We start from the raw sequence: 112,401 nt of genomic DNA, 5'->3' as shown, positions 1-112,401 counted from the left end.
CGCATAGGGCATGAGCGCCGGGAAGAGCTTGAGCAGCACCACGTTCAGCGCCGCGGACGCCAGGTAGGTCTGGATGCCGTACCAGGCCACCGCGATGAGTCCGCGGATGATCGCCGGGACGTTCGCGCCCAGCACGCCGAACGACGCGCGGCAGATCACCGGGTACGGCACACCTGTGACCTGGCTCGGTTTCGCGACGAGGTTGCAGAAGACGTTCACGATCCCGATGCCGACCAGCAGCGCCAGCAGCACCTGCCAGCTGGACAGGCCGAGCATGAACAGACTGCCCGCGGTGACGTATCCGCCGACACTGTGCACATCGGACATCCAGAACGCGAAGATGTTGTAGGAGCCCCAGGTCTGCTTCTTCAGCGGCGCCAGATCCTCGTTCGTAAGGCGCGGGTCGTACTGGGGCGCGGTGCTGATCTCGGTGCGGGAGACTGTATCGGTCATCACCGACTCCTCGTGACCTCGGCTGTGGTGCGAGCAGCCTGGTCCCGCCGTGTTACGCCCTCATGACGCGAACCGTATATCTTGCCGGGCCCTACTCGGAGTCGACGAACAACCCGGTGTGACGAGGCAACGCGGCGAGTGATGCCCGCAGCCTGCCGTGGTGCACTCGCGCCGCCGCGACCAGCCGGTCCACGTCCCGGGCGAGGAACGCCGCGAGCATCTCCTCGTGGTCGTGGTGCATCTCGGCCTTCGCGTCGTCGGACACGTGAGCCATGGGCCGCACCGGTTCCGTGGTGTTCCACGCCGACTCCAGCATGGCCAGCAGCCGATGCATCCCGCACGGACGCACCAGTGCCAGGTGGAACCGCCTGCTGTCACGGTGGTAGCCGCGCACGTCGTGTGCCGCGATGGCCCGGCCGAGCGCTTCGTGCGTCGCGGCCGCCTCCAGGTCGTCCCGTTCCCCCGCCGAGGCGATCGCGGCGGTCAGCGCCGCGATCTCCAGCACCTCACGCACCACGTACAGCTCGTGCAGTTCACGGCTCGTCAGCCTGGCTACCTGGTAGCCCAGATTGGGCTGGTGCTCGACGAGCCCCTCACCGATCAAGGTCTTGAGCGCCTCGCGCACAGGAATGCGGCTCACCCCGAACACCTGCGCGACCTCGTCGAGCGGAATCGCGGTGCCCGGAGGCACGTCGCCGTCGACCAGGCACCGGCGCAACTCGTCGAGGATCACGGCCTGGGAGCCGCCCGACTGGTCGCTGACCAGCCTGGCGACCAACGCCGAACGTTTCCGCGGGCCTGCCACGCCCGCAGCCTACGTCAGGACTACCGACTCTCGGTGATCAAGCAGACGCCGCCAGTGCCTGCTCGATCGCCTCGACCACTCCGGTTCCTTTCAGGTCAACCGGCGGATGAGGTCGTTGGTGATCCCGAGCCCGGTGAAGGTGGCGAGGGAGGACAGCGGGAAGTTGCCAAGAATGGTGCGCAGCTCGGTGTCGGCGACGAGATCATGGCCGCTGACCCTAAGATTGCGAGCGGCGCCGTCGACTGGATGGCGCTCATCGTCAACAGTCTCTTCCGGTTGTGCGTCGTGGTGCCGATCGTCGTCTTCATCCGATTGATTCGACAGTCCACAGTGGAACGATCTTTGCGCTGGCTGAGGCAGTCCGCAGCCACCCATGCCGAGGAGTCGCCGTGGCACGGCGACTCCCGCAGGCGTTGTGGTTCCGCATGTCACCCGTACAGGAAGTACGAGGAAAGCTTGTTGTCGTTCCAACTCGGCTTGGCCAGCGAGGCCTTCGCGCCCCGGCGCACGATCCCGTTGAAGTCCTGCCAGCCGAACCCGCTGAGGTCAGGGTCCACGAAAACGTGCAGGTCCATGTCGGTGTTGTTGATGATCGAGGACACCCGGTCGTCCGCGCGTGGCGGCATCCGGCGGACGATCATCGTGTCGGAGACGACCAGCCGTCCGGTGTAGCCGGCTCCGTCGTAGAGGCAGTACTTGCCGTCCGGGCAGTTCGGCGCCGCGGCTGCGTTCGGCACCGTGGTGACGGCCAGCCCGGCGACCACCGCCGCAGCCGCAGCGATGAGGGTTTGTTGTTTCACGACAGCACTTCCCAATCTCTGATCGCTCAGCAGGACAGCTGGTCGCCGGGCCGGACGTCGAGGATCCCGGTGAACTCGCGGTAGACGCGCACGCGACTGGCGACCTGCGCCGGGTTGCCGCCGTTGCACTCCAGAGCACCGTTGATACTGCGAATGGTCTCGCCGAAACCGCGACCGCGGACCATCGCCTCGTGCGGCGTCATGCTGCCGGGGCCGCTCTGAGTCATCCAGTACCAGAACGCGGCACGCCACGAGAGAGTCGCGTTGGTCTGCAGCAGGTTCGGGCGGTGCAGGAGGTCCGCGCCGAGCGCTTCGCCCGCGGCCTGGTAGTTGTAGTTCCAGCTGAGCTGCAGCGGGCCACGCCCGTGATAGGCGGCGGGACCTTCCGGGCAGCCGAACGGACGCGGCTCGCAGTAGTCACCACCGGGGTTCTGCTCGACCACGAACCGCAGGCCACCGGTCTCGTGGCTGACGTTCGCCAGGAACGCCGCGAGCTCCTGCCTGCGCACGGTCCGGTCAGGTCCATTGGCGAACGCAGGGAAGGTGTTCGCCGCCTGGCGCAGACTCGCGAACGTGTAGAAGTCGTTGCGGTTCGGGAACATCCGGTCGAACTGGGCCTGCGTGACCATGGCCGCGTCCGCCGACGCCGGTGGCGTGACGAAGGAGAAGGCGGCCGCCAGCACCAGTACTGCGATGCGGAACTTCATCAGGTTCTCCCCTGGACGGATCGGTAGGCGCGTCCCACCTCGTTGGGCGTCGCGCCCTGGTACAGACCGGTGCCGCCGCGGTCGGCCGGCAGCGCGAACCACGCGTAGCGCTCGACGAACGGCAGGCCGTGCATCATCTCCGCGGCGTCGCGGGCGAACGTCGCCTGCTGCCGTTGCGTCGGATACCTCGGAACCGGTCCGGAGAAGTCGATCAAAGCGAACTCGGTCACCCACAACGGTTTCCGGTGCTTGTCGTGCACCGACTTCAGGTAGCCGCGCAGCTGACCGACCGCGGCGGGACCGAAGTCGGCGCCGTACCAGTGCAGCGGGATGAAGTCCACGCGGAGGTTCCGCGCACGGGCTCCGGCGAGGAACCGGTCCAGCCAGCCGCCTTCGCGGTCCGCGCCACTCGCCACGGCGGGCGCGCCCAGGCGGTTGCCGGTCGAGACCAGCCTCGGCCAGAGATCCAGTGCGCGGTCCACCGTCATGTCCGCCTGTCCCGGCAGGTCGGGCTCGTTGAACCCCAGCAGCTGCCTGCCCTGCTCCGCCGCCTGGCGAAGCCGTTGCGGCGTCACGTGGTCCGGTCCCCAGATCGTGGGGACGAACTCCACGCCCGGTGGCGGGTCGATGTCACCTCTCGTCGAGTCCCAGTTGTGGAACCAACCCGCGCGCACGTCGTTCAACGCGGCCCTGATGCCGGGCATGTGCCACGTCGCCACGCCCTTCTTCAGCACCGGCGCGGCCTCGGCCTTTCCCAGCGACAGCAACGGCGCGGCCACCGCCGCGGACAGCACGGCACGGCGGCTCGGCCCCCGTTTTCCCTTGTCCGACAAAGTTTCTCCCAACTAGTGGAACGTCACGGTCAGCTTGTTGCAGTCGCGGCAGCTGTACATCGCGCGGTTACCGGGCTCGGTGTCGTGCTTCGACCAGCTGTACGCCTTGGGGCACGCCCTGGTGATCGCGTTGCTGTACGGCGTCTTCGCGTCCCTGTTGGGGCTGACGCACAGCATCGGCTTGCCGGTTTCGGGGTGCCTGCGCAGGTTCGCGTCAGGACAGGCGGGCAGCAGCGCGCCTGGGCATCCGGCGGTACCGCAGAACTGGCCGTTGGGCGGCGGGCCGTTGGTGGGATTGATCGTGATGGGGACGTTCACGCCGTTGACGTAGCTGACGTTGTACCAGGGCGCGGGTTCGTCACGCGGCTCGAAGGTGAACTCGGCCAGGCTGGCGGGCTGTTCACCGGTGGTGCAGTGGGACGGCCGCGCGCCGCAGTCCCCCACCAGGCAGTGGAACGTCGAGCCCGGCTCGCCCTTGCAGTGCTGGCGGGCGAAGAACTTCCCGCTCCACTGCTTGTTCGGCCCGAGCGGGATGTGCACGTTGACGGACTCGCCCGCCTCGAGCTTCGGCAGGTCGCCGACCTTCACCGAGCCCTCGTTCACACCGCTGCCCGGCCAGATCGGGCCGCCGGTCTGGTTGACCAGCTTCACGGTGTACGGCGGGGCGGCTGAGGCTGGTGCGGCCACGAGCGAGCCGGCCAGGGCCAGCAGCAGAACTATCCACAGTGGACGTAATTGGGTTCTCATGTCTCAAGAAGCTAGTGAGACCAACGCCCGCGGAGTACTACGGTGCTACCCCAACATGTGCCCGAGCGCCTGGCTCAATCCCTCGCGCCGATCCTCGTCCAGCGACGCGCCCCGCGCACTCACCACCCGCGAACTCGCCGGGATATCGGCTCAGGCGCACCATGGTGCGGTGAACGAGGTCGACCAGTGGTTCATCGACAAGGCGCACCCGCTCGACGAGCTGATGCGCCAGGTCCGCGCCGTCATCCTGGGCGCGGACGGACGCGTCACCGAGTCCGTCAAGTGGCAGACGCCGACGTTCTCCTTCCAGGGCAACATCGTGAGCTTCAACCCGTCCAAGAAGTTCGTGAGCCTTTTGTTCCACCGCGGCGCCGAGATACCGGGCGACCACCCGCGACTCGAAGGCGATGGAAAGCTCGCACGCACCATGCGTTTCCACTCGCCCGACGACCTGGAGGCCGGGCGGGCGGAGCTGGAAGCGGTGATCCGGGCGTGGTGCGACTGGAAGGCCTGAGCTACCTGCGGTCGGGTAGGCGTCAGCTTCGCAACCTGGCGGCACGCAGGTTCAGATAGTGCTGTTCGGGCAGGCTGGCGGTCATCTTCGCGGCGCGCGAGTACGACTCCCTGGCCGCGGCGAGGTCTCCCGCACGTTCGAGCAGAGCGACCTGCTCGATGCCGTCCGGCAGGTGACCACGACGCGTTACTCATCCACCTGCACACACGAACTCATCGGTGCGTCTACGAGTGCCGGTCAGTTGGCCAGCAACGCCAGGACCAGGAAGGCCACGAGGGTCAACCACGACGCGGGATGCCCCAGGTTGAGCGTCCACCGCGAGCCGACGCGCTGGTGCACGAGCAACGCCGGATCGGTGCGGTTCGCGTACACCAGGCCGCCCAGGTGCCAGTGCCGGTCGTCGTCGCGTTGCACCACACCGGTGTCCTCGGTGTCGTCGCGATCGAGTCGATGCCCCGCGTCACCCGCACGCACCAGCCAGATGAGTGCGACGGCGAACGCCGCGGCGGGCAACGCGATGGTCAGCGCGGTCCAGACGCTGCCCGGTGTGACGAGACGCCACGACAGCAGCGCCTTCACGGCCAAAGCCGCGATGACCGCTGTGGCCAGCAGGGCGACGATCCGCACGGTTCCCGCCAGGTAGGCGCGGTAGGCCCGCGCCGAACTTTCCGGCCTGGCCGCGTCCAGTTCGGGACGTGCTCGCGGGATGGTCACCACCGCGGACAGCGCGAGTGCCAGTACCACCAACTGGTGCGTCACCGGCGACGCAGCGCTCCAGGACGTCGATTCCGTTCGCTGCACAGGATCCGAGACGAGTCCGAGCACGGCGGTGCCGGCCACGATCGCCGGCGCGGGCGCCAGATACGGCCACGGCAACCGCACCGGGTCGGTGCGCAGGCTCGTGTCGGCGGTCATGCCTTGCCGGACCTGGGGCCACGACCGCTTCGCCCGTGCGACGAAACCCGCCGCGGCCCAGTGCGCGAGCAGGCAGGCGACGACGAGCACGGGCAGGAGTCCGGTGGCTCCCGCGAGCGCGCCGGCGGTCGCGGTCGCACCGAGCACCACGACGACCACCCGGTAGGCCACGCGGATCGGACGCAGTTCGCCCGCACGTTCACGCGGCACCCGGATCCCGAACGGCAACGTGGGCCGTGCGGTCGCCGGCAGCAGCAGGAAGCCCGCGGTGACCAGTACCAACCAACCGACCTGCGTGATCATGGGCGTTTCCCCTCGAACTCGTCCAGCACGTCCTGACTCCGCCCGAGCACGTCGTCACGGGTGAGGCCGTGCGTCGTCGCCTCGGCGAGCAAGGTGAGCAGGCGCGACTGCCACGCGTCGGCGAAGCCGGGATCCGGCGGCCCGGACGTGTGGTCGCGGCGCACGACCGCGCCGCTCTTGCGGTTGATCCGGATCACCCCCTCCTGGCGCAGCAGGTCGTAGGCCTTGCTCACGGTGTGGAAGTTGATGCCGAGATCGACGCCCAGCTGCCGGGTGGACGGCAACGGGTCGCCCGCGCGCAGGGTCCCGGTCGCGACGGCTTCCACCACCCTGTCGCGGATCTGCTGGTAGATCGGCGTGTCGCTGTCGAGGTCGATCGTCAGTAGCACGACCTCAAGTCTATCTGTTATACAAGTAATAGAACAGAGGCTCACTGGGGAGGAGCAGCCATGGCTGAGACAGCGATCTACGACGGCAAGCTGGTCATCGAGTTCACCGCGTGGGAACGGATGTTCACGTGGCACAAGCGCGTGGAGGTGCCACTCGGCGACATCCGCGAGGTGCGGCGGGAGCGGCACCCGTTCCTGACGCTGCACGGCGTGCGCCTTGCAGGGGCGGAAGTGGCAGGGTGGTTCAAGTCGGGCATCTGGCTTGGCCGGAGCGGGCGTCAGCTCGTCGCCGTCCGGAATGGACGACCGGCGGCCTGGATCCGCACCGAGGGGCGAGGCGAGTTCCTGGTGAGCGTGCCGGAGGACGTCATCACGACGCTGGAGGCGGTGCGGACATGAACCGTCCGATGTGGACGTTCCTCGCGATCGCGTTCACGATCCCGTGGCTGTTGTGGCTGCTACGGCTCGGCACGGGAGTCGACGTCATCGCGGCGGGAGGGATGCTGGGGGTCGGCATCGCGACGCTTGTCACGGTACGGCGATTCGCTCTGCACGACACGGGCCTCACGGGCCAACCGGTGCGGCAGGTGGCACGCCAGAGCGCAGCCGTGCTCGCCGCGATTCTCGGTCTGGCGGCGGTGGCGGTGGCGATCGGCGCTGCGACCGGTGTGCACCGGCTCGACCTGGCGGGGTTCTCCGGGTTGCACCAGGTCTACGGCGCCGGTGCGACCGCGGAAGTACTTGTGGCGGCACTGGTCCAGAGCGGCCTGTTGTTCCTGCTGGTGCTACCGCTCGCGTTCTGCGAGGAGTGGGGCTGGCGAGGTTTCCTCCTGCCGCGACTGATGCGGTTCGGCAGGTGGGCGGCGTTCGGCTTGAGCGGGATCATCTGGGCGACGTGGCACCTTCCCGGCTACATCGGGTCGGCGAACTGGACGACGTTCATCCCGTTCGCCGTGTTCACCGTGCTGCTCGGTACGTTGCTGGGGTTGCTTCGGCTGCACACCAAGTCGGTGTGGGCGTGCGCGGTCGCCCACGCCGCGAACAACACCCTGGTGATCGGATTCGTGAACACAGCTTTCACCGACGCCGCCGAGCTTGCTCAGCCTGATCCGTGGTCCATGGGGCTCAGCGGTTGGCCGGGGTGGATCGCGATGGCGGTCTTGATCGCGGTGCTCGCCACCGTGACGACCCGAAAGCAGGTCAGGACGTAAGGGACGGGGCATTCACAGTCGCTCAGGCGAGCAGGAAGTACCTCAGCCACAGGTAGGGCGCCGCGAGCAGGATGGACAAGCCGGCCACGACCGCGCCGTAGCGGGTGAACTTCCAGAAGCTGATCGGCGTGCCGTTGCGCGCGGCGAGGCCGAGCACGACGACGTTCGCACTCGCGCCGACCGCGGTGGCATTGCCGCCGAGGTCGGCGCCGAGGGCCAGCGCCCACCACATCGACTGCGATTGCGGGGACTCTCCTTGTGTGGCAACGAGTTCGCCGACGATCGGGGCCATCGTCGCCACGTAGGGGATGTTGTCCACAATGGCCGACAGCAGTGCCGAGATGAACAGCAACGCCATCACCGCGAGGAACGGGTCCCCACCGACCGAGTTGGCGAGTGCGTGGGACACCTCGTCGATCACACCGGTTTTCACGAGTGCGCCGACCATGACGAACAGACCCATGAAGAAGACCAGGGTCTCCCACTCCACGTCGGCGATGGCGTCCTCGGTGGTGACCTTAGAGATCAGCACGAGCAGCCCGGCGCCGAGCAGTGCCACGACGGACGGCTCGACGTGCAGCGCGCTGTGCAGCACGAAGCCGATGAGGACGAGGGCCAGGACGATGAGGCTCTGCGTGAGCAGGGTGCGGTTGCGGATGGCCTCGCGTTCGGACAGCGCCATGACCTCGGCGACGCGGTCCTCGTTGTAGTGGAAGGAGTCGCGGAACAGCCAGCGGCAGACGACCACGAAGGCGATCATCAGCACGACGATGAACGGTGCCAGGTGGAGCAGGAAGTCGTTGAACGACAAGCCCGCGCGGCTGGCGATGATGATGTTCGGCGGATCGCCGATGAGCGTGGCGGTGCCGCCGATGTTGGACGCGAGCACCTCGGCGATCAGAAACGGGATCGGGTTGAGGCCGAGCCGGTCGCACACCAGGAACGTCACCGGTGCGATCAGCAGCACGGTGGTGACGTTGTCCAGTGCGGCCGACGCGGTGCCGGTGATGATGACGAACATGGCCAGCACCGCGTAGGGCTTTCCCTTGGCGCGCTTGGCCGCGGCGATGGCGAGGTACTCGAACAGGCCGGTCTGCTTGATCACCCCGACGATGATCATCATGCCGAGCAGGAGGAACACGACGTTCCAGTCCACGCCCGCATCCAGGGAGTGGAAGGCCGTCTCGCCGTCGGTGAGCCGCAGCGCGAGCATCAACGCCGCTCCGCCGAGAGCGGCCGCGACGCGGTGCACGCGTTCGGTGGCGATCAGGACGTAGGCGCCGACGAAGACTCCGACCGAGAGGATCTGGGCGATCGTCACGTCTTCGGTCCCGCTGTCGCGAGGAGCACCTCGAGCAGGTGCGAGGTCGTGACGACGCCGTGGATGGTGTCGTTGTCGCTGACGAGCAGCAGCGGGGTGTGCAGGCGGGCCATGGTGGCGGCGCACTCGATCACGGTCGCGTCGCCGGACACCATGGGTATCTCGTAGCGTTTCTCCTTGGGCGGCAGGAGTTCCTTGACCGTGCGGCCGGCGAGTTTGTTCACGCACGCCTCGGCGCCGCCGCGTTCGTCGAAGACGCGGGCGAGCGACGGGTCCTCCTGCACGTAACCGGGGATGAGGAAGCGCAGCACCTGCGAGCCGGGCAGCACGGTCACCGGTTTGCCGTCCGCGTCGACGACGACCACGCCCGGCCGGCGTTGCCCGGCGATGAGCTGGGCGGCGGTCAGCGCGTCGTCGGTCAGGGCGACCAGCGGGTAGTCCTCGGCGAGGTCACGGGCACGCACAACAAGCTCCTTCGAACGAAAGTGGAGAAGTCCGCCGGCACGGTCGGCGCTACCATTCGGCCATGTCCGGTCTGGCCACGGCCTTGGTGCTCATCGGGGCGTTCGTGCTGGTCGCGTTGATGGTGCGGGCAATCGGTCGCCGCTGATCCGCGCGCGGGGCCATGGGCTTCTCCTGATCTTGCGGACGACTAGGACACTCGCCGACCAGGCTTCCCGGCACACCGCGGCCAAGACTAACCCGTGATCGACCGCTCGACCCGCTCAAGCCCCGCCCACCGCCCGCGTCCCGTTCAGTAGCCCGACCAGGTGAACAACGCGGCCGAAGTCACCGTGGGAGCTACCCACAGTGGGCCAGGATGAGTAAGGGTGTGCGCCATGGAGAAGCGGAAGGCAGCCCTCGGATCCGCCGCGTTCTTCGTCCTGGCTCCCGGCGGCGTCGCCGGGCTGGTTCCCTGGCTGCTGACCCGCTGGGAGGCGCTGCCGTTCTGGCTGCCGCTGCGGATCGTCGGCGTTCTCCTGCTGATCGCTGCCCTCGGGGTGCTGGTCTCGTCGTTCGCCCGGTTCGTGGCGGAGGGTTTCGGCACGCCCGCGCCTGTCGCACCGCCGGATCGCCTTGTGGTGGGCGGCTTCTACCGGTTCGTCCGCAACCCGATGTACCTCGCCGTGTTGTCGTTGATCATCGGACAGGCGCTGGTGCTGGGCCAGCTGATCCTGCTCGCCTACGCCGTCGTGGTGAGCGCCGCGTTCGCCGCGATGGTGCACTGGCACGAGGAACCGGCGCTGCACCGCCAGTTCGGCGACCAGTACGACGCCTATCGGGCGGCAGTGCCCGGCTGGGTGCCACGGCTGCGGCCCTGGCACGCCGACTCCCAGGTCTGAGCGAAGTCCGCGCTGGACACTGACTGAACAACTGTTCAATACTCTGTACGTGCGTTCAGCATCAGATCTCGGGCACTGCCGGACAACACCGATGCGACCTCGGCGATGTTCACCGAGATCGACGGGAGGCCGGTCGTGAAGGTGTTGCTGGTCGCCCACGGCACGCGCGGGGACGTACAACTGTTGCTGTCGTTGGCGATCGCGCTCAGCAAGGCCGGTCACGACGCGCTGCTCGCCGCGCCGCTGTCGTTCGGGGACAGCATCCGGGCGCACGACGTGGAGTTCGCGCCGTTGGACGACAGGCCGAACCGGCTGCTCGACGACCCGGTGCTCAGGGAAGCAATCGAGGGCGGGTATCGCGGAGTCCGGGGCAAGATCACCGCGTTGTCCACCATCAAGCGCATCAAGCCGCTGATGGCCGACGTCGAAGTTCCCGTGCCCGATGGTGCCGCTGCCGAAGGTGCCTCGGTTCCTCAACCGCGCCACCTACCTCACGGTCTCGGCCACGCTGCGCGCCTACTCGGGTGTCGTCAACGCCTCGCGCACCGACGACCTCGGCCTTCTCCGCGGCGCCGGGCCGCAGCCGGCGCTCGTGCTGCAGGCGTTCAGCCCGCTGGTCACACCGGTCGACCCGGATTGGCCGGATTCCGTGCGCACCAACGGATTCTGGTACGTGCCCGCAGCGAACTGGGCGCGACGCATGCACGCTATGGGCGTCGCACCAGCGCCTCTCCCCACCGGAAACTCACCGCCGACGCGCTGGCCACGGCCATCGGGCGTGCCCTGACGCTCCGGCAGCGTGCCGACGATCTCGGCGAGCGGATACGTGCCGAGAACGGTGTCGCCAAGACCGTGCGGGATCTGGAGGAAGTCCACAGTGGACGACGAGTTCAGCGGTCCTGATCGGCGTTGCGCCACCACAGTGCGGCCGCCACCACCCCCACCACGCCGACGAACAACACCAACAGAAGCCCGAGCAGGCCAGGCGGGTCGCTGTCCGGCCCCACCAGCCCGCTGACCAGCGCAGGTACCGACCACGGGAAGTACCGGCCGTAGCCCAGTGCCGCGATGACCTGCGCGAAGAAGATCGCGGCCATCATCACCCCGACCCCGGGCAGATAGCCACGTCCGGCGCTGGCGGCGAACGCGATCGGCGTGGTGAGCAGCATCGTCATCGCCGCCGTCGCGGCCACCGTCGCCACACCGGATGCCACGAGATCCGCCGACCAGCCAGGCAGCCTGAGCGCACTGCCGATCACCAACCCGAGCAGGACGAGCTGCACCGTGAGAGCGAGGCACCACAGGCCCGCCACGACGAACTTCGCCAGCACGATCGTGGTGCGCGCGGTCGGCAGCGCCAGCAGGTCCTTCACCGTGTTCTGGCTGAACTCGCGCCCGAACAACCACACCGACACCAGGCCGAAGACCAGCATGCCGCCTACCGCGGTGGTCTGCGCGAGGAAGGCCAGGTAGGTCGGCCAGTCCGCGTCGCGCCCCATCAGCGAGGCCTTGGTGCCGAGCAGGCCGAGCGACCGGGCTCGGCCCTGATCCTGCAGGATGAACATGAACAACCCACCCACTCCGGCGGCGACAGCGAACGCCAGCGCCGTCACCCACGGCACGCGAGAGCGGCGAGCCTTGAGCAGCTCGGTGAACAGCGCGTCGATCACGATTCCACCACCCGCAGGAAGAACGTCTCCAGGTCGTCCTGCTCGACGACCAGCCGGGTCGGCGGGCAGCCTGCGCTGACCAGCACGACGGCAACGTCCTCGGGTGCGTCGATCGCGCGATCGTCGGCGAGGTCCAGAGTGCCTGCCACTGTCCTCTCCGGACTGAACCCCGCTGCGAGCAGGGCTCGTTCGGCCGCAGCCAGGTTCCGAGCCGACACGCTCAGCCGCCGACGTGCCTGTGCCGCGACGTCTCCCGCGTCGAGCTCGCGGACCAGCCGACCGTGGTGGATCACTCCGATGCGCGTGGCCAGCCGGGCGACCTCGGTGAGGATGTGACTCGACAGCACCACGGTCACACCGTGCTCGCGGCTGAGCTCGCGCACCAGGCTCCGGATCTCGGCCACACCGGCCGGGTCGAGGCCGTTCGCGGGCTCGTCCAGGATCAACAGCTCCGGCTTGTGCAGCAACGCCTTGGCCAGCCCGAGCCGCTGGGCGTTGCCCAACGACAACGTCCCCGCCCGCCGGGTGGCGTACGCGGTCAGGTTCAACCGCTCGATGACCTCGTCGACGTGGCGCCGGCCGCGCGACGCGCGCAGTCGTGCCGCGACGGTCAGGTTCTCGACGACGGTGAGCTCGGGGTACGCGGCCGGCCCTTCGACGAGGTAGCCGACACGTGCCCACGGTCCCGGCCGGACGGACTCGCCCCACAGCGCCACGGAACCGGAGCTGGGCCGGATCATGCCGAGCAGCATGCGGATCGTGGTCGTCTTGCCGGCTCCGTTGAGACCGAGCAGCGCGTAGATCTCGCCCGCGCCGACGTCCAGCGAAAGATCAGCAACCGCGGCGAGGTCGCCGTAGTGCTTGGAGAGGCTTCGCAAAGCGATGACAGGTGCCATGGCTACCCCGCGGGTCGACGTCGTTGACCACGCCGACCAGGCTTCCCGGCACACCTGCGGGCACTGTACAGCGTCGCCAATCCGGGGGCTTTCTCGTGACGAATCACGGGTGATGGTTCACGTCCACGTTCTCGGAGGTGAGTTCCCATGACTCCAACGCGTTCGCCCAGCTCAGGCCATGGTGTGGCGTCCTACCGCCTGATCCAGCTGGTCGCGGCGGTGGTCGGCACGGTGTTCCTGCTCGTAGGTGTTCTCGGCTTCGTGCCGGGAGTCACCGCGAACTACGACCAGCTCTCGTTCGCCGGACACCACGAGGGCGCCCTCCTGCTCGGAGTCTTCGCGGTGTCGGTGCTGCACAACCTCGTCCACGTCGCGTTCGGGGTCGCAGGCCTGGCATTGGCTCGCACGCCCCGTCAGGCGGCCGTCTACCTGGTGGGCGGTGGCGCGATCTATCTCGTGCTCTGGTTGTACGGCACGGTGATCGACCACGACAGCGCGGCGAACTTCGTTCCGGTCAACACCGCGGACAACTGGCTGCACCTCGGCCTCGGCGTCGGCATGCTCGTGGCCGGCCTGCTCACCGCGCGCACCCGGTGATGGGAATGTCCCTGTGCGCTTTGGCGCACAGGGACATGCGTGGCGCCGTCCCGAGCCGGCTGAACCGCATCTGGCGGATCCGCGCACTGTGCATCCGTTGCGCGCCAACGATCGGTTCGGCCTCGCCGGAACCTTCCACCCGAACAGGTGACATAGGTGGCGTGGTGTTCCACGGTCTTGGCGGAGACGAACAAGGTGTCCCCGGCCTCGCGGTAGGTCAGTCCGTCGCGGACCAGTGCGACGACTTCCTGTTCACGGTCGGTGGTGTGCATGGCCGCGTGCCGGCCAGCCGCGCAGGCCGTGCGCGCGGAATTCTCGATCACGCTGTCCTCCACGTTCCTCCAGAGCTGATCGGACGAGAAAGGCGGGACCGGATCTCTCCGGCCCCGCCTTGTGATCACCTCGTGGTCACGCCTTCACGGAGTGCTTCCCGTGCGTCCCAGCGGAGGCGTTGCCGCCGTCGCCCGCCGGACCTGAGTTCCCACCGACCGTGGTGCTGTGGTTGGACGCGTCACCGGTCGAGCCGGTGGCACCCGTGTCGCCGGAGTCGCCCGAGGTGACCTCGGTCCAGGACTTGGTGCCGTGGTTCTTCCAGTTGTGGTGCTTCCAACCGTGGTGCTTGCGGCACTTGTCGCCGTGGTGGCCGGACCACTTGCTGTTGTCCGACTTCACGATCGCCTTGTTGCCGCCGGTGTCACCGGCGTTGCCGGAGTTGCCCGAGTTGCCGGACGTGGCGTTGTTCGAGCTCGTGGCGTTGCCACCGTTGCCCGAGTTGCCGCCGTTGCCCGCGGTCGCGTTGGCCGAACCGGACTTGCCGTGGTGGCCCCACGACCTGTCGTCGTTCTTGGCCCACGCGTCGCCGCCGTCACCGGCCGGGCCGCTGTTGCCGCCCTTGGTGACGCTGGTGTTGCTCGCGTCGCCGGTGTTGCCGGTCGCGCCGGTGTCGCCGGAGTCACCCGAGCTCACGCTGGTGTTGCACTCCGCGAGCACGCAGACGCCGTAGGCGCTGTTACCGCCGGTCGAACCGGAGTTGCCGGAGTTGCCGGAGATGGCGTTGTTCGAGCTGGAGGTGTTGCCGCCGTTGCCCGAGTTGCCACCGTCGGCGGCGGTCGCGTTCGCGTTGCCGGACTTGCCGTTCGCGGCGGTCGCGTCGCCACCGTCGCCCGCAGCGCCGGAGTTGCCACCGGCGGTGCTGCTGTGGTTGGACGCGTCCCCGGTGTTGCCCGTCGCGCCGGTGTCGCCCGAGTCACCCGAGCTCACGTGCGTGCTGCACGTCGCTAGCACGCAGACGCCGTGGGCGCTGTTGCCGCCGGTCGAACCGGAGTTCCCGGAGTTGCCCGAGTTGCCGGACGTGGCGTTGTTCGAGCTCGTGGCGTTGCCGCCGTTGCCCGAGTTACCGCCGTCGCCGCTCACGACCGAGTGGACGACGTTGCCGAGCCCGCCGAGCGGACCGCCGTCGCCGGTGTCAGCACTCGCGAGCGCTGTTCCGGCCAGGAGGAAACCTCCTGAGAACGCTGCGGCCACAAGACCGCGTCGCACATAGCTGTGCATGTCGAACCTTCCTGTCGATCAAGCTTGGTGATCTGGCCGGCTTGGTTGACAGGACTGATCAACTGGGATGACTTCGGCCGTAGTAGTAGCACCACGACCCGAGGATCTGATCTCCCCGAACCACTGCGGAAGAAGATCCCCGCGGACGGTCTCCTCGTCGTGACGGCAGATCCGCCGCCGCTGGACTCGCCGATCCGCTGGACGCGGCCGTGCCCGTCGTGCCGGGCAACGCCAATGGCACGTCCGGCGACGGTTCGGCGGGCACGCTCTTCATCGGTGCCACGTCCTGTGTGGACTGTTGTTGCCCCGCAGGTGGTGTCGCCGGTGCGGCGACAGGATCGGTCCACCCCACGGCAGGAACGACCGGTTCGAGTGGAACGACCTGGTCCGGTGCGGGCGCGGGTGGCGTCACCTCCACCGGAACAGACGGGTTGTCCACCGGGGTGAGCAGCGGCTCGACGACCGGCTGGAGCGGCGCGAGCACCGGCTCCACGGACTGCACCACCAGCGCGACCACCGGATCGAGCACCGTGTTCAGGGGTGCCAGCACGGACTCGGTGACGCCGTCCAGCAGGCCGGGTGCGTCGTCATCAGCGCTCGCGACCCCGGCCGAAAGCAGGCCGAACCCGAGCAGGAAACCGCCCAGCAACACCACCCGCCGGACAACTCCGGAACATGTCGACTTCACGAAATATCACCTCCTCTCGAGATCGGGAGAACCCGTTCGTCCAGTGATTCGAGACCCACTCCACGCCGGTTCGCTCGAAAGTGGAAGCAACTCCGTTTCCGCAGTTCGACATGCTAAAAAACATTCAAACATCGAATTCCAACTACTTTGCGCAACGAAATACCGTCGAAGATTCAGCTCAGCGTGCACACAAGAGACCAATCCGCAGGGGTGCGCGAGTCCGAACAACCATCATGAAACAAGGAGACCTCGCCCCCGGCTTCACCCTGCCCGACGACAACGGCGACCTCCGCGCGCTGTCGGAGTTCCTCGCGTCAGGCCCGGTCGTGCTGTTCTTCTACCCGATGGCCTCGTCCGGCGGCTGCACCCAGGAGAGCTGCCACTTCCGCGACCTCGCGGACGAGTTCGGCGAGATCGGTGCCCACCGAATCGGAATCAGCCCGGACGCGGTGGGAGCACAGCGCGCGTTCTCCCGCGCGAACCGCTTCGACTATCCGTTGTTGTCCGATGTGGGCGGTGAGGTCGCGAAGCAGTTCGGTGTGTGGCGGCGGTTCAGTCCCCTGCACACCAAGCGGCGCACGTTCGTCATCGACACCGACCGCCGCATCCTCGGCGTGATCAAGGGCGAACTGAAGTTCGACGTCCACGCCGACGAGGCTCTCGCCGTGCTGCGGGAGCACGCCGCCAAACAGGCTTAGCCCGCATCCACAACAGACCGTCAGACCAGCAGAGGTGAAACTCCGGGGAACCGCGCACACAGAGCGGTTCCCGGAGTCGCGGTACGGCATCCATGTGACAGGTCGGGAAGAATGGCGGGGTGAGCGCGTCGAGGAGAGGCCGGCCCGCGGGCCCCACCGGGCCGGTGATCGGCCGTGCGCTCCAGCTCCTCGACGCGTTCGACGCCGAGCACCGTGAGCTGACGCTGAGCGAGCTCGCCCGTCGCGCCGGACTGCCGTTGTCGACCGTGCACCGGCTGATGCACGAACTGTGCGTCTGGGGTGCCGTCGAGCGCGGTGACGACGGGTTGTACCGCATCGGGTTGCGGTTGTGGGAGCTCGGTTCCCTGGCGCCGCGTGGTCCGGGGCTGCGCGAGACCGCGTTGCCGTTTCTGGAGGACCTCTCCCGCATCACCAGGGAGAACGTGCAGCTCGCCGTCCGGGAGGGTGCGGAGGTCGTCTTCGTCGAACGGATCGCGGGGTCCGGTGCGGTGCCCGTGCTCACCCGCGTCGGCGGCCGGTTCGCGCTCACCGCGACCGGGGTCGGTCTGGTCCTGCTCGCGCACGCGCCCGCCGAGGTGCAGGAAGAAGTGCTCAGCCGTCCGATCGAGCGGTACACCGCCAAGACCGTGACCGATCCGGCGCGGCTGCGCCGGATGCTCGCCGACGTTCGGGCGAACGGGTTCTCGATCAGCGACCGCCAGGTCACGATGGACGCCCTGTCGGTCGGCGCGCCGATCCGTGATCGGCGAGGTGAGGTCATCGCCGCGGTGTCGCTGGTCGTGCGGCACGGGAGCACCACTTCGCTCGCGCTGGCACGGCTCGTGCGCACCAGCGCCCAGGCCATCTCGCGTGCCCTTCGCGTCTGAATGCTTCCATTTTCCGGAAGACGCCCTACAGGCTCGGCGGTCGTCTCAGCCACGCTGTGACCCCCACCACCGACAGGAGCGCCGATGACCAGCTTTCCGCGCGACCAGTGGTATGTCGCCGCCTACGGTTCCGAGATCGGGCACGATCTGTTCACGCGCACCGTCTGTGGAGAGCCGATCCTGTTCTGGCGCACCAAGAGCGGCAACGTGACGGCCATGCCGGACCGGTGTGTGCACCGGCGTTTCCCGTTGTCCCAGGCGCCTTCCCGGCTCGTCGACGACCAGGTGGTCTGCGGCTACCACGGCTTCACCTACGACGCCGGCGGCAAGTGCGTCGCCGTTCCCGGGCAGACGCGGATTCCGCGCACCGCAAGGCTTCTGCCGTACCCGGTCGTGGAGCAGGACTCGTTCGTGTGGGTCTTCATCGGTGACCCGGCGAAGGCCGACGCGGCGCGGATTCCACGAGCGCCGTGGCTCGTCGCACCGGACTACACGACGGTCTGCGGCATGGAACCGTTACGCGCCAGGTACGAACTGCTGGTCGACAACCTGCTGGACCTCTCCCACGAGACGTATCTGCACGGCGGTTACATCGGCACGCCGGAGGTCGCCTCCACCCCGATCACGACCGAGGTCGACGAGGACGCGGGCATCGTGTACGTGTCACGGCACATGGACGACGCGGAATGCCCGCCGTTCTACGCGAAGTCGACCGGTCTGCAGGGCAGGATCGCCCGCTGGCAGGACATCGAGTACACGCCGCCTTGCCTGTACAAACTGCACAGCCGCATCGCGCCGGTCGGGTCCGTGCCCCACCCGGACGGGACCGATCCGGACGCGTTCCACGTCGAGGTCGTCTACGCGATCACGCCCGAGACAGAGCACTCGACCCACGACTTCTGGGCCGTGGCACGGGATTTCGCGCTCGGGGACGAAGAGGTCTCGGCGTTCCTCGCGGAGAACAACCGCACGGTGGTGCTGCAGGACGTCGAGGCGCTGGACGTGCTCGAACGTGTCATCGCGGCCGAACCGGAGGGCTACCAGGAGCTGTCGATCAACATCGACACGGGCGGGCTCGCGGCGCGGCGGATGCTCCAGCGCCTGTGCGAGACGTCGTGAACGCACTCACCGGCGACCGCGTGTTCCGCATCCACTGGGTGCTGGGCACCGACCGGCTCCGAGCGGTGTGCCACTGCGCCGCCGAGCGCGAGTTCGAGGATCCGGTCGAGCTGTGGGAATGGCTCCTCGATCATCCCGTGGGGCACGCGTCATGAAGCTGACTCTCGAACGCAAGGACTCCGTCGCCGACGGGGTGGTGCTCCTGACGTTGCGGCACCCGGACGGAGAGCCGCTGCCGGCCTGGACGCCTGGGGCTCACGTCGACCTCGTGCTCACCGATGGCCTGATCCGCCAATACTCGTTGTGCGGCAGCCCGGACGACACCTCGGTCTTCCAGGTCGCCGTTCTCCGCGAACCGCAAGGGCGCGGCGGATCGCAGCACGTGCACGATGTTCTCGTTGCCGGGCAACGAATCGAGGTGCGCGGACCGCGCAACCACTTCGAGCTCGTCGAGGCGAAGCGCTACCTGTTCATCGCGGGCGGTATCGGCATCACCCCGATCCTTCCGATGGTCGCGGCGGCAGCGGGCAAGGACTGGCGGCTGGTCTACGGCGGCAGAACGCGGTCCTCCATGGCGTTCCGCGACGAACTGGAGCGGCTCGGCAACGTCGAGCTCCGCCCTCAGGACGAGTGCGGACTGCTGGACCTGGAGGAACTGCTCGGCGAACCCGAGAACGGGACCGCCGTCTACTGCTGCGGCCCTGAAGGTCTGCTGACCGCCGTGGAGAAACAGTGCGCGGCGTGGCCGGAAGGCACTCTCCACATCGAACGGTTCGCCCCGAAAACCGATGCGGGACAAGGGCCTCGGCGCGAGTTCGAGGTCGAACTGGCGCAGACCGGCACCGTGTTGCGGGTGCCGGCCGGCCAGTCCGTGCTCGAGGTCGTCGAACGAGCAGGCGTGTCCGTGCTGTCGTCCTGCCAGGAAGGCACCTGCGGCACCTGCGAGACGATCGTGCTCGGCGGCACACCCGACCACCGCGACTCCGTTCTCACCGCCCAGGAACAGGAATCCGGCGACGCGATGATGATCTGCGTGTCCCGGTCCCGCTCACCCCGGCTCGTGCTCGACCTCTGAGCACGGCAAGAAACACTTGACAGTTCAACTAAGCCGACCCATGCTTTCTATATCAGGAATCCTGATATTCGAGTTCCTGATACCGACGCTCGACGAGGAGCCGAACCATGCGTGGTCACGGAGAACCGGAGAGAGCGGCGCGGCACCGGTTCAGCAGGTCGTGCAGCGCGGTTCGCTCGCTCCCGCTGAGCCTGCTCACCATCCGTTCCTCGATCGCCGCGACCTCGGCCGCGTGCTCGTCCAGGAACGCCCGGCCCCTGTCCGTGAGGCTGATCAGCAATCTCCTGCCGTGCGCGGGGTCCTGCGTGCGCACGATCAGCTCACGCCGTTCCAGCGCCGACACCATGTCCGTCATCGTCTGCGCGGTCACGAACGACTTCCGCGCCAGTTCCGCGGACGTGAGGCCGTCGCGGCCGGCCAGCACCGTCAACGCGGTGTACTGCAGGGTCGTCACGCCGGCGGGACGCAACACCTCGTCCATGAGCGCGCGCACCGCGAGCTCCACCTGCTTGACCTCGTACATCAGCGACGGCCGCACGTGCCTCACCTTCCCCGTCGAACTCGTCGATCACTCCGAAGCCTGTCACAGAAAGGCGAATCCATCATGACCGCTGTCGCCGACCGGCCAGTCGCAACCGTGCGCCGCCCCGATGTCGCCCCTGGCAAGTTGTTCATCGGGGGTCAGTGGCGCGAGGCAGCCGAGGGCGCCCGGTTCGACGTGGTCGACCCGTCCACCGGAGCGACCGTGACTTCCGTTGCCAGGGCCGGGAAGGCCGATGTGGACGACGCGGTCATGGCGGCGCGCAACGCGTTCGAGGGCTGGGCCGCGACACCGGGCAGGGAACGCGCGCGGATCCTGCACCGGGTGGCGGACATCGTGCGGGCGAGGGCGGACGAGATCGTCGGGGTGGAGAGCGTCGACGTCGGAAAGCCGGTCGCGTTGTGCCGGCCGGTGGACGTCGAGACCACAGCCGAGCAGTACGAGTACTACTCGGCCCTGGCGCAGACCGTTGACGGGGCCACGCGGCAGATCCCCATCCCCTCGCACGCCTACACCCGCCGCGAACCCATCGGAGTGGTCGCGGCGATCACGCCGTTCAACTTCCCGCTGATCCTGTCCAGCTCGAAGATCGCGCCCGCGCTCGCGGCGGGAAACACGGTCGTGCACAAGCCCGCCGAGGACACGCCGCTCAGCGCGTTGCTGATGGCCGAGATCCTCACCGAGGCCGGTGTCCCCGCGGGCGTGGTCAACGTGGTCACCGGGTTCGGCGCCGAGGCCGGAGACCACCTGCTGCGCCACCCCGGTGTGGACAAGGTCGCGTTCACCGGGTCGACGGCCATCGGCAGACACGCGGCGAGCGTGGCAGGCGAACAGCTCAAGCCCGTGACCATGGAGCTCGGCGGCAACGCGGCGCACATCGTCTTCGAGGACGCCGACCTCGACAAGGCGATCGGCGCGGCGATCAAGGGATTCGTGTTCAACACCGGACAGTTCTGCATGGGTGGGCCTCGGTTGCTCGTCGCATCCCCCTTGTACGACACCGTGCTGGGCGCGCTCGCCGAGGCCGTGCCGCACGTCCCGCTCGGCGACCCGTTCGACCCCGCGACCGTGATCGGACCGATGGCAGGCGAACGTCATCTGTCCAAAGTGGAGGGCTATGTCGCACAGGCGCTGGCGGACGGTGGCCGGATCGTCGCGGGCGGACAGCGGGTCGACCGGGACGGGTTCTTCTTCCAGCCGACGGTGATCGCCGACCTGCCCGACACCTCGTCCGTCGTCCAGGAGGAGATCTTCGGCCCGGTGCTGACCGTCCAGCGGTTCGACAGCGAGGACGAGGCGATCACGCTGGCCAACGGCACGTCGTACGGCCTCGCCGCCGGGTTGCAGACCGAGAACCTGGCCCGCGCGCACCGGGTCGCCGCCCGGCTGCAGGCAGGCATCGTCTGGATCAACGACTGGGCGATGCTCGACCCCGCGATCCCGTTCGGCGGGGTCAAGGACAGCGGGTTCGGCCGCGAGTACGGCCCGGAGGCACTCGCCTCCTACACCAGGACGAAGTCCGTCGTCGTTTCGCTCGCCTGATCCCCGCAGGAGAAGCCATGTCCACCACCACGACCGCGGCCGTCGTCGAGTCCGCGGGTTCCGCCTTCACGCTGTCCGAAGTCGCGTTGGACGAGCTGCGGCCGGACGAGGTCCGAGTCCGCGTCGTCGCCGCGGGCGTCTGCCACACCGATCTCGGGGTCGCGCATGGACACCTGCCGTTCCCTCTGCCCGGCGTGCTGGGTCACGAGGGCGCCGGGGTCGTCGAGGCTGTCGGCTCCGCGGTCACGAAGGTCGCGCCGGGCGACCAGGTGCTGCTGAGCTACACCTCGTGCGGGAGGTGCGGGAACTGCCGCGACGGCCACCCGGCCTACTGCGACACCTGGCTGCCGTCGAACCTGATCGGCGGCGAACGAGCCGACGGGACGTCGCCGATCTCCCGCGACGGCGTCCCGCTCGGCGGTCACTTCTTCGGCCAGTCGAGCTTCGCCCAGCACGCCGTCGCCGACGAACGCAGCCTGGTCAAGGTCCCCGCCGACGCACCGCTGGACCTGCTCGCCCCACTGGGCTGCGGGATCATGACCGGCGTGGGCGCGGTCTGGAACGTGCTGGCCCCGCGGCCCGGCGCCACGCTGCTCGTCACCGGAGCGGGCGCGGTCGGGCTCTCCGCCGTGATGGCCGCCCGGCTCACCCCGGCGACCAGGATCATCGCGGTCGACCGCGTGCCGCGGCGGCTGGCGCTCGCCGCCGAGCTCGGCGCCACCGACACCGTCGACACCACGCATCAGGACCTCGGCGAGGCGATCGAGAAGCTCACCTCGGGCCGCGGGGTCGACGGCGTCGTGGAGACCACGGGCAACGCCGGCGTGCTGCGCACGGCGATCTCCGCGCTCGCGAGCCGCGGCACGGCGGTGATCGTCGGAGCGCCCGCGTTCGGCACCGAGGTGCCCGTCGACGTGAACTTCATGCTACCCGGCCGCCGCGTCGTGGGTCTGACCATGGGCGACGCCGAGACGCAGGCACTGATCCCGGCGCTCGTCGAGCTCGTCACGAACGGCAGACTGCCGATCGACCGGTTGATCACCCACTACGCGTTCGCCGACATCCAGCAGGCCGCCGAGGACGTGCTGACGGGCGCGACGATCAAACCAGTGCTGCGGCTGACATGAACACCATCGGACCCGCCGACACCGGCGTCGGCAGCTGGCCGTGGCGACGCGCACGCATCTCCCCGCACCGCACCGCGCTCGTGCAGGCGGACCGGACGCTCACCTACGCCGAGCTCGCGCACCGCGTCGAACGGCTGGCGGCGACGCTCACCAGGCTCGGCGTGCGGCGCGGCGACCGGGTCGCCTACCTCGGGGTCAACGACATCAGCGTGTTCGAGACGCTGTTCGCGACCGCGCTGTGCGGGGCGATCTTCGTGCCGCTCAACCACCGCCTCTCCGGCCAGGAGATCGGCTACATGCTCGCCGACAGCGGCGCGTCCCTGCTCGTGCACAGCCCGGACGCCGACGAGCTCGTCTCGGCGGCCGGCCCGCTGCCGCGCGTTCTCCCGGTGCCGGCCTTCGAGGCGGAGATCGCCGCCGGTGGAGAGCCGCCGTCTGCCGAGGTGACGCCAGAGGATCCGTGTCTGCTCCTCTACACCTCGGGCACGACCGGCAGGCCGAAGGCCGCCACTCTCACCCACGGCAATCTGATGTGGAACACCGTCAACCAGCTCGCCCACTTCGACATCCTCAGCACCGACCGCGCCCTGTGCGTGGCCCCGTTGTTCCACTGCGTCGGCCTCGGCCAGATCACGCTCCCGACGTTGTTCAAGGGCGGCAGCGTGGAACCGGTGGCGAGGTTCGATCCCGGTGCGATCCTCAAGCGCATCGAGGACGCACGGATCACCGGATTCTCGGCTGTGCCGACGATGCTGCAGATGCTGTGCGAGCACCCGGACTGGGACACGACCGACCTCAGCTCGCTGACGTGCGTGCTCTACGGCGGCTCACCGGTGCAGGAACGCGTCGCGCGGGTGTGGCTCGACCGCGGGGTCCGGCTTCTGCAGGGCTACGGGATGACCGAGGCCTCCCCCGGCGTGTCGATGGCCACCCACGACGGCACGCTCGACCACCCCGTCTCGGCCGGCGTCCCGCACTTCTTCACCGATGTCGCCGCACTCGACGCGGAGGGGCACGTCGCACCACTCGGAACGGAACCGGCAGAACTGCTGGTCCGCGGACCGAACGTGTTCGCCGGCTACTGGAACCGGCCCGGCGAGACCCGTGACAGCTACACCGACGGGCAGTGGTTCCGCACCGGCGACGTGGTCCACCTCGACGACGACGGCTGGGCCCACGTCGTCGACCGCGTCAAGGACCTGATCATCTCGGGCGGGGAGAACATCTACCCCGCCGAGGTCGAGGCCGTCATCGTCCAGCTCGACGAGGTCGAGTCGTGCGCGGTGGTCGGCGTGCCCGACGAGCGTTGGGGCGAGGTCGGCGTCGCCTACGTCGTGACCCGCGGCGCTCTCTCCGGGAAAGCTCTGCGCCACCACCTGAACGACAACCTCGCCCACTACAAGGTGCCCAAACACCTGCAGTTCGTCGACGCGTTGCCGCGCAACGCCACCGGCAAGGTTCGCCGCGCGGAGCTGCGGGCGCGAGCCGCCACCGCCTTTGCCCCGAACCCGCCGGCTGAACGAACTCGTCATCGGGGGCTGACTCCTGACCTTCCAGAAGCGACAGGACCGTTCACCTGAAGGTGGGAGTAAAGGATGAGCTGCTGGACTCCAGGGCAACGTCCCGGTAGTCCTTCCGCCCTTGATCCACGTCGGGTCACGCTCCGGTGTAACTGAGCCAGTCCAGGTTGATCGAGCCGGTGTCACCTTGGCCGTAGGACAGTGTCACCACCGGGTCGCGGCCGCTGACCGGAACACCGTCGAAGGTCACCGTGCCCCAGGCGTCCCAGCTGTCGGAGACCTTCGGGAAGCTCACCTGCCGCACGGCGCGTCCGTCCACCGACAGCGTCATCGTGCGCGCGTCGCTGTTGGCGTTCGCGTACCGCAAGGTGATCGCGCCGGATCCTTGTCCCGCCGACGCGCGGTGCACCGTGAACGACGACGCGGCGCCCTGGGCCCACAGGCCGTCGACGAAGGCCCTGCCCGAGTAGCCGGTGTGGTTGACGTTCGTCTTCACCCCGCCGGTGTTGCGCGCGTCCTCCGCGTCCAGGCGGGCGGGTGCTGGGCAGCCGGAGACCGTTCCCCCGATGTCGGGGCAGCGGTCCTGCCCGTCGGCCACGCCGTCACCGTCTCGGTCGCCGCCGGTCGCTCCCGTCAGCGTGATCTCGACGGTGTGCGCGCCCTTGAGCGTGGCAGGAACCTCGGCGCGGGACGGCTGGCCGTCGACCCTGACGGAGCTGATCGTCGTGCCGGCCCCGCGCAGCGTGATCGTGAGGTCGGCGTCGCGGTAGCGCGGGTTCCGCAGGGTCACGTCGCCCCAGCCCTGCGGCAGGTCCGGCGCGAACGTCAGGGCCTGGTCGGTGTGCCGCAGCCCGAACAGTCCTGTGTGGACCATGTCGAGGAACGCGGTGGCGGACCAGGTCTGGTCGGGTTCGGAACCCCAGTGGAACTTCACCGTGTCGCCTAGTCGCTGGTAGCCGCCGTCGACGACGCCGGTGTTGCCGTTGTAGATCTCCCAGAAGCCGCTGTTGTTGGTCGCGAGCTTCGCCAGCCGCGTCGTCTCGGCGGCGAAGAGGTGCTGGTTACCCTGTCGTGCCAGCGCTTTGGCCCACAGTCCCTGGACTAGCGGCCAGACGATCGCGTTGTGGCGGCCTGGCTGCGCGTCGGAGTAGCGGTCCCAGTGCGGGTAGGTGTCGGGCAGGCCCCAGGTCATCGTGCGGGTGCGCGCGATGATCGACTGCACCTGTGCGGGGCTCGCGATGTCGAAGAGGATCGCGAACGCCAGACCGGCGCCTTCCTGGTAGGCCCCAGGAGTTCCATCGGCGAGCAGCTGGTAGTTGTACAGGCCCGTCCGCGCGTTCCAGAAGTGCCGGTTGATCGCCGACTTCAGCGCGGCGGCCTTCGTGCGGTAGCCGGCGGCGTCCTGCGCGTGCCCCAGCCGGTCTGCCATATTCGCCGCGTTGACGTACGCGGCGTAGTAGACCTCGTTGGTGCTCAGGTACATCCCGCTCGCGATGCCCGGCCACGGCATGCTGCCGGTGCTGACCGACTCGGTCGCGTCGGCGGGCGGCGCGGGGTAGCCGGCGATGCCGTCGTTGAAGAACGACGCGCCGGTGAACAACCCGTACGTGGCGTTGAACCCGGCCGTGCCGGCGCGTTCCCGGATCGCCAGGGTGTTCCTGGCGGTGCGGTAGGCGTTGCCGAGGAACTCCTGGTCGCCCGTCACGAGATAGTGGTGCCACGCGGCGGTGAGCCAGATGACCTGGTCCCACTGCTGGTCGTCCTGCTGCACCCGCAACGCGCCGGCGGAGTCCTTGTCCACGACGGCCCACAGCGTGTTCTTCGCCAGAGCCGGCGACAGCAGGCTGGCCGCGTTCCAGCTGTTGATCGACGCGTCGCGCGTCCACGGCTGGTGGTAGCCGCCACCCGCGCGGACGAAGCCGACGGCCGGATCCAGCAGCCCGCTCTTGTTGTAGCCCGCGTCGTAGCCCATCGTGTTGATGCGCAACAGGTTGTCCAGGGCGGCCGTGTAGGCGTTGCCGTACAGCGCCTGGCTCAGCGGGTTCGCGAACCTGAGCGTCGGCGTCGTGGCCGCGGTCGCCGGTGAGACACCGGTGATCACGCCGGACATCGTCAGCAGAGCCAGAAGGACACGACCGATCCGCCGGGGAATCATTCGTGGCACCTTTCCCGGCACCGGACCCGACCGGAGCCGAGTGCGCAGTGCACCATGGAATCGCTCTCACGCCCCTGGGTGAGCGAGGATCCTGTCCGGTCCTGTCAGAGGGCGACACCGCCGCCTCACCTGGCTACACCTGCGACTACCAGCGCCTACCTTAGAATGTCACTGGTCAGCCGAATTTTTAACGTTCAACTCGGTCAGGGGTGTCCGTCGTGGCGAAGTCGGGTCCGGTCACGATCGCCGACGTCGCCGTGGCCGCCGGGGTGTCCAAGCAGACGGTCTCGAACGTCATGAACTACCCCGAGAAGGTGCGGCCGAAGACGCGGGACCGCGTGCTGTCCGCTGTCGCGGACCTCGGGTTCCAGCCCAACCGGGCGGCTCGGGCGTTGCGCTCCAGCTCGGCCGGCATGATCGCTTGCCGCATCGAGCCCGTCTCCTCCCACTCGCTCGCCCACCTGCACGACGGGTTTCTGCACGCGCTCGCCGAGGCCGGGCAGGCGGCGGGCCGGCACCTGATGCTGTTCGCCGTGGACGACGCGGAGAACGAGGTGGCCACCTGCGTGCGACTGGTTCGCAGCGGGGCGGTCGAGGGTGTCGTGCTGTACAACGTGGTGCCTGACGATCCACGACCGTCGTTGCTGGTGGACGCCGGGGTGCCGTTCGTGTCGTTCGGGCGGTTCTCCGACTCGGCCGACGCGACCGGCTGGGTGGACGTCGACAACGCGGCGGGCATCGCCGGGGTCGTCGAGCATCTGGCCGCGTGCGGCCATCAGAGGATCGGGTTCCTCGGCTTCCCGGAAGGCCATCGAGTCGGCGACGACCGAGCCGGCGGCTGGGTGACGACCATGGACCGGCACGGCCTGCTGGCCGGCAGCCACCGGCTCGACGTGCGTGGCGAGGACACCTGGATCAGCGGCGCGAGGATGGCCCGCGGTCTCCTGGACCGGGCCGATGCGCCGACCGCTCTCGTCGCGGCCTCCGACACCCTGGCGGCGGGTGCCCTGCAGGCCGTTCGTGATCTCGGGCTGACTCCTGGACAGGACGTGGCCCTGGTGGGGTACGACGACACGCCTTCGGCGGAGGTCCTCGACCTGTCCAGCGTCCGCCAGCCGATCCCCGAGATCGGGCGGCGGATCGTGGAGGCCTTGTGCCCGCCCGACGGGACGGTGCTGCCCGTGGCGGCGCTGCTGGCGCCGGAACTGGTCGTGCGCGGTTCGTCCCGGCGACGGGCGTGATCACGCCGAAAGTCAAGGCGTTGCGGGAGTTCTCCCAGCGTTGACAGCCTGAGCGAGCCTGTGGTTGGGTTTGGTCCACGCCAATTTTAACGATCCAATTGTGCGGCAGAGGTCCACGTCCGGGACGCGCTCGGAAGGGAAGGCCCATCATGAGGACGCACAGCCGACGGCGGCGCGGGTGGCCGGCCGTGATCGTCACCGCCGCCCTGGCCCTGGCCGGCAGCTCCCCGGTGTGGCACTCCAGCGACGCACGCGCAGCGGTGACGCAGCACGACAGCGCCTCGATCGGCTGGGAGGGCGACTACTACGGCGTGCTCACGCACAAGGACGGGAGCTTCGACGTCCACTCTGGACCGAACACCACCGTCAGGTTCGGGATCTACAACAACCCCGCACGTGTGCAGTGGTTCAACGCCGGGGGCTACTACCCCGCCCTCACCACGCAGTTCGAACGGGACAACAGCACCGTCACCATCACCAACTTCGGTGACCCGGTGACGTTCGGCAACCGGGACTTCGTCGCGATCTACTCGCGGGTCCGCGTCGTCAACCACGACACGGTCGCGCACGTGCTGGACCCGGCGCCGACCGGCGGGACACTCGCACTCAACCGCCCGTCGACGACCGTCCAACCGGGACAGACCACCGACTTCGACTACGTGATCGCCGCCGACCGGTTCGGCCAGGGGTACGCCTGGCCGACCGCCGCCGAACTGACGGCGGCAGGCGGTTACGACGCCCACTACGCGCACATGACGTCCTATTGGGACGGAAAGCTCGCGCAGATCGCCCAGATCCAGGTGCCGGACCCACAGCTGGCGAACGCCTACCGGGCCGGGTACATCACCACGAACCTCGTCAAGGACGGCAACCGACTCAACGTGGGCGAGAACGGCTACGACGCCATCTTCAACCACGACCTCGTCGGCATGCTGGTGCAGCTGCTGGAGGCCGGCGACCTGAACAAGGCGAAGGACTACCTGCCGACGCTGATCGCCCAGGACGACCCGAACGACATCACCCGGATGTACCCGGACGGGACGTGGAAGTACAACTGGCCCTGGGCGGTGTACCTGCGCAAGACCGGCGACGCGGCCTTCGTGCGGGCCCACTTCGCGACGATCAGGCAGACAGCGCACCGGATCGAGGGCGACGCCACCGGCCCCCGCGGGATCATGAAGGCGACCGTCGCGGTGGACCACACCGGGTACTGGACCGTCGACAACCAGTCGGCGTTGCTCGCTCTGCTCACCTACAAGTACATCGCCACCACCCTCGGCGAGACCGCCGAGGCGTCCTGGGCGGGCCGGACGTACGACACCCTCCTGCGGGCGGTCAACGCGCGGCTGAACACCACGATCTCGAGCAACGGCCTGTCCTATCTGCCTTGTGCGATGGACGTTCCCAACAGCAGCGCCAACGTCTGCGGGCAGACCAACAACGGCAACTGGGCCTCGATGTTCCTCTTCGGACGCTGGGCGTGGGACGGCCAGCTGTGGGGCAGCACCCCGGCCGGCCCGATGATCGACCTGATCGACGCCACCTACGACAACGGCTTCGCCCGTCTCTCGGGACTGCCCAAGCACACCTTCGGCGGCTACCCCGGTGTGAGCAGCGCCTACAACGCCGGTTACGGCTCGGCCGGCCTGGCCTCCTCCCGCTACCGCTCCGAGGGCGTCTACGGCTACCAGTACCTGGTCCAGAACGCGCAGAGCGCTCCTTTCTCGTGGTGGGAAGGGATTCAGACGGTCGGAACCAGCAACTGGTCCCCCGGCACCCACAGCACCGCGGGCAGCGGCTCGAGTCCGCACATGTGGGGCCAGGCCAACGCCTCCAAGGTGCTGCTCGACTCGTTGCTCGCCGAGAAGCTCGACGGCACGGTGGTCGTCGGCCGCGGCCTGCCGACGCAGTGGCTCCGCGACGGTGCCACCGCGAGCGTCGGCAACTTCCCCATCGCGGGCGGCCGGCGCATGGGCGCGGCGATCACCGCCTCCGGGGCGGACGTCACCCTCACCCTGTCCGGCGCCACCCCCACCGGCGGCGTGAGCTTCGAGGTGCCCGCGTTCCTCGGCAACATCACCAGGGCGAGCGCGGGCACCGTCGACAGCGCCAAGGGGATCGTCCGGCTGCCGGCCGGCACCAGCGCAGTCACCGTGACCCTCGCGCAGCCGCCGGTGTTCACCGAGAAGGGCGGCCTCGACCTGCAGGGCTACTGCACGTCCATCGGCGCGGTGAACGGGGTCGTCCTCGCGGGGACGACCGCCTACGACTGGCGCTGCGTCACAGGCACCGGTGCACAGGTGGCAATGGACCTGGACGACGCTTGCCAGCGCCAGAACCCGCACGAGCAGGCCGTCTTCTCCCGGTCCGCCGCCATCGCCGACCCGTACAGCTGGAAGTGCCTCGCCTAGCGCGCGGACGTTGTAAAACCCCCTGCAGATTGGACGAGACGTGACGTCAAAGATCGTCGTGACGGCCTTGGCGCTCTCCCTGCTCGGCGGCGTGCCCGCGGCCGCTGTGCCCCCACGGCCCGACTTCTCGACGGCCGAGGCCGGCAACCCCTTCGTCGACGGGTGGTACGCCGACCCGGACGTCGCGGTCTACGGCAACCGGTACTGGGTCTTCCCCACCTCGTCGCGCCCTTACGACGAGCAGACCTACCTCGACGCCTTCTCCTCGACCGACCTCGTCACCTGGACCAAGCACCCCAACGTCCTCACCAGGGCGAACGTCTCCTGGGCCCGCCGCGCGGTCTGGGCACCCGCCCCGATCGAACGCGGCGGCAGGTACTACCTGTACTTCGGCGCCAACGACATCCAGAGCGACTCCGAACTGGGCGGCATCGGCGTCGCTGTCGCGGACCGCCCGGAAGGTCCCTACCGCGACGCCATCGGCAAGCCGCTGATCGGCCAGTTCGTCAACGGCGCGCAGCCCATCGACCAGGACGTCTTCATCGACACCGACGGCCAGGCGTACCTGTACTACGGCGGCTGGGGCCACGCGAACGTCGTGAAGCTCAACGCGGACATGACAAGCCTCGGCCAGTTCGCCGACGGCAGCACGTACAGGGAGATCACCCCGGCGAACTTCACCGAGGGCTCGCAGATGTTCAAGCGCGACGGCAAGTACTACTTCATGTGGTCCGAGGACGGCTGGACCGGCCCGAACTACGCCGTGGCGTACGCGATCTCCGACTCCCCCACCGGCCCGTTCACGAAACTCGGCCGCGTCCTCGCCCAGGACGCCGCCGTCGCACGGGGTTCCGGCCACAACTCCGTGATCAACGTGCCCGGCACCGACATCTGGTACATCGCCTACCACCGCCGCCCGCTGAGCCGCTCCGGCGCCAACGACCGGCAGCTCGCCTACGACCGCATGACGTTCAACGCCGACGGCACCATCCAGCCCGTCACCATGCGGGTCAAGGACAACTTCGCCGACAACAACGCCCTCGGCTGGACCACCTATGGCGGCACCTGGACGGCGAGCGGCGGACGATACGAGACCGGTGCGTCGTACGGCGGGAAGTCGTTGCTGGACACGAACTTCGCCGACTTCGTGCAGGACGCCGCCATCACGCCCAGGTCAGCGAACGGCGACAGCGGGGTCGTGTTCCGCGCGACGCAGGCGGCCACCGGCACGGACGCCTACCGCGGCTACTACGCCGGGATCACCGGCAACGGACGAGTCGTGCTCGGCAAGGCCGACAACAACTGGACGCAGCTCGCGTCGGCACCCGTGACCGTGCGGCCCAACGTCAAGCACCACCTGCGGGTCGAGGCGGTCGGCTCGTCGATCAAGGTGTACGTCGGCGACCTGACCACGCCGAAGATCTCCGTCACCGACACGAGCTTCACCAGCGGTGCCAACGGAGTCCGCGTCTTCAACACCGGTGCCGCGTTCGACGACTTCGCCGTCGCGCACCGCTGATTCGGAGGACGGGAGACGGTCAGGCGCGCTCGACGGCATCGGCCTGCGGGCCCCGGTCGCTCTGCCGGATGCGGAAGCGCACCCGATCGCCGGCCACCAGGGGCTCGCCGGTGACCACCGAGACGTGCACGAAGAGGTCGGGCCCGCCCGCGTCGGGCGTGATGAAGCCGAAGCCGCGGTCCCCGTCGTAGCGGGCCACCGTGCCGTCGCCGGCGCGGGCTGCGGGCCGGACGGCCGGACGGGCCTGGCTGGGGGCGGCCTCCACCGGCTCGCCGGCGGCCACGAACCGCACCTCGCGCGCCTGACGACCCTGGTCCACGGTGACCGTGGTGAACGAGACCCGGTCGCCCTCGGCCGGCAGGTACCGGTCGTCGACCAGGGAGCGCTCGTGCAGGAAGACGTCGCCCACCCCGTCGTCGGCGGCCACGAAGCCGAACGACTTCTCCTCGTCGAACCACAGGACGGTGCCGTCGGCGCCGTCGCCGGGCGCGACCAGAGGGGCTCGGCGGACCCCGGCGTCGAAGCTCAGCGGCACCAGGTGCTGGGCCTGCGGCCCCTTCTCCCCTGCGACGACGACGAAGGCCACCCGCTGCCCGGCCGCGAGGACGCCCCCGGTGACGATGGCGGAGGAGTGCACGAACACCTCCGCACCCCCGCCGTCCGGCGCGGCGAACCCGTAGCCCTTGGCCGGCTCGTACCAGGAGACGGTGGCGAGCACGCCCAGGGTCGCGTCGGGCGAGGCGTCCCCGGTGACGGCGACGTGCAGCGCCTGCGGACCGCGGGGTCCCTCACCGGTCTCGAACTCCACCGTCTGGCCCTCGCGCAGCGCCCTGGCCGCGCCCTCGCCCTGCACCTGCGAGACGTGCACGAAGATGTCGGCGCTGCCGTCGTCGGGGGCGAGGAAGCCGAAGCCGCGCTCGAGGTCGTACCAGCGGACGGTTCCCTGCTGCACGGTGCACTCCTGGTCTAGCGGGTGGTCGGGGGTCCAGTGTCCCAGGCGCTGTGTGCACATCCTTACCGCGGCGCGCGGCAGCTCGGCCCGTTGACCGGTGAGCCGACGTCTCAGCTGGCGGTGGAGCAGGTCACGGCCGGGCGAGCGGGTTCAGGACCGGCGGCGACGAACCCGAACGAGGTGGTTCCCCCAGCGGCGAGCACGGCGTTGTGGCCGGCGTTGGTGACGGTCACCGCGGTCGCGTTCTGGGTCAGGGTGCCGTTCCACAGGTTGCCGATGGTGTGGCCCGCAGGCGGCTGCCACGTGATGCTCCAGCCGGTCAGGCCGCCTGGGCTGGTGTTGCGCACGGTCACCTCGACCTGGTAGCCGCCCGGCCACGAGTTGGTCACCTCGTAACGGGCATCGCAGACGGTCGTGACCGCGGTCGTCGCCGTGGTGGGGTTGGTCTGGGCGCTGCTGCTGGGCCGGTCGCCCTGCACGACGGTGCCGATCACGACACCGGCGGCGACCAGGGCGGCCGCACCGGCGACCATCGCGATCACCCGGCGTGGCAGGTGGCGGCGGACGAGCAGCATCCGCGTCCCGCTCTTCGGGGGCGCGGCGGGCAGCGGCAGTCCTTCCGCGACCGCCGCGAGCAGCTTGTGGGCCTCGGCCATCGTCGGGCGTTGGGCCGCGTCACGGTGCAGGAGGCGCAGGAACACCTCGCCGAACGGGCCACCCGACCGTGGCGGCTCGTACTCCCCCCGGACCACGCGTTGCAGGAGCGCGTAGGGGTTGTCGTCCACACCGAACGGCGGTGTGCCCTCCAGCGCCGCGTAGAGGGTCGCGCCGAGGGAGAACACGTCCGAGGCGAACGTCGCCGGCTCGCCCGCCGCCACCTCCGGCGCCAGGAAGGCCGGCGTCCCGACGATCAGGCGGGCGTCGGTCACCGTGCCCTCGCCGACCGCGCGGGCGATGCCGAAGTCGGTGATCTTCGCGATGCCGTCCTCTGCCAGCAGGACGTTGAACGTCGAGACGTCCCGGTGCACGATGCCCTCCGCGTGCGCCGCCGTCAGCGCGGCGGCGACCTGCCTGCCCACGGCCGCGACCACGCCCGGCGGCAGCGCGCCCCGTTCGGCGATCAGCGCCGCGAGGCTGCGGGAGCGCAGGTACTCCAGCACCAGACAGGGCTTGCCGTCGTGCTCGACGACCTCGTACACGCTGATCGCGTGCGGGTGCCGCAGCCGACCGGCGACCCGGCCCTCGCGCAGCATCTGCGCCACCGCGTCCGGGGACCGCCGGTCCGTGTTGAGCAGCTTGACCGCGACCACGCGGTCGACCTGCTCGTCGCGGGCCTGCCAGACCACCCCCATGGATCCTTGCCCGATCGACGACACCAGCCGGTACCGCCCGGCGATGACCTCACCCTCTTCTGGCACATGCCGACGCTACTTGGCTCAGCCGACCACAGGCCACCTTCGACTTCGCGCGGGCTGGGTGCGAGTGCGTTGGCGAGCAGCGCGTGCCGTTCCGGCTCGACGATCACGGAGTGGACGGAATGGTGAACGTTGCCGCCCATGTCGACGTGTACGGGGAGGGCGGGGTTCGCCGGGGTGATCTCGTCGGCACCACGGCGGTCCCGCCCTCGCCTCACGTGGTCGTGCCCGTCGCGGCCACGCAGCCGAGCACGTCCGGCCGGGAAATTAACGTCGAGAGCACGCGTCGGGCGCCCGGACAGTGCAAGGCTCGGGCGGTGCCCTGCCCTACTGTCGCGAAGGTTTCGCCATGTACCAGGCTGATCGTCGCTGTCCCATGTGTGGTGCGGCTTTGGCCGCGTCGGGACGCAGATACTGTTCGAACGCCTGCCGCCAGCTGGCCTACCGCACCCGGCGCTCCCCCGGCGGTGAACCGGTTCGGCCGGACGGGTTCGTCGGGCGCCACAACGAGCTCAGCCAGGTGCAACAGGCGTTCGAGGTGTACCGGCTCGTCACGCTCACCGGGCCGGGTGGCGTCGGCAAGACCCGTCTGGGGCGCGAAGCGCTGAGGCACATCACGGGATCGCGTGCCGCGCCGGTGGTCGAGGTGGATCTGGCCGTCGTGGCCGGTGACGACCGTCTGGTCGCGCAGTCCTTCGCGGCCGCGCTGGGTCTGCCGGAGCGGCACGGCATGACGCTCGTCGAATCGATGATCGACGCGTTGAACAAGTCCCGTGTCCTGCTGTTCGTCGACAACTGCGAGCACGTCGTCGAGCCCTGTGCGGTGCTGGTGGACACGTTGTTGCGCCGGTGCCCGAGGCTGCGCGTGCTCACGACCAGCCGGGAGGTTCTGGACGTCACCGGCGAGTTCGTGCTGCGGCTCGGCGGGCTCCCGGTGCCCGAGAGCGTCGCGCCTGGTGCGTTGAAGGGCAGCGACGCCGTACGGCTCTTCGTCGACCGCGCGGAGGGGTTCGAGCTCACGCAGGAGAACGCGCCGCACGTGGTCGCCGTGTGCACTGCGCTGGACGGGAACCCGCTGGCCATCGAGCTCGCGGCCCGGCAGATTCCCGCTCTCGCGGTGGAGGCTGTGCACGAACGTCTCGTCGACCGGTTCGACCTGATCGCCGGGCGGGACACCGCGCCACGGCGGCAACGCAGCCTCAGCGACGCGATCTCGTGGAGCTACGAGCTGTTGAGCCCGGCGGAGCGGACGGCGCTGGCCAGGCTGTCCGTGCTCACCGGTCAGTTCGACCTCGAGACCGCGACCGCGGTGTGCGCCGACGAGACCCTGCCCGCCGACGAGGTGCTCGGGCTGGTCCGCCGGCTGCAGTCGACGTCGCTGCTCGTCTCCGGCGCGGACACCGGCACCTACCGGCTGCTGGAGACGATCCGCCGGTACGGCAAGGAACGGTTGCGGGAGAAGGGAGAGACCGACGCCACGTGGGACCGGTTGGCCACCTGGCTCGCCGGGTTGCTGGAGCTCTGCGTCGAGCAGCCCGTCTGGTTCCCGATGGAGACGCACCGCAGGCTGGTGGCCCAGGCGGACAACCTCTACGCCGCCGCCCGGCACGCGACGGGGGACGTGGACCGTCAGACGGTGCTGTCGATCGCGATCGTGCGGATCTGGATGTTCCAGGGCCAGTTCGCCGAAAGCCAGGAGTACCTGCGGGCCGCGCTCGCCCGCACCGCCAGCCCGCGGCTGCGGTGCGTGCTGCTGGGCTACGCCGGATGTCTGTCGACCCTGCAAGGAGATCTGGCCGCGGCGACCAGCGCGATGGAGGAGTGCCTGGCCATCGGGCAGGCCGCGGACGACGTCCCCTCCCTGCTGGACGGCCACTACACGATGGCGTTCGTGCAGGTGGCCAACCAGCGGCTCGACGTCGCGACCCGGCACTACGCCGAAGCGCTCGCTCTCGCCAGGGGCCTCGACGACGCCGAGGCGGTCGCGATGGTCCTGGACCGCATGGCCTGGAAAGCGTTGGTGGAGGGGAACCTCGACGAGGCGGAGCGCCTGGTCCGCCAGGCGTTGCCCGTGTTCCTGCAGCCGTCGCCGCCGCACGGTGCGGGCTTCGCGCTGCACAACGCCGGGTCGATCGCCCTCGCCCGCGGTGACGCGGACGAGGCGGAGAAGCACTTCCGCACCGCGTTGACGGTGGTGACGCCCGATTCCATCGAGGTCTCGTTCGTGCTGGACGGGCTGGGAATGGTGGCCGCGCGCCGCGACGAACCGAAGCCCGCCATGCGGTTCTTCCTCGCCGCCGCGTCGATGCGCGGCCTGCGGTTCTTCAACGAACCGACGTGGCGGCGCCAGGTCGCCACCAGCTTCAGCGACGCCCGGCGCACGGTCGGGCAGTCCGGCGCCGACGACATCACCGAGGAGATGGTGGACCTGGTCTGCGAGGACATGATCACCCTCGCGCTGCACGCCGCCGACACCGGCACCGGCGAGCCGCTCGACGACGACGAACGGGCGATCGTCACGCTGACGCTCGCGGGCCTGACCAACCGGCAGATCGCACTGCGCCGCGGCATCAGCCCGAGCACGGTGTCCGCGCGCCTGCGCAGCATCCGCGGGAAGCTCGCGGTGGACAGCCGGGCGGAGATCGCCGCGTGGGCGCAGGAGAACATCGCGTCGCAGTCCCCGTTGTCCCAAGCCATGTGACCGTCGGATCCCTGACGAACGGCCAAATCCGCGATCGTTTGGTTGCCGTCGAGTTCGGGCGGATCGTAACGTGAGTCATGAACGCTCGAGAGGCTCAGGCCACTCTGCGCTGTCTCCGGGGGCAGGGGGGCACACGGATCGATCCCGACGTGCTCGACGAGGTGTGGAACGGACTTCCGGCGGTGCACGTCGCCGAGATCCTCGGCTCGTGGAAGGGCACCTGTCTCGACACCGGCCATCGGGGGTTGCGCGCACTGCAGAACATCAACTGGTACGGGCACACCTTCCACTCGCCGCACAACGCGCAACCGCTCGTGCGGCGCGACCCGGACGGAACCCTCTACTCCGACGAGGACCTGATGTTCGGCGAGGCCAGCCTGTGGATGGCGATGTTCCGCGGACAGCTCACCGCCACGATGATCTACGACGGCGAACCGGTGCTGACGCATTTCAAGAAAGTCGACGACCGCACGCTTCTGGCAATCATGAACGGCAAACCGGTCGCTCTCGACAACGGCCGGCACCTCTACTACGTGCTTGATCGGGCGCCGCGGCAGGGGAATGATGCCGGCTATGCCACACCTGCCGGCAACTGAGGGCCGGTGTCACGTGTGCGGAGTTCCCCTCGCCGAATCGGCGCGGAGCCGATATTGCTCCAACGCCTGTCGCCAGCGGGCATATCGGATGCGCGCGATCACGTCGACCAGGGCGGAGAGCAAGTCGGTCCTCGACCACGTCGGCGTGCTCAGCATCGACCTGCTGCTTCCCGCCCAGCGCGACGGGTTCGTCGGCCGTCGCGCGGAGCTGAACCAGCTGCGCGGAAGTTTCGAAACCCACCGCCTGGTCACGTTGGTGGGCCCCGGTGGCGTCGGCAAGACACGCCTCGCACTGGAGTTCCTCGGCCAGCACTCGAACAGCCGCACCGCGCTCGCGGTGCCCGTCGAACTGGACGTCGTCAGCGACGGCGACATGATCGCGCACGCCGTCGCCACCGCGCTGGGAGTGCACGAACAGGGCGAGCGCCCCGTTTCGGACTCGGTTTTCGAGGCACTCGACAAAGCTCGCGTAACACTGTTGCTGGACAATTGCGAACATCTCGTCGAATCCTGTTCGTCCTTTGTGGACCTGGCGTTGAGCCGATGCCCGCGACTGCGGATCCTGGCGACCAGCCGGGAGGCGCTCGGGGTGCGCGGGGAGGTCGTCGTCCCGGTCGACGGACTGCCGTTGCCGCACCTCGACACAGGCACCGACGTCGCAGGCTCGCTGAACTTCGACGCCATCGCGCTTTTCGTGGAACGCGCCCAGGAGTCCGCTCCCGACTTCACCCTCACGCCGGACAACGCGGGCCACGTGGCCGCGGTGTGCGCGGAGCTCGACGGCAACCCGCTGGCGATCGAGCTCGCCACCCGCTGGGTCACCACGCTCAAGGTCGAGGACATCCGGTCCCGCCTCGGCAGCCGTTTCGAGCTGCTCACCACCGGGCGAAGATCCGCCCGCGCGCGGCAACGCAGTCTGCGCAACGCGATCGAGTGGAGCTACGAACTCCTGTCGTCCCGGGAACGCGCGGTGTTCCTGCGGCTGTCGGTGCTCTCCGGACCGTTCGACGTCGAGGCCGGCGTGGCGGTCTGCGCGAAGACAGGCATCGGCGACCACGACGTCCTCGCCGCGATCGCCCGGCTCCGGGCGACCTCGTTGCTCAGCTTCAACCGCGACACCAACAGATACCGCCTCCTGGAGTCGATCCGGCTCTTCGGCCTGCGCAGGCTGGAGGCCACCGGGGAGGCCGACGCGACCTGCGACGTGCTCGCCGCGTGGCTCGCCGAACTGGCGGAACCCCTGGTGCGCCAACCGCTCTCGTACCCGCGGGAGCTGCAGCGCAGGCTCGACGGACTGAGCGGCAGCCTCGACGCCGCCCTGCGCTGGACGGCCCGCGCGGACAGCTCCGACGACACCGGCAACCGGCGGCACGCCGTGCTCACCGCGGCGCTCGCGACCGGCTGGATGGCGCACGGGCACGTCACCGAGAGCCGCAGGCTGGTGCGGTCGGCGTTCGAGCGGGGCGGACTCGTGCCCGTGCACCGCGTCCTTCTGCTGACGTACAAGGCACAACTCGCACTGCTGCAGGGTCGTCTGACGACGGCCGCCGCCGCGCTCGACGAGGCATGGACGGTCGAGGTCACCCCCGACGCGGCCGGTGCGGTGCTCGGCGCCACGTGCGCGACGGGCGGACTGCACCTGGCACGGGCGGAGTTCGACAAAGCGCTGGAACGGTTCGAGGAGTGCCTGGCGATGGCCGGGGCACTGCACGAGCCGGTGACGGCGGCGGCCGCGGAGGAGCGCATCGCCTGGACGTGGCTGATGCGCGGGGACGCGGACCGTGCGGCCGAGGTGATGGCGCGGGTCCTGCCGGAGTTCGACGTCCTCCCGGTACCTCGGGCGCGCGCGGTCGCGTTGCACACGGCGGGCGCGATCGCGTTGGCGCGCAACCGGCTCGACGAGGCCGAGACGTACCTGCGCGACTCACTGCGCGCGTCGGGCGGCACGATGTCGCAGGTGTCGTTCGCCCTGGACGGCCTGGCGATGCACGCCGAACGCACCGGCCGGCCGGGACGGGCGATCGGGCTGGCCGCCGCGGCCGCGATCGTCCGAGGCGGCACCGTGCTCCCGGATCCCCTGTGGCGCCACCAGGTCGAGGACGTCGGCCGGCGCGCGCGGGCGACGGCGGGCCCAGCCGAGGCGGAGCGGCTGACGTCCGGGATGGCGGACCTGGCGGCCGACGACATGATCGCCTACGCGCTGCACGACGCCGACCTCCCGGCGGCGCGACCGAAAGCGCGGCCGGCGACGCTGGACGACGACGAGCAGGTGGTCGCCGACCTCGTCGCGGCGGGGTTCACCAACAACGAGATCGCGGCACGGCTCGGAGTCAGCCTCCGCACCGTCGCCAACCGCCTGCGCACCATCCGGGAGCAACTCGGTCTGGGTTCCCGCCGCGACATCGTGGAGTGGACGACGAACACCGCCGGCCATCCGGAAGTCACGCCGTGAGCGTCGCCTGGTAGGCCATGATCGCGGCCTGCACCCGGTTCTCGCACGACAGCTTGGTGAGCAGATTGCTGACGTGCGCCTTCACCGCGCCCTCGCTCACGAACAGCCGGCGGGCGATCTGCAGGTTGCCGAGCCCTTTGCCGACGAGCGCGAGCACCTCCCGTTCGCGCGGGGTGAGCCGGTCGACGAGCGCCTTGGCCCGGTCGAGTGGTTCGACCTCGATGGTCGCCACGCGGTCGAGCAGGACCCTGGTGACGGGCGGCGACACGACCGCCGCGCCCGTCGCCGCGGCGCGGACCGCGGCGATGAGCTCGTGCGGGTCGCCGTCCTTGAGCAGGAACCCCGCCACCCCCGCGCGCACGCCCCGCCGCACCTGACGGTAGCTCGCGGTCGCGGTCAGCAGGACCACCAGCGTGTCCGGTGAGAACCTGCGGATCTGCTCGGTCGCGGCCAGTCCGTCCACCACCGGCATCCGGATGTCCATCATCAGCACGTGCGGGTTGTGCACGCGCACCAGTTCGACGGCACCGACACCGTTGCCCGCCTCGCCCACGACGCGCACGTCCGGGGCGTTGTTCAGCACGGTGCGGATACCGCTGCGCACCAACGCGTCGTCGTCGACAATCCCGACTTTGATCATCATCTGGCTCCTCGCGGACCTAGTGGTGTGGCCCGGAACGTTGCCGGGGGAATGCGCGGTCAGACGGGTGCATCGCGGTGCCGCCCCCGCGTCCTCATCCTGGTTGGCTGTGGGCGCGGGGGCGGTGCCGCGAGGCGCCCTGCTGAGCGTGAATTACCTCGCCAACGTTCCGGGACGCGCCACTAGCTCGTCAGAGCGGCAGCACGGCCCTCACCCGGAAGCCGCCCTCCGGTGTCGGCGCGTGGCTCAGATACCCGCCCCGCCATCCGACCAGTTCCCTCATCCCCCGCAACCCCCGTTGCGTCCCCAGCCGGTCCGCGGCCACGGCGCCGCGGCTCGGCTGGTTGACCACCTCGACGAACACCTGGCTGCTGGCCACGACCACGCGGACCTCCGTGGGCACGGCGCCCGCGTGTTTGTGGATGTTCGTGAGCGCTTCGCGCACGAGCGACAGCACCACCTGGCTGACCTCGGGCTCGACCTGTCCCAGCTCGTCGGCCGTCAGCCGCACCGGAAGCCCGGCCCGGCGGGACGCGTCGACGAGCGTCGTGAGTGCGGCGTTGGCGTCGAACTCGACCTGCTCGAGGTCCGACTCCTCGCACAGGAGCGCGACGATCCTGCGCAGCCCGGCGATGGCCGACGTGCCCGCCTCGCGGATGGCCGCGGCGTGCTCGTCGGCGGAACCGGCCGCGAGCTCCAGCGCCCCGGCGTGCAGCACCATGAGGCTCAGCTTGTGCCCGATCAGGTCGTGGATCTCCTGGCCGATCGCCATCGGGTCCAGCTGGGTACGCCCGAAAGCCAGTGCGGAGGACATGTGCATCCCTTTCGATCCCGTCCTGGGACGTTCTGCTCACCAACGCGTTCAGTGTTGCCCTGCGAACGCAGAGCGACAGCGGCTGCGTAACGGGTGCAGGGGTGCACGTAACACTCACGTCTGTTCGTGCGGGTCAGGTCGCCATGTGAGACGACATCCGTCTCACATGGGTGGCTGATCGGCCGCCTCCAGACGTGTCGGCCGCTGGCTCAAAGGCCACATTTCGCCGCTGACGGAAGACGAGCGAGTCGAGCGTTCCTACGGTCCGTTCGAGGAGCACGACCTTCGAGTGAACGCGGGGGCATCCATGGCCGGCGTCCAGTGGACCATGCACGACGACCGTGCGGTAGCCGACCTGCTGGACCAGGTGAGCGCCGACCCGCTCGGCCACGTGTCCTCGTCGTTGTACGAGACGGCCCGGCTGCTCGTGCTCGCCCCGTGGTTGACAGGCCATGCCGCTCGCCTGCGTTTCCTGTTGTCCACGCAGAACGCCGACGGCAGCTGGGGCGCTCCGGACGGGTACGGCCTGGTGCCGACGCTCAGCGCCACCGACGCCCTGCTGACCCTGCTGCGGCGCGCGGAACCGGTCGACCGCCAAGCCGTGGCCGCTTCGGCACAACGCGGACTCGCCCGCCTGACGGACTGGCTCGCCACCGGAACCCGAGTGTCCATTCCGGACACGATCGCCGCGGAGCTGATCGTGCCGTGGCTGGTGGACGAGCTCAACGCCCACCGCGACCAGCCCCCGACCGGGGTGCCGCGGTGGCCCGCGCTCGGGCTGCCCTCCAACATCGACGACCGAACGCGGACCAAGCTCCACCGGATGGTCCGAAGTGGACAGACGATTCCGGAGAAGGCCTGGCACTCGCTGGAGGCCTTCGGAGCGGACGCCCGGCGCGCGGCTCTGGTGCGCCCGTCGCACGGCGTGGTCTGCGGCTCGGCCGCGGCGACGGCCGCCTGGCTCGGCGACCGGTCCGCGCACGAGGCGGCCGGCTTCCTCGACCATCTGCAGTCACTCGACAACGGCCCGGTGCGCGGAATCACCCGCATCGCCGTCTTCGAGACCGCCTGGGTCGTCTCGATGCTGGCCGACGCCGGCGTACCCCTCCCCCGCGGCTTCGCGTCCCGCCTGCGCGACGCGTGTGCCGACACCGGCGCACCGGCGGGCGCCGGCCTCCCCGCGGACGGGGACGACACCGCCGCGGTGCTGTACGCGCTGTCCAGGCTGGGCGAGCCCGGCCCCGTCGAGATCCTGTGGAGCTACGAGGGAGCGGAGCACTTCCACTGCTTCCCGCAGGAGCAGACCCCGTCGATCAGCGCCAACGCGCACATCCTCGACGCGCTCGGCGAGTACGCGCGGCCGGGAGAACCCCGGTTCGCCGCCGCGATCGGCAAGATCACCGGGTACCTGCTCGCGGAACAGCGGGCCGACGGCAGCTGGCAGGACAAATGGCACGCCTCGCCCTATTACGCGACGACGTGCTGTGCCCAGGCGCTGCACCGGACCGGCGGTCCCGGCGCCGAGCGCGCGGTGGCCCGTGCCCTCGACTGGGTGCTCGACACCCAGCGCGACGACGGTTCGTGGGGCCGATGGCAGGGCACCGCCGAGGAGACCGCGTACGCCGTGCAGTTGTTGTTGCTGTGCGGCGGAGACGAGGACGCGGCCACGCGGGCGGCGGACTTCCTGCGTGCCGCGGACGACCACCATCCGCCGCTGTGGCACGACAAGGACCTCTACACCCCGATCACGGTCGTGCGGGCGGCGCGGCTGGCGGCACTGCGGTTGATCGCCACCCGCACCCGGTCCACGACGATGGCGCTCGGAGTGATCCCATGACCCTGAACGCACTGCGGTTCAAGATGGACACACTGCGGTTCCTCGACGAGCGGACGGCCGCCGGCGACACCTTCTTCGAACTGCAGTCCCGGCCCGAACGCAGGCTGCTGGTGTGGCAACCGGAAGGTCTGGCCGAGATCTTCCGGTCGGAGCACAGGATGCGGCTCGCGTCGTCCAGCACCGTCGAGCCGCTCAGCGGGCACCACTCCCTGCTGTTCGCCAACGGCCCGCGGCACACCGCGTATCGCAAGGTGATCGGGGCACGGCTGCGTGGCCGTCCGCTGGCGGCCTGTCGCGACACCATCCGGCAGGAAGCCGAGGCGGCGCTGGAAGACGTCCGGCCCGGCTCGGTGGTCAACCTGCCGGAGTGGAGCCGCGCGCTGGCACTGCGGATCATCTCCCGAGTCCTTTTCGGACACGTCGACCACGAGCTCCTCACGACGTTCACGCGCTGGCTGGACTCCGCGCTCGGCACCAGAAGCCGCATGCTCGCCTATCGTTACCTCCGGCTGCCGCCCGCCGTGCCGACGCCGTGGCGGACCTTCCAGCGGCGACGGGCCGACCTCTGCGACCGCGTCCTGCGCGCCGCACCGCACGCCACCGACGGATCCCTCACCGCGGTGTTGCGCGACGGCGAACCCCCGCTCGGCGCGCTCGGCGACGACGACCTGACCGACCAGGTGCTGTCGCTGCTGTTCGCCGGTCACGAGACGACGGCCTCCGCCATGACGTCGGCCCTGTACTGGCTCGGCCGCCACCCGGACGTGCTCGCGGACGTCCGCGCCGAGCTCGCGGCGACGAGCGCCGACGGTGCGGTGGCGGAGGACGTGCCGCTGCTCGACGCGGTGTGCCGGGAGGTGTTGCGGATCTCCCCGCCCGCCATGATCGCGGGCAACCGGGTCCTCACCGAGGACATGGACATCCTCGGCCACCGCGCCGCCGCAGGCACTCGGCTCACCCCGTGCATCTACGCCGCGCACCGGCAGACCGACCTCTACCCCGACCCGCTGAGGTTCGATCCCGGCAGGTTCCTCGGGCAACGCACGCAGGCGCAGCGCTACCTGCCGTTCGGCGGCGGCACCCGACGCTGCCTCGGCGCCGACTTCGCCTCGATGGAGATGAGGATGGTGCTGGCCGCCGTGCTCAGGACACGCGACGTGCGGGTCCTCTCGCCGCACAAGGCCACTTTCGCGTTGCGGGGTCAGGTGTTGTGCTTCGGACCCACCCTGCTCGCCACCGTCGGCTGACGCCAGCCGGTCAGCCCAGCCGCACCGGGAGTTGCTCGATCACCCGCAGACCCACCGACCGGCTGCGCACCGGCGGATCCGCGAGGACCAGGCCGGGAAAGCGCGCGTGCAGCTTCCCGAGCGCCACCGCCACCTCGGTGCGGGCGAGGCGGGCGCCGACGCAGAGGTGCATGCCGTGGCCGAGGCTCAGCATCGGTGACTCCGGCGACTCGAATCGCCCCGGCAGGAACAGGTCCGGTTCGGCGAACGCGGCCGGGTCGCGGTTCGCGGCGGCGGGCATGACCCGCACCACAGCGCCCTTGGGGACGAGGCCGCCGCTCAGCTCTACTTCGTGTGTCGCGATCCGCGGGATCGCCGCGAACAGCACCACGGACTGCTGACGCAGCACCTCCTCGGCGAACATCATCGCTTCACCGTGCCCACCACGCAGCCAGCGAAGCTCGTCCGGATACCTCGTCATGGCCAGCACGCCGTGGTCGATGACCGACGCCGTCGTCTCGAACCCGGCGATCCAGAGCGTGGCGAGCGTCGAGATCAGCTCCTCCTCGGTGAGCCGGTCCTCCGCGGTGACCAAGGCCGAGACCAGGTCGTCACGGGGCGACCCCGCGCGGCTCGCGATCAGGCGCTGGAAGTAGGTCTGCAGCAAGCCACTCGCGTCATCAGCGGCGGCCTGGTGCTGCTCGCTCGCCGTGGCGCTCGACAACACCGGCACGATCGTCCGCACCAGCGCGGCCACCTCGTCCCGGTCCTCCGGCGGCACACCGATCAGCTCGGCCGTCACCTCCATCGGCAGCAGCACCGACAGCGCGCCGTGGAGGTCCACGGTGCCGCCGTCGCGCAACGGCTCGTCCACGACGTCCAGCAACCGGTCGGTGATCCGCGCCATCGCCGGTCGCAGCCCGTCCACCCGGCGGGCGGTGAACGCGCGTGACACCGGCCCGCGCAGCCGGGCGTGCTCCGGCGGGTTCTTGAACGTCATCCCGCCGCGCAACATCCGCTGGTAGTCGCTCGCCGGCTCTCCCGGGGGCACCTCGGGGTTGCGGAAGCCGTCCGCGCTCAGCACCCGGACCACGTCCGCATGCCTGCACGCGTAGTACTTCCCGTCCGCCGCAAGGGAAAGCGGGTCGTTCTCGCGCAGCCACGCGAGATACGGGAACGGGTCGTCGATGTGCGCGGGCTCTGCCAGCCGCTCCAACAAGTCCACGACCGACCGTAACCCGCAGGACCATGTGGGACGCCGAAACCTGGACGGACGGCCAGGTGCACGCACCGCGGCCGGTGTCCGGTCGTCATCAGGGCGCGGATGGGCCGATCGGCCCGCCCCGCCGCCGGGTCGACGCGACTTTCGTCCAGTAATTCCACACCACCCGGTGCCCTGTGAAGTATCCATCGATTGCGCGATCAACAGGTGAATGCGCTCTCACACGATCTCGATCCCGGAGGAGAAGCCGTGAGCAACAACGTGTCCGCGCCAGTCGACGCGTTGGCCGTGTTCGGCACGCCGGAGTTCCGCCGCGACCCCTATCCGTTCCTGAAGTGGTTGCGGGACAACGATCCGGTCCACCGGACGAGCAAGGGCTACTACCTGGTCAGCAGGCACGCCGACGCGGAGTGGGTGCTGCGCGACCCCGACCAGGTGTTCCGCACACCGGACCGCGACCGGCTCGCCGAGCAGTTCCCCGAGGCCGTCGGCTATCGCGCGGTGGAGCTCCTTCTCACCAGCCTGCCCTCGCTCAACGCACCGGTGCACACCCGGATCAGGAAGCTGGTGGCACAGGAGTTCACGCCCAGGAGGGTGTCCGGCCTGCACGAGCACATCGGCCTGCTCGCCGATCGCCACCTCGATCGGCTGTCCTCTGACGAGGTCGTCGACCTGCACGCGGAGTTCACGCGGCCGTTCACCCTCGACGTGATCTCCGACCTGCTCGGGGTGCCGGAGGACGTCCGGGGCGACCTGGAGCCGGACGCCTCGGAGCTCGCCTCGGCACTGGGCAGCGGGTCGAAGTCGTTGTTGGACAAGGCGGACGTGCACACCGCCCGGCTGGAGAGGGCGTTCCGGGACCTGATCGAGTCGAGCCCGCCGGGCACCCTGATCTCGGACCTGGTGCGCCGCCGGGACGAACCCGGCTCGGACGCGCTGTCCGACGAGGAGCTCGTCGCGATGATGTGGATCCTCTGGAACGTCGGCTTCGAGGGCACGGCCGCCGCGATCGAGCACGGCGTGCGCCTGCTCGCGGCCAACCCCGACCAGGGTCACTGGCTGCGCAACGGTTTCGACGACGCGACCGCGTTCGCCAACGAGGTGCTGAGGCACACCGGACCGCAGATCTTCCTCGGCGTCTCGCAGATCGCCACGCGCGACATCGTGCTGGGCGGCAAGGTGATCCCGGTCGGCGCCCAGGTGCGCCCGGTGCTCGCCGCGGCCAACCGGGACCCGGACGTCTTCGCCGACCCGGACCGGTTCGACCCGTCCCGTGACACCTCCGCGTCACTCGTCTTCGGCCAGGGCATGCACCACTGTCTCGGCGTCTTCCTCGCCCGTGCCGAGATCGCCATCGCGCTTTCCCGTCTGCACCAGCGGTTTCCCGCACTCGCCATGGCCGGCGAACCCACCTGGGCCGACACCTTCACCATGCGGATGCCGTCCCGGTTCCCGGTCGTCGTGGTGCCGTAACAGGATCGGAGACCACCATGTCGCCGCTCGAACTCAAGATCACCCAGCCGGACGCCGTGCGGGACGACGTGCCCCGGCACCTCGGCATCATCCCGGACGGGAACCGGCGCTGGGCCAAGGACCACGGCCTGCCGGTCGCCAAGGGGTTCCTGGCGGGAGCCAGACGCATCCCCGGCATCCTGCGGCTGTGCTCCGACCGGGGCATCGAGTTCGTCAGCCTGTGGATGTTGTCGGAGTCGAACCTGCGCCGCCCGGCGGTGGAACGCGCGGCCATGATCGAGCTGGCCGAGTGGACCATCACGGTGCTCGCCGAGCGGAGACAGTGGCGGCTGCAGCTCATCGGTCAGCTGGACCTGCTGCCACCGTCCACACGCGACTCGATGCGGGCCGCCGTCGCGACGACCGAGGACGTGGACGGCCCGGTGGTCAACCTGGCCCTCGGCTACACCGGGCGCAACGACATCACGACCGCCGTGCGGTCACTCCTGCTGTCCCCCGACGCGCGACGGTCGGCCGGCGCGGAGATCGCGGAGAACCTGACGCCCGACCAGATCCGGACCCACCTGTCGACCGGTGACCAGCCCGACCTCGACCTGGTGGTGCGCACGTCCGGCGAGGAACGGTTGTCGGGGTTCATGACCTGGCAGATCGCGGAGTCCGAACTGTACTTCTCCCCCAGACTCTGGCCCGACTTCGACGAGAGCGACTTCGACGCGGCGATGGAGTCCTACCGCGACCGCGACCGCCGGTTCGGCATCTGACCAGGAGACGTGACATGGCTGTGCTCGACACCGTCCGCCTCGCGACCCAGCGGCTCGGGTTCCTGCAGTCCTTGCGGGACAACGGCGACATCGTGCGGATCCACCTCGGCACCCGCCCGGCGTTCGTGCTCAACGCACCGGAGCTCGTGCGCCAGGTCCTGATGACCGACGCCGCCGAGTTCGACAAGGGCCGGTTCTTCGACAAGATGCGGCCGGTGCTGGGCACCGGCATCCTCACCTGCTCCACGCAGGCACACCGCCGGCAGCGGTCGCTGGTGCAGCCCGCGTTCCACCACGAGCGCGTCCGCGGCTACGTCGACATCATGGCGACCCTCGCCGGGCGAGTCGCCGACTCCTGGCAGCCGGGCCGGGTCCTGCGGTTCGACCACGAGATGCACGACCTCGCCCTGGACGTCGTGGCCACGTCGCTCTTCGCCGCCGACATCGGTCGTCGGGCGGTCGAGGAGACCCAGCAGCTCTTCCCGTACATCAGCAAGAGCGTCGCTCGCCGGACGCTCTCTCCGTTCCCATGGCTGGAACGGCTGCCGACGCCGGGCAACCGCCGTTTCGCGGCCGCGTGCGACCGGCTGTGGACGGTGATCGACGAGGTGATCGCCGCCTACCGCCGCAACGGCACGGATCACGGCGACCTGCTGTCGATGCTGCTGGCGAGCCAGGACGGCGACGGCCTGTCCGACCGCGAGATCCGCGACGAGGTGGTCACGCTGATGGGCGCCGGCACCGAGACCTCCTCCAACTCGCTGTGCTGGTTGTTCTACGAGCTCGACCGGCATCCCGTGGTGGCGCAACGGATGCGAGCCGAGATCGACGCGGTGGTCGGCGACCGGCCGGTGCGCTACGAGGACGTCAAAGGCCTGGCGTACACCCAGCAGGTCATCAGCGAGACGTTGCGGCTGCGCTCCCCCATCTGGTTCCTGATGCGACGGGTCACCCACGCCGTCGAGATCGGCGGCCTGCTGCTGGAACCGGGTACCGAGGTGTTGTTCAGCCCGACCGCGCTGCACCGCGACCCGAACGTGTACGCGGACCCGATGCGCTTCGACCCGGACAGGTGGGCGCCGGGCAACGACCTGCGGTCCGTCTTCCTGCCGTTCGGCATGGGGCCGCGCAAGTGCGTCGGGGACGTCTTCGCGCGCACCGAGATGGTCGTGATCGCGGCGACGATCCTGCGCCGGTGGCGGACCGAGGTCGTCGGCGGCCCGTTCGAGGAAGTGTGCTCCGGCTCCCTGCACCTGTCCCGTTTGCCGATCGTGGTTCATTCCCGGTGAGGACACCTTCGATGACGACAGCAGAATGGATCCGCTCGCGGCTCGCGAAGGTGCACCCGCGCCCGGCAGCGGACCTGGCGGTGCGGCCGCACGACTCGACGTTCGACGGCGAGCCGGTGCGGGAGTGGCTGCTCGCACCCGAACCCGTCCGCAACCAGCGCATCGAGTCCGAGGTGCAGAAGTGGGCGCTGCACATCGGGTTGTACCAACCAGGCTCGGCCCACGTCATGGCAGAGGGGCCGTGCACGATCCTGGCCACGGTGGTGCTGCCGGACGCGCCCGACGAGCTGGTGCGCCTGCTGTCGATGTACTGGACGCTGATCATCGCGTTCGACGACCAGGTCGTGGAGGCGGGCAGGCCGGCCCAGCCGTACCTGCGCGAGGTGCCCGAGATTCTGCTGCACGGAGTTCTGCCGGACCGGCCGGACGTGTTCCACCTCGCGTTCGCCGAGATCCGCGACGGAATCGTGGCCCTGGCCGGCGAGGACCTGCTGCCCGCGTTCACCCGGTGCGTCACCGACGCGATCCGCACGTACGCCGCGGAGTCCGAGACGATCGACGGCTACCTGCGCGACGCCGTGGCCAACTCGCACATCCTGCCCGGCATGCTCCTGCAGGGGCTGCGGCCGGGAGTGGCCGACCTCGACCACCTGGCGCGGCTCGTCACGGTGATCGCCCGGCTGGAGAACGACCTGCTGAGCTACCGCAAGGACGAACGCGACGGCGCCGCGAACATCTGCTGGATCGTCGCCCGTGAGTACGGCATCGAGCCGATCGCGACAGTGCCGGTCGTGGTCGGGATGATCGACGCTCTGCGCGTCCAGCACGACGACCTGCTCGCGGCGATCCTGGCGGACGAGTCCAGGGCCGCCGACCACCACCAGGCGACCACGATCAGCAAGTGGGTCGACGCCTGCTACGCCTGGTTCCTGACCGTGGCGCGCTACGGCGTGACCCGCTGACCAACGCGCCTGAGGTGGATGAAGGCCTGGCTAGCTGATGATGACGTCGAGCGTCGCGTAGCCGGCCAGGCCCGCCGACTCGCGCCGCACCGGCCGGCTCGCGAACCGAGCCTCCGGGAAACGCGCCGCGAACCGGCCGAGGACGGTGGTCAGCTCGACCTTGGCGAGCGCCATGCCGAGGCAGAAGTGAATGCCCGCGCCGAACGCCAGGCCGTACCCCGCCTTGCGACTGATGTCGAAGTCGTCCGCGTGCGGGCACCCGTTCGAGTCCCGGTTCGCCGCTCCCGGCATCACGAGCACCGTCGACTCTGCGGGTAGGTCCACCCCGCCCAGGCTCACGTCTTTGGCCGCCGTCCGCTGCACGATCTGGACCGGAGACGCCCAGCGCAGCACCTCGTCGACGACGTCACCGACCAGTGACGGGTCCTCCACCAGCTGCTGGAACTGGTCCGGGTGGGACAGCAGGGCGTGCATCGCGTTGCCGAGCGAGTCGGCCGTCGTGACGTAGCCCGCGAGCACCAGCAGCAGGACGCTGTTGCACAGTTCGGCGTCCGTCAGCTGCTCAGGGTCGTGGTCGCGGACGGCGAGGTAGTCCGAGATCAGGTCGTCCCGCGGGGTCACGCGGCGCTCGGCGACGAGCTCCTCGACATAGGTCTCGAAGTCCTCCGCCGCCTTGTCCGCGCGTGCCTTCTCCTCTTCGGTGATGCGCGGGTCGGTCAACATCACCAGGCAGTCCGACCAGGCGCGGAAGGTGCGCCAGTCCTCAGGCGGCACGCCCACCAACGCCCCGATCACCGCGACCGTGACCGGATAGGCGACGAGGCCGAGGTAGTCGGCGGGCGTGCCGTCGCGGCCCTGTGCGGCGAGCTCGTCCAGGGCGCGGTCGGTCTCCCGCTCGATCAGCGGGCGCAGCAGCTCCACCTTGCGCACGGTGAGGTCGCGGGCGATCAGCCGCCGGAGCCTGGTGTGGCTCGGCGGGTTGATGAACGGCAGAAGGGAGTACTTGTGGGCTTCTCCCCGCGACCTGCGCCAGCCGGGCTGGGTCTCGTCCATCCTCTCGGCGTCGATGACGGGGAAGTCGTCGGCGTTGTGCAGCACCTGACGGCTTTCGTCGGCGCCGATCACGAACCACTTGCCGATCGCCGGGTCGTGGATCACCTGCCCGGCGAGGCGCATCTTCCGGAAGCTCAGGAACGGGTCGTTGGTCTGGGTCATGAGAGGTAGTCGATTCTCAGGTAGAAACTGACGGGCGTCTGCAGGTAGCGCCACAGCGTGACTGCCGCGCGCAGCGGGTTCGGCTCCGCGAGCAGCGGGCCCAGGTGTTCGCGGAACCGGTCCACGCTGGCGTGGATCTCCTGCCGGACCTGGTCCTCGGTGAGCCCCAGCATCATCACGTTCAGGTCGCCCGAGCGACGCTCGCGTTCGTAGGACGCGTAGTCGTTGACCAGCCGCACGGCGATGTTCGCCTCGTCGATCGCCGCGTTCAGGCGGTTCCGGTGGGAGTGCAGGCTCGCCTGCTCGGTGACCATGAGCATGGCGAGCTGCATCGGTGTCTTCAGAATGCTCCTGGTGCCGATCTTCAGGTAGTCCTCGTAGCCGGGTGCGGGGGCACCGGCGGCCATCTCCCGCGAGATCCGCCACTCGTCGAAGCCCGCCACCCAGCCGTCGATCATCGTGTCGGTCCACCACTGGCCGAGCTCCCCGAACAGCGGACGTGCGACGAGGTCCGCCCTCAACTCGGCCAGAGCGTCGTTCAGCGGGTCGGGACGGTACGGCTCGCCGGAGATCGCCGAGGTGAACTCCGCGAGCCTGGCGCGGAACCTCGCCTCGTCGGCCACCGCCTCCAGCTCGTCGTCGACCGCCCACAGCAACAACGCCTGCCGGCACACGACGTCGAGGTCGGCGGCCGGCGCCCACGGTGCGGCCAGCGCCATCGTCATGCACGTCGGCCCGTAGCGCTGGACGTTGAGCAGGTCGCCGCGGCGTTTCGTCCATTCCTGCACCATCTTCACCAGCTTCAGGTGCAGGACGTAGGTGTGGACCGCGGGTTCGACCGGCACCAGGGCCGTCGGGGCAGTGGGCACGCCAGCACTCCTCTTCTAGCCAACGGTCACGGCCGGGGCTTCGCCCTCGACCGGTTCCATGTCCTCGGCGAGACGCAGGGCTTCCTCGATCAGGGTCTCCACGATGGCGTGCTCGGGGACGGTCTTGATTACCTCGCCCTTCACGAAGATCTGGCCCTTGCCGTTACCCGAAGCGACGCCCAGATCGGCCTCACGCGCCTCACCGGGGCCGTTCACGACACAGCCCATGACCGCGACGCGCAACGGCACCTCCATGCCCTCCAGCCCGGCGGTCACCTGTTCGGCCAGGGTGTAGACGTCCACCTGGGCGCGGCCGCACGACGGGCAGGACACGATCTCCAGCTTGCGCGGGCGCAGGTTCAGCGACTGCAGGATCTGGTGGCCGACCTTGATCTCCTCGACCGGCGGAGCGGACAGCGACACCCGGATGGTGTCACCGATGCCCTGACGCAGCAACGCACCGAACGCCACGGCCGACTTGATGGTGCCCTGGAACGCCGGACCGGCCTCCGTGACACCCAGGTGCAACGGGTAGTCGCACTGCTCGGCCAGCAGCTCGTACGCGCGCACCATGACCACCGGGTCGTTGTGCTTCACCGAGATCTTGATGTCGTGGAAGTCGTGCTCCGCGAACAGCGAGGCCTCCCACATCGCCGACTCGGCCAGCGCCTCCGGGGTCGCCTTGCCGTACTTCCTCAGCAGACGCGGATCCAGCGATCCCGCGTTCACACCGATGCGGATCGGCGTGCCGTGATCACGAGCCGCCGCCGCGATCTCCCGCACCTTGTCGTCGAACTTCCTGATGTTGCCGGGATTCACCCGGACCGCCGCACAACCGGCTTCGATGGCGGCGAAGACGTACTTCGGCTGGAAGTGGATGTCCGCGATCACCGGGATCTGCGACTTGCGGGCGATCGCGGGCAGTGCGTCCGCGTCGTCCTGGGACGGGCAGGCGACCCGGACGATGTCGCAGCCGGCCGCGGTGAGCTCCGCGATCTGCTGCAACGTCGAGTTGACGTCCGCGGTGAGAGTCGTCGTCATCGACTGCACCGAGACGGGGAACTCGTTGCCCACACCGACGTCTCCCACCATCAGCTGCCTGGTCCTGCGGCGCCGGGACAACACCGGCGCGGGTACCGGCATCCCGAGATCAACGGACACGGGCCACCTCCTCGATGACGTCGAGCGACAGGAAGTCCGCGACGATCTCGCGGGTCAGGTCCTGCGCGGTGAGGCCGCACCCGGCCAGCACCTCCGCGCGGGAGCCGTGGCGCAGGAACGCCGGCGGGACACCGAAGTTGCGCACCGGCACATCGCCGACCAGCTGCGCCACAGCCGATCCGACCCCTCCGGCGACGAGGTTGTCCTCCACGGTGACGACCATCCGGTGCCTGCCGGCCAGCCGCACCAGCGCCGGGTCCACCGGCTTCACCCAGCACGGGTCCACCACCGTGACGCCGACGCCGTGGTCCTGGAGCCGGTCGGCCACGTCGAGAGCCAGGTGCGCCATCGGCCCGACCCCGACCAGCAGCACGTCCGGGGTCTCGGTGGCGCGCAACACGTCCACGCCGCCGATCCGCAGCGGCGCCGGGAGATCCGCGGGCAGCCCGCCCTTCGGGAACCGCAGCAGCGTCGGGCCGGTGGTGTCGGCGACGGCCTCGCGCAGCTGGGCGCGCAGCGTGCTCGCGTCCCGCGGTGCCGCGATCCGCAGTCCTGGCACCAGGTTCAGCAGCGACAGGTCCCAGACCCCGTGATGGGAGGCACCGTCCTCACCGGTGACGCCGGCCCGGTCGAGCACGAACGTGACCGGGAGCCGGTGCAGCGCGACGTCCATCAACGCCTGGTCGAACGCGCGGTTGAAGAACGTCGCGTAGATCGCCACCACCGGGTGCATGCCGCCCATGGCGAGACCCGCGGCCGACGTGACGGCGTGCTGCTCGGCCATCCCGACGTCGAACACCCGGTCCGGGAACTCGGAGGCGAACCGGTGCAGGCCGACCGGCCGCAGCATGGCCGCCGTGATCGCCACGACCTCGGGACGTTCGGCGGCCAGTGCGGCGATCTCGTCGCCGAACGTCCCCGTCCACGTCGGTTTCGCGGCGATGGAAACGGGTTTGCCCGTCGACGGGTCGACCACGCCGACGGCGTGCAGGCAGTCGGCGTCGTCGGCCTCAGCAGGCGGATAACCCCTGCCCTTCACCGTCACGCAGTGGACCAGCACCGGTCTGCGTTGCCGCAACGCGACTTCACGGGCGTCGCGCAGCGCTTCCTCCAGTGCCGTCAGATCGTGCCCGTCGACCGGTCCGGGACGCACCACCAGCCCCATCTCCTCGAAGACGGACGCGTGTGCGGTACCGGCCCGGTGCCGCGCCAGGTGGTCGGCGAAGCCACCGACAGTCGGTGCGTAGGACCTGGTGTTGTCGTTCAGCACAATCACCATCGGACGGTCCCGCGCGACCCCGATGTTGTTCAGCGCCTCCCAGGCCATCCCGCCGGTCATGGCACCGTCGCCGATCACCGCGACCGGGACCCGCGCGTGCTCGCCGCGCAGCCGGAAGGCCTTCGCCAGTCCATCCACATAGGACAACGCGGTCGTCGCGTGCGAGTTCTCGTTCAGGTCGTGCACGGACTCCTCCCGGTTCGGATAGCCGCTGAGCCCGTCGGACCGCCGCAACCGCCCGAAGTCGTCCCGTCTGCCGGTGAAGAGCTTGTGCACGTACGACTGGTGCCCGGTGTCCCACACGATCGGGTCGTGCGGCGAGTCGAACACGCGGTGCAGCGCGATGGTCAGCTCCACGACACCGAGATTCGGCCCGAGGTGCCCGCCCGACCGGCACACGGCCTCGACCAGGAACCGCCGGGTCTCCTCCGCCAGCACCGTGAGCTGGTCGTGGCCGAACTCGCGGAGGTCCGCCGGGCAGCGGACCAGGTCCAGGAACTTCATTTCTGATCACCTCTGGGCAGTCCGAAGTGGATGGTCTCCTCCGCCACCTGCCGTTCGGCGACGGTCACCTCACCGAGCCCCCTCAGAGCGTCGATCACCTCGGTCACGAGGCTCGGCGGCGCCGACGCGCCCGCCGTCAACCCGATCGTGCGCACCCCCGTGAGCCAGGAGGCGTCGAGATCCCCCACGTCGTCGATCAGGAACGCCCTGGTCCCGTTGCGTTCGGCCAGTTCCACGAGGCGCAGCGAGTTCGACGAGTTGACCGAACCGACGACCAGGACGAGATCCGCGTCGGCCGTGATGGCGCGCAACGCGTTCTGCCGGTTCGTCGTGGCGTAGCAGATGTCGTCGGTGTCCGGACCGGCGAGCTGCGGGAACCGGTCGCGCAGCGCGTCGGCGACCTCGGCGGCCTCATCGACCGCGAGCGTGGTCTGGGTCAGGTACGACACCGGGCCGTCGATCTCCAGCCGGTCGACGTCGCCGGCGTTCTCCACCAGCAGCATGCCGGGCACCTCGCCGAGCGTGCCCTCGCTCTCCTCGTGCCCCGCGTGGCCGATCAGCACGACCGTGTCGCCGCGCCGCGCGAACCGCTTCGCCTCGCTGTGCACCTTCGTCACCAGCGGGCACGTCGCGTCGATCACCCGCAGGTCGCGTGTCCGCGCGTCCTCCCGGACCGCGGGCGAGACCCCGTGCGCGGAGAAGATCACCGTCGCTCCCGGCGGCACCTCGTCCAGTTCGTCGACGAACACCGCGCCTCGTTGCTCCAGCGTGCGCACGACGTGGACGTTGTGGACGATCTGCTTGCGCACGTACACCGGTGCGCCGCGCTGGTCGAGCGCTCGTTCGACGATCTCGATCGCCCGCTCGACACCGGCGCAGAACGACCTGGGCCCTGCCAGCAGCACGTGCCTCGGCCCGGCCGCGGATCCCCACGCGCGCAACGCTTCCAGCACCGCCGGGCGCGCGCCGGGATGCGGATCGCTCACGACCACGACCGCCCGGCCGTTCGCCGCGGCGAGCTCCAGCAGGCCAGGATCGTCGAGCAGACCGTCCGCCAGGCGCGCGTCGACGCCCCGCCGCAGCAGCTCGCCCAGCAGAATCGGCGCGGAGCCGCCTCGGGAGACGAGCACTGTTCCCGTTGTGCGCGAAGGAACTCGCACCGCCACCGCGCCGACGCCCAAGTCGTCGAGCAACCCGGTCAGCAGCTCGGCCGACCCGGTGGTCACCACCGCCACGCCCCCGGTGGAGACGCTCGAAATTCCAGCCGCACCGCGCAACCACTCGCACAGCGCGACGGACGGGACGCCCATGGACACTCCTGTTCATCCGCCGCTCGTGAACAAACCCGACTCGTGTGCCTTGATCGCCGCCTGCACCCTGTTGCCGCACTTCAGTTTCGTGAGCAGGTGGCTGACGTGGGCCTTGATGGCGCCCTCGCTGAGGAACAGGGCGCGGGCGATCTCCGCGTTGCCCGCGCCGTTGGCGAGGTGCACCAGCACCTGCCGTTCGCGGTTGGTGAGGTTCTCCACCTGAGCACGCGCCCGGGAGGCCCGGTCGCGGTCGTGTCTCAGGAACTGGTCGATCACGCCTCTCGTGATCGCCGGCGACAGGATCGCGTCCCCGGACGCCACGTCGATCACGGCCTTGACCAGCTCCCGCGGTTCGACGTCCTTCACCAGGAACCCGGCGGCACCCGCCCGGAAGGACTGGTAGACGCAGTCGTCGACGGTGATCTCGGTCAGGATGAGGACCTTGGTCGCCGGCACCTCGCGGTGCACGACCCGGGTGGCCCTGATGCCGTCCATCTGACCGACCCGCACGTCCATCACCATCACGTCGGGCCGGTGCCGGCGGGCGATCTCGATCGCCCGGTGCCCGCAGTCGGTGTCCGCGACCACGTCGATCCACTGGGAGGCGCGCAGGACGCTGCAGATGCCCGCTCGCACCAGCCGTTCGCTCTCCACCACCGCGACCTTGATCATGTGCACTCCCGTCCCAGGACGACGCAGGGGGTCATTCAGAGCACTGTTGAATGTTCACCCAAAATCTGGGAGCGCTACCACTGAACGGGCAGTTGAGACGCCCTGACGTGGAAATCAACCAATGACCACGTCCGTCCGCGCCAACGCGAGCGGCTGAAGGCCCGATTCAGCTCACCGTGCCGCCGACGTGGCGCGAATCCAGCGCAGGTGCTCCGGAGCGACCCTGGACTCGACAGCCCTCGACGCGTACAGGCGCGGCAGCACGGCCAGCCGAGTCCGCGACGGCGTGTCGGGCAACAACTCGAGCGCGCTCTCGGCCCGCAGGACGTACTCCTCGATGAGTTCGAGCACCACCGGAACCCCGTCACACCTCGCGTAGTGGTGCGCGCGATCGATGTCCTCTTCCGTCATGTCGAGCCCCAGCACGTCGCTCAAGCCCGATCGCGGGTCGTTGAGCGCCGCCAGCACAGCCGCCGTGTAGACCCCGTTCGGCAGGTCCAGCCGCACCGGCTTCGCCCACAGCTGCGCCGTCGACACCACGTCCATCAGGTCGTCGACCAGCTGGAACACCATGCCGAACGCGTCGCCGTACGTCGCGAGCGCGGCCACGCGCACGTCGTCCAGGCCCGCGCACAACCCGCCGAGCTGGCACGACGTGCGCATCAGCGCGCTCGTCTTCCCGTTGATCGCGGCGAGGTACTCCTCCATGCGGGTGTCCAGCCGGTACCGGTTGGCCGTCTCCAGCACCTGGCCCGCGACCAGGTCCAGGTATCCCTGGTGCCACACCACGGTGGCGGCCGCGGACACGGTGGAGGCCAACCGGCCCCCGGCACTGAGCAGGTGGTCGCCGCCGAGGATCGCGGCGTCACGGCCGCGGGTGACGTGCAGCGCGGGCGTGCCACCACGAGCCGACGCCTCGTCCATCAGGTCGTCGTGGATGAGAGAGCTGAGATGCATCAACTCCACCGACGCCGCGAGGGCTACCGTCGACTGCGCGTCCTGCTGGGGCCCGCAGGCCGCCGACGCGAACACCAGTGCCGGGCGGAGTCTCTTGCCCGGCCTGGTCAGCAGCGGACGCATCCCCGTGTCGAGCCAGGGCTGACCGCAGGTGCCGTGGTCGAGGATCGCGGCCTCGACCCGCCGGCGCAGTTCGTCGTCGATCTCCGTCAGGCCGAGCTCGACCGGTGTCAACATCGCAGAACCTCGTTCCCCTCGGACAAGCGCGACATTTTGTGTCTTACGGCAGCAGAACGGGCTTCACGACAGTTCCCGCCTGTACCGCCTGCTCGGCGTCGTTGATGTCGGCGAGCGGATATTTCGTGATCAGCCGGTCGAACGGGAAGCGGCCCTGCCGTCGCAGCTCGATCAGCCGCGGCACGAGCTCGCGGTGCACCGCGTCGCCGAGCACGATCCCCGTCACGGTGCGCCCGGCAGCCAGGTCGGTGGGCCCGATCGCGACGTCGCCCTGCTGGAACGCCACGAGGCCGAGCACACCGGTGAGGCGCAGGCTCGCGATGGCCGCCGAGATGACCCGCGGGCTGCCAGTGGTGTCCACAATGGACTGTGCACCGCCACCGGTCGCGGCCACCACCTCGGCGGCGAGATCGGTGTCCTCGTCCGCGAGCACCACGTGCGTGGCACCGAGTTCCTTGGCCAGCTCCAGCCGTTGGGGAAGCCGGTCGACGGCGACGATGGTCCCGGCCCCCGCGACCTGTGCCGCCATGACCGCCGACAGGCCCACCGCGCCGGCGCCGAAGACCGCGAAACCCGTGCCCGGCTGGACGTTCAGCGCGTTGAACACAGAGCCGGCACCGGTCAGGACGCTGCATCCCAACGGCCCCAGCAGTTCCACCGGAACCTCGGGGTCGACCACGACGACGTTGCGCGCCGCGACCACGGTGTGCGAGGCGAACGACGACTGCTGGAACCAGCGCGCCGCCACCTCACCGCCGTCCGCGTCGTGCACCGACGTCGTCCCGTCGAGACGGCGCCCGGTCATGTTCCGCAGCGCGAACGTGTTCGGGCCGGCCGGAACCGTGCAGTACGCCGGGTGCGCCGCCTGGCAGTTCACGCAGTCGCCACAGGAGTCGGGCGCCAGCACCACGTGGTCGCCCACGCGCACATCGGTCACGCCGGGGCCGACGGCGTCCACCACACCGGCTCCCTCGTGACCGGCGATCAACGGCAGCAGGCCCAGCGCGGGCAGCCGCACGACCTCGTCCGTGTGGCACAGTCCCACGCCGGCGATGGCGACCCGCACCTCTCCCGGCAACGGGTCGGCGAGCTCCACGTCCTCGATGCGGAACGGGCCGTCGTGCTCCCGCAGCACCGCAGCCTTGATCCTCATGCCTTCTCCAGCAGGAAGTAGAGGTACGCGCCGTTGTCGAGCACGACCTCGGGCTTGCCGTTCATGACGCCGAGCAGCGTGGTCTCGTCGACCCGCTTGAAGTGGTCGACGATGGGGAGGGCGTCGTAGACCATCGACGCGGTGGTCTCACCCCGGTACTCGATCATCCAGAGGCTGGCCTCGCCCCCGCCCGTGCGGGTCGTGTCGGAGTAGAGCGACCCTTCCGAGTCGACGCACACGAACGGCTGTGCGTTCGTGGCGGAGTGGAGTCTCTTGCCGTACCAGGTGATCCCTTCCATGAGAGCCAGGGCGGCGTGCCCGGTCTCGAACATCGTGCCCTTCCACTCGCCGAGCACGTCCTCGACGCTCACGGGCTCCAGCGCGGCCCACACGTCGTCGAGCTCGGCCGGGTCGATCCGGTCGGTGCGGGCGCGGATCTCGTCGAGACTCTTGCGCGCCAGCTCATTCGTCACCTCTGTCATGCGACCACCCTCGCGACTGCCGGCAGAAGTGTCACGAGCACCTGGACCAACCGCTCGTCCTGGGGACGTGGCAGGTAATCCATCGGCCATGACCGCGGTCCAGAAGCGACCCTGGTCCTACGCTGCGAGCGTGAAGCGCTGGACGGTCGCCCATCCGCTGTGGTTCTGCGCCGCCTCCGCCTGCGGCTGGTACGCGCTGCTTCTCGTCCATCCGCTGGCGGCGGTCGTGGTCCCGGTCGCGCTGATCTGGCTCCTCGGCTGGTGGCGCGAGACCGGACTGCGTTGGCAGCGCCCGAATCCGCGGTGGTGGCTGGTGCTCCCGCCGCTGGCACTGGGCATCCCGCACGCCGGCCTGGCCCCGTTCGCGCTGGCGTTGAGCGTGGAGATCGCCGCGCGGGGGCTGGGCCAGTACGCGGTGCGCCGGTTCGGGCCGTTGCGTGTGTCCACCGGGCTCGCGATCCTGTTCGGTGCCGCTGATCTCCTTCTGGTGGGCGGTAGTCCTGTGCTCGTCCTGGCCATCGGGTTCTGTCTGACCGCGTTGCGCTGGCGGCTGAACACCTTGTGGCCGTTGGTGGTGGTGCACGGTGTGCTGCTCGGGTCGTTGCACGCCGCGCTGTGGTGGCAGCTGTCCCTGGCGGCGGGGCTCGTGGGCTATGGCTGGTGGCTGCTGCACGGCTATCCGGTGGTGCGCATGGAAAGCCGGCCCACGGTGCGGGTGCTGTGCTTCGACGACCAGGACCGGCTGCTGATGATCTGCTGGCACGATCCGTCGGACGGCACCTGCGCGTGGGACGTTCCCGGTGGCGGCATCGAGCCGGGCGAGACACCGTTCGAGGCCGCCCGCCGCGAGTTCCGCGAGGAGACCGGGCTGCCGGCGGACTGCGTCACCGAACGGCACGTCTCCGCGCGGCGCGACGCCCACTGGAACAACATGAGGTTCGTCGGCGTGGAACCGTACTTCCTGGCCAGGGTCAGGCCGGACGCCGAGGCCGGCGAGATCGCGCGGGAACCCCACGAGGCCGAGCTGATCCGCTGCCTGCGCTGGGTACCCGTGTCCGAGATGCACGACCTGCCCGGCCGGATCCAGGTGACCGCACTCGCCTCGGTCGCCCGCGAGCTCATTGAGTCAGATAGCCGCCGTCGACAGGATGATCGCTACCGGTGATGTAGGACGCCGCTTCCGAACACAGAAACGCCACCACGGCGGCGACTTCCACCGGCCGGCCCACCCGCCCGTTCGGCACCGACGCCACGACGCGTTCCCTGGTCTGCTCCGGCAGTGCGTCCGTCATCGGGCTCGCGATGATGCCCGGTGACACCGAGACGACCCGGATGCCACTGGCCGCGTACTCGCGGGCGGCCGCCTTGGTCAGGCCGATCACGCCGTGTTTCGCTGCCACATAAGCGGAATGGGCCCGGAACGCGGCGCTGCCCGCGACCGAGGCGATGTTGACGATCACGCCGCCACCGCGCTGTTCCATGATCGGCAGTGCCGCGCGCATCGTGTGGAACACGCCGTCGAGGTTCGTGCCGATCACCGAGCGGTAGTCGTCGAGCGGGTAGTCGGCCAGCAGCCGCAACGGCCCGGAGACGCCCGCACAGTTGACCAGGATGTGCAGCGGTCCCACCGATTCGAACAGCTGTCGCACCGATTCCGGGTCGGTGACGTCCACGTGGTGCGCGGTGCCACCGATCTTCTCCGCCACCTCGCGGGCGCGCAGTTCGTCGATGTCGGCCACGACGACCGGATGTTCTTCGGCGAGTCTTGTCGCGCAGGCGGCACCGATGCCCGACGCGCCGCCCACCACCACCGCGACGCTCATCGGGCGACCGGGATCATCGGCAGGCCGTCCGGTTCGACCAGGGTGCCGATCCGTGTGCGCACCTCGTGATCAGGCACCGGAACCAGCCGCCAGCGCTGCGCCACCGTCGCCAGCACGACGGCCATCTCGGTCCAGGCGAAGCCCTCGCCCATGCACAACCGGTTCCCCGCGCCGAACGGCAGGTACGCGCCCCGCGACAGGCCCGCGGACCGTTCGGGCAGCCACCGGTCGGGGTCGAAGACGTCCGGGTCCGGGTACAGCGCGGGATCGTGGTGCACCGCGTTCGGGCTGAAGAACACCTCGGTTCCCTCGTCCAGCGTGGTGCCGGCCAGCTCGACCCGTGCCACCGCGCGCCGCATCAGCAGCCACACCGCGTACCGCCGCAACACTTCCTGGCAGACCCTGCGCGTGTAGTGCAGTTCGCCGATGTCGGCGCTCTGGACCGGCCGGTCGCCGACCACCTCGTCGACCTCGGCGTGCAGCCGCCGTTCGATCTCGGGGTGCCTGGCCAGTTCGTGGAACGTCCAGGAGAGCGCGGCGCTGACGGTCTCGGTGCCCGCGACGAAGAGGGTGACGAGCTCGTCGCACAGCTGCTCGTCCGTCATCGGCGCGGCGAGCAGCACGGACAACAGGTCGTCCTGGTCGTCCGCTGCCCTGCGGTCGGCGACCAGCCGCGCCAGGACGGCGTGCAGTTCGGGCATTCCCGTGCGTTCCGGCACGTCCTGGCGGCGGGACAGCAGCCCCAGCCAGGCCGCGAGCGGCGACAACGCCCGTCTCATGGACCCCTGTTTGGTCGACAGCGACCGCAGGAGCACCGCACGCACCTCGTCCGCGGGCTGCTCCGCGAACAGGCAGCGCAGCAACACGTCCAGCGACAGCCGGCCGATCTCCCCGGTCAGTTCGAGCTCGGCGCCCTCCCGCCACGCACCGGTGCGCGCGCGGGCGCGTTCGATCATCAGCTCGGCGTACCCGGCGATCCGGTCGGAGTGGAACGCGGGCTGTGCGATCCGCCGCTGCCGGTGGTGGAACTCGCCGGAGGAGGTCACCAGTCCGTTGCCGAGGTGAGCCCGGGCCTGGTCGAAGAGCGCGCCCTTGTCGAACTTGCGTCCGTCTGCGACGAGGACCCGGCGGATCAGCTCGGGACTGTTCACCACGTACACCCGGCGCGGACCGATGGCGATCCTGACCACGTCGCCGCGTTCCCGCAACGACCGCATGAACCGCAACGGGTCGCGCCTCAACGCCGGCGCGTGCCCCAACAGGGGAACCCTGCCCGGTACAAGGGAAACACCCACGCCAGTCCTCCACTTCGATGACGTCTGCGAGCACCACCGGCCCTGGACCCACTCGCCGTCTGCCAACGCTGGTCGGTGCCGGGCCGGTGGTACCCGCGGGCGCCACCGGACTCCGGCGGACCAACCGGGCTGACGCTAACCCGGCTCGACGAGGTCAGCGGGAACAATGGCCGTTCGTCTACCCGGCGCAGCGGTGCGCCCTGTCCGGTCGGCGCGTTCTGGGGCGCCCGCCATTGCCCTCCTGACACGGGGTTGCTGACCATCAGCGAACCGCCGCCAGTGAGGGGACCTCCATGCACGTACCGCTTGCACCTCACTTCCCGGCACGGGGTGGACCACCGGGCACGGTGCTGATCGCGGCCCGGCGCCGACTCGCCGACAGGGTGGCCGCGGGGATCGACGCGGGGCTGGAACCCGCGCCCTGCCGCGGCCGCGTCCTCGAAACGGCGCTCGCCCTGCGGCTGCTCGACTCCTCGGGCCTCACCCGTTCCCGCGACGAGCTCGCGCGCTTCCTCGACTCGCGTCGTTCGGCGGCACGACCGGGATCGCTCGACCACGTCCTCGCGGACTGCGTGCTGACCGGCACACCGCTGCCCGGCGACATCACCGCCAGCGTGCTCGGGGACTTCGACCACTTCACGGCCGGTCGCAAACGGACGCTGCTCGAAGCGATCACGGTGGTGTTCGGCGCTCCACCGCCCACGAGCACGCCGGCACCGCACGACGGCACAGCGTTGCACCGCTGGGCGTCGACCGTCGCGACCGCCGGCCACGTGATCATCACCCGGCACGCCACGGCCGGACAGCGGGAGGAACTGCTGGCCGCCCTGGCACATCCGGGCGTGCGGGACGGACACCTGTTGTGCCACCTGCTGTCCGCGCACGCACTGCTGCGACTGCCCGGCACCGAGGCGGTCGTGACGTCCGCCGTCGAGCGCCTGCTCGCCACGGCCGTCGTGGACGGCGGCATCCCGTTCATCGAACGCCTGGACGTCTTCTGCTCAGCGCTCGCCGGCCTCGGCCTGGCCACCACGTCCGGCGGCGCGACCCGGGCCGCGGAGATCGCGGACCGCATCGCTGCGCTGCAATGCCCGGACGGCGGCTGGGGATACGCGACCGGCGTCGAACAGTCCGATGTGGACTCCACCGCGGTGTGCGTCGAACTGCTCGCGTACCTGGACCCGATCCGGTACGCGCCGCAACTCGCCAGTGCGAGCGCGTACCTGCACGACATCCGCGGCGACGACGGCGGTTTTCCCACCTACCTGCGCGGCGCCAGGTCCGAGGTGGCCATGACCGCGGCGGCCGCGAACGCGATCGGCCTCGATCAGACCGGCGCACAGGTCCTCAGGGACGCCGCCGGGTTCATCGTGCGCGGCCAGCGGCACGACGGCACCTTCGAACCGGGATGGAGCCGCAGCACCGCGAACACCCAGTGCCGGGTGGTGCTGGCGTTGAACCGCGCCGGCACCGTGGCCGACGCTGCCACCCGCTCCTGGCTGCGCGCCGCCGTCACCCGGACCGTCGACCGGGTGGTGCGCGACCAGAACGACGACGGCGGCTGGGGACAACGCCGGGGCGAACCGAGCGATCCGATCAGCACGTCGTTCGCACTCATCAGCCTCGCCCGCTGCCGCGACGGCGGCGCCGCGGTGCCGGCCGGGCTGCGCCACCTGCTGGCCCGCCAGCACGCCGACGGCGGTTTCGCGTCCCGGCCCGACTCGACCGGCCCGCGCGGGTTCGTCTACGACGTGCCGGTGCTCGCGAACCTGTACGCGCTGCTGGCACTCGGGCACCTCACCCAGCCGACGGCCGCCGGACTACCCGCATGACCGCCGCCGACCGACCGGGCCGAGGTGCCCGACGTGGCGGGACTGCCCCGCACGACTCACGAACCCGCGCCACACACCGTGGAGTGCCCGCATGACACACCAACCCACGACCGGCCACACCGATCTGCCCCACGCCGTGGGAACCCAAGACCCTGCGACGCGCGCACTCACCAACCACACCGACGTGCCCAACGCCGTGGGAACCCAAGACTCCACGCTCCAGACCCTCACCGACCGCCCCGACGTGCCCAACGCCGCGGGAACCCAAGACCCCGCGCTCCAGGCCCTCACCGACCGCCCCGACGTGCCCAACGCCGTGGGAACCCACGACCCCGCGCCACGCGCACTCACCAACCACACCGACGTGCCCCACGCCGTGGGAACCCACGACTCCACGCTCCAGACCCTCACCGACCGCGCCGAAGTGCTCGACGTCGTCGGCCTGTGTGCTCTCTCCATGGACCTCAAGGACTGGGCCGCGGTCGAGTCCTGCTTCGCCGAGGACGCCGAGATCCACTTCGGCGGCCGCGTCGGCACCATCACCGGCAACACCGCCGTCGCGGAGGCGTTGCGGCGCACCCTCGACAACCTCGACAGCGCGCAACACCTGCTCACCAGCCCCGTCGTCCGCACCGACGGTGACATGGCCACCCACGTCGGCTATCTGCAGGCCACGCACCGGCGCGGCGACGAGCTCTACACGATCGGCGCCCGCTACGACGACGTCCTGCGCCGCACCCCTGACGGCTGGCGGTTGTCCGGCCGTGTCGTCACCCGCCTGTGGAAAACCGGCGACCCCAACGTCATCCGCCCCGAAACCGACTAGGAGCTCACCGTGCATCTCGAAGGACAGGTAGCCGTCATCACCGGCGGCACCCGAGGAATCGGTTTCGGCATCGCCACCGCGTTCGCCGCGAACGGCGCCCGTGTCGTCCTCTGTGGACGATCCGAGGACAAGGGCAAGCAGGCGCTCGCCGAGCTGGGTCTCGGCGACCGCGCCACGTTCCACGTCTGCGACGTCCGCGTACCGGACCAGCTGGACGCCCTGATCGACGACACCGTGCGCGACTTCGGACGCGTCGACGTCCTGGTCAACAACGCCGGCGGATCCGACGGGTTCGCGCCGGTGCACCAGCTGGCCGACGAGGCGTGGCAGAACGCGCTGGACTGGAACATCAACGCCGTCTTCCGCGGCACCCGGCGCGTGCTGCCGCACATGCTGGCGGCCGGGTACGGCCGGATCATCAACATCTCCTCGACCGAGGGCAAGTCGGGCAACAAGGCCGCGGTCAGCCACTACATCACCAACAAGCACGCCATCAACGGCTTCACCAAGGCCGTCGCGTTCGAGTACGGCCCGCAGGGCATCACCTGCAACGCGATCTGCCCCGGCGCCGTCGAGACCGACATCATGCGCGAGGCCGGCCCGCTCGTGGCCGAGGCCGAGGGCATCACCTACGAGCAGTTCCTCGACATCTACCGCGGGCATGCGAAGACCAAGCAGCTCAACACGGTCGAAGAGGTCGCCGCGATGGCGTTGCTCGTCGCCGGTCCGCACAGCGCGGGCATCAACGGCGCGCTGCTCAACGTGGACGGCGGTACGGCGGAATGGTGAACAGCTTCGTCACCGACTGGGAGATCAACGAACGGCTGCCCTTCTACACGCGGGCCAACGCGGGCGAGGTGCTCGCCGATCCCGCGAGCCCGCTGGGCTGGACGCTCGTGTTCGAGCGGGGCCTGCTCGTGGGCTGGCGGCAGGGTTTCATCGACTTCGGTGTCTACCGGGAGTCCGAACTGGACACCGAACGGCCGCCGCTGGTCGGCATGTTCGGCGGCTACTTCTACCTCAACCTCTCGCACATGCGGCTGATGGCGATCCGGATGGGGTCGTCACCGGAGGCGCTCGACGCCGCGTATCTCGGCAAGCGCGAAGGCGTGCCAGCCCACCGGCCGCATCCCGGCGACGCCGACGCCGAGTGTTCGGCGAAGATCGCCGAGAACATGGCGTGGGCGATGACCGCGGAGTCGTTCTCGGAGATCGACGCGGACCAGGCGCGGGCGCGTGCGGCCCGTGAGAACCGGCCCGACCTGAGTTCGTTCGACGACAGCGCGCTCGTCGGCTACATGCGGTCGTTCCTGCCCGAGCTGGCCACGGCGTTCCACCGCCACGACTACACCGCGCTCGCGTCGACCGTCGGACCGGCGGTGCTCGGGCAGCTCCTGGCGGGGATCGGCAAAGCCGATCTCGTGCTCGACCTGCTGTCCGGGTACGGCGACGTCGACTCGGCCGAGCCGTCGTTCGCCTTGTGGGACCTCGCGCGGACCATGGCGGACTCCCCCGCGCAGCCCGACGGGCTCACGGAGTTCCTGCGGCGGCACGGCTGCCGCGGCCCGAACGAGTGGGACATCCACGCCCCGTCGTGGGAGGCCAAGCCCGAACTGGTGATCGCGTTGCTCGACCGGTTGCGGCACGCGCCGGAGGACGCTTCCCCGTGGCCGCGGGTCGAACGGCTGCGCGCCCGCCGGGAGGCAGCCGCGAACGAGGTGCGCGAGGCGTTGCGCGACGACGAGGCGTCGCTGGGTCAGTTCGAGCTGGCGTTGCGGTCGGCGAGCGTGTTCATCCCGGCCAGGGAACGCACGAAGACCACGGCGGTCACGTTCATCAACGAGGTGCGCATGGCGGCGCTGGAGCTCGGCCGGCGCGGTGTGGAGGCCGGACGGCTCGCGGACGCGGCCGACGTGATGATGCTGCTGGAGTCCGAACTGGACTCGTACGCGGCGGACCCCGCCCCGTTCACCGAGGTGCTCTCCGCCCGCCTCGCGGACTACCGCGCGCTGCACCGCCTCGATCCTCCGTTCATCATCGCCGACCAGGTCGAACCGTTGTCGCAGTGGGCTTCGCGCGACGCCGCGGCCACCCCCGCGGCGCCAGGCACGGTGCTGACCGGCGCTCCCGGCTCGCACGGAGTGCACGAGGGCCGCGTCCGGGTGATCCGGGACGTGGCCGACCCCTCGGCGCTGCGCCCCGGCGAGGTCGTCGTCGCCCCACTGCTCGACGCCGCCTGGACCCCGTTGCTGATGGCGGCGAGCGCGGTGGTCGCGGACGTCGGCGCGACCAACAGTCACGCCGCGGTGATCTGCCGGGAGCTCGGCGTCCCGCTGGTCGTCTCCGCGACCGGTGCGAGCGAACGCCTGCGCGACGGCGTGCTCGTGCGCGTCGACGGCGGCGCCGGAACGGTGACCGTCCTGTCCGCGGACTCGCCACTCGACTGGTACAACAGGTTTCTGCCGGTGAACAGGCGGCTGCGCGACGTCTGCACCAGCTGGCAGGTCCTGCCGGACGGCAGCCCCAACGACCACGGCGACGAGGCGTACGACCGGAAGATCATCGACGAGCTGGCGGACGTGCACGCGGACGTGACACCGGTGCTGCACGCGCTCGGGATGACCGGTCACCTCGAAAGGCTGGAGACCGCTCTCGGGCGGGTGAGCGACGACCGGGCGTGGCTCGCGTCCCCGCGTCTCGAGTCGTACCACACGGTGTGGATGTCGCTGCACGAGGAACTGTTGCGGACGCTGGGAATCAGCCGCGCCGAGGACGCGGAACGGGAAGGGCGGCTGTGACCCCGTTCGTCACAGGTCTGCCCTCCTCCCCCGGCACGGCGTCCGGCGAGATCGTCCTCACGAGCGACCAGGCGGTCGCGGCCCGTGGCGGTCCGGTGATCCTGGTGATCGGGCACACGACCCCGGCGGACGTGCCCGGCATCCTGGCCTCGGCGGCGGTCCTCACCAGCGGTGGCGGCTTCAGCTCGCACGCGGCGATCATCGCGCGCGGGGCGGGAGTTCCGGCGGTCTGCGGCGCGACCGATCTGAGGATCGACCTGACGGCGGGCACCGTGACGGCGAACGGGCGGGTGCTGCGGGCCGGTGACCAGATCTCGGTCGACGGCGGCAGCGGCGACGTCTTCGCCGGCGTCGTCGAGATCGGCTCCGATGACGAGCTTCCCGCCCATCCCGGCGGCGGGCTCGGCATCGGAGTGCGGGCCAACGCGGACACCCCGCGCGACGTGCGGGCGGCGATCGGGAACGGCGCGGACGGCATCGGCCTGTGCCGGACCGAGCACCAGTTCCTCGGTGACCGGCTTCCGTTGCTGCGCAAGGCTCTCGCCGACGCGGCGGCGTTCGACGAGGTCGTCCGGGTGCAGCGAGCGGACTTCCGCGACCTGTTCCGGGCAGCCGGATCGGTACCGGTCACCGTGCGGCTGCTGGACGCGCCCACTCACGAGTTCCTGCCGGAGGCGGCCGAGGCGAATCCGATGCTCGGCGTCCGGGGTGTCCGGCAGGCGGTGCTGCACGACCGGCTCTACCGGGCTCAGGCGCGGGCGTTGTTCCTGGCGTGGACCGATGTCACCGACGCGCCGGCGCTCGACGTGATGGTGCCGATGGTCAGCCTGCCGGAGGAACTGGTGTGGGCGGCGGCACTGGTGCGGCGCGCCGCGGACGACGTGGCGGGCGAGACCGGGGTGGCCGTGCCGTACCGGATCGGCAGCATGATCGAGACGCCGCGGGCCGCGCTGCTCGCGGACCGGCTGGCCGTGACGGCGCGGTTCCTCTCCTTCGGCACCAACGATCTGACCCAGCTCACCTACGGGTTCTCCCGCGACGACGTGGAACGCCAGGTGTTGCCGGACTACCGGCGGCTCGGTCTGGTGCACGCCAACCCGTTCGAGCGCCTGGATCCCGGCGGTGTCGGCGCACTGATGGAGATCGCCGCGGGCAAGGCGCGTTCGGTGCGCCCGGACATCACGCTGAGCCTGTGCGGCGAGCAGGGCGGCGATCCGGAGTCGATCGCCCTGTGCGCGCGGCTCGGACTCGACTACGTCTCGTGCTCCCCCGCACGGATCCCGATGGCACGATTGGCGGCGAAACGGTGATCCCCAGTGGACTGCTCATGGACTTCGGTGGCGTGCTGACCACCGACATGTTCGCGGCGCTGCAGAGCTTCTGCCGCCGGGAAGGACTTCCGGACGACGCGTTCGCGCCGCTCATCTCGACCTCCGGCGGCACCGCGCTGGTGCACGACGTCGAACGGGGCAGGATCAGCCAGGCCGACTTCGAGGTCGAGGCCGGCGCGCTGCTCGGCCTCGACCCGGAGGGACTCACCAGCCGGGTCGCGGCCGATCTCCATCCGGAACCGGCGGTGCTGGCGGTCGTCGACCGCATCCGGGCCCGCGGCGTCCGCGTCGGCGTGCTGTCCAACTCCTGGGGCAGCGCGCCGTTCGACCCGTACATCGGCTGGGACCTGCCCGGCCACTTCGACGCCGTCGTCGTGTCCGACCAGGTGGGGCTGCGCAAGCCGGATCCGGCCATCTACCGGCTGGCCGCCGACAGGATCGGCGTCCCGCCAGACCGGTGCGCGTTCTTCGACGACATCGCCTCGTACCTCGAACCCGCCCGCGAGCTCGGCATGACCACGGTGCACGCGACCCATCCCGCCACCACCGTCGCCGCGCTGGAACACCTCTTCGGGCTGGCTCCGTGAGGTCGTCCCGGGCCGATTCCAGACCGAATGGCCAACGCGTCCAGCACTCCTATGTAGACCATGGGTCAGTTTTGTTGCCGGTGCAGCGGCAATTTCCAACACTCGCTGGCATGACCGCTGACGCACAACCGCTCACCTACCACGAACTCATGGTCAACACCGACGAGTCACCGCGGCTCGACCTGATGGCCGCGGTCTACGACCCCGCCACGACTCGTGTGCTGTCCACGATCGACGTGCAGAAGCATTGGCGTTGCCTCGACGCGGGGTGTGGCAGCGCGAGCGTCGCGGCCTGGCTGGCGCAGCGGGCGCCGGAGGGACGGACCGTCGCCTGCGACCTCGACGTCGAGAAGGTCGCCGTCCGGCCGTCGCCCGCGCTGGAGCTGATGGCCTGCGACATCGCGGAAGCCGACTTCGCTCCGGGTAGCTTCGACCTGATCCACGCGCGGTTGTTGTTGCAGCACCTCGCCGACCGCGAGCAGGTCCTCGACCGCATGGTCGACTGGCTGGCGCCCGGCGGATGGCTCGTCGTGGCGGACGGGTTCGACCTGGCCGCGAGCAGCACGGCCCATCCCCGGTACGCGACGTTCTTCGACCGGTTCTGGCGGTTCCTGTCCGAGAACACCGCCATCGAGCCGCTGTGGGGACGTGGCTACCCCGAGCCGCTGCTGCGCCGTGGCCTCGTCGACGTCAGCCTCGACGTCGTCACGGAGCCCGTGCGCGGCGGCGAACCGTACGCACGGGTTCTGCTGCAGGGCATGGAGAACCTACGGCCGATGCTGAGCGCCCAAGAGGAGATCGGGGAGCCGATGCTCGACGAGGTGCTCGCGAACCTCCTGGATCCCGGATTCCACGATCTCGGGTTCGCCCTGGCCATCGCCAAGGGCCGCAAAGCCCAGTAATGGCAACCTGTTCGAGAGGGCGACGACGGTGACCAACACGATCGCGGGCAGCCTGCCCGACGCACTGGGCCAGTTCGCCACGGCGGAGTTCCACCGTGACCCGTACCCGTACCTGCGCCGATTGCGGGAGACCGAGCCCGTGCACCGCACCAGCGCGGGCTTCTACCTGGTCAGCCGGCACCGGGACGCCTCCTTCGTGTTCCGGGAGTCCGGTCTGTTCGTCTCGCCAGACCTGACCGGGCTGCCGGACACCGGTCTGGGGCGAACCACGCGGCTGCTGGTGAACAGCCTGCCGTCGCTCAACCCGCCGGCCCACACGAGGATTCGCCGGATCGTGGCACGCGACTTCACGCCGCGCCGCGTCAACGGAATGCTCGAGCGGTTCCGGCAGATCTGCGACCGGATGCTGGCCGAGCTAGCGGTCCCGTTGCGCGACGGGGAGCAGGTCGACCTGCACCGCTCCTGGTCGAAACCGTTCACCGTCCAGGTGATCTCCGAGCTGCTGGGCGTTCCCGAGGCCGACAGGGCCTGGCTGGGCGTCGTCGCGGAGGACATGGTCGCCGGGATCACCGCTGCCGCGACGGGCGGTGCGCCGGAGGTCGAGGCTCTCGCCGACCGGCAGACAGCGGAGCTCGAGCAGTACCTCCTCGCGCTCATCGCCGAGCGGCGTGAGTCGCCCCGGGACGACCTGCTGTCCGCGCTGGTGTCCGTGCGCGACGAGAACCGCCTCGACGACGAGGAACTGTTCACCCTGCTGTGGGTGCTGTGGCTGGCCGGCTTCGACACCGTGGCCATCGGCCTCGACAACGGTGTGTGGACGATGCTCGACCACCCCGACCAGCTGCCGATGCTGCGCGGCGACCACACGCAGGCACTCGCGTTCGCCGAGGAGGTCCTTCGCCTCGTCGGCCCCGGGATCTTCGCGCCGACCAGCCGGATCCTGACGCGGGACCTGGAACTGGGTGGCGTCCAGCTCGCCGCGGGCGCGGACGTCCGGCCCGTGTACGCGGCGGCCAACCGGGATCCCGAGGTGTTTCCCGATCCGGATCGCTTCGATCCCTCGCGCGACAACAGCAAGTCGCTCAGCATGGGCGAAGGAATCCACCACTGCCTCGGCGCTTTCCTGGCCCGCGCGGAAATGGCGGTCGGGCTGGCCCGCCTCCACGCTCATTTCCCCACGCTGACGAACGTCGACGCCCCGGTCTGGGCGGGTGTTCTCCGCAAGGCCGAAGAGCGTGCCGTGGTCGTCGCACTCACGTCTTGAAACCTGTCGTCACGTGGAGGTGAGCCGGATGGACTCCGGTGTGGTGACCTCGTCACCGAACGTACTGGCCGACCTGGCGACGCCAGAGGTGTGCCGCGATCCCTATCCGTTGCTGCGGTGGCTTCGCGAGAACGAGCCCGTGCACCGCACCAGTGCAGGCTTCTACCTCGTGAGCCGCCACTGCGACGCCCAGTGGGCGCTTCGGAACAGCGGTGACCTGTTGCGCGGCCCGGATCGGGACCGGCTGGCCGAGCAGTTCGCCTGGGCGTTGAGCCACCGGTCGATGGAGTTCCGGCTGGACCACGTGCTCATGAAGGACCCGCCGGAGCACACCAGGCTGCGGCGGCTGGTCGCGCAGGACTTCACCCCCAGGCGGGTGTCCGGTCTGAGCGCGCGAATCGAGCACATCGCCGACGGCCTGCTCGCCGCCATCGCGGAGCCGCTCGGGGACGGCGAGACCGTGGATCTCCACCACACCCTCGCCAAGCCGCTGAGCCTCCAGGTGATCTCCGAACTGCTCGGGGTGCCGGAGGCCGACCGCGGCTGGCTGGGCGAAGCGGTCATCGACTTCGTCTCGGCACTGGGCAGTCTCGACGAGGCCTCGCTGACGATCACCGACGGGCACATCGCGCGCCTGGAGGAGTACTTCCGCGCCGCGATCGACGAGCGGCGCGGGACCGGCGGTGACGACCTGATCTCGTCGCTGACCAGGATCCACGACCAGGACGAGGACCGGCTCCGTGACCCGGAGCTGATCGCCATGATCCTCATCCTGTGGATCGCCGGCTTCGAGACGACCGCGGCTTCGATCGACCACGGCGCCCTGGCCATGTTCGCGCATCCGGACCAGTGGCACTGGCTGGCCGACGGCTCCGACGCCGCGCGGGCGTTCGCCGACGAGGTCCTGCGGCACACCGGCCCGGCGATCTTCACGCCCGTCCCTCGTTTCCTGACCCGGGAGGTCGAGCTGAGCGGCGTGACCCTGCCGGCCGGTGCGGACGTCAGACCCGTGTTCGCGGCGGCGAACCGCGACCCCGAGGTGTTCCCGGACCCGGATCGCTTCGACCCCGCCAGGGACACGAGCGCCTCGCTGTCGTTCAGCCACGGCATCCACCACTGCCTCGGCGCGCCCCTCGCCCGGCTGGAGATGACGGTGGCCCTGTCCCGCCTGCACGCGATGTTCCCCGGCCTCGCGCCTGGCGGCGATCCGGTCTGGGGTACCGCCCTGCCGATGCACGCGCCGGTGAGCGTGCCGGTGACACTCGCCTGAGGCTCCCCGAACCGGCCGGGCAGGACTGAAGTACGCCGATGCGTGACGTGGTCGCGTTCAACACCAGCGACACCGTTATTTCACGACCACGTCACCGTTGGGCGCGTCCGCACGATTAGCGTGGTGACCGGACCCGGAAATGCTTGCGCCACAAGCCGACCGAGGAGGCCCACCATGCACGTCCAGGAGAGCCCGCCGCGAGACCGCGCGCTGTTCGACGAGTACCCCACGCTCTTCACCATCCCGCTGCGCCCGGCCTGGTTGGACGAAGCAGACCTGCCGGAGCCCTCGATCGTGCGCAGCATCGACTGACCGCCCTTCCCGTCCGGTCTGGTACATCGCTGACGCAGTCCCGATCAACAGGATGCGGAAGCCGTGGACCGGCAACCTGTTCACGACGACCGCCGATCCTGGCCCCACTCGTTCTTGCTTCCTGAGCGGCACAGGAAACCGGCTTTCCCGTCATTCCGCGAGATCCGCACTGTCCACAAGGGAGTTCTGAACGGCGAGCGAGGCGGCCTGCAGCCGGGAATGGACGCCGAGTTTGGTCAGCACCGCCTGGACGTGGGTGCGCACCGTGGCCGTCGACACGCCGAGCCGCTGTGCCATCGCCGCCGTGCCGTACCCGTCGGCGAGCAGGGCCAGGCATTGCCGCTCCCGCTGGGTCAGGAAAGACGCGAGCCGGATGGCATCCATGTCCCGGCCGTGCGGGACGCGGCGGCCTGGCGGCGGAGAGAGCAGTTCGACCGGGTCGCCTGCGTAGGCGCGGCGGATGGCGGCGACGAGGGCGGCCAGTCCGCAGGACTTGTGCACGTAACCGACGGCACCGGAGGCCATCGCGAACCCCATTCCCTCCGGGTCGTGGTCCGCGGTCAGCATGATCACCTTGGTCACGCCGCCCCCGGCGCGGCGAATGTCGGCGATCGCCCGCGTGCCCTCGCCATCGGCGAAATGCCGGTCGAGCAGGCAGAGATCCGGGCGTGTCTGCGCGACCGCGGCGATCGTCGCGGCGAGCGACGCTTCGATCGCGAGCACGGTGAAGCCCTGCTGGATCAGCACGGTGCCCAGCGCGTCGGCGAACAGGCGGTGGTCGTCACCGATGACGAGGGTGGCCATCGACGGCTCCTGCCGCGTTCGGCGATGTGCTGGTGAACTCGAGCCGCACGTCGGTTCCGTGGGGCGAACGCCGCCCGAAGCGCAGCACGGCGCCGCCGGCGTCCGCGGCCTCGGACACCACCCGCAGGCCTTGCCCCGCCCAGCCGTGCGGGCCGTCGCCGAAACCCGGGCCGTTGTCGGCGACCGTGATCGCGACCGGCGGGCCCTGCTCGGCGGCTAGCTCGACCAGTCCGCCGGGGCCGGCGGCGCGCACCGCGTTGCCGACGAGGTTCGTCAGGATCCGCCACAGCGAAAGCTCGTCGGTGGTCAGCCAGACCACTGCGCCGGGCAGAACGATCACTTCGGTTCCGCTGGTGTGCTGGGCGACTTCGGCGATCGCGCCGAGCAACGGCCGGACGGCCACCGGACGTGGTTCAGTCGCGTCGCCGGTCGCGTGCTGGACGAGCTCGAGCAGCCGGTCCGTCTCATCGGCGATCAGGCTCAGCTGGTGGCGCACCCACGTGGGGACTCGCTCCGCGGGCAGCAAGGACTCGGCGAGACACGACAACGTGAACAGGCCGTGTCCGAGGTCGTGCAGCAGGCCGTCGGAATCACGCCATTCGACCGCCCCCGGCGGGCGGAATCGGTGAATTTCCGATGTCATGGCAGCCTCACCCGAATGAACGCGTGCTTTTGAGCTGTCAATCGCAAGTTGATAGCACTGCGTTACTAGGGTCGTTCGGCCTATTCATACCTGGGCACCTTGACCCCCAGCGGTAGTAGAAATCCTCATCCTCGTGAACGAACCGCGACGATGTCCGGACTTCTACGGTCGACCTTCACGCTGGCCGCGGCGCGGCCACCACGAGCCGCACCGGGAGATCGCGTGACCACCTCGCATTCCGGCATGCCACTGGTGTTGATGTACCACTCGGTGGACCGGTACAGAGCCGATCCGTACCGGATCACGGTCCGGCCAGACCGCTTCGACCAGCAGATGAACTGGTTGTGGCGACATGGGATGCGTGGAGTGTCGATGCGGCAGTTGCTGGCCGCGCATCGTCAGGGCGCCGCGGCGGACCTGGTGGGGCTGACCTTCGACGACGGCTACGCGGATTTTCTCGAGCACGTCACGCGGACGCTGTCGTGGTACGGATTCACCGGGACGGTTTTCGCCGTCGCGGGCCGGCTCGGAGGGATCAACGAATGGGACTCCGACGGCCCGCGAAAGAAGCTCATGAACGCAAAAGCGCTTCGAACCGTTGTCACCCTGGGTAACGAGGTGGGTTCGCACGGAATGCTGCACACCCACCTCACAGCTGTCGGAGATTCGGAGGTTCGGACCGAAACAATGCACAGCCGAACGATTCTGGAATCGATCATAGAGGCCCCGGTGACGGGTTTCTGCTACCCGTACGGTGCGGTGGACGAGCAGACGATCACCGCGGTCCGCAACGCCGGATACGACTACGCCTGCGCGGTGGCGCACTCCGAGTTGGACGGCCGGTTCGCAATCCCCAGAACCTACGTCGGCGATCGGGACAAGAACCTGCGCCTGACCGCGAAAGTGCTGCGGCATGAACTCGCGACGCGCCGGACCCGGCTCGAACCCGGCGTACCGGGTTGAGACCGATGGTCGCCGTCCTGCACGTCATCCAGCCCACCACCGGTGGTGCCGCCGCCTACGTCGCGGCTGCCGCGGCCGAGCAGCGGGCCCGGTCCTGGCGAGTCGCGGTGGCGGCTCCCGGCTCCGGGTGGCTCGCGGAAACCCTTGCCCGTCAAGGCGTTCCACTCCTGCCCTGGCCCGCCACCCGCGACCTGGGCGTGGCAACGGTGCGGGAGGCCCAAGAGCTGACGCACCTCGTCCGAGCCTTCCGTCCCGACGTCGTGCATCTGCACTGCGCCAAGGCGGGCCTCACCGGCCGGATCGCACTGCACGGCGACCTGCCCACGCTGTTCCAGCCGCACGGCTGGTCGTGGCTCGCCGCGACCACGGCGCAGTCGCACCTGGCGCTGCGCTGGGAGCGGTTCGCGACCCGCTGGACCAGCACCGTCGTCTGCGTGGGCGACGGAGAAGCCCGGCTGGGGCGGCGGTCCGGCATCGGTGGCCGGTTCGCCGTCGTCCGCAACGGTGTGGACCGGAGGCGGTTCCGCCCGGACGGAACGTCCAAGGAGCATGCCCGCGCACTGGTCGGAGTCGCGCCCGAGGTGCCGCTAGTGGTCTGTATCGGGCGCATCTGCCGCCAGAAGGGACAGGACCTGCTCGTCGCTGAATGGCCTCAGGTACGAGCCGTCCACCCGGACGCACGGCTCGCCCTGGTCGGCCCGCTCGACGGCACGCGGCCGCGAGAGGCGCAGGGAGTGCGCTGGGCTGGTGAGGTCGACGACGTGCGTCCGTGGCTCTACGCGGCGGACGTGGTCGTGCAGCCGTCGCGCTGGGAAGGCCTGCCGTTCAGCGCACTCGAAGCGCTGGCCTGTGGCCGGCCCGTGGTCGCCTCGGACGTCGACGGGCTCGCCGAGGTGGTCCGGCCGGGTACCGGCGCGGCGGTCACCACCGCGGCGATCGGTCACGAGATCCTCCGCCGGCTCGCCGATCCCGCCCGCGCCGAAGCGGAGGGCCGGGCCGGGGCTCGGCTCGTCCGACGGGAGTTCGACGCGCGCGAGACCTTCGCACGCCTCGCCGAAGTGACGGAGAACGCCGCCCGGCCGGCGAACCCATGCGTTGGGCATAGGGAATCTCATCCGCTTGAACGAGGCCCTCGTCCGACCGCCGTGTGACGGTCATTCCACGTCGGATCTCCAGGAGCCGTTCATGCCGCAGCCATGCCGACCCGAACTGGACAGGGACACGCCCGCGCTCGTCCTCAAGCTCGACGCGAACGTGTTCCACCACGGCGGGCTGGGCGTGATCCGGAGCCTGGGCCGACTCGGCGTCGGGGTCTACGCGGTGCAGGAGGAGCGGTTCACCCCGGCCGGCGCGTCGCGGTACCTGCGGGGCGGCTGGGTGTGGCGGCCGGGCACCGAGGACGCGGACCGGGTACTGCTCGGCCTGCTGCGGCTCGCGGACCGGATCGGACGCCGGAGCGTGCTGCTGCCCACCGACGACGCGGGCGCGCTGTTCGTCGCCGAGCACGAAGCCGAACTGCGCGAGGCGTTCCTGTTCCCGAAGCTCGATCCGGGGCTGCCCCGGCAGGTCGCCGACAAGTACGCGCTGTACGAGCTGTGCCGCCGGTTGGGTGTCCCCTGTGCTGCGACAACCCTCGCGTCGTCGCTCACCGAGGCCGAAGAATTCCTGAGCACGACAGGCTTTCCGGTGATCGTCAAACTGGTCCGGCCGTGGCACGAGCATGGCAGGCAGCGGCGGAGCACCACTCTCGTGCACACGCGCGAGGAACTGAGCGCGCTGTTCGAACGAGCCGGTGGCACCTCGTTGATGCTCCAGGAGTGCCTGCCCGGCGGTGCGGACGCCGACTGGTTCTTCCACGGCTACTGCGACGCGCGCTCGATCTGCCGCCCGGCCTTCACCGGTCGCAAGCGCCGCTCGTACCCGGCACACGCCGGGCTCACCGCGTTCGGCCGAGCCGAGCCGAACGCCGAACTCGCCGCGGGTGCGCGGAATCTGCTCGGGAGACTCGGGTACCGCGGGATCATGGATCTCGACCTGCGCCGCGACCCGCGCGACGGCGAGTACAAGCTGCTCGACTTCAACCCGCGGCTGGGCGCGCAGTTCCGGCTGTTCACCGACGACACCGGGGTGGACGTGGCGGTGGCCGCGCACCTGGACCTCACCGGCCGCGAGATCCCGCCGGGCCGGCCGGTCGACCGGGGTTTCCTCGTCGAGAACTACGACCCGATCGCGGCCGCCGGGTACTGGCGGCGGGGCGAGCTGGACCTGCGCGCCTGGCTGCGCTCGTTGCGCGAGGTGGACGAGCTGGCGTGGTTCGCACGCGACGACCTGCGGCCGTTCGGGCTGATGTGCGCCCGCCTGGGCTGGCGGGTGCTGCGCCGGCCGTTTCCGCCGCGAAGCAGATCCCGCACGCCGGCGCCGCCGCGGTACCGGCCGGGCCGGGCCACCAGCCACACCGAAAGGGGAAACCGATGATCGAGACCGACGTCGCCGTGGTCGGCGCGGGGCCGTACGGCCTGTCGATCGCCGCGCACCTGCAGGGGCTCGGGGTGCGATTCCGCCACTTCGGTGTGCCGATGCAGCTGTGGCGCGGCGCGATGCCCGCGGGGATGTTCCTGAAGTCGCAGGGGTTCGCGTCGAATCTGTCCGACCCGCAGGGCAAGCACACGCTGCGCGAGTTCTGCCGCGAAACCGGTCGCGACTACGGCGACTACGGCGTCCCTGTTCCGCTCGACACCTTCGTCGCCTACGGCGACTGGTTCCGCGCCGCGTACGCGCCCGACCTCGACGAGCGGCTCGTCGAACGGGTCACCCCTGCCGGAGACCGCTTCGAGCTCGCCGTCGAAGGGGGCGACGTCGTGCGTGCCGCCAAGGTGGTCTTCGCCCCCGGCGTGCAGTACTTCGCCCATCTGCCACGGGAATTCGCAGGACTGCCGGAGGGCGTGTGCTCGCACAGCTCCGCGCACACCGATCTGGGCGCCTTCCGCGGCCAGGACGTGATCGTCGTCGGTGCGGGTCAGTCCGCGCTGGAGTCGGCGACGTTGCTGCACGAGCACGGTGCGAGCGTGCGGCTGGTCGCCCGCGCGCACCGGCTGGTCTGGAACGGCCCGCCGTTGGCGCCCGACCGCCCGGTGCTGCAGCGCTGGCGCGAACCGGAAGCGGGTCTGGGATCGGGCTGGTCCACCTGGTTCTACTCGACGCGCCCGCGGCTGTACCGCCGGCTTCCCTCCGGCCTGCGGGTGAACCGGGCGCGCACCGCGCTCGGACCGGCGGGCGGGTGGTGGCTGCGTGCGCGGGCCGAAGGAGAGTTCCCGGTGCTGCTGGGGCGTTCGGTGCTCGGGTGCGAGGCCATCTTCGGCGGCGTGCGGCTTCGGGTGTCCACACCGGACGGCCACGCGCACCTCGAGACTCAGCACGTCATCGCGGCCACCGGCTACCGGCCGAGCGTGCGGCGGTTGTCGTTCCTGGATCAGGGGTTGCAGGCGCGGCTGCGGCAGATCGACGGCGCACCCTGGGTGGGTCCGGGCTTCCGCTCGAACGTGCCCGGCCTGTTCTTCGCCGGGCCGGCGGTGGCCGCCTCGTTCGGGCCGGTCATGCGGTTCGTGTACGGCGCGGACTACGCGGCCCGCACCCTCTCGCGGGAACTCGGATGAGCTTCCGGACGGCCGTCACCCACCCACCAGCCCAATGCGAACCGGTAGTCGCCTCGGGTGGTTTCCGAGCCGCGTCCGCGTTGATCCCGATGGGAGACGCGGTCGCCGTGCTCGTGGCGGCCGGCGTGACCGGGTGGACGTGGACCGCGATCGCGTACGCGGCCGCGGTGCTCACGGTGCTGCGGTCGTCCGGAACGCAACGGGTGCGGATCTCTCCGCGGTTCGGCGAGGAACTGCCCTGGTTCGCGCTCGCCGTGGCGGTGCCCGCCGTACTGATGCGGCCCTGGGTGGGTGTCGCGCTCGTCGTCGCCACCGGCGTGGCGGCGGTGACGGTCAGGCCGGCCTGCTACGCGGCGCTGCGCGCGGCTCGACGCCGACACCGGCTGGCTGAGCCGACGGTCATCATCGGCACCGGAACGCTGGGCATCGAACTCGCGCGAACCCTGTTCGCCCATCCCGAGTTCGGGCTGCGCGCGGTCGGTTTCGTCGACCACCTCCCGCCAGGGCCGGCAGCCGGGCTGCCGTTGCTCGGCACCCCCGCCGAACTGTCCGCGGTGGTGGCCCGGCACCAGGTGCGGCACCTGGTCGTCTGCTTTCCCGCGGTGAGTGACGCGCAACTCGTGCCGATCCTGCGCGCCCGCCGGGCGGCGCGGGTGCACGTGGTGCCGCGGTTGTACGAGCTGGGCACGACGATCCCCCCGCGGTACCGGGACGAGATCCACGGGATCCCACTCGTCACCCTCCGGTCCCCCGGCGGAAACCGGTTCGTGAAGCGGGTTTTCGACCTGGTCGCCGGCACCGTGCTGCTGGTCGTGCTCTCGCCACTGCTCGCGATCCTGATGGCCGCGCTGCTGGTCCGCCACGGCAGCCCGGTGCTGTTCCGCCAGTCGCGGCTGAGCCGGGACGGGGAGTGCGTGCCCGTCCTCAAGCTGCGCACGCTCGACGATCCGGCTCCGGACACGAGCTGGGCCGTGCCGGAACCCGGGAGCCGGCTGCGGTGGTGGCTGCGCGCCACCCATTTCGACGAGCTGCCGCAGCTGTGGTGCGTGCTGCGCGGAGATCTGTCGCTGGTCGGGCCACGTCCGGAACGGCCGTACTTCGCGGCCAGGTTCGCCACCGCCGTCCCCGGCTACGCCGACCGGCACCGGGTGCCCGCCGGGCTGACCGGCTGGGCGCAGGTCCACGGGATGCACGGCGACACCTCCATCCGGCAGCGCGTCCGCTTCGACAACGCCTACGTCGAGCACTGGTCACTGTGGACGGACCTGGTCGTCCTCGTCCGCACCCTCGGCACACCGCTCGCGGGCCTGCGCCGATCCGAAGGAGAGCGACAGTGAGAGTCCTGCACATCATCACCGGGCTGGACGTGGGCGGCGCCGAGCTGCAGGTCCGGATGCTGCTCCAGCACACCCGACACGACGCCGAGGTGCTGGCCCTCTACAACCCCGCCACCGTGGCCGCGATGATCCGGGCCGACGGCGGCCGCGTGCGGGATCTCGGGATGCGGCGCAACACCCAGCTGTCCGCGGTGCCGCGGCTGGCGCGTCTGCTCTGGTCGGAACGGTTCGACGTCGTGCACGTCCACCTCTTCCGCGCGTGCGTCTACGGCCGGGCCGCGGCCTGGCTGGCCCGCACGCCGGTCGTGGTGACCAGCGAGCACTCGATCGGTGAGACCCACATCGAACGCCGCCCGATGACGCTCGGCGTCCGGGCGCTGTACCTGGCCACGGACCTGTTCTCCGACGTGACCGTCGCGGTGTCGGACACGGTCCGGCACCGGCTGACCAAGTGGGGCGTGCGGGCACGCAAGATCGTCACCATCCCCAACGGGCTGGAGTTCGGAGAGCTCGCGTTCGACCCCGCCAAGCGTGCCGAAGCGCGGCACCGGCTCGGGATCGGGCAGGACGCGTTCGTGCTGGGCGTGATGGGCCGCCTCGACGCCGCGAAGCGGATCGACATCGCCATCCGGGCCGCCGCACCGCTGCTGGGCGAGAACCGCAAGATGCTGATCGTCGGCCAAGGTGCGGACCGCGAACGACTGGAGGCGATCGCGGCCGCGGCCGGAGTCGCTCACCACGTGATCTTCGCCGGCTATCAGGCCGACGGCGTCGCGATGCTGTCAGCGCTGGACCTGTACGTGTCCACCTCCGCGCAGGAAACGTTCGGCCTGTCCGTGCTCGAAGCGCTCGCGAACGGGATGCCGGCGCTGTTCACCGCCTGCCCGGCCCTGGACGGGATCGTGACCGACCGGGCGCGGCGGGTACCGGACGCGGTGCCCGAGTTGCGCGACGAGATCGCGAAAGAGATCGAAGCCTGGCCTCGTCCGAGACAGCTGGTGCCCGAGGTGATCGACCGGTACGGCATCGCGTTCGTCGCGGCCAGGATCGACGCCCTCTACGAGAGCCTCGCACAGCGGAAACAGCTGCTGCGGCGCGCAATCCCCGGAGCGAGGAATCGGGAGCGGGATCATGCGAACGCACAATGACTTCCGCGACGAGTTCGAGGTGGCCGTCCGGCTCGACGCACCGGATCTGGTCCGCATCTTCCTCGTCGACGACCATCAGATGCTTCGCGACGCGCTCGCCGCACGGCTGTCCCTGGCACCGGGCGTGTGCGTCGTGGGCGGGGCGTCGGTGCACGATCCGTTGCTGCTGGAGCGAATCGCCGCCCTCCGCCCGAACGTCGTGACCGTCGAGATAGGACACTGCGGTGCGGAACCCGCGCAGCTGCTCGACGAGCTGGCCGGCGCCGTTCCCGACGGGCACGTCGTCGCGCTGACCGAGTGCACGCAGACCGCGCTCGCGGTCGCCGCGGCCAGGGCGGGCGTGATCGCCTGGGTGCCCAAGGAAAGCACGGTCGAGTACCTCATCGGCGTCCTGCGCGCCGCCGGTCTCGGGCAGGCCAGCTATCCGGCGGTCCATCTCGGTGAGGTGCTGCGGGCGCTGCGGGCCGACGTCCGCCGTGCGAGGGAGCGCACCGGACCGCTCGACACGCTGAGCCGCCGCGAGCGCGAAGTGCTGGCCAGCATGGTGGAAGGCAAACGGCGCGCGGAGATCGCGCGCGAACTGAGCGTGTCGACCAACACGGTGCGCACGCACACCCACAAGATCCTGACCAAGCTCGGTGTGGGCAGCAGCCTCGACGCGATCCGGATCGCGATGTCATCGGGAATGCGGCCGTCCTCCGCTTCGGGCCGAAGTCGTAATCGCAGTAGTCCTGCTTGATGAGTTGTCCAGCCGTGGCGCGGCTTAGCGTCGCAGCAACACCGGTTTCAGCCGGCGTGTCCATTCGCCGGGCTTCGACCCACAAGTAGAGGGGCTGGCGTGAAACACTCGAGAAGGTGGCGTTCCGCCACCGCCCTGATCATGGCAGCGGCGTGCGTCTGCGGGCTGGGTCTGACGGCGAGCACCGCCGTCGCGGCAGGCCCGCCGCGCGTCGATCTGAACGTCCTCGTGGTCACCGACGGAACGCCTTGGGTGGAGGCGATCCGCCAGCAGATGGCGTCCGAAGGTGTCGCCACGACCGTCGTCGACCTCAACAACGGTGCGCGCCCGGCCATCACGAGCTCGTTCCTCTCCGGCACCCTCGCCGGTGGCACGCCGCACGCGAAGTTCCAGGGCGTGGTGCTGCCGAGCGACTTCCCCGCGGGGTTGGCCCCCGAGGAGCGATCCGCGCTGACCGCGTACGAAACGTCGTACGCGATCCGCGAGGTCGACAGCTTCGTCTACCCGAGCGCGAACGTCGGCATGAACACGCCCACCTACGCGGGTTCGCTCGACGGCGCGACGATCACCGTGACCAGCGCGGCGCGCTCCGACGCGTTCCGCTACCTCGGCGGAACCTTCAAGTTCGACGGCACTCCCGGCGGCCCGACCTCGTACGGCTACCTGGGCCAGCCGCTGCCGAACACGACGACGTCGTCCTTCACCCCGATGCTGACCGCGAAGATCCCCGGCACCGCGACGACCGCGACGCTCGCCGGCGTCTACACCACCGGAACCCGTCAGCAGCTGGCGATCGGCTTCGGCTACAACTACTACCAGGGGCAGTTCCGCTATCTCGCGCACGGCATCATCGACTGGGTCACCAAGGGCGTCCACTTCGGATACTGGCGCAACTACTTCAGCGTCCACATCGACGACGTGTTCAGCTACGACGCGATCTGGAGCGACATCGGCAAGTGCACCCCGGGCGACGGAGTCTGCCCGCCCGGCACGCCGGACACCACGCCGGTGCGGATGACCGGCTCCGACGTCAGCTACGCCGTCCAGTGGCAGCAGCAGAACAACTTCACGCTCGACATGTTGTACAACGGCGGGGCGTCGGCGCAGTACCTCGCGGACAACGGCGGTCTGTTCGACCCGCTGCTGCTTTCGTTCCAGCTCAACGGTCTCGGTCAGTTCCGCTGGGTCAACCACACCTACACGCACCCGTACCTCGGCTGCGTGCAGGACTTCACGGTGATCCCTTGGCGGTGCAGCACCGACGCGGCCGGCAACACCGTCTGGGTCAGCAGCGCCACGATCAACGGCGAGATCAAGAACAACGTGTCGTGGGCGAAGCGGAACGGCATCCCGGTGCGCGGCGGTGAGCTGGTGGCCGGCGAGCACTCCGGCACGTTCATCCTGCCGCAGCAACCGTTGGACAACCCGAACTTCACCGCCGCGCTCGGCCCCAACGCGATCAAGTGGCTCGGACTGGACGCCTCGCGCGAGCCGAACCTGCGCGCCGTCGGCGCGGCCGTCGGTCTGCCACGGCATCCGATCAACGTGTTCTACAACGTCGCGAAAGAGGTCGACGAGGTCTCGGAGTACAACTGGCTCTACACCTCGCAAGCCAACGGCGGCAGCGGGATCTGCGAGAACAACCCGACGACGACGTGCATCGCGCCGCTGGACCGGAACACCGGCTGGGACACCTACATCCTGCCGCAACAGATCCAGATCACGCTCGGCTACGTGCTGCAGAACGACCCGCGGCCGTTCTACATGCACCAGAGCAACCTGGTTCAGGACCGGCTGGCCTATCAGGTGATGAGCGGTGTGCTCAGCACCTATCGCGGTGTCTTCAACTCGAACACGCCGGTCGTGAACGCGACCATGACCCAGGAAGGACAGGCTCTGGCAGCGCAGAACGCCTGGGCCGCCACCCGGAATGCCGGCACGGTCTCGGGCTACATCCAGGGCAACACCGTCGTCATCACCGGCCCCGCGGGCACCCAGGTGCCGATGACCGTGCCGAACCAGACGAAGCTCGGCACCGCGACCTTCGGCGGCGCGTACGCCGGTCAGCGATCCGACTACACGACGCTGGGTACGGCCGGGGCGAAGCTCACGCTTCCGTCCACGCCGTACCCGATCTCGCCGTGACGGACCGGGAGACGGTTGACCGATGAAGATCGCGATGATGACCGAGGGCACGTACCCCCACCAGTTCGGCGGGGTGAGCGTGTGGTGCGACCAGCTGGTCCGCGGCATGCCGGAGCACGACTTCCACGTGGTGGCGCTGGTCGCCACCGGAGTCGAGCGACCCGCGTGGGAGCTCCCGGCGAACGTCGCCTCGGTCGTCAGCGTGCCGTTGTGGGGTAGAGGTCCGGCCGGGCGCAAGCCCGGCCGGACCGGGCGGCGCAGGTTCATTCCCCTGCTCGCCGAACTGGTCGACGCGTTGATGGACGATTCCCCGTCAGCACCCGCTCGCTTCGGTCTGGTGCTGCGGAAGTTGTTCGAGTACGCGCAGGAGGAAAGTCTCAGCGGCGCGTTCGCGACGGAGGAGGCGTTCGACGAGTTCGCGCGCCGGTGGTGTGAACGCTCGCCGGACGGTGCACCGAGCCGGCCCAGCCTGCACGACGTGCTGACCGCGCTGCAGCTGCTCGACCACTCGTTGCGGGCGCTGTCGCATCCACCGGCGCCGGCGGACGTCGTGCACGCGGTGACCAACGGCCTCGGCGTGCTGCCCGCGCTCACCGTCAAGTGGCGGCACGGCCGTCCGCTGATCGTCACCGAGCACGGCATCTACCTGCGCGAGCAGTACCTGCACGCCCGCAAGGGACCGTACCGGTGGCCGGTGAAGGCGCTGTACCTGCGGTTCCTGCACCACCTGTGCGCGCTGGGCTACCGCGAAGCCGCTCTGATCACGCCGGGAAACGTCTACAACACCCGGTGGGAACGGCGGCTCGGAGCGCGCCCCGAATCCGTCAAGACCGTCTACAACGGAGTCAATCCGGCCGACTTCCCGGCTTTCGACACCGAACCGGAGGCGCCCACGATCTCCTGGGTCGGACGCATCGATCCGATCAAGGACCTGGAAACGCTGATCCGCGCGTTCGCGCTGGTGCACCAGGCCCTGCCCGACGCCCGGCTGCGTCTGTTCGGCTCCCCGCCGGGCGGCCGCGAAGGGTATCTGCGGCAGTGCAGGGATCTCGCGGCCGAACTCGGCGTCGGCGGGGCCACGACGTTCGAAGGCCGGGTCGAGAACATCCGCGACGCCTACGAAGCAGGCCACGTCGTGGTGCTCTCCAGCCTGTCGGAAGGCTTCCCCTACAGCGTGATCGAGGCGATGACCTGCGGACGGCCCTGCGTCGCGACCGATGTCGGCGGGGTGAGGGAGGCGATCGACGACACCGGGATCGTGGTGCCGCCCCGCAACCCCGAAGCGCTGTCCGACGCGTGCCTGATCCTGTTGCGGGACACGGAGCTGCGCAAGCGGCTGGGCGCCACGGCCCGCAGCAGGGCGCTCCAGTTCTTCACCGTGGACCAGGCGATCGAAACCTTCGACGACCTCTACGTGCGCGTCGCCGCCGGTCTGGTCCCCGGTTTTCCGGACGGAGACGGCTGATGAGCGCCGGAACCCTGTCGGGCCTGCAGCAGCCGGTGGTCACCGGCGCGTTGCTGGACACCCCGCACGCCGCCCCCGCTCCGGACGGTGTCGACGAACTGTGCGAGCAGCTCGCCGAGGTGTGCGGGTCGGCGACCGATCCACTGGAGATCGCCGCGTCGCTGGAGTTCGACGGGCTCAACGACCAAGCCGTGCAAGCGAAGTACGGCTTCCCGGACGTGTTCGCGCTCGCCGAGGAGATGCACCGGCGCGTGCCCGTGCGGCCCGTCGAACCGGAAAGCCCCCCGGACCCGTGGCGCCAAGGCTTCGGCCGCCCAGCGCTGCACGGCCTCCTCTACAGCCTGCCCGCGGTGTGCTTCCCCGCGGCGACCGGCCTGCTCGGCGGCCCCGGCGCGATCACCGTGCTGCTGGTGTCCATGCTGGCGTCCTGGTCAGGCAGCCAGGGGCTGGCCCACCTCGGCTACCTGCGGCTCGGCCGAGGCGAGGACGCCGGCACGAAACAGGTGCTGCGCTGGGGAATGCTCGTCCTGCTCGCCGGGGTCGCCGGAGCCGTCTGGGTGGCGGGGACGATCACCTCGGCGCGGACACCGGCCATGGCTTTCGCGGTCGGTCAGGGGCTGTACCTGCTGAGCGCGACGGTGCTGATGGTGCTGCGGGCTGAACGGCTGCTGCTGGTCGTCCTCGCGCCTGGCTGCCTGGCGGGCACCGGGTTCCTCTTACTGGGCAAGCCGTCCGGACTCGCGTTGGCGACGGCGTGCGCGCTGGCCGCGACGCCGCTGCTGGGCGCGGCGTTCGCGTTGTGGCTGACTCGCGGGGGCGCGCGGTTGGCGTTGTCCGGCAACGAAGTGCTGGCCGCGGTGCCGAGTGCGGCGTTCGGCCTTCTCGCGGCGCTGCTGATCGCTTTCCCGGTGGTGCCGGGGTGGGGCGCCGGCGGGTCGGGCGTCAACCCCGGTGCCCTGCTGGCCGCGATACCCCTGTCGCTGAGCATGGGCGTCGCCGAGTGGACGTTGTACTGGTACCGCCGCCGCTGCGCGAGGCTGCTTCGCGGCACCGGCAGGGTCGGTGAGTTCCGCCGCCGGTCCGCGCTGATCCTGCTCGCCGCGCTCGCCCAGTACCTGACCGCCACCGTCGTGCTCGTCGCCGCGGTCGTGGCGGGTGCGGTGGCACTCGACCTCGTCGATCCACAGTGGACCTCGGCGCCTCAGGTCGTGGCCTACCTGGCGCTCGGCGGAGCGATGTTCCTGGCACTGCTGCTGCAGACGATGGGCTGCCGCCTCGTGCCCCTGGTCGCGTGCGGGGTCGCGTTCGCCGCCGAGTTCGCCGCCCGCGGGCTCGGCGTGCCTGCCCAGCTCGCCGCCACCGGTGGGCTGCTGCTGTTCCTCACGTTGTACGCCGCGGCCGTCCTGTGCAAGGCGATCCGGCACGGGTAAGGCACTGGACAGAGAAGGGATCGGTTCCATGGCGGGTCTTGTGGCAGTCACCGGCTCCGAGGGCTTCATCGGCTCACACCTGGTGGAGGCACTCGTGCGGCGCGGGCACCGGGTCCGCGCCATGGTTCTCTACAACATGTTCAGCTCACGGGGCTGGCTGGACTCGCTCGACGACGACGTCCGGGCACAGGTCGACGTCGTGTTCGGCGACGTGCGGGACCCCGCGTCGGTCCATCGGGTGGCGGAGGGCGCCGAAGTCGTCTACCACCTGGCCGCACTGGGCTCGGTGCCGTACTCCTACGTCGCTCCGAGGTCCTTCGCGGACACCAACACGATCGGCACGCTGCACGTGCTCGAAGCCGTGCGCGCCTGCCGGACCCCGCGGCTGGTGCACACCTCGACCAGCGAGACCTACGGCACCGCCCAGACGGTCCCGATCAGCGAGCAGCACCCCCTGCAAGCGCAGTCGCCGTACGCCGCGTCGAAGATCGCGGCCGACAAGCTGGTCGAGTCCTACCACCTGAGCTTCGAGGTACCCGCGGTCACGCTCCGCCCGTTCAACACCTTCGGGCCGCGGCAGTCGGCGCGCGCGGTCATCCCGGCGGTCATCACCCAGCTCGCGGCCGGCGCACATCGGCTCAAGCTCGGCGCGCTGGCTCCGACCCGGGACTTCACCTACGTCACCGACACGGCGGAGGCGTTCATCGCACTGGCCACCGCGCCGGCGTCGGCCGTGCTCGGTGAAGTCTTCAACGCCGGTACCGGGACCGAGGTGTCGATCGGCACCCTCGCCGGCGACATCGCGCGGGTGATGGGCACCGACGCCGTCATCGACGAGGACGCGCAACGCATCCGCCCCAAGGACTCCGAGGTCATGCGGCTGGTGTGCGACGCGACGAAGCTGACCGACCGCACCGGCTGGCACCCGCGCCACAGCCGCGAGGAAGGCCTGAGAAAGACCATCGAGTGGATGTCCGATCCCGCCAACCTGGCCCGCTACCGGCCTGGCGAGTACAACCAGTGACCCCTGGAGGCGAAGATGCACGCGGTAATCATGGCCGGCGGCAAAGGCATCAGACTCCGCCCGTACACGACCCTGTTGCCGAAGCCGCTGGTGCCGATCGGGGACAAGTTCTCCATCATCGACATCGTCCTCAGCCAGCTCGCCCACGAGGGCTTCGAGCGGATCACCCTGGCGATCGGGCACCTGGGCGAGCTGATCCGCTCCTACGTCGGCGACGGCGGACGCTGGGGCCTGGAGATCGACTACCACACTCAGGACTCGGAGCTCGGCACCATGGGCCCGGTGCTGGAGCTGCTGGACCGGCTCCCGGAGGAGTTCCTCGTGATGAACGGCGACGTGCTGACCGACATCTCCTACGGTGACCTCCTCGACCAGCACCTCGAAAGCGGCGCGCCGCTGACCGTCGCGACCTACCGGCGTCAGGTCAAAGTCGACTTCGGCGTGTTGTCCACAAAGGATGGTGTGGTGGTGGGCTTCGTGGAGAAGCCGACGGTCGACTACCGGGTCAGCATGGGCGTCTACGGCCTGAGCCGGCGGGCCCTGAAGCGGTACACGCCAGGGATGCCGTTCGGCTTCGACGACCTGGTCCTCGACCTGCTGGCCCGGAGCACCCCGCCCCACGAGTACGCGTTCAGCGGGTACTGGCTGGACATCGGCCGCCCCGACGACTACGACCGCGCCAACGCGGAGTTCGACCTGATCAAGGAGAACCTGTTGAGGGGTGCGCGGTGCGCGTCCTGGTGATCGGCGCCGGCGGCTTTCTCGGCGCGCACGTCCGGCGGGCCGCCCTCGACGCGGGCTTCGACGTGGTGACCGCCGGCCGGTCGCCGGTGGCGTCCTCGCCCCGGCACCTCCGGATCGACCTCGGCGCCGTCACCGCGAGCGCCCTCGCCGAGCTCATCGCCCGGCTCGAACCGAGGGCGATCGTGAACTGCGCGGGCGCGACCGAAGGTGACGCACGGGCTCTGACGACGACCAATGTGGACGGTGTGACCACACTCGTGCGGGCGCTGATGCTGGCGGGCGGCGGGATCCGGCTCGTCCACCTGGGCTCGGCGGCGGAGTACGGTCCCGGCCGGACGGGAGTCCCCGTGACCGAATGGATGCCACCGCACCCGATCGGTGAATACGGCCTCACGAAGCTCCTCGGCACGCAGATGATCGTGCGCGCCAGAGTGGACGGCCTCGACGGCGCGGTGCTGCGGGTGTTCAACCCGGTGGGCGCGGGCGCCGGGCGCGGTGGCCTGCCCGGTCGCGCCGCGGCCGCGCTGCGGGCGGCCGTCGCCGACCGCGGGGACCTGCGCCTCGGCCCGCTCGACGCGGTTCGGGACTTCGTCGACGCACGCGACGTCGCCGACGCCGTGCTCGCGGCGGTGACGGCGGACTGGCTGCCACCGGTGCTCAACGTCGGCAGCGGGCGTGGCCTGTCCTGCCGGGACCTCGTGAAGGAGCTGCTCGCCGTCAGCGGCGCGAGCTGCGCCGTCCGGGAGGACGACGGCGGTTCGACGCGCTCGGCAGGAGTGTCCTGGCAGCAGGCCGACATCACGCTGGCCACGACCGTGCTCGACTGGCGGCCACGCCGGGACCTCGCCGACGCGGTGGCAGACCTGTGGAGCTCGTCGTGACCCGGCTGGTCGTGCCCGCGTACTTCCACCCCGCCGTCCGTCCCGGTGACTGGGCCGAGCTGGCGCGGCATCCGGAGCAGGTGCGGCTGGTCGTGCTGAACCCGGCGAGCGGCCCGGGCACGTTGTGCGACGACGTGTTCCTGCCACCGCTCGAGCGGCTGACCGAAGCCGGGATCGCCGTCGCCGGGTACGTCGACACCGGCTACGGGAGCTGTCCCGCCGACGACGTGCTCGCCCAGATCCGGCGCTACACCGACTGGTACGGAGTGACCGGCGTGCTCTTCGACCGGACGTCGGCCCTGTCCACCGACCTCGCCCACTACACCGCGCTCGCCGGGGCCGCGCGCGAGCTGGGCATGGCGACGGTGGCGTTCAACCACGGCGCCCATCCCGCGGAAGGCTATGCGGCCCTCGCCGACCTGCTGGGCACCTTCGAGGGCACGTTGCCGTCCTATTTGGACTCCGTGGTACCGCGCTGGGTACGCCGCTGGCCCGCGGACCGCTTCTTCCACCTCGTGTACGAGGTGCCGGAGAACTACTTCGGCAAGGTGCGCCGGCTCGCCGAGCATCGCCACGCCGGCAGTCTCTTCCTCACCGACCAAGGGGGGCTCAACCCATGGCACCGCGTGCCCGGCGGCCTGCTCGCCTCGCTCGTTCCATGATCGGCGCGGTCCTGGTCGCCGTGCTGTGCTTCGCGTGTGATTCCGCGGAGCCGGTGGACATGGTGCCGCTGGCCACGACCGAGACCCCGACGCACGCCCAGAGCACGACCCAGGCCCCAGCCCCGGCCGTGACCCCGACCCCGCCCCAGGCCGCGACCCCTTCCCAGGCGCCGCCGCCGGAGGTCAGGCGCTGGGTACCGCCACCGGGCACGGCGTGGCAGTGGCAGCTGTCCGGCAAGGTCGACACCGGCGTGGACGTACCGGTGTACGACATCGACGGCGTCGACAACGACAGCGACGTGGTCGACGCCTTGCATCGTGCCGGACGCAAGGTGATCTGCTACGTCAACGTCGGCGCGGCCGAGGACTTCCGGCCCGACGCGGCCGCGTTCCCCGCCGCCGTCAAGGGCAAGACCAACGGCTGGCCGGGTGAGCGCTGGCTGGACATCAGGCGATCCGACGTCCTGCGCCCGATCATGGCGGCGCGGTTCGACACCTGCCGGGACAAGGGTTTCGACGCAGTCGAGCCCGACAACGTCGAGGGCTACACCAACGACACAGGATTCCCGCTGACGGCAGCCGACCAGCTGACCTACAACCGCATGCTCGCCGGGCTCGCGCACGAACGCGGCCTGTCCATCGGCCTGAAGAACGACCTCGGCCAGATCCCCGAACTGCTGGCGGACTTCGACTTCGCGATCGACGAACAGTGCGCCGAGTACGGTGAATGCGGTCGCCTGATCCCGTTCATCAAAGCCGGAAAAGCTGTGTTCCACGTCGAGTACAACCTCGACACGGCGCAGTTCTGCCCCGAGGCCAAGGCGCTGGGCTTCAGTTCGATGCGCAAGACCCTCGACCTCGGCGCGCCTCGTTGGCCCTGCGACTGAGAACGAACTCATCGCGGTCGTGCTCCTGGCTGCCAGATCCGAGCTTTGAATTTGGTCAACACTGAAACAACTGCTGAACTAACCGCGCGGCACGCCGGCGGTCGACAACGCGGCCGCCAGCACACCGATCGCGCCCAGCGTCACGAACACCGCCGGGTATCCCCCGAACCACCCGGCCATCGCACTGCCCGCCCACGGCGCGATCGCCGCGGTCAGCATCACCGGAACCGTCAGCAAACCGCTCAACTGTCCGTAGTGGACAGCGCCCCAGCGATCCGTGACCGCGGTCGCCTGCACCAGCGTGAAGATCCCGCGTGCGACGCCCGCGAGCACCGATCCGGTGACGAGCAGCAACGCCGGGCCCGGAATCACGCCGAGCAACGTCGTCACCACCGCGCTCGACAACAGGATCAACGCCGTTCTCGTGCGCACCGTCGTCTTCGCGGTCAACCGGGCATAGCCGAGCCGTCCGAGAACCTGGCCCACCCCACCGAGGCCCAGGGCCACGGCGGCCGCTGATGTCGACATCCCGCGTTCGGTCAGCAGTGGCACGAGGTTGACCACGACCGCGTAGACGCTGAACGCCGCCAGGCTCATCGCGATCATCAGCACGATGAACGGCCTGCTCCGCGCCACCGCGGACGGGTGGCGCTTCGCCTCGTGCTCGATCTCCGGCCACGGCAGCCGCAAACCGAACAGGTGCAGCGGAACCGTCGTGACAGCAAGGATTCCGGCCAGCACGAGGTAGGTTCCGCGCCAGTCCAGGTGCGTGTTGAGCACGGCGGTCAGCGGCGCGAACACCGTGCTGGCCAGCCCCGCCACCAACGTGAGCGCGGTCAACGCCGACACCCGCCTCGACCCGAACCAGCGGGTGAGCGCGGCGAAGGCAGGTGCGTAGAACACCCCGGCCATGGCGACGCCGACCAGCAACCACGCCGCGGTGAACCACGCCAACGACTGCGCGGTCGCCACGAGGACGAGTGCGGGGACGGCCACGATCGAGCCCGTGGTCATGATCGCGCGAGGCCCGTGGCGGTCGAGCAGCTTGCCCACCGGCACTCCGACGATCCCCGCGACGATCTGGCTCGCGGAGAAGCCGGCGGTGATCGCGGCGTGCGACCACCCGGTCCGCTCGCTGATCGTCGGCAGCAGCACGGGAAACGCGTAGTAGAGAATCCCCCAGCTGATGATCTCGGTGGTGCACAGGACGATCAGCACGCGACGCAGCCCGGCGTCGAGGCTGGGCTGCGTCGTGGTGTCAGCGGGCACTGGGCGCGAGGCCGATCGTCAGTTCGCCGTGTTCCGGCGAGCCGCAGCAGCCACCCTCGGTCTTCTCCGCGTCCGGCGCGTCGAACACACCCGCGCCGCCACAGACACCGGTCTCGGGCAGCACCAACTCCACGCGCCCTGCCGCCTCGTGGTCACCGGCGATCGCGGCCACGACGGACCGCGCCTGCTCGTAGCCCGTCAGCGACAGGAACGTCGGCGCGCGGCCGTAGCTCTTCATGCCCACCAGGTAAACACCCGGCTCGGGGTGACGTAGCTCAGTTTCACCATGCGGGTAAACGGTGCCGCAGGAGTGGACGTTCGGGTCGATCAGCGGGGCGACCTTCGTCGGCGCCTGCAGCACCGGGTCGAGGTCGAGCCGGATCTCCGACAGCCACGACAGGTCCGGCCGGAACCCGGTCAGCACCACGACTTCGTCGATGTCCTCGACCCGGTGGCCGTCGAACGACTCCAGCGTCAAAGTGCCGTCGTCCGCCCGTTCGACAGCCGCCGTGCGGAACCCGGTAGCGGTCGTGATGTGCCCGGCTTCCGCAGCCTTCTTGGCCCGCAGCCCCAACGCACCGCGCGCCGGCAGTTGGTCCGCGTCGCCACCACCGAACGCGTTGCCGACCGCCCCGCGCCGCAACAACCACACGACCTCCGTGCCCGGCTCCTGCTCAGCGAGTTCCGCCAGCACCACCAGCGCGGTGAGGGCCGAGTGCCCACTGCCCGCGACCGCGATCCGCTTACCCGCGTACCGAGCACGTTCGGCCACGAGGTCCGGAACGCGGTAGACGATCTTCTCGGCGGCCGCCTTCTCCCCCACCGCCGGAAGCCCGTCACCACCGAGCGGGTTCGGCGTTCCCCAGGTGCCGGACGCGTCGATCACCGCACGCGCCGTGATCCGCTCCTCGCCCGCAGCGGTCTCCACGTGCACAGTCAGCGGCTCGTCCTCGCGTCCAGCATCGACGATCCGGTCCCGCCCGCGCCTCGCGACACCCACCACGCGGGCGCCGAACCGCACCTGGTCACCGAGTAGGTCAGCGAGCGGCTTGAGGTAGCTCTCGACCCACTCGCCGCCGCTCGGGTAACTGTCTCCATCCGGCCGCACCCAGCCCGCCTGCGTCAGCAGTCGCTCGGCCGCCGGGTCGACGAGCTCGCTCCACTGCGAGAACAGCCGGACGTACTTCCACTGCGACACGGCCGCACCGGCGCGATCGCCCGTCTCCAGCACGAGCACCCGCTCGCCCCGCTCGACCAGATGCGCCGCCGCGGACAAACCCGCAGGTCCGGCACCCACCACGACGACAGGCAACTCGCTCACCACACACCCCTTGTATCGAAGAGTTTCAAATCAGTGCGCCGACTGTATCGACCGGGATCGATTGACGCAACCATCGATCCGCGTCGATACTTCAGCCATGACGACCTCAGCGGCCCCGGCCGTGCTGCCCACCGGCGACGCCGCGACCTACGCGGAGTGGTTCGCATGCCTCGCCGAACCGACCCGCGTACGCCTGCTGCACGCCGTCGCCACCGCGGGCCGCTCGATGACCGTCGGCGAGCTGACCGACCTGCTCGGCATCAGCCAGTCCACCTGCTCGCACCACGTGCGCAAGCTGGTCGAGGTCGGCTTTCTCAGGCAGCACAAGGAAGGCACCGCCACCCACGTCACCGTGAACCCGTCGTGCTGCACCGGTCTGCCGCACGCCGCCGACGTCGTCATGGGCGTACTCGCGCAACGTCCGTGCTGCCCGGTCGACCTGCCCGCCGACGTCACCGTTCGCGCGCTGCGTGACGAGGACTGGACCGCCGTGCGCCGCATCTACGCCGAAGGCATCGCCACCGGCGACGCGACCTTCGAAACCGAGGTTCCGCTGCGCAGGGCACTCGACGCCAAGTGGCTACCGGACCACCGTTGGGTCGCCGAGATCGACGGCGAGGTAGCGGGCTGGGCCGCTGCGACCGCGGTGTCCACACGGGACTGCTACTCAGGCGTCGCCGAGACCTCTGTCTACGTCGGCTCGGACTTCCGCGGTCGTGGGGTCGGCAAGGCCTTGGTGCACAGGCAAGTCAAGGCCGCCGACGACGCAGGCCTGTGGACCTTGCAGACCTCGGTCTTCCCCGAGAACCGCGCCAGCCTGGCACTGCACCACTCAGCGGGCTTCCGCACCCTCGGCGTCCGCGAGCGCATCGCACAACACCACGGCGTGTGGCGCGACACCGTGTTCCTCGAACGCCGAACCGCCGGCTGACACCGCCGACTTCTCCGCGCTCGGGGTCGTCACGACCGGTTGCCGACCAGGTCCAGCACGACGTCGTAGCGGCGGGCGTCGAGGGAGAAGTCGTCGCGGGTGCAGTCGATGACGTGATCGGCGCCGAGCGACTTGACCAGTCCCTGATCAACATCCGGGCAGGCGTGGGACCGCACCTCATGGACCGCGAACCCGAGCAGGCCCAGGACGTGGCCGCGACGATCAGCATCGAGTACCGTCGGGACGAGCTCGTCATCTGTGTCGACAACGACGGTGGGGCACAAGCGATGCCTGGGGTTTCCGCTCCGGCGGGCAACGGGATCACCGGTATGCGGGAGCGCGCCGCCGCGCTCCGTGGCCGGGTGTCGGCCGGACCGTCGCCCGGTAGCGGGCGGCGGGTCCACGCCGTCCTGCCCTCTGGCACCGCAAGCGATCCGGAGCCCACCCCGTGATCCGGGTCGTGCTCGCCGGAGAGGGCCTGCTCTCACCGTGCGTCACCCGGAGGGTGATCGAGCAGTTCGCGGCCCGCACCGCCGCCCCTGCGGTCCCACGGCTGCGGCCTGACCTCACCAACCGCGAACGGGAAGTGGTCGCACTGGCCGGTTCCGGTCTGTCCGACGACGAGATCGCCGCCCATTTGGCGGTGAGCCCAGCCACGGCCAAGACCCACGTGGCGCGTGCGATGGTCGAGCTCGACGCCAGGGACCGCGCACAACTCGTTGTATTCGCCTACGAGGCCGGCCTGGTACGCCCAGGCCGGCTGCCCTGATAGAGGGAGCTGCCGACGTGGTCGAGACGCACGACATCGTTCGCCCGCCCGCGGAACTGAGCGCCGCGCTCGCGGTTCTCGGCAGTGCCACGGCCAGTGCCGAGCTCAGCCGCATGGGCATCCGCAGCGCGTTCATCCGCGGGCCGGTCGCGGTGACGCCCGGGATGCGCGTGGCCGGACCGGCTTTGACGTTGCAGTTCCTGCCGAAGCGGGAGGACCTCTACCCCGTCGACGAGTACGCCGAGCCGGAGAAGCAGTTGCACCGCCACGTGATGTACCACGCGCAGGCCGGCGACATGATCGTCGTGGACGCGCGGGGTGACATGAGCAGCGGCGTGTTCGGCGAGATGATGCTGACCTACTTCAAGGGCCGTGGCGGCGTCGGCGTGGTGGTCGACGGGTGTCTGCGTGACGTCGGCGAGGCCAAGAAGCTCGGTCTCGGGCTGTGGATCCGGGGCGCCACACCGAACTTCCACGCGCAGACCGGCATCGTGCCGACCGCGGTGAACGTGCCGGTGGCGTGTGGTGGCACGCTCGTCGAGCCCGGCGACATCGTCGTCGCCGATGACGACGGGGCGGTCGTGGTGCCGGTCAAGCTCGCGCCCGCGCTGGTGGCCGCTGCCCGGGAACACGCGGAGTGGGAGGAGTTCTCCCGGATCCGGCTGGCCGAGGGCGGCGACCTGCGGCGGTACTACCCGCTGTCGGACGAGGCGCGGCCCGAGTACGAGCGGTGGCGTGCGGAGCAGGGCCGGACCTAGCCCTTCACCGCCCCCGCGGTGAGGCCCTCGGTCAGGAATCTCTGCCCGAACGCGTACATGGTCACGACCGGGATGCTGATCAGCAGCGAGGCCGCGGCCAGCTGCCCCTGCGGCACGACGTCACCGAAGATCATCGACTGCATTCCCACGGGCAGCGTCTTGTAGTCGTCGTCGGTGATGAAGACGAACGCGAACAGGAACTCGTTCCACGCGTTGGTGAGCGTGAAGAGGGCGACCGCGAGCAGGCCCGGCTTCGCCAGCGGGAGAACGATTCGCAGGAACGCGCCGAACCGCGTGCAGCCGTCGACCAGCGCGGCCTCTTCCAGGTCCGCCGGGATCGACTTGAAGTACCCGACGAGCAGCCACGTCGCGAACGGCAGCGTGAACGTGGGATAGGCGAGGACGAGCGACCACAAGGAGTCGTTGAGCCCGATGCCGCTCATCATCTGGTACAGCGGGATGAACAGCAGCGCGCCCGGCATCACGTAGGTGAGCAGGATCGTCACCGTGAAGCTCTCCGAACCGCGGAACCTCAAGCGCGCCAACGCGTAGCCGGCGAGCGCCGCGCAGACCAGCGCGATCGCCGTGGACGCCACCGACACGAGGATCGTGTTGAGGTACCAGGTGCCGAACGCCCTGTCCGCGAACAGGTTCGTGAACTGCTCGGTGGTCCACGGGGTCGGCCACAGGTCGTCGGTGCGTGCCACGATCTGGTCGTCGGACTTGAACGCCGTGACCGTCATCCAGTACAGCGGCGCGAGCACGAAGCCCAGCAGGCCCACCAGCGCGACGCCCGAACCGGTGCCGCCGACCAGGCGTGCGGCCAGCCGGTTGCCCCGTGCGGCCAGCACCGAGACGAGCCGTCCGACCGCGGCCGCGAGCACCACGAAGACGCCCAGCACGAGCGCGGCCTTCCACACGATGTGCGGCGACGCCCAGACCAGCACGAGAACAGACACCACGATGACGGCCCACGGCAACGCGCGACGCTGAGCGGGGGTCAACCGCCCGCGCCCCAGGTCGCGCGCGCCCGGCATGTCGTTGCGCCGCATCATCCGCACGAGGATCACCACCAACACCGCGATGATCGGCAGCATCACCAGCGTGACCGCGGCGCCCGCGCCCAGCTGCAACTGCTGGATCGCCTTCGAGTACGCCACCATCACGTACGGCGCGGTGGCGTCGCCCGGCCCGCCCTGGGTCATCAGCCAGATCAGGTCGAAGTTGTTGAACGTCCAGATCGACGACAGCAGCACCGTCACGATCATGATGTGCCGCAACCCCGGCAACGTGATGTGCACGAACCGCTGCCACGGCGACGCACCGTCCACAATGGCCGCTTCGTACAGCCCGCCGTCGATCGCCTTGAGCCCGGCGAGGAACGTCACCGTGAAGAACGGGATGCCCTTCCAGACGTTGACGAGGATGACCGACGGCAGCGCGAGCGCGGGATCGGACAGCCATTCCGCCGGCCACCGGTCCACGAGCCCGACCGCGGCGAGGAAAGGCCCGATCCCCGAGTCGGTGAGCAGCACGTTGACACTGCCGAAGATCGGGTCGAACAGGGACCGCCAGGTGAAGGCCGTGACGACGGTCGGCACCACCCACGGCAGCAGGATCACCCCGGCGACGACCGCCCGGCCGCGGCGCATCTGGTGCAGCATCAACGCCGCGATGAGACCGAGGATCACCTTGAAGATCTCGGCGTACGCGGTGAAGACGAACGAGTTCAGGACTCCTTTGTGGAACAACGTGTCGCCGATGAGCGCGGTGTAGTTGGACAGCCCGACGAAGACCGTCTCAGCGCCGTGGCGTTCCGTGGTGCTGGTGACGACCGAGTCGGCGATGGGGACCAGGATCAGGCCCGCGACCAGCACCAGCGTCGGCCCGACGAACACCGCGGCGAGGCGCCAGTCGCGTCCGAGCAGCCGCTGCGACGAGCTGAGCGAGGACGACGTGCGCGGCGCCGGGCGAACCGGCGCCGGCCGCGTGCGCAGGTCGGTCACTGCTTGTAGCCCTGTTGCTCGAAGACCTGGACGATCCGGGCGTGCGTCGCGGCGACCGCGTCGGCCGGTTTGGTGCCCTGGATGACCGACTGCATCATGTCGGTCAGGACGTAGGCGGCGGTGGCGGCCTGCTCCCCCGGGCTCGGCGCCTGCGGGAACTTGAAGCCCGTCTTGGTGGTCACGGGGAGCGGGGTGCGGGTCTGCTCCCGCAGCGCGGGGAAGGCCGGGTCACCGCTGGTGTAGTACGGGTCGGAGTCCCACACCTTGTCCCACGAGGGATTCACGAGGCACGGTGCTCCCTTCGCGACACCGAGCAGTGCGGTCCCGCTGACCATGTACTTCGCCACCAGCTTCGCGAGGTCCGGGTTCTTCGCTCCCTTGAACACCACGAACGAGTTGGACTCGCCGAACGCCAGCGGCTTGTCGAGCGCCGGTCCGGTCGCACCGTTGAACGGGTGGGTGTTGCCGTAGACCGGGTTGTTCTTGGTCTTCGAGTCGGCGTAGACGCTGAACTGGTTGAGCGTGAGCCCCAGGATCTGGGCGAGCCAGTTCTCGTTGTTGCTCGAGTCGGTCCAGCTGCCGATCCCCGGTGGCAACATCGGCGTGTACTTGGGGTTCGTGTAGATGTCGCCGATGAACGTGACGGCGGCGACGGTCTCCGGCGAGTTGAACACCACCTTCGTTCCGGTGTTGTCCGCGATCGCCCCGCCGTAGGTGTTGACGACGTTCGCGATGAAGCCGTTGGCGTCGCCGGAGCGGTTCACCGTGAGACCCCAGCCGAAGCGCTTCTTCGCCGGGTCGGAGACCTCCAAAGCGTTGTCGCGCAACTCCTCCCACGTGTAGTGGGGCTTCAGCTCGAGACCCTTCTCCTGGTACCAGTCCTTGCGCAGGTACATCGCGGACGCGATGAAGTGGTACGGGATCGCGAACCAGCGCCCGCCGAACACGCAGTAGTTGTTCGCCTCCGTCGCGGGCTCTCCGTAGAGCTTGCGCATCTCCTCCACCACGTCGGTGACGTCGGTGAGCGCGCCGAGGTTGTGGAGCTGGCCGACGAACCGCCGATCGCTCACGAACGCGAAGTCGCGGCTGGTACCCGCTTTCACCTCGGCGTCCATCTTCGCGACCATGTCCCCCGCGTCGCCGGAGACCAGGTCGTTGCGGAGCGTGGTGCCGGTGGCCTGCGCGAAGACCTGCAGCGACTTGTCCAGCGCCTTGTTGGCGGCCTCCGAGTACAGCTTCTGCGAGAGCATGCCGGCCGATCCGCCGCGCAGCGACGCCGCCTGGTCGAGCAGGGCCTGGGGCACCTGGACGTCCACCTGCGGAGCCGCGGGGCTCCCTCCCCCGCACCCGGCGAGACCGAGCACGCCCAGCGCGCTCATCCCGAGGAAGGTGCGCCGTGATAAGTCCGATTTCTCTTCCATGACACCAACTCCTCCCGCGTCCGGCCGAGCGGACGCGTGCCGACGGGGCGACTCTGCAACCGGCGGGACAGCGGGACGTGCGCCCGCTGCCGGGTCGTTCATGTGGTGAAGTGGAGGAACTACGTGCGCGGCACAGCCCTAGCGCCGCTTGGTCCGCCGCCCCTTCTCCGCGAGGAGCGTGGAGTTGTTGGCCAGGTGCTTGCGCATCGCCGCGCGGGCCCGGTCCGGGTCACGCGCCACGAGCGCCTCGTAGATCTCCGTGTGGTCGGCGGTGGCCTTGCACAACGCGTCCGAGTCCTCGTTGGTGATGCGCCGGCTGGCCGTGCCGAGCCAGCGAGCCGAGTACATGATCCGGTCCAGGATGCGGTTGTTCGCCGCCCGGCAGATCTCCATGTGGAACTCGTGGTCGACCTCGAGGTAGGCGTTCGGATCCCCCTCCAGCGCCGCCATGCGACCGAGCTCGTCCCGCATCCGGTCCAGCGTCTCGTCGGTGACGATGGCGGCGGCCATCGCGGCGAGCTCGGGTTCGAGCAGCATGCGCATCTGGTCGAGCTCCTGCAGCAGCTCGCCGACGACCTCGGCGGGCAGCCACTCGACCAGCAACGGGCTCAGGTAGTCCCACTCCGCCGGCGGACGCACCGTGACCCGGCGGCCCTGCGCCACGTCCACGATGTCCAGCGAGGCGAGGACTTTGAGCGTCTCCCTCGCCACCACGCGGGACACCCCGAACTCCCGTGCGATGTCGAGCTCCGACGGCCCCCGCCCGTCCTCGAACTCACCGTTGACGACCCGCCGGGTCAGGTGAGCGGCCACCTGCACCGGCAGAGTGCGGACCTTGACAAGGTCCGGAGACTCTTGTCCCCTTTGCATGTCATCAGCTTATAGGACAAGTTACTCATCGCGACAGTCCGTTCACCTGCACCACCCGGAGACGGGAGAGCAATGCGGATCGTGAACGTCACCACTGCAGTGGTCGCCTACCACGGCGAAGCCACGCTCGTCCGGATCGACACCGACGAGGGCCTCAGCGGGTTCGGCGAGGCCAACCCCGACGCCGGCGCGGGCGGCGTCGTCGGCATGATCGAGTTCCTGACCCCGCTGCTGATCGGCGAGGACCCGCGCAACGTCGAGCGCTGCTGGGAGAAACTGCGTCGCGGCCGGGTCTTCGCGGGACCACAGGGCGGGGTGTTCGTGATCGCCCTGTCCGGGATCGAGCTCGCGCTGTGGGACCTCGCGGGCAAGGCGGCGGGCCAGCCCGTGCACCGGATGCTCGGCGGGAAGTTCCGCGACCGGATCCGCCTCTACGCCGACTGCGGCGACGGCGACGACCCCGCGGGCTCGGTCTCCGGGTGCGTGGACCGGGCCCAGCGGATGGTCGCCGAGGGCTTCACCGCCATCAAGTTCGACGTCGACGACCTCCGCCACCCGGCCAAGTTCGACGACTTCAACCACACGATCAACGCCGCCGAGCTGCGGTCGATGGTCGCGCGCGTCGCCGCCGTCCGCGAGGCGATCGGACCGGACGTCGACCTGGCCATCGACCTGCACGCGCGCTACGACGTGCCCAGCGCGTGCCGGATCTCCCGCGAGCTGGAACCGTTCGACCTGATGTGGCTCGAGGAGCCGCTGCCTGCGGAGAACGTCGACGCGCTGGTGCGGGTGCGGGAGCAGACCCGCACGCCGATCTGCGCCGGCGAGAACCTGTACCTGCGGTGGGGGTTCCGCGAGCTGCTCGAACGCGGCGCCGTGGACGTGATCGAGCCGGACGTGCCGAAGTGCGGCGGACTCGCGGAGGCCAAGAAGATCGCCAACCTCGCCGAGCTGCACTACATCCCCTTCGCTCCGCACCTGGTGTCGACGCCGCTGGGCACGATGGCGACGTCGCACCAGTGCGCGGCCATTCCCAACTTCTACGTCCAGGAGTGGCACGCGCTGGAGGAACGGGCGGTGTGGGACAGCTACGTCCACGCCCCCGACGGAAGCGGCTCGATCGTGAAGGACGGCTACATCACGCTGCCCGACACCCCGGGCATCGGCGTGGAGCTCGACATGGACGGCGTGCGGGCGCACGCCGTCGCGGGCTACGGCGTGTTCGAGTAGCGGAGCTCGTCCAGGCGGGCGAAGTCCTCGTCGGGCAGGTCGACGTGCACGGCGCCGACGTTCTCTTCGAGGTGCTTCTCCGACGACGTGCCGGGGATCGGCAGCATCACGTCCGACCGCCGCAGCAGCCACGCCAGCGCGATCTGGGCCGGGGTGGCGCCGAGCCGCCGGGCCACCTCGGCGACCGGCGAGCCCGGCCGCACGCTCGGCGCGATCGGCAGCCAGGGCAGGAACGCGATGCCGTGGCGTTCGCAGTGCTCCAGCACGTCCTCGGAGCGCCGGTCGTCGAGGTTGTAGCGGTTCTGCACGCTGACGATCGGCGTGATCCGCTCCGCCTCGACGATCTGCGCGACGGAGACCTCGGACAGCCCGACGTGCCGCACCTTGCCCTCGTCCTGGAGCCGGCGCAGTGCGCCGATCTGGTCCGCGAGCGGGACGGCGGGGTCGACCCGGTGCAGCTGGAACAGGTCGATCCGCTCGACCCGCAGCCTGCGCAGGCTCAGCTCGGCCTGCTGGCGCAGGTACTCCGGGCGGCCGAGCGGGATCCACTCGTGGCCGGGATGACACTGGCCCGCCTTGGTCGCGACCACGACACCGTCCGGGTACGGGTCCAGGGCCTCGGCCAGCAGCTCCTCGTTGCGGCCGAGGTCGTAGGAGTCGGCGGTGTCGAGGAAGGTGACGCCGAGGTCGACCGCTCGGCGCGCCAGGGCGTGTGCCGCGGCCGGGTCGTTCGCGGGCAGCCGCATGGCGCCGAAACCGAGGCGGTGGACGGGCAGGTCGCCGCCGAGGACGAGGTGGGAGTGCACGGGATCTCCTTGCGGGTGCCGGTTCGTTCCGCACTCACACTGCCCATTGCCGTTCACTAAGACAATCGAAACATTCTTTGGCCCATCGCGTAGCATCGCTAATGTGTTGAACCTGGAACGCCTGCGGACGCTGCACGCGGTGTCCACGACGGGATCGGTCCGCGGCGCCGCCGAGGCGTTGCACGTGACCACCTCGGCGGTGTCGCAGCAGCTGGCCAGGCTGGAACACGAGGTCGGCCAGCCCCTGCTGGAACGGCAGGGCCGCGGCATCCGGCTCACCGACGCGGGCGACCTGCTCGCCGAGCACGCGGGCAGGCTGCTGCGCCAGGTGGAGCTCGTCGAGACCGAGCTCGCCGACCGCCGCGGCGCCGTGGCCGGAACGCTCTCGGTGGCCGCGTTCGCCACGGCCGCCCGCGGCCTCGTGCCGCCGATGCTGCGCACGCTGCGGGAGCGGTACCCGCAGCTCTCGGCCCGGCTCGTGGAACTGGAACCCGTCGAGGCGATCGCCCAGCTGCGCCACGGCGACGTCGACCTCGCCGTGGTGCAGGACTGGCCAGAGCAGCCGCTCGCCGTGCCCGCCGACATCGCCAGCGCCCCGCTTCTGGACGACGTCCTCGACGTGGCACTGCCCTCTTCGCACCCGTTCGCAGGCCTCGCCGCGCTCGCCCTGGACGAGCTGCGCGACGAGGAATGGGTCGGCTGGCCCAGCGACGAGATCTGCCACGGCTGGCTCGAGAACACCTTGCGCCGCAACGGGATCGAACGTCAGATCGGGCACACGGCCTCAGAGCACTCCACCCAGCTCGCCCTGGTGGCGGCCGGGCTCGGTGCCGCGATCATCCCCCGCCTCGGCCGCGGTCCGACGCCGGAGGGCGTGCGGTTCGTGCCGCTCGTGCCCGTTCCCCGGCGCCGGGTGTTCGCGTTGTGGCGCAACAGCAGCACGAACAGCCCGGCGCGCAGGGCGGCGTTGCGCGCGCTGCAGGAAGCCGCCCGGCACAGCGGCACCGGCCCTCAGGGCTGACGGGGCCAGGTCCAGGCGTACCGCAGGATGAGGACGAGAACGACCAGTTCCAGTGCGACGCCGAGGCCGTAGAAGTACCTCCAGGACTCGCCCACCACGTTGAACGCCGCGAAGGGGACCTGGATCGAGGCCACGACGATGTTGGTGATGCGGTTCGCGCGGGCAGGCAGCGTCATCGACAGCACGACCATGAGGATCGGGAGCGCCATGAGCGCGAGGAAGACGATCATCAACGTCTGGCTGATGTCGAACTCCCAGACGACGCCGACCAGGATGTCGTCGACGACGCCGGGCCTGAAGAACGCGAGAATGTCCACATAGGCGTACAGGAACATGAGGCTCGTCCACGCTGCGGCGAGCTTGGTTCTCACCGAGATCCGCTGGTCGTCCAGCGTGGTGGGTTGACGCGTTCTCATCATGGGCTCCGTTGTCGTGGTGAGGATCGGTGGGTTCACGATCGCTGAGCCCGGCGGCGGGAACATCGGCACCGAGGCCGGATCCGTCCTGGTCGTTGGGAGGAGCGGCGTCTCGTTCTTTCGAACGGTCCCCGACGCCTCGGCGGTCTTTAGGCTGGGTGCGTGATTACCAACGCCCTGAGCTCGCTGTGGGCCGAGCCCCGCGCCACGGACGCTCCCGAACGGGTGTCGCGTGACTGGGTGCTGGTCGGGGTGTTGATGGTGACGGCGTTGCTCGAGGGAGTCTTCTGGGACGACGTCGTCTGGCGGCCGGTCGCGACGATCGTGGCGGTCGGGCTCGCGCCGGTGCTGCTGTGGCGGCGCACCCACCCGTTGGCCTGCGTCGTGGTGGCCTTCGGCACCGCGACGACGTTGGGCCTGGCGAGCCTGCTGGGCGGGGCCCAGAGCGCGGGCCTGAACACGATGATCTACATCCTGGTGTTCGTCTACGCGCTGGTCCGCTGGGGCTCGGGGCGCGAGACCGTGATCGGGCTGGCGGTGGTGGCGGTCGCCGCGGTGTTCGGCAGCGTGACTGACTACGCCGGGCCGACCGAACTCTTCGGCGGGTTCGCCGTGCTGGCTGCTGCGGCGGCGGGCGGAGCGGCGTTCCGCTACCGCGCCGAGAGCTGGCGCCGGGCGTTGGACCAGAGCCGCAGCCAGGAACGGGTCGGCCTCGCGCGCGAGCTGCACGACATCGTCGCCCACCACGTCTCGGCGATCGCCGTGCAGGCGCAGGCAGGTCAGGCGATGGCCGCGCAGCGACCTGAAGCGGCGCTCGAAGCGCTGGTGGTCATCGAGGGAGAAGCGTCGCGGACGCTCGCGGAGATGCGAGCGATGGTCCGGGTGCTGCGCGACGGGGCGCCGGCGCAGTACGCCCCACAGCCCGGGGTCGCCGACCTGGTGTCCCTCGCCCGCCGCGCCCCGGTGCCGGTCGTCGACGTGTCGTTGCCACCTGACCTGGACGACCTCCCGCCCCAGGTCGACGCGGCGGTCTACCGGCTGGCGCAGGAGGCGTTGACCAACGCCCTGCGGCACGCCCGCAACGCCTCGCGGGTCGAGATCCGGGTCGTGGAGGGCGAGGGAAGGCTGCGACTGCACGTGACCGACGACGGACAGATCGACCCGGGACGGCCGGTGAACCACGGCTTCGGGCTGCTGGGGATGACCGAACGCGTGCAGCTGCTCGGCGGCACGCTGCGTGCCGGACCGGCGGCCGAGCGCGGGTGGGCGGTCGACGCCGAACTGCCGACGGGGGCAGGCCGATGACGGTGCGCGTGCTGGTGGCCGACGACCAGGATCTGGTGCGCACCGGCCTGTCGATGATCCTGGAGGCGCAGCCCGACATCGAGGTCGTCGGCCAGGCCGCCGACGGCCACACCGCCGTCGAGCTGGCGCGTCGGCTCCGCCCCGACGTGTGCCTGGTCGACATCCAGATGCCGGGGCTCGACGGCATCGAGGTGACCAAGCTCCTCGCCGGGCGGGACGTCCCGGACCCGATCGCGGTCGTGGTGATCACGACGTTCGACCTCGACGAGTACATCCAGGGTGCGCTTCGGGCCGGCGCCCGAGGCTTTCTGCTCAAAGACGCCGGACCGGCGCTGCTCGTCCAGGCCGTCCACGCCGCCGCCGTCGGCGACGCCCTGATCGCGCCGAACGTCACCCGGCGGCTGCTGGCCACCCTCGCCGCCAGGGAACCGGTGAGCCGGCGGACCCAGCCGATCGAGCCGCTCACCGAACGCGAGGAGGAAGTGCTGACGCTGGTCGCCCGTGGCCGCACGAACGCCGAGATCGCCGCCGAGCTGTTCATCGGCTTGACGACCGCCAAGAGCCACGTCGCCAGCCTGCTGAACAAGATCGGCGTCCGGAACAGGGTCGAGATCGCGATGTGGGCGTACGACACCGGCAGGGTGGGGTAAATGCGTGGTTTGCCGAACTGGACGCCCTGCTGACCTGCACGAACGCATTTCTCGACCGTTACAGGGTCAATCGTCAGGTAATCGCAAGGCGGCAGGAAACCCGCCAAGCCGCCGTCATCCGGTTGGGTACGTCTTCTCCGCCGCTGCCCAGCGTACGAGCCGGAAGGGTTCCAATGATCCACGCGATTGTCGCCGCGGCCATGGCGATGTCCACCGTCGTCCTCCCCCAGGCCGACGTCCCGCCACCCGGCGCGGTCACCATCGACACGATCAACGGCAGCGGTTGCCCCAGAGGCACGACCAAGGTGACGGTGTCACCGGACAACTCCGCCTTCCACGTGGTCTTCAGCAGCTACGCGGCCAAGGTCGGCCCCGGCGCCGCTCCGACGGACTTCCGGAAGAACTGCCAGCTGAGCATCAGGGTGAACGCGCCGGAGGGCTACGTCTACGGCATCTCCAAGGTGGACTACGCGGGCTACCTCCACCTCGAACGCGGCGCCACCAGCACCCTGAGGTCCACCTACTACTTCCAGGGCATGCCGGACACCGGCTACCGCAGCCACGGCTGGCAGGGTCCGGTGGATGACGAGTGGCAGGCCACCGACGAGGGCTCGCCGATCATCTACCCGCCCTGCGGCGTGAACAGGAACCTCAACCTCAACACCGAGCTGCGGGTCAACGCGGGCACATCGGATCCGAAGAAGACGAGCTTCATGGCGATGGACTCGCTCGACGGTTACGCCAAGACGGACTACTACTTCTCGTGGAAGCGTTGCCCGTAACCGGAAAACGCTGAGGCCTGGGTCCACGGTGGACCCAGGCCTCGCGTTCATGCGCGATCAGGAGTGGACGGGAACCTGCTCGTAGATCACCTTCCACTCGTAGGTGCCGACGAACCCGTTGGCCCACAAGCGGTTCACCCGAGCCGCCTCGGTGGAGTTCGGGGAGGCGACGGTGCACGACGTGCCAGGGCCGCCGCCCGACATCAGCTCGGAGCAGGGACCGCTGTAGTGGTCGGGCAGGCCGAGGGCGTGCCCGGTCTCGTGGGCGGTGATGCGGGTGACGTAGTACTGCCGCGCTTGCGTGTAATCAATGAAAATGGTGCCGCTGCCGTGGCCGTTGGTGGAGGCGTACGACCCTCGCGGGTCATTGCCCTCCCGATAGCGCAGGGTGGCCGCGCTGCGGTTCTCCACCAGTTTCACGTTGGACACCCGCGCGTTCCAGTTCGCCGCGCCCTGACGGATGGCGCTCGCGAACGTGGGTGCGCTGCTGGTGTCGTAGTAGACGTTGACCGCCGCCGCGGTGGGCGGGGCCTCGGAGGTCGACGCGTGGCCGGTCAGGGGTGCGACCACGGTCGTCGCCGCGGCGAGCGCGACGGGCAGGACGAATTTTCTGAACATGGGTTCTCCTCGCTTGCAGGGTGCGAAGAATGAAACCTCGAGGTTCCACTACCCAACGTAAGGAAGGTCTTCGCGCCACTCGCCCGCCATTGGCATGAAACGGTTCGACGCTCTTGACGGTTGACGTTGCGCGTTATTCGGGCGAATGTGGCGAAGGGCGTGAAAAGGGGCGAATGGCGGTGACGGTGCGTCAGGCCCGCGCACCGGCCGGCGTCGTCGCGAAGTCCTTCTGGCGGGTGTCGGCCGAGTAGTGGGCGACCGCGATCGCTCCGGCGATCGCCAGGACGAACCCGATGGTCGCGGCCGTCACGTAGCCGTCGCGGACGCGGTCGTCGAGGTAGACCAGTCCGACGAACGACGAAAGCGCCGTGTTGGTGGTGAACATGACCGCGGTGACCCCGGTCGGACCGCTCTTCTGCAGCGCCATCGCGAACAGCACCGCCGCCGTGAGTCCGTTGAGGACGATGGCCCAGGCCGCCGGTTCCAGAACGAGTCGCCAGGCGGTGTCCGGGAGCTCGAGTGTGCGTGCCGAGATGCCGACGACGCTGTAGGCGACACCGGAGCCGAACGCCAGCGCGGTCGCCGACCACACGTGGTGGTGGCGCCGGGCGAAAACCGCGATCGCCGCCACCGGAATCACCACGGCCACGAGGATCCAGCGCCACTGCGGCGGCAGGACCTGTGCGGGCCCCGGTTCCGCGGACGCTCCCAGCAGAACCAGGCCGGTCGCGCCGACGACCAACGCGCCCCATCCCGCCGCACGGAGGTGATGGCCCATGAACACGCTGAACAGGGCGGTGACACCGACGCTGAACGCGAGCATCGACTGCACGAGGAACAACGGCAGCCGGTGCAGCGCGGCGGCCGCGGCGGCGAACCCCAGCATGTCCACGCCGAGCCCGAGGAAGTACAGCCATTGACGTCGGAGAGCGATGAGATCGAGAGACGTCCCGCCGTACGCGCCCGCACGCCGGACACCGATGGACTCCAGGATCGAACCACTGCCCGACGCCAGGGTCGCCAGCACAGCGAGCAGGTATCCCAGTGTCACCCGCCCATTGTGTCAGCCGGGGGTCGTGGCGCCCTCAACGTCCCCATTGGATGTGCGTGCCGTCACCGCTGTCCCAGCGCGGCTCGCGCGCATCATGCGGAGTGCGTGCAGCGCCGAGGACTCACCCGCGAACTCCGCGGATCCGCCGAGGTAACCGGCGATCAGGTCGGGAGCGGAGTGGTCCTCGACACCGGTGAATCCGAGGGCACGCAGCCGCGCGGCGATGTCGTCGGGAGTGAAGTAGCTGAACAGGGGTTCGCCGACGGCGGCCAGCCGATCGGCACGTGCGCGCTGGTGGGCGCGTTCCGCGTCGGTGGTCGCGGAGCGCAGGTAGTCGAAGACCACCTCGACCGGCTGGGCCTGTCCGGCGATGTAGGCGAGGGTGGCGTGGGCGGCGTCGGAGGTCAGGTAGTAGACGACGCCCAGCCACACGAACACCGCCGGGTCCGTCCTGCTGAATCCGGCGGCTTCGAGTTCCGTTGCCAGCGTTTGGGTTTCGAAGTCGACCGGCACGAAGGTCAGCGTGTCGGGGCTGTCGATGCCGGTCGTGGCAAGGCGTTCGCGCTTCCACGCCTGGGTGGCGGGGTGGTCGACTTCGAAGACGCGCACGTCGCGGCGGGGGTTGCGGTAGGCGAAGGTGTCGAGGCCCGCGCCCAGGATCACGACCTGGCGCACACCTTCGGCGATGGCGGCGGCCACGGTGTCCTCGGCGAAACGGGCCCTGGTGGCGAAGAACAGGCGGCGGGGGCGGTCCGTCACGGCGCCGCCGAGGCGGTCGGTCGCGGCCGTGCCCAGTCTGGGCAGTTCGTCCTCGGCATGGCCCAGCAGACGTGCCGCGAGGGGGTCGGTGAAGATTTGTGGCTGGTCAACGATCTGGTGGTAGGCGCGGGCGTACGCGGTGACTAGCGCCGTCCGGCTGGGTCCGCCGTTCTCCATGGTCTCGACGCTACTCACGAAGTCGGTGCGTACGCAGCCACACTGTTCTCAGCTGCCCGCGTACTCCACGAACCGAACGTCCGTGACGCCGGCGATCGCGCGTGCCAGCACCTCGGCGATGTGACGATCGGTCGCGTCGTTCATCCTGTCCACGATGGACACTCGGCCGCCGGACACCTCGACGGTCCACCGGTGTGCGGAGCCGATCATGTCCAGGCGGTGCCGGAGCTCGGCCTCGATGATCCAGTCGTCGCGGCTGATGGAGCGGAGCATGTCGCGGCGGGTCACGATGCCCGCGAGGTGGCCCTCGTCGACCACCGCGACGCTGCGCACGCCGTGCTGCAGCATGAGGTCGGCGACCTCGGACAGGTCGGTGTTCGGGGTGACGGTCACCGGCTTCGTCATGACCTGGACGACCAGGTCAGCGGGTTTGTCCCGTGGCTGAACGGGTTCGCCGTGCACCAGTTTGCGCGGGTCCTGGGGCAACCGGTCGCGCAGCAGCTCGGTCTCGCCGACCGCACCCACCAACGCACCCGAAGCGTCCACCACGGGCAGGGCGGTGAAGCCTCGTTCGGCGAGCAGTCGCGCGGCGTCACGCGCGGGCAGGTCCGGGGAGACGACCACGACGTCGGTCGTCATCACGTCTCGTGTCCTCATGGCGCTCCTCAGCCGAAGATCTCGGTCTGGCGGGTGTGCTTGGTGTCGTTCCAGTCGCACCGCAGCCGGTTGTGCACGTCCACCACGCCCGGCAGGACGCGGACGAGGTGCTCGGCGATGTCGACCTCGCTCTGGCGTTCGAGCTTGCCCCGCAGGTCCACGACGCCGTTGCTCACCTCGATGTCGACGGTGTTCGGGTCGACCCACAGCATCCGGCCGAAGATTTCGTCGCGGATCGTTGTGCGCAGTTCGTCGTCGTCGCGCAGGAAGACCTTGAGCAGGTCGCGGCGAGATGCCACGCCTACGAGCGCGCCGTCGGAGTCCACGACGAAGAGCCTGCGCACGCCGGCCGCTGCCAGTTCGCGGGCGGCGGCGCTCGCGGGCAGGTCCGGCGGAATGCTCTTGACCGGCGACGTCATGATGTCGCGCGCGGTGAGGCCGGTTGCCTGTTCCCACCTGTGCTTCGTCGAACGTCCCGCGAACACGCCGGGCGCGTCCTCGGTGCCGCCGCGGAACTCCTCCTTCGGCATCAGGTCGGCCTCGGACACCACGCCGACGGGGAAGCCGCCGTCCAGCACGGGCACGGCACTGATCCTGTTGTCCTCCAGCAGCCGCACGAGCTCCTTGAACGAGCTGCCGACGTCCGCGGTGATCACCTCACGTGTCATCAGCGAGGCGACGGTCGGTTCACGCATGACACCCTCCGGCGATCTTCGGTTGCTGTCCTGTCCCCAGCCTTCTCGGCCCGACGGCGGCGGCCCACCTGCCAAAGGTGTGGGTGGCTCGGGCGTTCCGACCCCGTTGCGGAAGGGACCTAAGGACCTCCTCCCCACGACGGGTCCGCGGGTCCCGGCCAGGCCGGGACGTAGTCCCCTCACTCACGGCCGCGGGTGCTGCGAGCTTCAGGACAGGACTTCGACGACGGAGGTGAGCGGGATGGACCGCGGTCAACCCGACGAGACGACGGTGCGAGCGGCGGTAGCACTCGCCGGCCGCGCACCGTCGGTGCACAACTCCCAGCCATGGCGGTGGGAAGCCGGCGCGCGCAGCCTGCACCTGTAC

The 112,401-nt window shown here is 69.9% G+C and carries 110 protein-coding genes and 5 pseudogenes (2 of these 115 cut by a window edge); 62 read left to right on the top strand and 53 right to left on the bottom strand.

The window, feature by feature from the left end:
- The 7 genes from AB0M24_RS03190 to AB0M24_RS03160 form a co-directional block, all read right to left on the bottom strand.
- Positions 1–453: the 5' portion of an NCS1 family nucleobase:cation symporter-1 gene (locus AB0M24_RS03190; RefSeq protein WP_363760254.1), read on the bottom strand. 993 nt of this gene lie to the left of the window's left edge; the window shows 453 of its 1,446 coding nt (coding positions 1–453); its start codon is at positions 451–453; its stop codon lies off the left edge, out of view.
- Positions 454–544: 91 nt separating this feature from the next.
- Positions 545–1,258 (bottom strand): GntR family transcriptional regulator, encoded by a 714-nt coding sequence (locus AB0M24_RS03185; RefSeq protein ID WP_363760251.1) that lies wholly within the window; start codon positions 1,256–1,258, stop codon positions 545–547.
- A gap of 90 nt (positions 1,259–1,348) precedes the next feature.
- Positions 1,349–1,654, bottom strand: coding sequence for a hypothetical protein (locus tag AB0M24_RS03180; protein WP_363760248.1), 306 nt, complete (start codon positions 1,652–1,654; stop codon positions 1,349–1,351).
- Between the two features lie 32 nt (positions 1,655–1,686).
- Positions 1,687–2,058, bottom strand: a complete 372-nt coding sequence (locus AB0M24_RS03175; RefSeq protein WP_363760245.1) for a peptidase inhibitor family I36 protein — start codon at positions 2,056–2,058, stop codon at positions 1,687–1,689.
- A gap of 26 nt (positions 2,059–2,084) precedes the next feature.
- Positions 2,085–2,765 (bottom strand): chitinase, encoded by a 681-nt coding sequence (locus tag AB0M24_RS03170; protein ID WP_363760242.1) that lies wholly within the window; start codon positions 2,763–2,765, stop codon positions 2,085–2,087.
- A complete protein-coding gene (locus AB0M24_RS03165; RefSeq protein ID WP_363760239.1) occupies positions 2,765–3,598 on the bottom strand; it encodes a glycoside hydrolase family protein in 834 nt (277 codons plus the stop codon). Before AB0M24_RS03165 ends, AB0M24_RS03170 begins: the two co-directional genes overlap by 1 nt.
- Before the next feature lie 12 nt (positions 3,599–3,610).
- Positions 3,611–4,345: a thaumatin family protein gene (locus AB0M24_RS03160; protein WP_363760236.1), complete on the bottom strand. Its 735-nt coding sequence runs from the start codon at positions 4,343–4,345 to the stop codon at positions 3,611–3,613.
- Between the two features lie 169 nt (positions 4,346–4,514).
- Here AB0M24_RS03160 and AB0M24_RS03155 point away from each other — a divergent pair, with 169 nt between their 5' ends.
- Positions 4,515–4,859: a DUF1801 domain-containing protein gene (locus tag AB0M24_RS03155; protein ID WP_363760233.1), complete on the top strand. Its 345-nt coding sequence runs from the start codon at positions 4,515–4,517 to the stop codon at positions 4,857–4,859.
- 22 nt (positions 4,860–4,881) lie between these two features.
- Here AB0M24_RS03155 and AB0M24_RS03150 read toward each other — a convergent pair.
- The 3 genes and pseudogenes from AB0M24_RS03150 to AB0M24_RS03140 form a co-directional block, all read right to left on the bottom strand.
- A pseudogene (locus tag AB0M24_RS03150) lies at positions 4,882–5,004 on the bottom strand (RNA polymerase sigma factor); the annotation flags it as partial.
- Between the two features lie 92 nt (positions 5,005–5,096).
- Positions 5,097–6,077: a hypothetical protein gene (locus tag AB0M24_RS03145; protein ID WP_363760230.1), complete on the bottom strand. Its 981-nt coding sequence runs from the start codon at positions 6,075–6,077 to the stop codon at positions 5,097–5,099.
- On the bottom strand, positions 6,074–6,466 hold the full coding sequence (locus tag AB0M24_RS03140; protein WP_363760227.1) for a GntR family transcriptional regulator: 393 nt from the start codon (positions 6,464–6,466) through the stop codon (positions 6,074–6,076). The genes AB0M24_RS03145 and AB0M24_RS03140 overlap by 4 nt, the downstream gene beginning before the upstream one ends.
- A 60-nt stretch (positions 6,467–6,526) precedes the next feature.
- Between AB0M24_RS03140 and AB0M24_RS03135 the strand changes: the two genes are divergently transcribed.
- Both AB0M24_RS03135 and AB0M24_RS03130 read left to right on the top strand, forming a co-directional pair.
- A complete protein-coding gene (locus tag AB0M24_RS03135) occupies positions 6,527–6,865 on the top strand; it encodes a hypothetical protein (RefSeq protein ID WP_363760224.1) in 339 nt (112 codons plus the stop codon).
- Positions 6,862–7,677, top strand: a complete 816-nt coding sequence (locus AB0M24_RS03130; protein ID WP_363760221.1) for a CPBP family intramembrane glutamic endopeptidase — start codon at positions 6,862–6,864, stop codon at positions 7,675–7,677. Before AB0M24_RS03135 ends, AB0M24_RS03130 begins: the two co-directional genes overlap by 4 nt.
- A 22-nt stretch (positions 7,678–7,699) precedes the next feature.
- Here the strand turns inward: AB0M24_RS03130 and AB0M24_RS03125 are convergent, their stop codons facing one another.
- Both AB0M24_RS03125 and AB0M24_RS03120 read right to left on the bottom strand, forming a co-directional pair.
- Positions 7,700–8,992: an ArsB/NhaD family transporter gene (locus AB0M24_RS03125; RefSeq protein ID WP_363761556.1), complete on the bottom strand. Its 1,293-nt coding sequence runs from the start codon at positions 8,990–8,992 to the stop codon at positions 7,700–7,702.
- A 2-nt stretch (positions 8,993–8,994) separates the two neighbouring features.
- Complete coding sequence (locus AB0M24_RS03120) at positions 8,995–9,462, bottom strand: CBS domain-containing protein (protein WP_363760218.1); 468 nt, start codon at positions 9,460–9,462, stop codon at positions 8,995–8,997.
- 375 nt (positions 9,463–9,837) lie between these two features.
- On the opposite strand from AB0M24_RS03120, the gene AB0M24_RS03115 reads away from it, so the two are divergent.
- Complete coding sequence (locus AB0M24_RS03115; RefSeq protein ID WP_363760215.1) at positions 9,838–10,341, top strand: isoprenylcysteine carboxylmethyltransferase family protein; 504 nt, start codon at positions 9,838–9,840, stop codon at positions 10,339–10,341.
- 105 nt (positions 10,342–10,446) lie between these two features.
- Positions 10,447–11,244: a glycosyltransferase gene (locus tag AB0M24_RS03110; protein ID WP_363760212.1), complete on the top strand. Its 798-nt coding sequence runs from the start codon at positions 10,447–10,449 to the stop codon at positions 11,242–11,244.
- On the opposite strand, the gene AB0M24_RS03105 is transcribed toward AB0M24_RS03110, so the two are convergent.
- Positions 11,232–12,011, bottom strand: coding sequence for an ABC transporter permease (locus tag AB0M24_RS03105; protein WP_363760209.1), 780 nt, complete (start codon positions 12,009–12,011; stop codon positions 11,232–11,234). The two genes, AB0M24_RS03110 and AB0M24_RS03105, sit on opposite strands and share 13 nt — an antisense overlap.
- Positions 12,008–12,907, bottom strand: a complete 900-nt coding sequence (locus AB0M24_RS03100) for an ABC transporter ATP-binding protein (protein WP_363760206.1) — start codon at positions 12,905–12,907, stop codon at positions 12,008–12,010. The genes AB0M24_RS03105 and AB0M24_RS03100 overlap by 4 nt, the downstream gene beginning before the upstream one ends.
- Positions 12,908–13,054: 147 nt before the next feature.
- Here AB0M24_RS03100 and AB0M24_RS03095 point away from each other — a divergent pair, with 147 nt between their 5' ends.
- Entirely contained in the window at positions 13,055–13,504 is a 450-nt protein-coding gene (locus AB0M24_RS03095; RefSeq protein WP_363760204.1) for a DUF4383 domain-containing protein, read from the top strand.
- A 167-nt stretch (positions 13,505–13,671) separates the two neighbouring features.
- Here AB0M24_RS03095 and AB0M24_RS03090 read toward each other — a convergent pair.
- The 3 genes and pseudogenes from AB0M24_RS03090 to AB0M24_RS03080 form a co-directional block, all read right to left on the bottom strand.
- A pseudogene (locus AB0M24_RS03090) lies at positions 13,672–13,776 on the bottom strand (LuxR C-terminal-related transcriptional regulator); the annotation flags it as partial.
- 136 nt (positions 13,777–13,912) lie between these two features.
- The gene (locus tag AB0M24_RS03085) at positions 13,913–15,055 is read right to left on the bottom strand and encodes a hypothetical protein (RefSeq protein WP_363760201.1); all 1,143 of its coding nucleotides are present in this window, start codon (positions 15,053–15,055) and stop codon (positions 13,913–13,915) included.
- A 58-nt stretch (positions 15,056–15,113) separates the two neighbouring features.
- Positions 15,114–15,743, bottom strand: coding sequence for a hypothetical protein (locus AB0M24_RS03080; protein WP_363760198.1), 630 nt, complete (start codon positions 15,741–15,743; stop codon positions 15,114–15,116).
- Between the two features lie 233 nt (positions 15,744–15,976).
- Between AB0M24_RS03080 and AB0M24_RS03075 the strand changes: the two genes are divergently transcribed.
- The 5 genes from AB0M24_RS03075 (at position 15,977) to AB0M24_RS03055 (ending at position 19,522) form a co-directional block, all read left to right on the top strand.
- Positions 15,977–16,441: a peroxiredoxin gene (locus AB0M24_RS03075; RefSeq protein ID WP_363760195.1), complete on the top strand. Its 465-nt coding sequence runs from the start codon at positions 15,977–15,979 to the stop codon at positions 16,439–16,441.
- A 164-nt stretch (positions 16,442–16,605) separates the two neighbouring features.
- Positions 16,606–17,328, top strand: coding sequence for an IclR family transcriptional regulator (locus AB0M24_RS03070; protein WP_363761554.1), 723 nt, complete (start codon positions 16,606–16,608; stop codon positions 17,326–17,328).
- A gap of 84 nt (positions 17,329–17,412) precedes the next feature.
- Entirely contained in the window at positions 17,413–18,447 is a 1,035-nt protein-coding gene (locus AB0M24_RS03065; RefSeq protein WP_363760192.1) for an aromatic ring-hydroxylating dioxygenase subunit alpha, read from the top strand.
- Positions 18,444–18,602: a hypothetical protein gene (locus tag AB0M24_RS03060; RefSeq protein WP_363760189.1), complete on the top strand. Its 159-nt coding sequence runs from the start codon at positions 18,444–18,446 to the stop codon at positions 18,600–18,602. The genes AB0M24_RS03065 and AB0M24_RS03060 overlap by 4 nt, the downstream gene beginning before the upstream one ends.
- Positions 18,599–19,522: a PDR/VanB family oxidoreductase gene (locus AB0M24_RS03055; RefSeq protein WP_363760186.1), complete on the top strand. Its 924-nt coding sequence runs from the start codon at positions 18,599–18,601 to the stop codon at positions 19,520–19,522. The genes AB0M24_RS03060 and AB0M24_RS03055 overlap by 4 nt, the downstream gene beginning before the upstream one ends.
- Before the next feature lie 115 nt (positions 19,523–19,637).
- Here the strand turns inward: AB0M24_RS03055 and AB0M24_RS03050 are convergent, their stop codons facing one another.
- Positions 19,638–20,060, bottom strand: coding sequence for a MarR family transcriptional regulator (locus tag AB0M24_RS03050; protein WP_363760183.1), 423 nt, complete (start codon positions 20,058–20,060; stop codon positions 19,638–19,640).
- 66 nt (positions 20,061–20,126) lie between these two features.
- On the opposite strand from AB0M24_RS03050, the gene AB0M24_RS03045 reads away from it, so the two are divergent.
- The 3 genes from AB0M24_RS03045 to AB0M24_RS03035 are packed head-to-tail and all read left to right on the top strand — an operon-like array spanning position 20,127 to position 24,312.
- Positions 20,127–21,605 carry an aldehyde dehydrogenase family protein gene (locus AB0M24_RS03045; protein ID WP_363760180.1) on the top strand — a complete coding sequence of 493 codons (1,479 nt, stop codon included), beginning with the start codon at positions 20,127–20,129 and terminating at the stop codon, positions 21,603–21,605.
- A gap of 17 nt (positions 21,606–21,622) precedes the next feature.
- Positions 21,623–22,732 carry an NAD(P)-dependent alcohol dehydrogenase gene (locus AB0M24_RS03040; RefSeq protein WP_363760177.1) on the top strand — a complete coding sequence of 370 codons (1,110 nt, stop codon included), beginning with the start codon at positions 21,623–21,625 and terminating at the stop codon, positions 22,730–22,732.
- The gene (locus AB0M24_RS03035; protein ID WP_363760174.1) at positions 22,729–24,312 is read left to right on the top strand and encodes a long-chain fatty acid--CoA ligase; all 1,584 of its coding nucleotides are present in this window, start codon (positions 22,729–22,731) and stop codon (positions 24,310–24,312) included. Before AB0M24_RS03040 ends, AB0M24_RS03035 begins: the two co-directional genes overlap by 4 nt.
- A 76-nt stretch (positions 24,313–24,388) precedes the next feature.
- Here AB0M24_RS03035 and AB0M24_RS03030 read toward each other — a convergent pair whose 3' ends face one another.
- Positions 24,389–26,407, bottom strand: a complete 2,019-nt coding sequence (locus AB0M24_RS03030) for a glycosyl hydrolase family 65 protein (protein ID WP_363760171.1) — start codon at positions 26,405–26,407, stop codon at positions 24,389–24,391.
- A 218-nt stretch (positions 26,408–26,625) separates the two neighbouring features.
- Between AB0M24_RS03030 and AB0M24_RS03025 the strand changes: the two genes are divergently transcribed.
- The 3 genes from AB0M24_RS03025 (at position 26,626) to AB0M24_RS03015 (ending at position 31,578) form a co-directional block, all read left to right on the top strand.
- Positions 26,626–27,648, top strand: a complete 1,023-nt coding sequence (locus tag AB0M24_RS03025) for a LacI family DNA-binding transcriptional regulator (protein WP_363760168.1) — start codon at positions 26,626–26,628, stop codon at positions 27,646–27,648.
- Positions 27,649–27,797: 149 nt separating this feature from the next.
- A complete protein-coding gene (locus tag AB0M24_RS03020; RefSeq protein WP_363760165.1) occupies positions 27,798–30,059 on the top strand; it encodes a hypothetical protein in 2,262 nt (753 codons plus the stop codon).
- Positions 30,060–30,099: 40 nt separating this feature from the next.
- The gene (locus AB0M24_RS03015; RefSeq protein WP_363760162.1) at positions 30,100–31,578 is read left to right on the top strand and encodes a family 43 glycosylhydrolase; all 1,479 of its coding nucleotides are present in this window, start codon (positions 30,100–30,102) and stop codon (positions 31,576–31,578) included.
- Positions 31,579–31,597: 19 nt separating this feature from the next.
- Here AB0M24_RS03015 and AB0M24_RS03010 read toward each other — a convergent pair whose 3' ends face one another.
- From AB0M24_RS03010 to AB0M24_RS02990, 5 genes and pseudogenes are all read right to left on the bottom strand, one after another.
- On the bottom strand, positions 31,598–31,777 hold the full coding sequence (locus AB0M24_RS03010) for a cold shock domain-containing protein (RefSeq protein WP_363761552.1): 180 nt from the start codon (positions 31,775–31,777) through the stop codon (positions 31,598–31,600).
- A 99-nt stretch (positions 31,778–31,876) separates the two neighbouring features.
- Positions 31,877–32,038: pseudogene (locus AB0M24_RS03005) on the bottom strand (cold shock domain-containing protein); the annotation flags it as partial.
- A gap of 84 nt (positions 32,039–32,122) precedes the next feature.
- Positions 32,123–32,302: pseudogene (locus AB0M24_RS03000) on the bottom strand (cold shock domain-containing protein); the annotation flags it as partial.
- 42 nt (positions 32,303–32,344) lie between these two features.
- A pseudogene (locus tag AB0M24_RS02995) lies at positions 32,345–32,530 on the bottom strand (cold-shock protein); the annotation flags it as partial.
- 110 nt (positions 32,531–32,640) lie between these two features.
- The gene (locus tag AB0M24_RS02990; RefSeq protein WP_363760159.1) at positions 32,641–33,948 is read right to left on the bottom strand and encodes a protein kinase; all 1,308 of its coding nucleotides are present in this window, start codon (positions 33,946–33,948) and stop codon (positions 32,641–32,643) included.
- 346 nt (positions 33,949–34,294) lie between these two features.
- Here AB0M24_RS02990 and AB0M24_RS02985 point away from each other — a divergent pair, with 346 nt between their 5' ends.
- The 3 genes from AB0M24_RS02985 to AB0M24_RS02975 all read left to right on the top strand — a co-directional run bounded on the left by AB0M24_RS02985 (position 34,295) and on the right by AB0M24_RS02975 (position 39,694).
- Entirely contained in the window at positions 34,295–36,646 is a 2,352-nt protein-coding gene (locus tag AB0M24_RS02985) for a LuxR C-terminal-related transcriptional regulator (RefSeq protein ID WP_363760156.1), read from the top strand.
- A 149-nt stretch (positions 36,647–36,795) separates the two neighbouring features.
- Entirely contained in the window at positions 36,796–37,242 is a 447-nt protein-coding gene (locus AB0M24_RS02980; RefSeq protein ID WP_363760153.1) for a DUF4334 domain-containing protein, read from the top strand.
- An 88-nt stretch (positions 37,243–37,330) separates the two neighbouring features.
- Positions 37,331–39,694 carry a LuxR C-terminal-related transcriptional regulator gene (locus tag AB0M24_RS02975; protein WP_363760150.1) on the top strand — a complete coding sequence of 788 codons (2,364 nt, stop codon included), beginning with the start codon at positions 37,331–37,333 and terminating at the stop codon, positions 39,692–39,694.
- On the opposite strand, the gene AB0M24_RS02970 is transcribed toward AB0M24_RS02975, so the two are convergent.
- A complete protein-coding gene (locus tag AB0M24_RS02970; protein WP_363760147.1) occupies positions 39,684–40,337 on the bottom strand; it encodes a response regulator transcription factor in 654 nt (217 codons plus the stop codon). The two genes, AB0M24_RS02975 and AB0M24_RS02970, sit on opposite strands and share 11 nt — an antisense overlap.
- A 187-nt stretch (positions 40,338–40,524) precedes the next feature.
- Positions 40,525–41,148 carry a histidine kinase gene (locus AB0M24_RS02965; RefSeq protein WP_363760144.1) on the bottom strand — a complete coding sequence of 208 codons (624 nt, stop codon included), beginning with the start codon at positions 41,146–41,148 and terminating at the stop codon, positions 40,525–40,527.
- A 307-nt stretch (positions 41,149–41,455) separates the two neighbouring features.
- On the opposite strand from AB0M24_RS02965, the gene AB0M24_RS02960 reads away from it, so the two are divergent.
- Positions 41,456–42,985: a prenyltransferase/squalene oxidase repeat-containing protein gene (locus tag AB0M24_RS02960; protein ID WP_363760141.1), complete on the top strand. Its 1,530-nt coding sequence runs from the start codon at positions 41,456–41,458 to the stop codon at positions 42,983–42,985.
- Positions 42,982–44,232, top strand: a complete 1,251-nt coding sequence (locus tag AB0M24_RS02955; protein ID WP_363760138.1) for a cytochrome P450 — start codon at positions 42,982–42,984, stop codon at positions 44,230–44,232. The genes AB0M24_RS02960 and AB0M24_RS02955 overlap by 4 nt, the downstream gene beginning before the upstream one ends.
- Positions 44,233–44,242: 10 nt before the next feature.
- On the opposite strand, the gene AB0M24_RS02950 is transcribed toward AB0M24_RS02955, so the two are convergent.
- Positions 44,243–45,436, bottom strand: a complete 1,194-nt coding sequence (locus AB0M24_RS02950; RefSeq protein WP_363760134.1) for a cytochrome P450 — start codon at positions 45,434–45,436, stop codon at positions 44,243–44,245.
- 246 nt (positions 45,437–45,682) lie between these two features.
- On the opposite strand from AB0M24_RS02950, the gene AB0M24_RS02945 reads away from it, so the two are divergent.
- Genes AB0M24_RS02945 through AB0M24_RS02930 form a run of 4 tightly spaced genes read left to right on the top strand, consistent with a single transcriptional unit; the run spans position 45,683 to position 49,918 of the window.
- A complete protein-coding gene (locus AB0M24_RS02945; RefSeq protein ID WP_363760131.1) occupies positions 45,683–46,906 on the top strand; it encodes a cytochrome P450 in 1,224 nt (407 codons plus the stop codon).
- Between the two features lie 17 nt (positions 46,907–46,923).
- Positions 46,924–47,667, top strand: a complete 744-nt coding sequence (uppS, locus tag AB0M24_RS02940; protein ID WP_363760128.1) for a polyprenyl diphosphate synthase — start codon at positions 46,924–46,926, stop codon at positions 47,665–47,667.
- Between the two features lie 14 nt (positions 47,668–47,681).
- Positions 47,682–48,956, top strand: a complete 1,275-nt coding sequence (locus AB0M24_RS02935; RefSeq protein ID WP_363760125.1) for a cytochrome P450 — start codon at positions 47,682–47,684, stop codon at positions 48,954–48,956.
- Between the two features lie 11 nt (positions 48,957–48,967).
- The gene (locus AB0M24_RS02930) at positions 48,968–49,918 is read left to right on the top strand and encodes a terpene synthase family protein (protein WP_363760122.1); all 951 of its coding nucleotides are present in this window, start codon (positions 48,968–48,970) and stop codon (positions 49,916–49,918) included.
- 30 nt (positions 49,919–49,948) lie between these two features.
- On the opposite strand, the gene AB0M24_RS02925 is transcribed toward AB0M24_RS02930, so the two are convergent.
- From AB0M24_RS02925 to AB0M24_RS02885, 9 genes are all read right to left on the bottom strand, one after another.
- Positions 49,949–51,133 carry a cytochrome P450 gene (locus AB0M24_RS02925; protein WP_363760119.1) on the bottom strand — a complete coding sequence of 395 codons (1,185 nt, stop codon included), beginning with the start codon at positions 51,131–51,133 and terminating at the stop codon, positions 49,949–49,951.
- Positions 51,130–52,002, bottom strand: a complete 873-nt coding sequence (locus AB0M24_RS02920) for a terpene synthase family protein (protein ID WP_363760116.1) — start codon at positions 52,000–52,002, stop codon at positions 51,130–51,132. The genes AB0M24_RS02925 and AB0M24_RS02920 overlap by 4 nt, the downstream gene beginning before the upstream one ends.
- Positions 52,003–52,017: 15 nt before the next feature.
- The gene (gene ispG, locus AB0M24_RS02915) at positions 52,018–53,163 is read right to left on the bottom strand and encodes a flavodoxin-dependent (E)-4-hydroxy-3-methylbut-2-enyl-diphosphate synthase (RefSeq protein ID WP_363760113.1); all 1,146 of its coding nucleotides are present in this window, start codon (positions 53,161–53,163) and stop codon (positions 52,018–52,020) included.
- On the bottom strand, positions 53,153–54,946 hold the full coding sequence (locus AB0M24_RS02910; protein WP_363760110.1) for a 1-deoxy-D-xylulose-5-phosphate synthase: 1,794 nt from the start codon (positions 54,944–54,946) through the stop codon (positions 53,153–53,155). Before AB0M24_RS02910 ends, ispG begins: the two co-directional genes overlap by 11 nt.
- A complete protein-coding gene (gene ispH / locus AB0M24_RS02905; RefSeq protein ID WP_363760107.1) occupies positions 54,943–56,256 on the bottom strand; it encodes a 4-hydroxy-3-methylbut-2-enyl diphosphate reductase in 1,314 nt (437 codons plus the stop codon). The genes AB0M24_RS02910 and ispH overlap by 4 nt, the downstream gene beginning before the upstream one ends.
- A gap of 12 nt (positions 56,257–56,268) precedes the next feature.
- A complete protein-coding gene (locus AB0M24_RS02900) occupies positions 56,269–56,928 on the bottom strand; it encodes a response regulator transcription factor (RefSeq protein ID WP_363760104.1) in 660 nt (219 codons plus the stop codon).
- Positions 56,929–57,099: 171 nt separating this feature from the next.
- Positions 57,100–58,122 carry a polyprenyl synthetase family protein gene (locus AB0M24_RS02895; protein WP_363760101.1) on the bottom strand — a complete coding sequence of 341 codons (1,023 nt, stop codon included), beginning with the start codon at positions 58,120–58,122 and terminating at the stop codon, positions 57,100–57,102.
- A 43-nt stretch (positions 58,123–58,165) separates the two neighbouring features.
- A complete protein-coding gene (locus tag AB0M24_RS02890) occupies positions 58,166–59,275 on the bottom strand; it encodes an NAD(P)-dependent alcohol dehydrogenase (RefSeq protein WP_363760098.1) in 1,110 nt (369 codons plus the stop codon).
- Positions 59,272–59,757, bottom strand: a complete 486-nt coding sequence (locus tag AB0M24_RS02885) for a DUF4334 domain-containing protein (RefSeq protein WP_363760095.1) — start codon at positions 59,755–59,757, stop codon at positions 59,272–59,274. The genes AB0M24_RS02890 and AB0M24_RS02885 overlap by 4 nt, the downstream gene beginning before the upstream one ends.
- Positions 59,758–59,887: 130 nt before the next feature.
- Here AB0M24_RS02885 and AB0M24_RS02880 point away from each other — a divergent pair, with 130 nt between their 5' ends.
- Complete coding sequence (locus AB0M24_RS02880) at positions 59,888–60,922, top strand: NUDIX domain-containing protein (RefSeq protein ID WP_363760092.1); 1,035 nt, start codon at positions 59,888–59,890, stop codon at positions 60,920–60,922.
- On the opposite strand, the gene AB0M24_RS02875 is transcribed toward AB0M24_RS02880, so the two are convergent.
- Together AB0M24_RS02875 and AB0M24_RS02870 are read right to left on the bottom strand one after the other, a co-directional pair.
- Positions 60,876–61,580: an SDR family oxidoreductase gene (locus AB0M24_RS02875; protein WP_363760089.1), complete on the bottom strand. Its 705-nt coding sequence runs from the start codon at positions 61,578–61,580 to the stop codon at positions 60,876–60,878. The two genes, AB0M24_RS02880 and AB0M24_RS02875, sit on opposite strands and share 47 nt — an antisense overlap.
- Positions 61,577–62,875, bottom strand: a complete 1,299-nt coding sequence (locus AB0M24_RS02870) for a cytochrome P450 (RefSeq protein WP_363760086.1) — start codon at positions 62,873–62,875, stop codon at positions 61,577–61,579. Before AB0M24_RS02870 ends, AB0M24_RS02875 begins: the two co-directional genes overlap by 4 nt.
- Before the next feature lie 293 nt (positions 62,876–63,168).
- On the opposite strand from AB0M24_RS02870, the gene AB0M24_RS02865 reads away from it, so the two are divergent.
- The 10 genes from AB0M24_RS02865 (at position 63,169) to AB0M24_RS02820 (ending at position 73,997) form a co-directional block, all read left to right on the top strand.
- On the top strand, positions 63,169–64,707 hold the full coding sequence (locus AB0M24_RS02865; RefSeq protein WP_363760083.1) for a prenyltransferase/squalene oxidase repeat-containing protein: 1,539 nt from the start codon (positions 63,169–63,171) through the stop codon (positions 64,705–64,707).
- 91 nt (positions 64,708–64,798) lie between these two features.
- On the top strand, positions 64,799–65,533 hold the full coding sequence (locus AB0M24_RS02860) for a nuclear transport factor 2 family protein (RefSeq protein WP_363760080.1): 735 nt from the start codon (positions 64,799–64,801) through the stop codon (positions 65,531–65,533).
- Between the two features lie 9 nt (positions 65,534–65,542).
- Entirely contained in the window at positions 65,543–66,322 is a 780-nt protein-coding gene (locus tag AB0M24_RS02855) for an SDR family NAD(P)-dependent oxidoreductase (RefSeq protein WP_363760077.1), read from the top strand.
- Positions 66,319–68,331, top strand: coding sequence for a PEP-utilizing enzyme (locus tag AB0M24_RS02850; protein WP_363760074.1), 2,013 nt, complete (start codon positions 66,319–66,321; stop codon positions 68,329–68,331). The genes AB0M24_RS02855 and AB0M24_RS02850 overlap by 4 nt, the downstream gene beginning before the upstream one ends.
- Positions 68,328–69,641 (top strand): putative PEP-binding protein, encoded by a 1,314-nt coding sequence (locus AB0M24_RS02845; RefSeq protein ID WP_363760071.1) that lies wholly within the window; start codon positions 68,328–68,330, stop codon positions 69,639–69,641. The genes AB0M24_RS02850 and AB0M24_RS02845 overlap by 4 nt, the downstream gene beginning before the upstream one ends.
- Positions 69,642–69,658: 17 nt before the next feature.
- Positions 69,659–70,249: an HAD family phosphatase gene (locus AB0M24_RS02840; protein WP_363760069.1), complete on the top strand. Its 591-nt coding sequence runs from the start codon at positions 69,659–69,661 to the stop codon at positions 70,247–70,249.
- Positions 70,250–70,359: 110 nt separating this feature from the next.
- A complete protein-coding gene (locus AB0M24_RS02835) occupies positions 70,360–71,151 on the top strand; it encodes a class I SAM-dependent methyltransferase (RefSeq protein ID WP_363760066.1) in 792 nt (263 codons plus the stop codon).
- Between the two features lie 28 nt (positions 71,152–71,179).
- A complete protein-coding gene (locus AB0M24_RS02830; RefSeq protein ID WP_363760059.1) occupies positions 71,180–72,415 on the top strand; it encodes a cytochrome P450 in 1,236 nt (411 codons plus the stop codon).
- 28 nt (positions 72,416–72,443) lie between these two features.
- Complete coding sequence (locus tag AB0M24_RS02825; protein ID WP_363760056.1) at positions 72,444–73,685, top strand: cytochrome P450; 1,242 nt, start codon at positions 72,444–72,446, stop codon at positions 73,683–73,685.
- 174 nt (positions 73,686–73,859) lie between these two features.
- Positions 73,860–73,997 carry a hypothetical protein gene (locus AB0M24_RS02820; RefSeq protein WP_363760053.1) on the top strand — a complete coding sequence of 46 codons (138 nt, stop codon included), beginning with the start codon at positions 73,860–73,862 and terminating at the stop codon, positions 73,995–73,997.
- A gap of 150 nt (positions 73,998–74,147) precedes the next feature.
- On the opposite strand, the gene AB0M24_RS02815 is transcribed toward AB0M24_RS02820, so the two are convergent.
- Positions 74,148–74,801, bottom strand: a complete 654-nt coding sequence (locus tag AB0M24_RS02815) for a response regulator transcription factor (protein WP_363760050.1) — start codon at positions 74,799–74,801, stop codon at positions 74,148–74,150.
- Entirely contained in the window at positions 74,779–75,444 is a 666-nt protein-coding gene (locus tag AB0M24_RS02810; RefSeq protein WP_363760047.1) for a HAMP domain-containing sensor histidine kinase, read from the bottom strand. Before AB0M24_RS02810 ends, AB0M24_RS02815 begins: the two co-directional genes overlap by 23 nt.
- A gap of 222 nt (positions 75,445–75,666) precedes the next feature.
- Here AB0M24_RS02810 and AB0M24_RS02805 point away from each other — a divergent pair, with 222 nt between their 5' ends.
- From AB0M24_RS02805 to AB0M24_RS02735, 15 genes are all read left to right on the top strand, one after another.
- A complete protein-coding gene (locus tag AB0M24_RS02805) occupies positions 75,667–76,407 on the top strand; it encodes a polysaccharide deacetylase family protein (protein ID WP_363760044.1) in 741 nt (246 codons plus the stop codon).
- A 5-nt stretch (positions 76,408–76,412) separates the two neighbouring features.
- Positions 76,413–77,558: a glycosyltransferase gene (locus AB0M24_RS02800; RefSeq protein WP_363760041.1), complete on the top strand. Its 1,146-nt coding sequence runs from the start codon at positions 76,413–76,415 to the stop codon at positions 77,556–77,558.
- A gap of 34 nt (positions 77,559–77,592) precedes the next feature.
- Entirely contained in the window at positions 77,593–78,882 is a 1,290-nt protein-coding gene (locus tag AB0M24_RS02795) for a carboxylate--amine ligase (RefSeq protein WP_363760038.1), read from the top strand.
- Positions 78,879–80,060 (top strand): NAD(P)-binding domain-containing protein, encoded by a 1,182-nt coding sequence (locus tag AB0M24_RS02790; RefSeq protein ID WP_363760035.1) that lies wholly within the window; start codon positions 78,879–78,881, stop codon positions 80,058–80,060. Before AB0M24_RS02795 ends, AB0M24_RS02790 begins: the two co-directional genes overlap by 4 nt.
- Entirely contained in the window at positions 80,057–81,397 is a 1,341-nt protein-coding gene (locus tag AB0M24_RS02785) for a sugar transferase (protein WP_363760032.1), read from the top strand. The genes AB0M24_RS02790 and AB0M24_RS02785 overlap by 4 nt, the downstream gene beginning before the upstream one ends.
- Complete coding sequence (locus AB0M24_RS02780) at positions 81,394–82,545, top strand: glycosyltransferase (protein ID WP_363760028.1); 1,152 nt, start codon at positions 81,394–81,396, stop codon at positions 82,543–82,545. Before AB0M24_RS02785 ends, AB0M24_RS02780 begins: the two co-directional genes overlap by 4 nt.
- Positions 82,529–83,284 (top strand): response regulator transcription factor, encoded by a 756-nt coding sequence (locus AB0M24_RS02775; protein ID WP_363760025.1) that lies wholly within the window; start codon positions 82,529–82,531, stop codon positions 83,282–83,284. Before AB0M24_RS02780 ends, AB0M24_RS02775 begins: the two co-directional genes overlap by 17 nt.
- A 99-nt stretch (positions 83,285–83,383) precedes the next feature.
- Positions 83,384–85,429, top strand: a complete 2,046-nt coding sequence (locus tag AB0M24_RS02770; RefSeq protein ID WP_363760022.1) for a hypothetical protein — start codon at positions 83,384–83,386, stop codon at positions 85,427–85,429.
- Between the two features lie 22 nt (positions 85,430–85,451).
- Positions 85,452–86,894, top strand: a complete 1,443-nt coding sequence (gene pelF / locus AB0M24_RS02765; protein ID WP_363760019.1) for a GT4 family glycosyltransferase PelF — start codon at positions 85,452–85,454, stop codon at positions 86,892–86,894.
- Positions 86,894–88,324 (top strand): hypothetical protein, encoded by a 1,431-nt coding sequence (locus AB0M24_RS02760; RefSeq protein WP_363760016.1) that lies wholly within the window; start codon positions 86,894–86,896, stop codon positions 88,322–88,324. Before pelF ends, AB0M24_RS02760 begins: the two co-directional genes overlap by 1 nt.
- A gap of 28 nt (positions 88,325–88,352) precedes the next feature.
- On the top strand, positions 88,353–89,348 hold the full coding sequence (locus tag AB0M24_RS02755) for a GDP-mannose 4,6-dehydratase (RefSeq protein ID WP_363760013.1): 996 nt from the start codon (positions 88,353–88,355) through the stop codon (positions 89,346–89,348).
- Between the two features lie 15 nt (positions 89,349–89,363).
- Positions 89,364–90,092, top strand: coding sequence for a sugar phosphate nucleotidyltransferase (locus tag AB0M24_RS02750; protein WP_363760010.1), 729 nt, complete (start codon positions 89,364–89,366; stop codon positions 90,090–90,092).
- Positions 90,077–90,973 carry an NAD(P)-dependent oxidoreductase gene (locus AB0M24_RS02745; protein ID WP_363760007.1) on the top strand — a complete coding sequence of 299 codons (897 nt, stop codon included), beginning with the start codon at positions 90,077–90,079 and terminating at the stop codon, positions 90,971–90,973. Before AB0M24_RS02750 ends, AB0M24_RS02745 begins: the two co-directional genes overlap by 16 nt.
- A complete protein-coding gene (locus AB0M24_RS02740; protein ID WP_363760004.1) occupies positions 90,970–91,635 on the top strand; it encodes a spherulation-specific family 4 protein in 666 nt (221 codons plus the stop codon). Before AB0M24_RS02745 ends, AB0M24_RS02740 begins: the two co-directional genes overlap by 4 nt.
- The gene (locus AB0M24_RS02735) at positions 91,632–92,522 is read left to right on the top strand and encodes an endo alpha-1,4 polygalactosaminidase (RefSeq protein WP_363760001.1); all 891 of its coding nucleotides are present in this window, start codon (positions 91,632–91,634) and stop codon (positions 92,520–92,522) included. The genes AB0M24_RS02740 and AB0M24_RS02735 overlap by 4 nt, the downstream gene beginning before the upstream one ends.
- A 78-nt stretch (positions 92,523–92,600) precedes the next feature.
- On the opposite strand, the gene AB0M24_RS02730 is transcribed toward AB0M24_RS02735, so the two are convergent.
- A complete protein-coding gene (locus AB0M24_RS02730; protein WP_363759999.1) occupies positions 92,601–93,791 on the bottom strand; it encodes an MFS transporter in 1,191 nt (396 codons plus the stop codon).
- Entirely contained in the window at positions 93,781–95,112 is a 1,332-nt protein-coding gene (locus tag AB0M24_RS02725) for an FAD-dependent oxidoreductase (protein WP_363759996.1), read from the bottom strand. Before AB0M24_RS02725 ends, AB0M24_RS02730 begins: the two co-directional genes overlap by 11 nt.
- Positions 95,113–95,209: 97 nt before the next feature.
- On the opposite strand from AB0M24_RS02725, the gene AB0M24_RS02720 reads away from it, so the two are divergent.
- Positions 95,210–96,043, top strand: coding sequence for a metalloregulator ArsR/SmtB family transcription factor (locus AB0M24_RS02720; protein ID WP_363759993.1), 834 nt, complete (start codon positions 95,210–95,212; stop codon positions 96,041–96,043).
- Positions 96,044–96,072: 29 nt separating this feature from the next.
- Here AB0M24_RS02720 and AB0M24_RS02715 read toward each other — a convergent pair whose 3' ends face one another.
- Positions 96,073–96,219, bottom strand: a complete 147-nt coding sequence (locus AB0M24_RS02715) for a zinc-binding dehydrogenase (protein ID WP_363759990.1) — start codon at positions 96,217–96,219, stop codon at positions 96,073–96,075.
- A gap of 3 nt (positions 96,220–96,222) precedes the next feature.
- Here AB0M24_RS02715 and AB0M24_RS02710 point away from each other — a divergent pair, with 3 nt between their 5' ends.
- The 3 genes from AB0M24_RS02710 to AB0M24_RS02700 are packed head-to-tail and all read left to right on the top strand — an operon-like array spanning position 96,223 to position 97,570.
- Entirely contained in the window at positions 96,223–96,495 is a 273-nt protein-coding gene (locus AB0M24_RS02710; protein WP_363759987.1) for a hypothetical protein, read from the top strand.
- A complete protein-coding gene (locus AB0M24_RS02705) occupies positions 96,492–96,812 on the top strand; it encodes a LuxR C-terminal-related transcriptional regulator (RefSeq protein ID WP_363759984.1) in 321 nt (106 codons plus the stop codon). Before AB0M24_RS02710 ends, AB0M24_RS02705 begins: the two co-directional genes overlap by 4 nt.
- Positions 96,813–96,829: 17 nt before the next feature.
- Positions 96,830–97,570: a ribonuclease activity regulator RraA gene (locus AB0M24_RS02700; protein WP_363759981.1), complete on the top strand. Its 741-nt coding sequence runs from the start codon at positions 96,830–96,832 to the stop codon at positions 97,568–97,570.
- Here the strand turns inward: AB0M24_RS02700 and AB0M24_RS02695 are convergent.
- The 3 genes from AB0M24_RS02695 to AB0M24_RS02685 all read right to left on the bottom strand — a co-directional run bounded on the left by AB0M24_RS02695 (position 97,567) and on the right by AB0M24_RS02685 (position 101,867).
- Positions 97,567–99,576, bottom strand: a complete 2,010-nt coding sequence (locus tag AB0M24_RS02695; protein WP_363759978.1) for an ABC transporter permease subunit — start codon at positions 99,574–99,576, stop codon at positions 97,567–97,569. The two genes, AB0M24_RS02700 and AB0M24_RS02695, sit on opposite strands and share 4 nt — an antisense overlap.
- The gene (locus AB0M24_RS02690; protein WP_363759975.1) at positions 99,573–100,955 is read right to left on the bottom strand and encodes an extracellular solute-binding protein; all 1,383 of its coding nucleotides are present in this window, start codon (positions 100,953–100,955) and stop codon (positions 99,573–99,575) included. Before AB0M24_RS02690 ends, AB0M24_RS02695 begins: the two co-directional genes overlap by 4 nt.
- Positions 100,956–101,135: 180 nt before the next feature.
- Entirely contained in the window at positions 101,136–101,867 is a 732-nt protein-coding gene (locus tag AB0M24_RS02685) for a FadR/GntR family transcriptional regulator (protein WP_363759972.1), read from the bottom strand.
- Between the two features lie 72 nt (positions 101,868–101,939).
- Here AB0M24_RS02685 and AB0M24_RS02680 point away from each other — a divergent pair, with 72 nt between their 5' ends.
- Positions 101,940–103,097, top strand: a complete 1,158-nt coding sequence (locus tag AB0M24_RS02680; protein WP_363759969.1) for a mandelate racemase/muconate lactonizing enzyme family protein — start codon at positions 101,940–101,942, stop codon at positions 103,095–103,097.
- Here the strand turns inward: AB0M24_RS02680 and AB0M24_RS02675 are convergent.
- Positions 103,079–103,903 (bottom strand): aldo/keto reductase, encoded by an 825-nt coding sequence (locus AB0M24_RS02675; RefSeq protein ID WP_363759966.1) that lies wholly within the window; start codon positions 103,901–103,903, stop codon positions 103,079–103,081. The genes AB0M24_RS02680 and AB0M24_RS02675 overlap by 19 nt on opposite strands.
- A 103-nt stretch (positions 103,904–104,006) precedes the next feature.
- Between AB0M24_RS02675 and AB0M24_RS02670 the strand changes: the two genes are divergently transcribed.
- The gene (locus tag AB0M24_RS02670) at positions 104,007–104,924 is read left to right on the top strand and encodes a LysR substrate-binding domain-containing protein (RefSeq protein ID WP_363759963.1); all 918 of its coding nucleotides are present in this window, start codon (positions 104,007–104,009) and stop codon (positions 104,922–104,924) included.
- On the opposite strand, the gene AB0M24_RS02665 is transcribed toward AB0M24_RS02670, so the two are convergent.
- The gene (locus AB0M24_RS02665; RefSeq protein WP_363759960.1) at positions 104,915–105,340 is read right to left on the bottom strand and encodes a DUF6326 family protein; all 426 of its coding nucleotides are present in this window, start codon (positions 105,338–105,340) and stop codon (positions 104,915–104,917) included. The two genes, AB0M24_RS02670 and AB0M24_RS02665, sit on opposite strands and share 10 nt — an antisense overlap.
- A gap of 162 nt (positions 105,341–105,502) precedes the next feature.
- Between AB0M24_RS02665 and AB0M24_RS02660 the strand changes: the two genes are divergently transcribed.
- From AB0M24_RS02660 to AB0M24_RS02650, 3 genes are all read left to right on the top strand, one after another.
- On the top strand, positions 105,503–106,645 hold the full coding sequence (locus tag AB0M24_RS02660; protein ID WP_363759957.1) for a histidine kinase: 1,143 nt from the start codon (positions 105,503–105,505) through the stop codon (positions 106,643–106,645).
- Entirely contained in the window at positions 106,642–107,295 is a 654-nt protein-coding gene (locus AB0M24_RS02655; protein ID WP_363759954.1) for a response regulator transcription factor, read from the top strand. Before AB0M24_RS02660 ends, AB0M24_RS02655 begins: the two co-directional genes overlap by 4 nt.
- Before the next feature lie 173 nt (positions 107,296–107,468).
- Entirely contained in the window at positions 107,469–108,077 is a 609-nt protein-coding gene (locus AB0M24_RS02650; RefSeq protein WP_363759951.1) for a DUF4360 domain-containing protein, read from the top strand.
- A gap of 57 nt (positions 108,078–108,134) precedes the next feature.
- Here the strand turns inward: AB0M24_RS02650 and AB0M24_RS02645 are convergent, their stop codons facing one another.
- The 5 genes from AB0M24_RS02645 to AB0M24_RS02625 all read right to left on the bottom strand — a co-directional run bounded on the left by AB0M24_RS02645 (position 108,135) and on the right by AB0M24_RS02625 (position 112,034).
- Complete coding sequence (locus AB0M24_RS02645) at positions 108,135–108,695, bottom strand: snapalysin family zinc-dependent metalloprotease (protein ID WP_363759948.1); 561 nt, start codon at positions 108,693–108,695, stop codon at positions 108,135–108,137.
- A gap of 190 nt (positions 108,696–108,885) precedes the next feature.
- The gene (locus tag AB0M24_RS02640; RefSeq protein WP_363759945.1) at positions 108,886–109,746 is read right to left on the bottom strand and encodes a hypothetical protein; all 861 of its coding nucleotides are present in this window, start codon (positions 109,744–109,746) and stop codon (positions 108,886–108,888) included.
- Positions 109,747–109,758: 12 nt separating this feature from the next.
- The gene (locus tag AB0M24_RS02635) at positions 109,759–110,682 is read right to left on the bottom strand and encodes an SAM-dependent methyltransferase (RefSeq protein ID WP_363759942.1); all 924 of its coding nucleotides are present in this window, start codon (positions 110,680–110,682) and stop codon (positions 109,759–109,761) included.
- 48 nt (positions 110,683–110,730) lie between these two features.
- Positions 110,731–111,339 (bottom strand): CBS domain-containing protein, encoded by a 609-nt coding sequence (locus AB0M24_RS02630; RefSeq protein WP_363759939.1) that lies wholly within the window; start codon positions 111,337–111,339, stop codon positions 110,731–110,733.
- 8 nt (positions 111,340–111,347) lie between these two features.
- Positions 111,348–112,034 carry a CBS domain-containing protein gene (locus AB0M24_RS02625; RefSeq protein ID WP_363759936.1) on the bottom strand — a complete coding sequence of 229 codons (687 nt, stop codon included), beginning with the start codon at positions 112,032–112,034 and terminating at the stop codon, positions 111,348–111,350.
- Between the two features lie 241 nt (positions 112,035–112,275).
- Between AB0M24_RS02625 and AB0M24_RS02620 the strand changes: the two genes are divergently transcribed.
- On the top strand, positions 112,276–112,401 hold the start of the coding sequence (locus tag AB0M24_RS02620) for a nitroreductase family protein (RefSeq protein ID WP_363759933.1). The gene runs 870 nt beyond the window's last position; the window shows 126 of its 996 coding nt (coding positions 1–126); the start codon lies at positions 112,276–112,278; its stop codon lies off the right edge, out of view.

It is taken from the genome of Lentzea sp. NPDC051838 (assembly GCF_040681245.1).
Lineage (GTDB): Bacteria > Actinomycetota > Actinomycetes > Mycobacteriales > Pseudonocardiaceae > Lentzea.
The sequence above is the reverse complement of the archived record's forward strand: the minus strand, read 5'-3'. Positions and strand labels throughout refer to the sequence as shown.

Bases quoted from the DNA above. Each gene is read 5' to 3' on its own strand.
- AB0M24_RS02910 (WP_363760110.1), bottom strand. From the start codon at position 54,946: ATGAAGTTCCTGGACCTGGTCCGCTGCCCGGCGGACCTCCGCGAGTTC.
- AB0M24_RS03040 (WP_363760177.1), top strand. From the start codon at position 21,623: ATGTCCACCACCACGACCGCGGCCGTCGTCGAGTCCGCGGGTTCCGCC.
- AB0M24_RS02755 (WP_363760013.1), top strand. From the start codon at position 88,353: ATGGCGGGTCTTGTGGCAGTCACCGGCTCCGAGGGCTTCATCGGCTCA.
- AB0M24_RS02825 (WP_363760056.1), top strand. From the start codon at position 72,444: ATGGACTCCGGTGTGGTGACCTCGTCACCGAACGTACTGGCCGACCTG.
- ispH (WP_363760107.1), bottom strand. From the start codon at position 56,256: ATGGGCGTCCCGTCCGTCGCGCTGTGCGAGTGGTTGCGCGGTGCGGCT.
- AB0M24_RS02895 (WP_363760101.1), bottom strand. From the start codon at position 58,122: ATGTTGACACCGGTCGAGCTCGGCCTGACGGAGATCGACGACGAACTG.
- AB0M24_RS02720 (WP_363759993.1), top strand. From the start codon at position 95,210: ATGACGACCTCAGCGGCCCCGGCCGTGCTGCCCACCGGCGACGCCGCG.
- AB0M24_RS03055 (WP_363760186.1), top strand. From the start codon at position 18,599: ATGAAGCTGACTCTCGAACGCAAGGACTCCGTCGCCGACGGGGTGGTG.
- AB0M24_RS02650 (WP_363759951.1), top strand. From the start codon at position 107,469: ATGATCCACGCGATTGTCGCCGCGGCCATGGCGATGTCCACCGTCGTC.
- AB0M24_RS03085 (WP_363760201.1), bottom strand. From the start codon at position 15,055: ATGCACAGCTATGTGCGACGCGGTCTTGTGGCCGCAGCGTTCTCAGGA.
- AB0M24_RS03115 (WP_363760215.1), top strand. From the start codon at position 9,838: ATGGAGAAGCGGAAGGCAGCCCTCGGATCCGCCGCGTTCTTCGTCCTG.
- AB0M24_RS03170 (WP_363760242.1), bottom strand. From the start codon at position 2,765: ATGAAGTTCCGCATCGCAGTACTGGTGCTGGCGGCCGCCTTCTCCTTC.
- AB0M24_RS02635 (WP_363759942.1), bottom strand. From the start codon at position 110,682: ATGGAGAACGGCGGACCCAGCCGGACGGCGCTAGTCACCGCGTACGCC.
- AB0M24_RS03035 (WP_363760174.1), top strand. From the start codon at position 22,729: ATGAACACCATCGGACCCGCCGACACCGGCGTCGGCAGCTGGCCGTGG.
- AB0M24_RS03065 (WP_363760192.1), top strand. From the start codon at position 17,413: ATGACCAGCTTTCCGCGCGACCAGTGGTATGTCGCCGCCTACGGTTCC.
- AB0M24_RS02930 (WP_363760122.1), top strand. From the start codon at position 48,968: ATGACGACAGCAGAATGGATCCGCTCGCGGCTCGCGAAGGTGCACCCG.
- AB0M24_RS02865 (WP_363760083.1), top strand. From the start codon at position 63,169: ATGCACGTACCGCTTGCACCTCACTTCCCGGCACGGGGTGGACCACCG.
- AB0M24_RS02810 (WP_363760047.1), bottom strand. From the start codon at position 75,444: ATGACATCGGAAATTCACCGATTCCGCCCGCCGGGGGCGGTCGAATGG.
- AB0M24_RS02965 (WP_363760144.1), bottom strand. From the start codon at position 41,148: ATGTCCTCCGCACTGGCTTTCGGGCGTACCCAGCTGGACCCGATGGCG.
- AB0M24_RS02710 (WP_363759987.1), top strand. From the start codon at position 96,223: ATGGACCGCGAACCCGAGCAGGCCCAGGACGTGGCCGCGACGATCAGC.
- AB0M24_RS02800 (WP_363760041.1), top strand. From the start codon at position 76,413: ATGGTCGCCGTCCTGCACGTCATCCAGCCCACCACCGGTGGTGCCGCC.
- AB0M24_RS03095 (WP_363760204.1), top strand. From the start codon at position 13,055: ATGACTCCAACGCGTTCGCCCAGCTCAGGCCATGGTGTGGCGTCCTAC.
- AB0M24_RS02625 (WP_363759936.1), bottom strand. From the start codon at position 112,034: ATGCGTGAACCGACCGTCGCCTCGCTGATGACACGTGAGGTGATCACC.
- AB0M24_RS03135 (WP_363760224.1), top strand. From the start codon at position 6,527: ATGGCTGAGACAGCGATCTACGACGGCAAGCTGGTCATCGAGTTCACC.
- AB0M24_RS02795 (WP_363760038.1), top strand. From the start codon at position 77,593: ATGCCGCAGCCATGCCGACCCGAACTGGACAGGGACACGCCCGCGCTC.
- AB0M24_RS03030 (WP_363760171.1), bottom strand. From the start codon at position 26,407: ATGATTCCCCGGCGGATCGGTCGTGTCCTTCTGGCTCTGCTGACGATG.
- pelF (WP_363760019.1), top strand. From the start codon at position 85,452: ATGAAGATCGCGATGATGACCGAGGGCACGTACCCCCACCAGTTCGGC.
- AB0M24_RS02735 (WP_363760001.1), top strand. From the start codon at position 91,632: ATGATCGGCGCGGTCCTGGTCGCCGTGCTGTGCTTCGCGTGTGATTCC.
- AB0M24_RS02900 (WP_363760104.1), bottom strand. From the start codon at position 56,928: ATGATCAAGGTCGCGGTGGTGGAGAGCGAACGGCTGGTGCGAGCGGGC.
- AB0M24_RS03110 (WP_363760212.1), top strand. From the start codon at position 10,447: ATGTTCACCGAGATCGACGGGAGGCCGGTCGTGAAGGTGTTGCTGGTC.
- AB0M24_RS03100 (WP_363760206.1), bottom strand. From the start codon at position 12,907: ATGGCACCTGTCATCGCTTTGCGAAGCCTCTCCAAGCACTACGGCGAC.
- AB0M24_RS02860 (WP_363760080.1), top strand. From the start codon at position 64,799: ATGACACACCAACCCACGACCGGCCACACCGATCTGCCCCACGCCGTG.
- AB0M24_RS02685 (WP_363759972.1), bottom strand. From the start codon at position 101,867: ATGCAAAGGGGACAAGAGTCTCCGGACCTTGTCAAGGTCCGCACTCTG.
- AB0M24_RS02655 (WP_363759954.1), top strand. From the start codon at position 106,642: ATGACGGTGCGCGTGCTGGTGGCCGACGACCAGGATCTGGTGCGCACC.
- AB0M24_RS03020 (WP_363760165.1), top strand. From the start codon at position 27,798: ATGAGGACGCACAGCCGACGGCGGCGCGGGTGGCCGGCCGTGATCGTC.
- AB0M24_RS02960 (WP_363760141.1), top strand. From the start codon at position 41,456: ATGGCCGGCGTCCAGTGGACCATGCACGACGACCGTGCGGTAGCCGAC.
- AB0M24_RS02955 (WP_363760138.1), top strand. From the start codon at position 42,982: ATGACCCTGAACGCACTGCGGTTCAAGATGGACACACTGCGGTTCCTC.
- AB0M24_RS03045 (WP_363760180.1), top strand. From the start codon at position 20,127: ATGACCGCTGTCGCCGACCGGCCAGTCGCAACCGTGCGCCGCCCCGAT.
- AB0M24_RS02775 (WP_363760025.1), top strand. From the start codon at position 82,529: ATGCGAACGCACAATGACTTCCGCGACGAGTTCGAGGTGGCCGTCCGG.
- AB0M24_RS03130 (WP_363760221.1), top strand. From the start codon at position 6,862: ATGAACCGTCCGATGTGGACGTTCCTCGCGATCGCGTTCACGATCCCG.
- uppS (WP_363760128.1), top strand. From the start codon at position 46,924: ATGTCGCCGCTCGAACTCAAGATCACCCAGCCGGACGCCGTGCGGGAC.
- AB0M24_RS02970 (WP_363760147.1), bottom strand. From the start codon at position 40,337: ATGATGATCAAAGTCGGGATTGTCGACGACGACGCGTTGGTGCGCAGC.
- AB0M24_RS02690 (WP_363759975.1), bottom strand. From the start codon at position 100,955: ATGAGCGCGCTGGGCGTGCTCGGTCTCGCCGGGTGCGGGGGAGGGAGC.
- AB0M24_RS02925 (WP_363760119.1), bottom strand. From the start codon at position 51,133: ATGACCCAGACCAACGACCCGTTCCTGAGCTTCCGGAAGATGCGCCTC.
- AB0M24_RS02790 (WP_363760035.1), top strand. From the start codon at position 78,879: ATGATCGAGACCGACGTCGCCGTGGTCGGCGCGGGGCCGTACGGCCTG.
- AB0M24_RS02665 (WP_363759960.1), bottom strand. From the start codon at position 105,340: ATGAGAACGCGTCAACCCACCACGCTGGACGACCAGCGGATCTCGGTG.
- AB0M24_RS02815 (WP_363760050.1), bottom strand. From the start codon at position 74,801: ATGGCCACCCTCGTCATCGGTGACGACCACCGCCTGTTCGCCGACGCG.
- AB0M24_RS03145 (WP_363760230.1), bottom strand. From the start codon at position 6,077: ATGATCACGCAGGTCGGTTGGTTGGTACTGGTCACCGCGGGCTTCCTG.
- AB0M24_RS03160 (WP_363760236.1), bottom strand. From the start codon at position 4,345: ATGAGAACCCAATTACGTCCACTGTGGATAGTTCTGCTGCTGGCCCTG.
- AB0M24_RS02890 (WP_363760098.1), bottom strand. From the start codon at position 59,275: ATGAGGATCAAGGCTGCGGTGCTGCGGGAGCACGACGGCCCGTTCCGC.
- AB0M24_RS02645 (WP_363759948.1), bottom strand. From the start codon at position 108,695: ATGTTCAGAAAATTCGTCCTGCCCGTCGCGCTCGCCGCGGCGACGACC.
- AB0M24_RS02760 (WP_363760016.1), top strand. From the start codon at position 86,894: ATGAGCGCCGGAACCCTGTCGGGCCTGCAGCAGCCGGTGGTCACCGGC.
- AB0M24_RS02840 (WP_363760069.1), top strand. From the start codon at position 69,659: ATGGACTTCGGTGGCGTGCTGACCACCGACATGTTCGCGGCGCTGCAG.
- AB0M24_RS02630 (WP_363759939.1), bottom strand. From the start codon at position 111,339: ATGAGGACACGAGACGTGATGACGACCGACGTCGTGGTCGTCTCCCCG.
- AB0M24_RS02985 (WP_363760156.1), top strand. From the start codon at position 34,295: ATGTACCAGGCTGATCGTCGCTGTCCCATGTGTGGTGCGGCTTTGGCC.
- AB0M24_RS02975 (WP_363760150.1), top strand. From the start codon at position 37,331: ATGCGCGCGATCACGTCGACCAGGGCGGAGAGCAAGTCGGTCCTCGAC.
- AB0M24_RS03075 (WP_363760195.1), top strand. From the start codon at position 15,977: ATGAAACAAGGAGACCTCGCCCCCGGCTTCACCCTGCCCGACGACAAC.
- AB0M24_RS02680 (WP_363759969.1), top strand. From the start codon at position 101,940: ATGCGGATCGTGAACGTCACCACTGCAGTGGTCGCCTACCACGGCGAA.
- AB0M24_RS02785 (WP_363760032.1), top strand. From the start codon at position 80,057: ATGAGCTTCCGGACGGCCGTCACCCACCCACCAGCCCAATGCGAACCG.
- AB0M24_RS02820 (WP_363760053.1), top strand. From the start codon at position 73,860: ATGCACGTCCAGGAGAGCCCGCCGCGAGACCGCGCGCTGTTCGACGAG.
- AB0M24_RS02750 (WP_363760010.1), top strand. From the start codon at position 89,364: ATGCACGCGGTAATCATGGCCGGCGGCAAAGGCATCAGACTCCGCCCG.
- AB0M24_RS02875 (WP_363760089.1), bottom strand. From the start codon at position 61,580: ATGAGCGTCGCGGTGGTGGTGGGCGGCGCGTCGGGCATCGGTGCCGCC.
- AB0M24_RS02835 (WP_363760066.1), top strand. From the start codon at position 70,360: ATGACCGCTGACGCACAACCGCTCACCTACCACGAACTCATGGTCAAC.
- AB0M24_RS02885 (WP_363760095.1), bottom strand. From the start codon at position 59,757: ATGACAGAGGTGACGAATGAGCTGGCGCGCAAGAGTCTCGACGAGATC.
- AB0M24_RS02935 (WP_363760125.1), top strand. From the start codon at position 47,682: ATGGCTGTGCTCGACACCGTCCGCCTCGCGACCCAGCGGCTCGGGTTC.